The sequence below is a fragment of the Corynebacterium sp. HMSC074C05 genome (genome assembly GCF_001838325.1).
GTDB classification, from domain to species: Bacteria; Actinomycetota; Actinomycetes; order Mycobacteriales; family Mycobacteriaceae; genus Corynebacterium; species Corynebacterium amycolatum.
Genome location: NZ_KV836295.1, coordinates 310630 through 403272, shown reverse-complemented (window position 1 = coordinate 403272; position 92643 = coordinate 310630). Strand labels below are relative to the sequence as shown.

Here is a 92643-nt window from a genome sequence, read left to right as displayed (position 1 = left end):
CGAAAACATTTCCCCCACATCAGCCAACCAGACAACAACCGCCTGGCCACGCTGACCTTCGAATACATTACACACACGCCCTTATTTAAGCGAATCCGCTGGTAGAACCATGAAAAAATTCACTTTAGTTAACCCCGTACGCCAAATCAGAGACTTCCTACGGCTCGGTCGCTACTTGTCAGCAACTCAGCAACCGACCAATTACTTAGTCAGAGCCGCCTTGTCACCTGCGAGTCGTCGCCAAGCAGTGGCAGACGCGACACCCATCAGCGCACCCGCCCCCAGAAACACGCTGCCTGCACCCATCGCGGTAGCACCCACACCAGCAACCGGCGGCAGGATGACCTGCGCCAAGCGGTTACCCATCAGCCGGATGGACAACGCCTGAGCACGCACCTCGGCATCCACCAGGGAGCTCACCCACGTCATAGACATAGGCATGACAAAGCCCCACGCCAAGCCACAGATACCAACTGCGATAACCATCAGCCACGCACTCTGTAGCCACGGCATTGCCAAAAGCGGCATGACACCGGCACAAACTGCAATGATAAGGACCCGATTGCGATTAGCTTTGCGCAAAACAGTCGGCATGAGGGCTCGGGAAATAATCGCAAGACCACTACGCGCACCAAGGATCGCCGTCACCTCGGCAACACTAAAGCCCAGTTCACGTCCCAGCACCGGCACATATGCCGTCAACAGGTCAATGGCTACGATGACCGCAATTGAGACAGACATAGCGCTGGACATGCCATCGATACGCAGGATGCTTAAGACCGATGCGCCACTGGCTTCGGCCTGCGCCAGCCGCCTCTCCTCCATCCGGCTGCGGTCGCTAAGAGTCGACGCCGGAGAATACTCAGTTGAGCTAGCAGCTTGCACTTCGGCGGCTGCATTTGCTTCGTGCCGTCGATAAGCAGTTGCGACCGGCCAGCCGATGACCAGGGCGACCGCACCGATTCCCGTCATCGTCCAGAGCGCGGAAGTGGTGGCGGTCATGGCGCTGCCGTCGTGGTTGGGAGTGAGCAGACCCGCACCGACGATGCCGAGGAACTGCCCGACGGAGATTCCAAGCGTGAAGTATGCAAAGAGGCTATCAAGCCCGGCGACGCCGCCACGCAGGTGCGAAACCATGCCTTGAGCGGCGATGAGCGTGGTCATGTGGGCAAAACCCAGGGCCACGTAGCCGGTCAGAAGAATAGGTAGGTTCGGCGAGAGCGACATTACTGCTGCAGCGATGACGGTGGCGACGAGACCGGAGTACATGACTTCGGTGGCACGATGGCTGTCGACAAGCTTGCCGGCGGGAAGCGCAATAATAAGAGGTACAAGTGAAAATGCGGCAGTGAACCAACCGACGGTGGCGGCGGAACCGCCAAAATCGAGGACTCGCCAAGAAAGCAGCACGCGACCGCCGTTGAAAACCGCTTGCCCCAACACAGTAATGAGAACCAATAGGCCGAACCAGCGTCTCATACCTGTTTGTAACTCCCCTTCTCCTGTGTGGTCGCACTCTTCGCGGGGCGATTTCTTTGCACGTCAATACCTAAATTGATCGGTGCTTTCTCGTCGGCTCGCACTTCTGCCAACCCGCGAAGAACGGTCAAAGCAATGCGGCTTATTAAGAATAGTCCCTGAAGTTAAACATGTTTAGCGCATAGAATGAATTATTCGGGCATCCTTGTCGATGTAACCGGTTTTCTTATTTAGTTAATAAAGAATCAGGAATTAGGAGCCATGCTTGAACGCACATTGGTGTTCGTCGATACGTCATATTTACTGGCGAGCTTTTACAACTCGTGGGAAACCGGAGCCCGCGGGCAATTAGAAATCGACCTTAGAGAAGTAGTTAGTGTCCTTGACCGAATGATTAACCAGCAGCTGAACCAGCCAGTTCAGCGGCAACTTTGGTACGACGGCATCCCGGAGTCGGGGCCGCATCGTTACCAGCGCTCACTGCGCACGATTGATGGTGTGCAGCTGCGCGCAGGTCAGCTCATTGAATGGGGTGACCGACGGACGCAGAAGGCCGTCGATACGCGACTCGTCGCAGACATGGTTGTCGCCGGCCTGCGCAACCAAGTTTCCGATATCGTGCTGGTCTCGGGCGATGCGGACATGCTGCCCGGCGTCGCTGAGGCTTCGGCCGCCGGTGTGCGCGTGCATCTCTACGGCTTCGGCTGGGACTCCATGTCCGGTGCACTTCGCCATGCCTGCGATTCGACGACAATCCTCGATCCCCGCGAGGACTTCGCCGACGCCATGCAGCTCAATGTCCTCGAGGGCCCAATCCCACCGGTCGTCCGCACGAATAAGCCGCTGGGCGATGCCGAACCAATCGAAGATCTCGGTGCCACCTGTGTACCGGATACGCGCATCACTCCTCCGGGCGAGGACTCGCTTGACGACGGCACGGAGAACACTCCCTCCGCTGCCGACGGTGATGTTGCTTCGCCGGAGGCCGGCTCTCCGGAGGTTCCGCAGGACCAGCGCGTTGTGCCATCCCCCACAGCTGACCGCGACTCCGACTGTCGCAGCGAAGACAATGCCGCAGCCACGCCGACGGCCAAAGCCGACTCGCCGAAGTTCAACGAGGTCGAGCACGCGGCCAAGATGGGTGCCCGGGAAATCCCGGCGCAGGCTGAGCACCGCGCTGAGGTAGAGCGCACCGGCGGTTTGGAAGCTACACAGGTGGATTCCGCTGCTTCGGGCGTTTCGGCTGACTCGCCAACACAGCAAACGCAACCAACTCAGCCAGCACAGCCTTCTCCAGCGGCCATGCCCGGCGCAACAGTCAACACTGGCAGTGGGGCTGGTAACGACACTGCGAACAACACCGGAGCCGAGAATGCAGGCGCGTCTGCCTCCGATTCCGCGTCGTCGACTGCAACCGGCAGTGGGGAGTCGGCGACGGAGCCGTCGGCAAGCGAAGACGGTGCCAACGCGAGTACACCGAAACCAAGCCCGCGGCCGAACCCTTCGATGATGGCGCCAAGGAGGAAGCTGCGTAGTCGGTACGTGCCCCTGCCCAACGAAGTGTGGGCATCTGCGGGTTTCCAGACGCCGTTCGATGTGGGACAGCAGTACGCGAACTGGTGGTACGAGAATATTGCGAACGAGCAGGCGCGCGATAGTGCCCACTTGCTCTCTGGTGGTGGGCTGCCGCCGGACATTGATCGTCCGCTGCTGCAGTTTGCGTGCGAAACCCTGCACGAATACACGCTGACGGAGACGCAGCGCGTCAATCTGCGCGATGGTTTCCACGCCGGTATCCGCGGGGTGCTGCTCGCGCGGAAGAACGGTGAATTGGAGAAGTAGCGCGCTTCACGGCTTCGGCAGTTTCGACGGCTTCAGCACTGCCGGCGCTACTGTCGCTGCTGGTGCGGCTGACGCGAGAAAGTGTCGGGGTTTATGGCATTTTAGGGTGGTTTTTCCCGCTCAAACTGCCATAAACCCCGACACTTTCTTGTTGGCGATTGTTGGCAACTGGTGAAGGCTACTTCGCTTCGTCTCCGTCCGTTGTGGTGTCCTCAACGGCCTCGGCGGCCTCGGCGGACTCCAGCTCGCCGGCATTATCCTTCGCGGCAGAACCGGATTCGAGAGCAGCGCTTTCATTATTCATCTGGGCACGAATTTCGGCCAGACGCATGTCGGCAGCGGCATCGCGAGTCGAAGTCTCGATCTCAGCCATGCGACCTGCTTGTGAGGATTCCGCGAGCTCCTGAGCGCCCAACGCATTGGCGTAGCGGCCTTCAATCTTCTCACGGACCGAATCCAAAGTCGGCACATTCGGATCCTCGGAAATACCCTGCATGCTCTGGAGAGTCTTCGACGCGGTCTCTTGCATCTTGGCCTGATCCGCCTGCGACTCCAGCTTGCGGATATCCTGCTTAATCTGCTCGTAGCGAGCCTGCGACTGCTGCGCCTGACGCTGTGCCTCCTCAGCAGCAGATACGGCCTGCTGGTGGAGCTGCGTAGTATTTTCCAGCTCCTTTTCAACATTCACCAGCTGGGTGGCAAACACCTCAGCAGTGCTTTCCATCTTCTGTGCAGTGGCCTCATCGCCCTTGGCACGAGCCTGATCCGCGTTGGCGAGTGCCTGGCGGGTGTTCTCGGTAATCTTGTCACGCTCAGAGGTCAACCGCCCCAGCTGCATTTCCAGCTGATTGCGGTTGCCGATGATAGCTGCAGCCTGACGCTGAATCTCCTGATGGCGCTGACGCTCGGCCTCAGCTGCCTGTGCAATCTGAACCTTCGGATCCGCATTGTCTTCGATTTTCTTATCAAACGAAGACATCATGTACTTCCAGCCCTTGGCAAATGGATTAGCCATGCAAATCCAACCTTCCTCAACATATGCGGAATAACTAATCGGAACCGAGAAGATTCCATCTCTTAAAAAATTGTACGTGAGCTAGCTCGCTCTCTCTCGGCAAACGGAAAGAGCTGGTTACCGACAAGCAAGACTCCCCCAGAGTTGTAAACTCTCTAAACATGGTTCATTGCCCTCAACGCGCGTACCGCGGACTTGCCGCGAGTCTCGCCGCGGTAATTACTCTGTCAGCAACTGCGCCGCTGGCTAACGCGACAGTCACCGCAACTGCTGACTCCACCAATACCGGCGCATTTTCGCAGGTAGTCGTCGCAGCTCCATCCTCAACGGAGCCGACTAAGCCCTCCGACGCAAAAACCAAGAAGACCACCGAAAAACCAGCAGGAAAGGCTCCCGAGAAGCACACAGGGAAAACCGCGGAGAAGTCGGCGGAACAGTCGGCAGAGAAGTCGGCAGAGAAAACCTCTTCAACGACATCGGAAACGTCCTCAACGGAGCCGTCGGAAAGCACTGCGAAAAGTGAGCCGAAGGCGTTTCCCCCACTTGTGCCAAGGGCGAATACCCAGTGGGGCCTTGGCGTCCAAACTCGTCTCGACCAGGTGACCGAGAAGTTTGATGCTAAGGGCGGCATGCTCGGCATGGGCATCCTGGATCGCCAGACCGGTGAGTTCATCTGCAACGCACACTGTGATGATGTTTTTCGCCTCGCCAGCCTGATGAAGGTATTCATCGCCGATGTCGTGGCCTACTCCAACTACACACAGCCGAAGAAGGGCGAGATCGTCGCTGGCCAGGGCGATATGCCGGTTGAGGGCAACCCTGATGCCATGCTGCGCGACGACATGATTCGATACTCCAACAATGAAGCAACTGACGAGCTGTGGGATTCCTACGGCGGTGTACGCATCGTTGACAATGTCCGGCAGCGCTACGGCCTGTCGGATAAGACCGTCGGCTCGCCTATGTGGGGAGCCACCACTAGTACGCCAGCCGACATGGTCGCCTACTTTGACCGCATGCTGAGCGAAGAAGGCGGACTGAGCGACACGGAGACCAAATACATGCGTCAGCTGATGTACTCACTGCCGCGTTACTCCTACGGCGATGCAGACCAGAACTTCGGTCTGCGTGCAGCGCTACCGAAGGAAACGATTGCCAACAAATCCGGTTGGTACGAAGAGCAGCACACCACTGCCGGGTTCCTTGGCGACGATGACCGTTACGCTATCGCGGTTCTGGGCAAAAACCTGACCGCCAACGACCTCACCGAAGCTGTCAAGCACGTGTTCCCGAGCGGGCAGGTTCTGCCAACAGGTGAGAAGGAGACAAAGCATGCCCGCACCAGCGCACCACTGTCGATTGAGGAGGACTCAAACAAAGTCGCTCCAGCCCTGTGGGCACTAGTAGCGGCACTCGCTGGCTTTGGTATTGGCTGGCTCATTCGTGGCCAGCGCGCGGACTAGATACAAAAAGTCCCCGCGGGCTTGAGGCGCGGGGGCTTACGCGGCAGTGCTCTAAGTTGGAAAACGCACAGTATGCGGACTAAACCGCAGAATTTACTCGGTAGCGCTATCCTGTGCGGCCTGCTCGGCAATCTGCGCACGGACATCATCCATGTTCAGCTCCGAAGCCTGGCCAACCAGGTCGCTCAGAGCGGTCTCAGGCAGCACACCAGAGTGCTGGAACAGCAGGATTCCCTCGCGGAAAACAAACAGCGTCGGAATCGACTGAATGCCCAGGGCGGCCGAAACCTCCTGGTTGGCATCGGTGTCCAGCTTTGCGAACACTACCTCTGAGTGCTTCTCCGAAGCCTTCTCATAAATCGGGGCGAACTGGCGGCACGGACCGCACCAGGATGCCCAGGCATCAACGAGCACAATGTCGTTGTTCTGAATAGTCTCAGCGAAAGTCTCGTTCGTAATATCAACAGTTGCCATGGGTCTAACTCCTCTTACTCTTTAACGTCGTGTTCTAACTTCACGTTCTTTACGTAGGTTTTTACCCGTTAGTTCCCCACAACGCACGCGGGGGTCAATTCATTCCCGCCGGGTTCGCGGGGACGTCGTAAAGCGGCGCGTGCTAGTGGTTGATGCGGACAGTGTTGGCCTGTTTACCCAGGCCATCGATGGTGATGATCATTTCCTGACCATCCTGAAGGTAGGTCTGCGGGCTCATGCCGTGGCCAACACCCGCCGGCGTTCCCGTAGAGATGACATCGCCCGGGTTCAGCTGCACGAACTGTGAGATGTAGGCGATTAACTTCGCCGGGGAGAAAACAAGGTCCGCAATCGGGGCATCCTGGCGCAGCTCCCCGTCGACGTATGTGCGCACCCGTGCGGAGTCCGCATCGAAAGCATCGGCTGTGAGCATCCACGGGCCGAAAGCACTGGCGCGCTGCAACGTCTTCCCCTGTAGCCACTGCGCGGTGGCGTACTGGAAATCGCGCTGGGTGAAGTCATTCATAATCGCGTACCCAGCGATAGCGTCCTGCGCCTGCTCCTCCGACACCCGCAAGCAGGTCTCGCCGACGATAACCGCGAGCTCGCCTTCATAATCGAGCTTTTCCGCGCAGGCCTCCGGCACTCGGATATCATCCTTCGCACCGGCGACGGCATCGGCAAACTTCGCGAATAGCGTCGGCACCTCGGGGCGCTGGTGCCCCATCTCATCGATGTGGGCGGCATAGTTCAGGCCGACGCAGACGATCTTGCCCGGCCGCGTGATCAGCGGTGCGAACGCCCACGCGCTCTCCGCCATGACGTTGTCAGGGTTGTTCCCCGCCTCCGCCAAGAGTTCTTCCGCTTCACGACGCCACGTTGGCCGCGCTAACACATCTCCGAGACAGTGGTCATCAAAAAGGACCGCTACGCCGTCGCCGAGAACAGCGGCGCGGGTTGCACCCTGGTATCGCAACGTTGCTAGACGCATGGCTTTCTCATTTCTTCATGGCTATTCTCTGTGTCACTTCTGCCGCCTGATCGGCTCTCGGTTCCACGCTACCGCCTTGTTGAGCTGAATTAGGAAGCAGGTTCGCTCTTAGGCTGCCGCGGAGCCTCGCCTTCAGGCTGGGAGGGAAGATTCTGGCCGTGCTGAAGAGCACGCTGTCCCGGCGTAGTCATGCGAACTACCCAAGCAGGACGGACGAAGAGCCATCCGGCACCGATGGCAAGCAGCAACCTGTGCAGACCGAGACACAGCATCGCCGCGATGATGGCCACCAGCGGCGTCATGATGACCAAGTGTGGGTCCTTCGACAGGATGAGGTCGCAAATAATCATGACCACAACCAACATTGGAATGTGCATGAGGAAGATAGGCAGCGTTCGACCGCCAACCTTTTCAAAGGGCACAACTAGGCGAGTGTTCTGCAGCATCGCCATGACATTGATTGCAGCCAGTGCGCCAGTGGTGGACAGGTACACGCGAGTGAAGCCGACGTTGCCTTCGTTAAAGCTCGCGTAGTTCGCCTGCACCCAGATTGCCACCGACAGGAAAGCCGTCAGCGTCACTAGCAGTGAGAGGCCGCTGCGACGCTGTGCCATCCGGAAGATCCAGGGCGCACCGTACATGCCCAGCACATAGAAGAACAGCATCTTGCTGACAAAGTCCCATGACCAACTGGATGAGGCAAAAGGCGCCCATGCACTAATGAGGCCTGAAACGATGAGCTGAATCACCGGATGTACCCAGCGGAATGCTCGTGTGAGAATTGCAAATAGCGCCAGCGCCCACAGGAACCACAGGTAAGAAGTTGGCTCGATGCCCGCGTGAAGCGTGTTGTAAATTCGCGGCCCCCACGCGCTGTGGTCCGTAATCGGCGGCGGAGACACGATGCCATCGGCATCCACGTGCGTATATGGCATGAGGAAAAGCACGAAGTCACGCAGTGGAACCCAAATCACGTAGAGATAGACCATCACCCAGATTCGGCGATTGGCCAACTTATGCCACGACTCCTTGAGTGCCTTGCCGGCGAACAGACCAGATAGCAGGAAAAACAGCGGCATACGGATTGGTCCGAGGAAGAAGTTAATCCCCGCCCACTGCGCCGTGTAGTAACCGTGCGCTTGCAGCTCTGTGATGGCATGGCCAAGCACAACTAATAGAATGCACAGCCCCTTGGCCGCATCTACCCAGCCGACGCGCTGTTTCGGCGCACTCTTATGCCTTTTAGCTTTGGTCTCCGCTGCCACGGGAGCGGCAGTTGGTGACATAGTGCTTCCCCGCTTCCCGACGACTCCGCGTAACCCTCAAAACCTTCAAAACCGTCAACGCACGAAAACTCGCCCCATTGACTGTCACTCACCTTACCTAGCCACCCGGATTGCACTAATTCTGGGTGGCTAGGCGAGGCCCTAGAGAGAACCGCTGGGCTCCTCCGCCAGGTTGGCGAACCTGGAGTAGTGCAGCTGGTGGGCCACAGCAATGCTTCCGGTAGGTCCACCACGGTGCTTTGCGACGATAATATCCGCCTCACCAGCACGTTCATGGTCAGCCTCCTGCGAGTCCGGCCGGTAAATCAGCATGACGATATCGGCATCCTGCTCCAGTGAGCCCGACTCACGCAGGTCCGAGACCTGTGGCTTCTTATCTGTGCGAGCTTCCGGACCACGGTTCAGCTGCGAAATTGCAATCAGCGGTACCTCGAGTTCCTTCGCCAACAACTTGAGCTGACGGGAGAACTCCGAGACCTCTTGCTGCCTGGACTCGACTTTTTTACCCGAGCTCATCAGCTGCAGGTAGTCGACCACGATCATCTTCAGATCGTGCTTCTGCTTCAGCTGACGTGCCTTCGCGCGAATCTCCATCATGGTCAGGTTCGGCGAGTCATCAATAAACAGCGGAGCATCGCGAATCTTGTCGCCGACCTCGACCAACTTGGTCCAGTCCCGCTCATCCAGGTCACCGGAGCGCAAAGATGCCATGTTGATCTTCGCCTCTGCGGACATGATGCGCATCATGATTTCATTGCGCGACATCTCCAACGAGAAAATTGCGCTGGTCATGCCGTTGCGAATCGAGGCCGAACGCATGAAGTCCATCGCCAGCGTGGACTTACCCACACCCGGGCGAGCCGCAATAATCACCATCTGACCTGGGTGAAGACCGTTTGTCAGCTTGTCCAGGTTGGTAATCCCCGTCGGCACACCCTGCGCCAGACCGCCGTTTTGGGTAATAAGATCCAGTTCCTCCAGCGTGTCATCCAGGACATCGGCGATGGGAACGTAGTCATTCTTCGTGTTCTCACGTCCAACACTGAAGATGAGCTGCTGCGCCTCATCCACCAGCTGCTCCGGCTCCGTGTCCTCCGCGCCCGCATAGCCGATCTGGGCGATCTTCGTGCCGGCCTCTACCAGGCGACGGATTGTCGCCTTCTCCGCAACAATGCGGGCATAGAACTGCGCATTCGCCGCCGTTGGCACCAGGGAGGCCAAGGTGTGCAGGTACAGCGGACCACCGATGCGCTCCAGGTCTCCAGTTCGATCCAGACGACCTGCCAGCAAAATGGGGTCAATTTCCGAGGATTCACCGTAGAGGTGCAAAATCGCCGAGTAAATCGTCTGGTGCGCCGGTCGGTAGAAATCCTCCGGTGTCAGCTGCTCGTACACATCCGCAACGACCTCTGAGTTCAGCAGCATCGCGCCGAGCACACTCTGCTCCGCCTCGATATTGTGCGGCGGCGTGCGCTCAAAAGTCGCGCCCGCGACCGCACTCGCACGAGCGCCACGACCACGGTCTCGCTCCCAGTCCCGCGCCCCAGATCCGCTTGCCGACGATCCTTTGCCCGAGCTCTGCGAGAAGGAATACTCCTCCGGTGGCGCATCCTCTACCGGTGGTTCCGGAGGCAGCGGAACGTCATCGAAAGAATCATCGTGGGAATTTACCGAGTAGGACGACGCCTCGTCCCCTGCTCGTGAATGACCACCATCACCTACAGGCTGACTCATCGTGAGCAGCTCCTCCCCTTCTGGACCACTTAGGTGCCTTTTCAACCCTGTTACTGACTGACCGTCACATTCAATATGTCTGTTCCGACCGCCAGCACTGGACACCTGACTACCTACCGCAGTTATACCTGTTCGAGCGGATTGACGGACCTGTAAAAGTACCCTTGAAGGCCCCAGAAAACAATCTTCCACGGGGTTATCCCCGAAGTTATCCACAGCTCCTGTGGATAGGCCTGGGGAGAACATGTGCACAATCAGGAAAAGTCCAGGTGAACGGTCCGTAACCCTAAACCGCCGCTTGAATGTTAACGGGGGTAGCGGAGTTTCAACCCGAAAATATTCTATCCACGCAGGTCAGTACATATTTGCCTTAATCCTGCACAAATGTAATCCTCTGTTGCCCCTTTAGCATCGATGCTGCTCATGCGGAGATTATTAACGATGAATTAATAAAAATCTCGCGTTCTCCAGAAAAGTTATCCACGGCAGCCAGGAAAGTTACCCACAGGTTTATCCACAGCAATCATCGTTAGCCTGTGGACAAGTTGTAGATGCTCTTTCCAGCACCTGCGTAAAAGGCTTTAAGCCAGCCTTAAACCACGAAAAGCCCCGACCTTTCACTACGAAAGATCAGAGCTTCACGTGTGCTGTTGTCATTGGGCCTCAGAGCCCGCGCACATCCTTAGGCGCGGCGCTCGTCGGCCGCCGTCAAAGTAAAAACTTTAAACCGCGAACTTACGCGGCGACGACCTGTACGGAAACATGCGCGGTAATCTGCGGGTGCAGCGCGATGTCAACGGTGTGCTTACCAAGGGACTTGATCTGGCTCGGAGCAAGCACGACTGCGCGCTTGTCGATAGCCTGACCGGAAGCCTTACGAACTGCATCGGCGATGTCACCCTTGGTGACGGAACCGAACAGCTTGCCATTTTCCGAAGCCTTCACAGCAACGGAGACGTTGTCGAGCGAATCAATCTTCTGCTTGACTTCACGTGCATGGTCGAGGTCGCGGATAGCGCGAGCCTCCTGGGCACGGCGAATGCCCTCGATCTGCTTTTCTGCGCCGCGGGTGGCAACAATTGCCAGTCCGCGAGGAAGCAGGTAGTTACGTCCGTAGCCGGCCTTGACCTCAACGATGTCGCCTGCGACACCGAGCTTGTCAACGTCGGCGGTGAGGATCAGCTTCATGATCCCTGCCTTTCGCTGGATATGTCTTTAAAAGATTATGAGAATTGTGGATGCTAAATCTGCTGCAAACTAGTCACGTAGTGCCGTGGCTGGAAGGAGCTTAGAACGGAGGCTCATCGCCGCCGAAGCCACCACCGGCCGGAGGAGCTGAGTTCCACGGATCTTCCGCAGGAGCTCCGCCACCAAAACCGCGATCGCTCTGTCCACCCTGGTTGCCCTGGTTTCCACCAAAGCCACCGCCGAAACCACCACCGGCATTTCCACCCTGGCCGCGGTTACCGCCGCCAAAGTTTCCACCGCCGTTGCGTGGAGTGCGCGTGACCTGAGCTCGAGCGAACTTCAGGGACGGACCCACCTCATCGACCTCAACCTCAAAGACGGTACGACGCTCGCCCTCGCGGGTCTCGTAGCTGCGCTGGCGCAGACGACCCTGGACGATGACACGCATGCCTTTGGAGAGACTTTCGACAGCGTTCTCCGCTGCCTCACGCCACAGGCTGCAGGTGAGGAACATGCCCTCGCCGTCAACCCACTGGCCATCTCGGTACACCCGCGGAGTCGACGCGACGCGGAAATTCGCCACGGCAGTGCCGTTCTGGGTGTACTTAAGCTCCGGGTCAGCAACCAAGTTGCCAACCACTGTGATTTGTACGTCTCCCTGAGCCATGCTTCTTCTCCTCGGTTGTATTCTGTCGAGCTGATGATGGGGCTTTCGCCCGCTATCCTACGGCTTTCGCACTACCGGTGTGCCCCATTCGAGCACTCTGGATACGCAAATATGACGCAGATTAACGATCAACCCGCAGCACCTTGGTGCGCAGGATGCTGTCGTTCAGATTCAGACGACGGTCGAGTTCCAGCACGGATGCGGACTCGCAGGTGAGGTCGACGACAACGTAGATGCCGTCTTCCTTCTTCTCGATCGGGTAGGCGAGGTGGCGCTTACCCCAGATGTCCACCTTCTCCACCTTGCCGTTCTCCTTGCGGACAACGTCGAGGTACTTCTCCAGGGACGGGCCTACGGTGCGCTCATCCTGAGACGGATCGATAATAATCATTACTTCGTAGTGACGCACGGACCTCATCACCTCCTATGGTCTAGTTCTTGTATTTCGGCTACACAGCGTGGTGCGCTGGCACTGTCTTTCATGCCAACCGCTATGCAGCAGGAGGATCGTTGCGTCAAGCAACCCTGCCAGGGTACCGCAGGCAGAGGTATATGTCCTAATCGCAGGCGCCGTCGGCAAGCAGTACTGGCAAGCGGTGTCAGGGCGCCGAATAAAAAGAGACGCACACAGAGCTACTGCGTGCGTCTCTTTGAATTGTGAAGTTGTCGCGTGCTTGGTGGGCAGTTAGCGCTCTAGCAGCTAACTACCTGGCCTGCGTCCTACATTGATGTCGAGGAAGCATGTGCCAACGCAATAATCACCGGAATGACTGTCGCGAATAGGAAGGCTGCCAGGCACAGAGCCCAAATGATTGCCGGTTTCCACTTCTGCATGAAGCCCCAAAAGGCCGTGCCGAACATCAGGAAGCCGATCGCGACGCAGACGATGGTGAAAATCACCCACGTATCCACTTACTGTCCACCTCCAGGGTTACCGGGGTCTCCGCCGCCTTCATTGCCACCGCCGAAACCACCGCCTCCCGGAATCGGGATGGGCAGTAGGTCAGCGATTCCGCCGCCACCGCCGCCGCCATCGCCACCCGGAACCGGAAGCGGTGCAGGCTGCTCCTCGGAGGACTCAGAGGTCGACTCCTCGGCCGACTCCTCTTCTGTGGTCTCCGGGGCAGAGCCCTGGTCATAACCAGAGTCAGAGGTCGACGGCGCCTGGTACTGCGGCGCACCTGCAACACCACCGATTGGTTCCGGCTTGGTGAAGTACTCAAAGTCCTCGTTGGCCAGTGCGTTATCCATGGTGTACTTCCACAGATCGCCCGGAGTTTGGGCACCGTACATGATGCCACCGTAGGCGTTGTAGAGCGCCGAACCATCGACGTTGCCAACCCACACTGCAGTCGACAGCTGCGGTGTCGAACCGATCATCCACGCATCCTTGTTCTGGCCAGTGTCACCCAACTGCGTAGTACCGGTCTTGGCGGCCGACGGGCGACCACCGCTCAAGGGCTTGTTGCTGTAACCGGCAATAGGCTCCATGGCCGATATCATATTGGTGGCCACTGCCTTGGAAACTCGACGGTCGCCCTTGTCAGCGTTGGACTCGTAAACAATCTCGCCCTTGGAGTTTTCGACCTTCTCTACGAAGTGAGTCTGCTGATAGACGCCATCGTTAGTCAGGGTAGCCAGACCAACGGCCATATCCAGCGGACGTGAGAGGTACTGACCCAGGGCGATACCGTCCTGCGAGTGACCGTTGTCGTCCATCAGAGTCTTTTCAATACCCGGGATGGACTCAGCCACGCCCAGACGATGAGCCATTTTGGCGGTGTCATCCGGACCATTCTTTAGGTCGCGCTGCAGGCGAATAAACGGGGTGTTCAGCGACTGCTTCAGGGACTCATAAAGCGGAAGCACGCCACCGCCGGCACCGCCGTCGTTGTGCAGAGTGACGTTACCGGACTGCACAGGTGCCGAAGAGTACTGCGCGGTCAGCGGAATGCCCTGATCGAGCGCTGCGGCCAGCGCAAAAATCTTGAAAGTAGAACCGGTCTGCAGACCGCTGTTCGCGTAGTCCCAACCAGTCGGATCGTCGCCACCGTAGTAGGCGCGGACAGCACCGGTCTTTGGCTCCACCGAAACGATGGCGGCACGCAAACCCGTTGACTGATCGACGTAGTTTTCCATCGCATCCAGGGCAGCCTGCTGTACCGTCGGGTCAATGGTCGTCGTAATGCGTAGACCGCCGGTGTTGACCTCCTGCTCGGAGATACCTTCGCGCTCCAACTCAGCCAGCACCTGATTCTTGATCATGGCAGCCGGGCCGGGCTCCGGAGCCTGCTTCGGCGCCAACGCCGGATCGATGGTCTCCGGGTACTGCATTCCCGCGCGGTCCTGCGGCGAGACGATGTTCATCTCCACCAGGCCATCGAGGACGTAGTTCCAACGCTGCTCAGCCTCCGGGCGGTTAGTCCACGGATCCAGTGCGGATGGACGCTGAATCGAGGCCGCCAACACAGCACCCTCTTCGGCATTCAGCTCACCGACTTCCTTACCGAAGTAGGCCTTCGACGCTGCCGCGATACCGTATGCGTTACGACCAAAGTAAATCGTGTTGAGGTAGGCCTCAAGGATTTCGTCCTTAGTCCACTCCCGCGCCATCTTCGCCGACATGACCAGCTCCTTGGCCTTACGGGTCAGCGTGCGCTCGTTGCCCACCACAGCATTCTTGACGTACTGCTGCGTAATGGTCGAGCCGCCACCGGCACTGGAATTACCAGTCACGACTCCCAGAGCCGCACGGGCATAACCAGTCAAGGAGAAACCCGGGTTGGTATAGAAATCACGATCCTCAGCTGCCAGCACTGCATTGCGTACAGCATCCGGCACCTTGTCGATAGTGATGTTGCTTCGGTTACCGCCCTCCGGGACGATGCGCGTGATTTCCTTTTCACCAGAACGGTCATAAATCACCGCAATCTGGCTATTGGCCAACTCCTCTGGCTCCGGCACGTCCGTTGTCGCATAAGCAACACCGAACACAACTACCGGCAACAGCACGACCAGCGCCACGGCTAGACCGAGCCACGCTAAAATTCGCCGCTTATTATCAGTCGGCTGTTCTTCTTGCGCCATCGAGCTTTCCTCTTCATGGTCATCTGGTTCAAGGTCATCTGGGGCGTACTGCCCCTTCTCCGGGTCCGGCTCGCTTGCCGACGTCATCTCTGAACCGGTAGCCAGACCCTCGTCATTGCCACCGACCGAAACAGCATCAATGCTGTCGCTGGAATCGTCGTCAAGCGATGCGTCATCGGAGCGTGCGTGCGTATTGAAGGAATCAGCATCCGGCTGATCCCACCACTCGCCTGATGAATTAGAACCCTGGCCCTCGTGAGGGCTGTTAGGACCGCCTGGGCTATCGGGTCGATCATTGCTCACGGGTGCTCTCCCTAGTTTTCTGACTCTTCTCGAGCTGCCTGAAGTGTCCGGGTCAGGAAACTCCACTTGCAGTCGGGGCACACCTCAACTTCTTTGACGGTGCACGAACCATATTCATTAACTATTGCGGATAATTCGTTTTCAGTACAAGCAGAGCCGGAACGACGGCCCAAGTTTTCTCCGAACACCCAGAATACGAGTCGGAGGTCAAATTTGCGACATACTGGGCACTCTTCCTGGGACTTTCTGCCATGAAAACGCGCGGCAGCGACCAGCCGAGCATCGGCATCACAGAGTGATTTCCGTGAAACTTCCCCTGCACGCCACTGCTCCAATAACTGCTTCTTGAGCAAGGAGTGATCGATCTCGCCCTGCCATGTCATCACGAAGACAGATTAGCAGGCTCGTGCGGGCTGGTTTCACCCCCGCTTTATCGGTAAACACATGCCCCCTCACGGTTCGGGCATCGGCAAAAAACGCATAAAGGTATAACGTCACGCTCGTTACCTCAATGCGCGCACCCACTCACGGCCGCACCGCTGGCGCAAGACCCTGGTGCGGGGTTCTGATGCTAGGTCTTGATGCGAGTTCCCGGTGTGAGTTCCCGGCGCGAGGTCAAAGCCTCCGAGCACATAGTTTCAAGGAGAATTACTAAATGAGTTCAATTCGCGTCGCTATCGTCGGCGTCGGCAACTGCGCCTCTTCCCTGGTGCAGGGTGTCGAGTTCTACCGCGATGCAAAGCCCGATGAGACCATTCCTGGCCTCATGCACGTCGTCTTCGGCGACTACCACGTCTCCGATGTCGAGTTCGTCGCAGCTTTCGACGTTGACGACAAGAAGGTCGGCAAGGACCTCTCCGAGGCCATTGTTTCCTCCGAAAACTGCACCATCAAGATTGCCGATGTCCCGACTCTCGGCGTTGAGGTTCAGCGCGGCCCGACCCTGGACGGCGTTGGCAAGTACTATGCGGACACCATCGACGAATCCCCGGCTGAACCGGTCGACGTAGTTCAGGCGCTGAAGGACGCCAAGGTCGATGTCCTGGTCTCCTACCTGCCGGTCGGTTCCGAGCAGGCCGACAAGTTCTACGCACAGTGTGCCATTGACGCTGGTGTGGCCTTCGTCAACGCCCTGCCGGTCTTCATCGCATCCGACCCGGAGTGGGCCAAGAAGTTCGAAGACGCGGGCGTTCCGATTGTCGGCGACGATATCAAGAGCCAGGTCGGCGCAACCATCACTCACCGCGTCATGGCCAAGCTATTTGAGGACCGTGGTGTTCGCCTCGAGCGCACCCTGCAGCTCAACGTCGGCGGCAACATGGACTTCAAGAACATGCTCGAGCGCGACCGTCTCGAGTCCAAGAAGATCTCCAAGACCCAGGCTGTCACCTCCAATCTCACCGGTCCACTGGCCGGCAAGATTGATGACCGCAACGTCCACATCGGCCCGTCGGACTGGGTGGACTGGCTGGATGACCGCAAGTGGGCCTACGTCCGACTCGAGGGCAAGGCCTTCGGCGAGGTGCCGCTGAACCTTGAGTACAAGCTCGAGGTCTGGGACTCCCCGAACTCCGCCGGCATCATCATCGATGCTGTTCGCGCAGCTAAGATCGCCAAGGATCGCGGCATCGGCGGCCCGGTTTACGCCGCTTCTTCCTACCTGATGAAGTCCCCGCCGAAGCAGCTTGCCGACGATGTTGCGCGAGCACAGCTCGAAGCATTTATTAAGGGCGAAGACTAAAAGGTACAAGCACTCAAAAGTACAAGCGAGCAGCTCCGAGAGCATGTTCCTTGAAAAGCGCCAGCCGGTTACCCATGCAGTAGCCGCTGGCGCTTTTGTGCTCCTCTATCCCCTGTCCTCCCCGCTTCCTTCCACGCCCTTCTCGCCCTACTCGCTGCTGCGCCCACCTCGTCCCTGCCATGGATGCGTGCGCTGCAGTCGTCGTAAAGCTGACAGCAATACATCCGAGAGGATTGATTCGCGAGATATATCACAAGTCGAAAGTATTCGCGAGAGTAGCCGTATGGCTACCTCCAAGCCAACGTTCTAAGTACAGAAGAAGTGACACTTTAGGGGGTTTCTGCCAGCGCTGAAAAACCTTATACGCAGATAGGTTTAATGCTTTGTGCTGGGGGTTTAGATGATCGATGGAGAATTCCTGGTGATTTTATTGCCGAAATCACCAGTTGTAGAAAAATAAATAGCACCTCAAATAAATTTCGTATTGGCAACTAGCACTGTTCGCATATAACATCGTCGCTATGACATTATCTTCGGGCTCGATTGGCAATCCTGATGCCGTTACTCCTCTGTCGCTCGCTAAGCGCATTCGCCCTCTCCTGACTCGCGCTGAGCTGCTCTACAGCCGCCGCTCCTCGGAGTCCCAGCTCAGCCGCGCGCAGCTGTCCATCATGATGACCCTGGAGGCACTGGGCGCCTGCCGTATCAGCCAGTTGGCTGAGGCCGAGGCCATCCGCATGCCCACCGCTTCCAACGCCGTGCACCACTTGGAGGTCGCCGGCATGGTGGAGCGCGTCCGCGACAGCAAAGACCGCCGTGGCGTCCGCGTTGAACTGACCGACCGTGGCCGTGAAGAGCTGCACCGTGTTTCTGAAGAGCGCAATCAGCAGATGGCTGAAATGTTCAGCACGCTGACCCAGGAAGAGCTGGAATTTGGCGCTGGTCTTGAGACGATTCTGTCCAAGATTCTCGAAAACTACCCGGAGCATCCAAAGACAAACCCAAGCGTCTAGTCTCTTTTCCAGCTAGCCCTGCCCTCTTTAAGCCCACAGGCAGGGTACATAGCTTTTACACGTCATCAGTGCCGTTTTATATATGCCCGCCTATCCACGTAGGCTATTACCCAGAAGCACCACTTGGATATTTCTGAGTAATCACAGGAGGATTAGCGATGGCTTCCCGCCCGCTTCGTATCATGATTGCGTGGCGTCCAGGCGAGTACGGCACCGAAACGCTTGCTTACGCCGCTTGGTTAGCTCGCACCACGAAGGTGCAGATTCGCGTCGTCAGCGCACTGTCGCGCGGCTGGCCGCTGACCTCACTGGCTCGGCTGAGCACCAATGACTCCTGGGTTTCCCACGAAACCGAGTCTCTTGAAAAAATCATCAAGGATGAGCTAAAGCTCGCTGGCCTGCGCAAGGGCATGCTTGACGACGATGCCGTGCGGATCATCGAATCCTCCAGCGAATCTACAACTATCTGTAACGAGGCCGAAGAATTCGAAGCCGATATGGTTCTGCTTGGCACGCGCCGAAGCAATACCAAGGACTGGGCCGCCAAGAATCGCAGTCGCTTTACCGCGGGGTCGACTTCGGATGCGCTGCTGCACTACTCGCCAACTCCACTGGGGCTGGCTATCCCCGGCGCGAAACTTTCTAAGCATGGTGTGACCCGTGTCAGCATTTGTTACATTGACACCCCACAGTCGCACCACGCATTGAATAAGGCTGCTGACCTGGCACACCGTTGGGAAGTTCCCCTGCGTCTGGTCTCGTTTACGCCCCGCGGTGCGACCATGTACCCGACGGAGAACGGCTACGGCCCCTCCTCGGACCTGATGATTGAGTGGCGCGAGCAGGCGATGGGGCTGCTCGACCGCGGTACCGACCGCGCGCATACCCGTTACCCAGATCTGTCCATCGATGCGGACGTGGCCTCCGGCAACGGTTGGGAAGAGGCCATTCAGTCCATCAAATGGAAGAAGGGGGACTTGCTCGTTTTGGGTTCGTCTACTCTTGGCCCATTCGGACGAATCTTCATCGGATCGTCGACTAACCACATCGTTCGCCACAGCCCGGTGCCAATGCTGATCACTCCGGCCTAGTATGGCAGGCACATCAGAAGGGATTTAGAGGCGAGGGGAGCAGATGGTGGATAACGCGCCGGGGCACAGTAAACCGGAGCGCACCGAGGATGAAATCTTCGACGAGCTTGAGCGCAAGATGTATTCCGGCAAGCGCGCCTACATCTACACCGCGGGTGTGATTCTTACGACCCTGCTCGCGGGCCTCATTATCGGCATCGCTGGCGCGATTGTCGGTGGCCCCACCTGTGATGCGGGCAAGTCCAGCTTTATTTGCTCCCGCACATGGGAAATCCTCTTTCCCGTCGTCCCGGGCGTAATCTCCCTGGTTGGCTGCCTTTTGGGCTTCTGGCAGACCTACGTGGAGTGGAAGAACTTCCGCAACTGGCGCCCGTGGCTCGCCATGTGCTGGGTGCTCATGCCCTTCACTTTGATGTGGATGCTCTCCACATTCGGCGTCCTGATTCTGGGCGTTAAGTAGGGGTAAGAGGCGGCCAGCCTCGACGCCACCCTCTTGAGGTTTTTGCGAGAAAGCCTCAAGCGAGAAAGTGTCTGGGCTTATGACAAATTTGAGCCGATTTTAGGCCTTAAACTGCCATAACCCCAGACACTTTCTTGTACGCACTGGCCTCCCTGGCTACTTCTTCACAACCAGGTTGACCATCTTGCCCGGAACGACAATGACCTTCACGATATTGCCACCGGCGCTCTCCACCGCTGCGACAACCTTTTCGTCGGCACGCGCGACGGCCTCGATATCCTCGCGGGAAGCATCGGTAGCCACGTCAATGCGGGCACGGACCTTGCCGTTGATCTGAACTGGCAGCTCAACGGTGTCGTCGACCAGCCACTTCTCGTCAACTGCCGGCCACGGACCGTGCGCCAGGGACTCGGAGTGGCCGAGGCGGCTCCACATTTCCTCCGCGATGTGCGGTGCCACCGGGCCCAGCATGAGAGCCAGCGGCTCCACAGCGGCGCGCGGTGCACCGGCCGATCCGTAGGTCTTGGTCAGGTAGTTGACGTACTCAATGAGCTTTGCGACGGCCGTGTTGTCACGCAGTTCTGCGTAGTCAGAGGTAACCCCTTCCACGGTGCGGTTGAGCGCCTTGAGGTCGTCGTCGGAAAGCGCTGCGTCCGTGACGGCGAGCTCACCGGAGTCCTCATTGACCACCAGACGCCAAGCGCGCTGGAGGAAGCGCTGCGAGCCGACCAGGTCCTTCGTCGCCCACGGGCGGGAAGTGTCGAGTGGGCCCATGGCCATTTCGTAGACGCGCAAGGTGTCGGCGCCGTAGTTGTCGCAGACCTCGTCGGGGGAGACGGCGTTCTTCAGGGACTTGCCCATCTTGCCGTACTCCTGGAAAACCTCCAGTTCGGAGCCGTCTTCGGCGCCGCCTGGGATGAAGAACTTACCATCGCGCTCAACTACCTGATCCGCCGGTTGGTAGACACCACGGGCATCGGTGTAGGCGTAGGCCTGAATGTAGCCCTGGTTGAACAGACGGCGGTACGGCTCCTTGGAGGTCACGTAGCCGAGGTCGAAGAGGACCTTGTGCCAGAAGCGGGAGTAGAGCAGGTGCAGCACCGCGTGCTCGACGCCGCCGACGTAGAGGTCGACGCCACCTGGGTCGTCCTTGCCGTGCGTCTCCGGGCGGGGGCCGGTCCAGTAGCGCTCGTTTTCCAGGTCAACGAACTTTTCAGCGTTGTTCGGGTCAATGTAGCGCAGCTGGTACCAGGAGGAACCTGCCCAGTTCGGCATGACGTTGGTGTCACGGCGGTACTTCTTCTTGCCGTCGCCGAGGTCGAGCTCGACGTTGACCCAGTCAGTGGCCTTGTCCAGTGGAGCCTTTGGCTCGGTGTCGGCATCGTCCGGGTCGAATGTGACCGGCTTGTAGTCCTCGACCTCCGGCAGCTCGACCGGAAGCATGGACTCGGGCAGTGCGTGGGCGTGACCGTCCTCGTCGTAGACGATGGGGAAGGGCTCGCCCCAGTAGCGCTGGCGGGCGAACAGCCAGTCGCGCAGCTTGTACTGGATCTTCTCGTGGCCAGCACCTTCCTTCTCCAACCACTCAATGACGGTGGCGATGGCGGTGTCCTTGTCCAGGCCATTGATGTCCAGGCCGGAGTCATTGGCGGAGTTCACGCACGTACCGTTACCGACGTACGCCTCCTTTGCAATGTCACCACCTGCAACAACCTCGCGGATTGGCAGACCGAAGGCAGTGGCGAACTCGTAGTCGCGCTCATCGTGGGCCGGGACAGCCATGATGGCACCGGTGCCGTAGCCAATCAGGACGTAGTCGGAAATGAATACCGGCACCTGTTCGCCGCTGACCGGGTTGGTGGCGTAAGCGCCCAGGAAGACGCCGGTTTTCTCCTTGTTCTCCTGGCGTTCCAGGTCGGACTTGGAGGCAATTGCGGCGCGGTAAGCGGCGACGGCCTCAGCTGGGGTTTCCTTGCCGAAGGTCCAGCGCTCATCCACCCCCTCGTAGGAACCACTACCGGCTTCAACCAGCTGATCCACCAGCTCGTGCTCAGGAGCGAGCACCATGTAGGAGGCTCCGAAGAGAGTGTCCGGGCGAGTGGTGAAGACCCTGATCTTGGTGGAGACCTTCGGGCCGACCTCAGCTGTGAAGTCAACCTCGGCACCGCGGGAGCGACCGATCCAGTTGCGCTGCATGGACTTGACCTTGTCCGGCCAGTCCAGCAGCTCCAGATCATCGACCAGGCGGTCGGCGTAAGCGGTGATGCGCATCATCCACTGGCCCAGCCGCTTGCGGAACACCGGGAAGTTACCGCGCTCCGAACGACCTTCGGCGGTCACTTCCTCGTTGGACAGCACAGTGCCGAGGCCCGGGCACCAGTTGACCATCGAATTCGACTGGTAAACCAGGCGGAACTCATCCACAGCTTCGCGCTGCTCGGTCTCGCTGAGCTCAGCGTAGACGCGACCGTCCTTGGTAGCCATCTCGCCGGACTCCAACAGTGGAATCAGCTCATCGATACGACGGGCCTTCTTTTGATCCTCATCGAACCAGGCGTTGTAAATCTGCAGGAAAATCCACTGCGTCCACTTGTAGTAGTCCTGGTCAGTGGTCGCGAAAACACGACGGCGGTCATGGCCAAGCCCCAGGCGGCCCAGCTGGCGCTCCATGTTGGCGATATTCGCTTCCGTCGTCACGCGCGGGTGCGTACCGGTCTGGATTGCGAACTGCTCCGCCGGCAGGCCAAAGGCGTCGTAGCCCAGGGTGTGCAGCACGTTTGCGCCCTGCATACGGTGGAAGCGCGCGAAGACGTCGGTGGCGATGTAACCCAGTGGGTGGCCTACGTGCAGACCGACGCCTGACGGGTACGGGAACATGTCCTGGACGAAAAGCTTGTCCTTCGGCGGAGTCGAGCCGTCGGCAGCTGCCAAATCGCCCACCGGGTTGGGGGCGTAGAAGGTGCCGTTATCTTTCCAATACGTCTGCCACTTTCCCTCTAGCTGAGTCGCCAGCTCGGGGGAGTAGCGGTATTCAGTGGCTTCTGCCGAGGACGAGGACTTTTCGCTGTTGGTCATGGTCTCACAGTCTAATAGGTGCGTTTGGCACGTGCCCAACCACCTATATAAATTGGAAGCATGATTGTCATCCCTGTAATTACCCTGGTTCTGGCTGTTTGCATAGCCGTGGTCGCTGGTTTGGCATGGTCGGCGAAGCTGCCGGGTAATAACTGGATTGGAATTCGTGCGCCCGAGGCTCGAAAGTCCCAGGAAAACTGGGATATTACGCACCGCGTTGCCGGGCCGCCGTGGGCTGTGTCCGCCGTCGCTTTCCTCGGCGCCGCCATGCTCGCCTTCCTCGCCATCCGCCCGGAGGCCTCTGGTTGGATGTGGCTGTGGTACGCCGTCGCTCTGCTCGCCGGTATCGCCATGCTCGGCGTTGGTGCGGCTATCGGCTCGCACACCATCGCGCTTTACGACGCCAAGGTCTCCGCCGAGTCCGGCTCCGGTTGTGGGTGCGGTGACGGTGACAGCGGCTGTGGCTGTGGCTCTGCCACCACTGATGCCGCTGATACTGCAGCTGATGATGCCTGCTGCTCCGACAACCCAGCAGCAGACTGCGGTGTCTCCGGTGGCTGCAGCTCCTGTGGCCTGGAAGGACTGTGCACGGACAAGGGCTCATCCGCGGATGCCACTTTCAAGCCTGTGGACAAAGATGCGCTGCGCAAGGCAGCTGAGCAGAAGAAGTAAAAAGTTATTGCAGAGAAAAGCTTCTGCAAAATAGTAAGACAACTTCTGGTTGCCCACTAAACTATTTGTCCATGTGGCAACGAATTGTGAGTTGGCGTCCAGATCCCCTCATCGTCGGTATCGTTGCTGCAGCGATACTGGCGATTTTTTTTCCTGCAAGCGGCACTACCGCTGAGGTTTTCAGCTGGGCAACGAAGATCGCCATCGGCTTCTTGTTCTTCCTCTATGGTGCGCGTTTGAGCCCGCAGGATGCGTTGGCCGGTGTTAAGCATTGGCGGCTGCACATAACCATTCTGGCTTTCACATTCGTGCTGTTCCCAATCCTCGGCCTGCTGATGAAACCCCTGGATTGGATTCTCTCTCCTGGCCTCTACCTGGGCATTCTGTACATGACGCTGGCCCCGTCAACGGTGCAGTCGAGTGTGAACTTCACCTCCATCGCCAAGGGCAATGTCGCTGGCGCAATCGTCAGTGCCTCGGCTTCTAACCTGCTGGGCATCGTCGTCACACCGGTGCTCGTGATGCTGTTGATGGCCACTGGTGGCGGCGTTCATGTGGATTCGTCGGTGTTCTTGGATATTTCGCTGCAGTTGCTGCTGCCGTTCGCAATCGGCCAGCTCACTCGCCGTTGGACCCTGAAGTTTGCCGCCGCGAAGACGACTAAGAACGTTGACCGACTTTCCATCGGACTGGTTGTCTATGCCGCGTTCTCCGAGGGCATGGTGCAGGGCATTTGGTCGAAGGTGCCGGCCGGCGACATTGTCATCCTCTGTGTGCTCTCGGTAGTGCTGGTGGAATTCGTTTTGCGGCTGTCCGGTTTCGTCGCAAAAAAGATGGGCTTCGACCGCAAGGACCGCATTGCCATTCAGTTCTGCGGTTCGAAGAAGTCCCTGGCCACTGGCCTGCCAATGGCCGCCGTTATCTTCGGTGCCGATGCCAGCCTCTACATTTTGCCGCTGATGATTTTCCACCAGATTCAGCTGATGATCTGTGCGGTCTACGCCGCTCGCTGGGGCAAGGAAGCAGAAGCTGAGCCGGGGCCACAACCCGCTTAACGCGGTCTAGGGCATGGACCCGAGGGGCGAATCCGGCTTGGCACATATACTGGGGCGCACAACATAAGGTTCGGTTTTAAACGAGCAAACGAAAGTGTGAGATTCAGTATGGCTAACGAGAATCCGGCTCCATTCTCCCCGGAACAGCGCGCCGCAGAAGAGACCGCGATCAACGAGTTCTGGTCGTGGTGGAACTCTTTTGGCGCCGATGCGCTCGACTCTATGTTTAGTGTCCAACTCGGTATCGATGGTGCCCCGAACGCCGCCGATGTGGACATTATTGATGTCCAGAAGGAGGTCGGCGGCCGCATCGCCGCCATTAATGACCGGCTCATCTGGGGGTTTGAGGCTGGCACTCCGTACTCTCGCCATCTTCTGACTGTTAGCGCTGCCGGCGATCCAGAGCTGCGCCCGGTCGCTCGCCGTTGGCTGGAGGCCGCGCCTGACGACGGCGCGGTGTGGTCTTTCACCGACCTCCGCCAGGCGGATCCGGCAATGAAGCTGTCGCTGGGGGATGTCGCAGCTACGTTGGTTGCACAGGGTGCTCTCGAGGCCGATGCTCCCGCCGAGGTCGATCCGGCAGATGCCCGCGTGGCTGTTAGCAGTGGTCATGGGGCAGTGGACGTTCGCCTATTCCACCCGCTGTTCCCGGCAATTGCTCAGTTGGAGGACGGTGAGCGTTTGGTAGCTCAGCTCGGTTTCACACTGCTGCAGCTGGCTCTGGGGGAGGAGGACTTCGGCCTGTGGCTGCGCGGTTTCGCCTTCGCTGGCGAGGAGCCGGAAGGTGCTATCCCGCTACCGGAGCTGGGCGGTGTCGTCGAGCAGCTCGCGGAAGAGTGCCCGGAGTGGCTCACCATTGATGCCGAAGCCAACGGCCAGCCGCTCGTCGTCGCTACTCGCGCTCCGATTACGCAGCTGGTGAGCCCGACTATGACGCAGCATGTACTGATTCAGCTCATGCTCGCTCACATTGACGACAAGGGCTTGCCGACGGACGAGTCGAAGGAATCCCTCTCCGAGTTCAATACCGCTGCCGCTGAAGCCATCGCTGAGGACAAGGGTATTTTTGTCGCAACTGAGCAGTCCGACGGTATGGCTCTGATGCACTTCTTTATTGACCCGGCATCTGATGCGGAGGCGGGTCTGCGAGCTGTTGCGGAGACGTGGACCGACGGAGAGCACGTTGTCGACACCGCTTACGATCCAGCTTGGCAGCGCGTCGGCCACCTGCGCGTGTAGATTGGTTTTTTGTTATGAACGCTCGTCATCGTCTTACTCCGCGACCATCTCGCGCGATTCGCCTGGGGCTTACCGGTGTCATCGCTGTCACCAGCCTTCCGCTGGCAGCCGGGAACGTCGCTGCGGCTCCGCAGCCGAAACTGACTCCACAGGGCACTATTGATGCTCCGGGGCGCACCCAGATCAGCTTTACCCACACCCCGACCGGCGCTCACTACGGTACGGCCAACGAGAATGAAGCTCGTCCGGGGCTGTCGATTGTCAAGCTCTACATTGCCGACTACGTCTTCAAGCACGGCACCGAAGCGGACAAGGCGAAGGCCACACAGATGATTCGCTACTCCGATGACAACATTGCCAGTGAGCTCTACGGCCGTTACCCGGACTCCATTAACGCCACGGCGCGTGAGTACGGCCTCAGCAACACCCACGGTGCGGGCCACTGGGGCAATTCCACTACGTCCAGCGCTGACACCGTGAAGTTCCTGGAGGCCAAGAAGCGTGAGAACACTTCTGACCCGGTGCTGGTTGCTATGAGCACCGCGTCACCTGTGGCAGCGGATGGCTACCGTCAGGATTATGGGACTGCCACGCTGCCTGGTGTTATTGGCACAAAGTGGGGTTGGTCCGATGACCGCCAGAGCGTTCACGCCTCGGCATCCATTGGCCCTGACTTCAGCGTCGCTGCTAACACCTACGGGACGAAGGAAACTCACACCAGCGATGTTCAGAATGCCTTCGGCGGCACGCTGGGCACTCCATCGCTTCCTGGCCTGCCCGACAGCCCGAGCCTGCCGAACATCCCAGACATCCCGAATCTGCCTGAGAGCCCGAATCTCGGCGAACTACTGAACCTGCCAGAATCCCCGCAGCTGCCGCAAATTCCGGGGCTGCCGAACTTCACAGGCCAGGTACCGGCGCAGTTCTAGCCACTGACCGCTAGCCGCTGGCACCGCCTCACACAGCGCTTACGCAGCGCACCTCACGCGACAAGGTTCACGAGGGCCATATACAGCGCCGTGCCTACGAATATCGAGATTACGGTGTTGCGCCGCCACCAATGCAGGAAGATGGTGACGACCAGCGCCACAGGCACGGCCCAGGCAGCGCCGGGGTCGCCACCCTCACCGCTGAGCCCCAACCGTCCAAAGACGGTGTAAACCACCAGCGCCATCATGACTCCAACCGGCATGGTCGTGCCGAGGAATTCGAACAGGGGAGAGCCCTTCAGGGTCCGCACGAACGCAAACGGCAGTGCGCGCAACGCAACTGTCACCGCACCCATCGCAAAGAGCGCGGCTAGCACATAGCCGGAATCGGGCATCGCGGTCATGCTCACTCTCCCTCCGTTACACGCTGATTGCTTGACGATGTCATGCGCATCACCCGATCCACTCGTGGTGACCACACGCGCAACAGCAGCATGCCGAAGTACATCAACAACCCGATGACCAGCATCTGGTTCGGGTTAATCAGCCACCCGACCAACGTGCAGACGATAGCGGCCAGGGGCAGTGACCAATCCTTGGAGGTCTCAAAGGCGTCCATGGCCAGCACCGTAAAGAGCGCCACCAGTGCGAACTCGGCACCGCGGATCCCTTCGGGCAATGCTGCGCCGGTTAACGCCCCGACAACACCGGAGCCCACCCACAGCAACTGGCAGAGAATCTGAATCGTCAGCAGTCGGCGGCCCGACATCTTTTCAGCCGGATTTGCCGCAGAGACAATGGCATACGACTCGTCGGTTAGCGCGTATGTGGAATATGCGCGGCCGAGACGAGACTGTATCCGGTCGCGGGGGAACGTCAGCCCGTAGAAAACGTGGCGGAAGTTGACCATAAACGAGGTCACGGCACAGCCGAGCAGACCTGTATGGGCCATAACCAGGCCGACAGCGAGGAATTCCATCGACCCCGCGTAGACCACGAAGGAGAAGATGGGTGCCCACCACCAGCTAAAGCCAGTCTGTGCGATGAGTAGGCCGAATGCGAGCCCCAGCGGAATGAGACCCATGCCCACGGGCAGTGTCTGCCGAATGCCGGCAGCTATGTCGCTGCGGTCGCTAGTTGCAGTGGCGTTTACCTCGGCGCTATTTCCTTCGATATTGATGTTCTGACCCATTTAGTTGTCACGTACATCTACGGGGTAGGTGCCATACAGTGGCAGCGGCCAGGGCTGACGGCGCATGCAATCACCCCAGATGTCAGCGGCAGCAGGCGCGAGTACATCAGAGGGCAGGGCAGGGGCGACGTACCAATCACCGCGATCGAGCTCTTCTTCCAACTGCCCCGGATCCCAGCCCGCGTAACCGGCGAAGATACGCGCGCCATCTATGCGGTCGCGTACGTCCTCCGGCTCCACACCGAGGTTGACCAGTGCAAACCTGTGGGCGATGCGTTCCATCAGCGGTGCACCGGTAATACTGTCGGTCTCCTCTGGGAGGGTAGCGCCATTTCGCACCACACCAATGCAGATTGGCTGCGTCTGGTTGACCGGACCCCCGACGTAGAGCACCGGCGGCTTAGCCATCAGTGACGCCCAAGGCTCGAGCACATTGTGCACAGGCGTCTGCGAACGCTGCGTGAGATCGACACCAAGGGTGCCGTGCTCATCGTGTTCAATGAGGAAAATCACCGAACGAGCGAACTCCGGCGAGAGCATGCCGGGGGCTGCGAGCAGCAGCATACCGGCGGCCGGGTCGTTGCGCTCGAGGCTGGTAAAAAGCCGGTCGCCATAGAGATTTTCCGGATTAATCGATGCCATTAGCTCTCACTTTCGCTTTCAGCCTGCTCACCGGACTGCTCGTACCACCATTTCTTCAGCGCCAAGATAGCATCCTCACGCTCCAGCGGACCGGACTCCAATCGCAGCTCTTTCAGGTAATTCCAGGCCTGTCCGACTTCCTTGCCGGGCTTCAGGTCCAGAATTTCCATGATTTCGTTGCCATCCAGGTCGGGGCGGACGCGTGCGAGGTCCTCCTGCTCAGCGAGCTCCTTGATTCGCGCTTCTAGACTGTCGCAGGCTCGTGCGAGGCGTGCTGCTTTACGACGGTTTCTCGTCGTACAGTCGGCCCGCACGATTTTGTTGAGTCGTTCCAACAAATCTCCGGCGTCGTTGACATAACGTCGCACCGCTGAGTCCGTCCACTTGCCTTCGCCGTAGCCGTGGAAGCGCATGTGCAGGTAGACCAACTGCGAGATTTCATGGCTGATCTTCTTCGGAAACTTCAACTTGCGCAGCCGGCGACGCACCAGCTTCGCACCGACGACCTCGTGCTGGTAGAAGGTGACATTGCCCTGCTCGTTGTAGGCGCGAGTAGCGGGCTTACCACAGTCGTGCAGCAGTGCCGCCCAGCGCAGCACGAGGTCTGGTTCACCGGGTTCTTCCTGGTCAATAGCTTGTCGCATGACCTGCAGAGAGTGTTGGTAGACATCCTTGTGCTGGCGGTGTTCATCCTGCGTCATGCGCATGTCGGAGATCTCCGGCAGCACGCGGTCGGCCAACCCCGATTCCACCATCAGGTTGATACCTCGGCTTGGGTCCGCACCCAGGATGAGCTTGTTCAGCTCGGTGGAGATGCGCTCAACCGTGATGCGGTCAATTTCGCTGGACATTTCTTTCAGCGCTTTGAGCACACGCGGTGCCACGTCGAACCCCAGCTGGGAGGCGAAGCGGCAGGCGCGCAGCATGCGCAGGGGATCATCGCCAAAGCTCACCTCCGGCGCCCCCGGGGTATCCAACACACCCGCGACAAGATCCTCGAAACCTCCGAGCGGGTCGAGGAAGGTGCGGGTGCCGTCACCGTGGAGCTCCACGGCGATGGCGTTACAGCGGAAGTCACGGCGGATTAGATCGCCCTCCAGCGTGTCACCGAAAGTGACCTCCGGATTGCGACTGACCTGGTCGTACGTATCCGCACGGAATGTGGTGATCTCCACCTGACGGCCATGCCGTTCCGCGGAGAGTGTGCCGAATTCAATGCCGGTATCCCAGACAATGTCCGCCCAGTCATCGAGAATCGTGCGCGTCACCTCCGGGCGTGCGTCGGTGGTGAAATCGAGATCCACGCCCAGTCGCCCTAAGAGAGCATCGCGCACAGAACCGCCCACAAGGTACAGACGGTGGCCAGCTGCACTAAACGCAGCTGCCAGCGAATCGAGAATCTCCGACTCCTTAGCAATCGCCTGATCCGCCACTGCCAGCATTGCCGTCCTACGCACCTGTGGGTCCGCATCAGCAGCCGCCGGAGTAGCGCCGTGAGGTGTAGTCCCCCCGGGCTGGTCACCATTTGTCGTTGAAGGAGTCGATTGTGTCACGACCGACACAATACCCGCTTATACCTATAAACCCGGTAGTCTAAGTGGAATGAACAACGTGGTACGCAATGACAACTCGGCGGCGAAGAGCCGTCGACGTCGTCGGCGACCGCGCAGAAGGGGTGGCGCTTCCGCGTCCACCAACACCAATAGCGCTACTACCAGCGGAAATTCCGCAAAACGTAGTGGCTCCGGCGCCAATGGCCCCCAAAAGGCCAAGCCAAACTCCGGTGGCGCCAAGAAATCTTCCAAATCACCGAAGTCGGCACGACCCTCGAAGCAGTCGAACAACCGCGGTGGCCGTAAGAACGGTCAGGATAGGAACAATCGCCGTCGTCACGCACAGACGAAGCGTACGAACAATCGCCGTGCGCACTCGTCGCGCGCGCAAAATGCAGCGCCGATGCAGACCTCGATTGAGACTTCGGCGGGCGGACTGGTCGTCTCGGGGCTTGCTGAGGCGGTCGGCGATGGCGGCAAAGTCAACCTGTCACGGATTTATGTCGCGCTGATTGGTCGGCACGATCGTCGCGGGCGCCTGCTGTGGTCGATGCCCAAGGGCCATGTCGAGCCCGGCGAAGCTTTCGATTCCACCGCCGAACGTGAGGTGTGGGAAGAAACGGGCATTCGCGGCGAGGTCATCGAGGAGCTCGGTGTGATTGACTACTGGTTTGTCTCCGATGGCACACGGATTCACAAGACCGTGCACCATCACCTTCTGCGCTACGTCGATGGCGATTTGAACGACGAAGATCCCGAGGTCACTCAGGTCATGTGGGTCCCGGTAGACACCCTGGTGGAGCGGTTGGCCTACGCTGACGAACGCAAACTGGCCCGGCGCGCGCACAATCTGCTGCCCGATCTCGCCCGCGCGGAAAAGCGAGCAGGCCGGCAGACGCCGAGGTGATTGCGCATGTTCAGGTTGCAGTTGCCAAGGAATGTTGTTCGTAAAGTCACGGCCGCCACCGCAGCGCTCATACTGTGCTTGCCGACGGCCGTTGCGCCCCCAGCTTTTGCGCAAGATGAGCAGTTGTGGGGCAGTGGTACCAATCGAGTCGGTGAACAGGGACCCCTTCGGCTTTCGATAACCAGCTTCGCTCCGCATGTCGCGGCTCTACATTCGACACTGACCATCAAGGTGCAGGTGCACAACACCTCCAACGCGGATATCAGCAATGTTGCGCTGCGCCCACAGCGGGCCGGCGCACTAGCTTCCTCTGCAGATGCGCGGACGATTCTCGCTGAGCCTGAATCGGTGTTTGATGTGGCTGGTACCTTCAGTGCCCCCATCGAGCTGAAAGCGGGCGAGACGCGTGAGGTTACGCTAAGTGTTCCTATCTCCGCACCGGCCCCAGAAGGACTCGACATCACGGAAGCCGGCACGTTTCCGCTGCTCATCAATGCTAACGGGCAACCGGAAGATGACATCGACCGCCTGCTGGCGGAAACACGCGCACTGCTACCGGTGACGGATTCGCAAGCCGCAGGTGATGAGCCGGAACCGCCTGCCGGTGATGAGAACGACAACGATGAGACCGACAATTCCGATGCGCCCACCCGCCGTGACCCAGTGCCGTTTTCGCTGATTTGGCCCATCAGCCAGCCAGTGCCAGTGGTCGGCGGTGAGACCGGTGACGCACCCTCGTCGCCGAATCTCATCCTCACCGACAATTCTTTGGCCGAGTCTCTCGAACGCGGTGGCCGCCTCGACGGTTTGCTCACCTCGTTGGAAAAAGGCTTTGCCGGCCCCGATGGGGAGAGATTGCGGGAATCGACATGCATCGCCATCGACCCGGAGACCCTCGATGCAATCTCCCGGATGACCCGTGACTACTGGATTGGCACCAGCCGCCCAAGTCCTGTGGAGTCCTCTCCACGACTGCGGGATTCCTGGGGAAACGCGGATGACACCAATCTCACGCATATGCCCGCCAGCGACAATGCCGCCGACTGGCTTAATCGGCTGCACGATCTCACACAGGACACATGCACACTGTCACTGCCGTGGGGCGGCACCGATGCCAGCGCCGTAGCTCGCGTGGCGGATCAAGAGCTTTCCATGGAGGCACTCGCCGCTGGTCGGCAGACCATCGCCAAGCATTTGGACGTTCAGACACTGCCGGGTATCTATTTGCCCGCCGAGGGATACGTAACGTCGGAAAGCGCCCCGCTGTACTCGGCGGCGACAGCTCTGAACGGAACCACCCCGGAGCGCGCATTCGAAGACCGCGTAGATACCGGCGAGACGCTGCCTCCCTCGCCCACTCCACGCGAAGCCGCGCACGACACCACCGTATTAGTCGCGGACAACACCACTATCACCGCCGATGGTCAGACACTACGGCCTGGCCACAGTGGCGTGCTTGCCGACGGTAGCCGCGCCTTCGCCCTCTCTGGGGCACTGACAGCCTCTCTGGCTGCAACAGGACGGTCTCCCCAGACTGTGGCGTATTCGAATCTGCTCGGACGCTACGATTTCCGAATCGACTCCGAGGCTGCACGGATGCAGACAGCGATTGGCACTCTGTTCCAATCACTGACTGATTCGGATGCCCCTCGCGCGGCTGTAGTGGCAGCACCACCGTCCGGTTGGGATCCACACGCTAGCGACGCTGAAGATTTCATGGCCGCGGTTCGGAAAGCCGTGGACGCTAACCTGGCTGAGCTAACTCCGCTGATGGACTCCATCACCGCCGCAGCTCGTGACCTGGATGCGGGCTCGGTTACCCCAGTTGACGAGCTCGCCGATCCCGCGCCGGTGGGTGAAGCGCTCGTGGAGAAGGCTCGGATAGCCTCCCGCGAAATCACGGACCTGACCACAATCATGTCCAACGATCCCAACGTCGCGCTGACGCGGTATGAATTCACCCGCCCCCTGCGGCACGACTTACTGCGCTCGTTTACCACTCTCGGCCGGCGAAATCAGCTGCAGTCAACTGACGTGCAGCGGCGGAGCGAAGAACTCAGCGACCAGGCACTGGTTATGACTCGACGTCTGCGCAATTCAGTGACATTGGTAGCTCCCGGCGGTGTCTACACCCGCGCAACGCAGCTGTCGCCGATTGCGGTGCTGGCTCGCAATGGTCTGCCACTGCCGGTTCCCGCGTTCGTGCGCGTCGGCTCTGGAGATTCGGTGATGGAGGAGAAGTATGAGGCCGCCATCCCTGCCAAGGGGTCGGTGACTGTTCAGTTCACTCCGAAGTCGGGTGATGATGCAGAATCCACTCCGGCAACCAATGCTCCAGAGGGAGACCGGCCACGGGATAGTGGAGAAAATTCCCACAACCTGTTGTTGTGGCTCGAATCACCTGGCGGCACGCCTATTTCTCAATCAGTGAGTATTTCCGTGCAATCCGGCGCTTCCGTCGGGGTTTTGGCTGTCGTGACCCTCGTCATCGTCACTGTTGGTGGGTTTTTTGCCGCAAAACGGTCACAGTACTTTCGGAAATAGACCCCCTTTTAAGCAACAATAGGACATGTGACTGACTCAGACGCGCATAAATCTGGACTTCGAGGCCGCATTCGTCGGCCCGCGCCACCGGCTCCGGTTCCGGCGGCGCGGCCAACGGCTGAATCTCAGCCGGCCGAAGCGGCCCCGGACCTAACTCGCGTATCCGGCCATAAGGCAAATGCCGATACCGCCGCTGACGCGATGACGGAATCGGCATCACCATCGCCGGCAAAGGCGGCGACTGCGACAGCAACCGCTTCCGGCGATTCCTCCGCGGGCTCGACGACGGACGCAAATCAGGGACAGTCGAACTCGGACATCGTCGCCTCCACGGGCTCGATGGCAATCGCTACCCTGATTTCACGCATTACGGGTTTTTTGCGAAACCTGCTCATCGGCGCGACGCTGGGTCCGGCTGTGGCTTCAGCCTTCAACGTCGCCAACACACTGCCGAACCTGATTACGGAAATCGTCCTCGGCGCGGTGCTGACTTCTCTGGTGGTGCCGGTGTTGGTGCGCGCGGAGAAGGAGGATCCAGATCACGGTGCCGCCTTCATTAGACGTCTCTTGACTGTCTCTATGACGCTGTTGGCAGTGGTGACGGTGCTAGCAGTGATAGGTGCGCCACTATTGACCAGATTGAGCCTTAACGAGGCCGGTAAGGTCAACGTTCCGCTGGCGACGTCATTTGCGTTCTTATTATTGCCGCAAATCATCTTCTACGGCATATTTGCGCTGCTCATGGCGGTGCTAAACACCAAGGGAATCTTTAAACCCGGTGCGTGGGCACCTGTCGCCAACAACGTCGTGGCCATTGCCACGCTCTTGCTATATCTGTTCCTGCCCGGCCAATTGAGTCCGGATTCGGACGGTTCACTCTCCGATCCGCACATCCTGCTTTTGGGTCTTGGTACCACTCTGGGTGTCGTCATTCAGGCAGCCATCATGATTCCCTACCTCAAGCGCGCGGGCATTGATTTGCGTCCGCTGTGGGGTATCGACGACCGCATCAAACAGTTCACCGGCATGGGTGTTGCGATTATCACCTACGTGGCAATTTCGCAGGCTGGTTACTTCATCACCACCAATATTGCCTCGACTGCCTCCAAGGCAGCGCCGACGATTTACCAGCAGGCTTGGCTGCTGTTGCAGGTGCCCTACGGCATCATCGGCGTTACCTTGCTGACCGCCATCATGCCGCGACTGTCCCGCAATGCAGCCGACGGCAATGATGGGGCAGTGGTCCGCGATCTATCCATCGGTACGCGTCTGACCATGATTGCGCTGGTGCCGATCGTCGCCTTCTTCACCGCATTCGGCCGCCCCATCGCCGTCGGGCTTTTCGCGTATCTGGAGTTCCCCCGCGAAACCGCGGAGATTCTCGGCTGGACGCTGTCCTTCTCGGCGTTCTCGCTTATTCCATATGCCATCGTACTTTTGCACTTGCGTGTTTTCTACGCCCGTGAAGAGGCCTGGACCCCGACTTTCATCATCCTCGGCATTACCACCGTCAAGGTGATTCTGTCGTTCTTCGCTCCTCGTCTGGCTTCTGACGATGAGACCGTCGTCGTGTTGCTCGGTGCCGCCAACGGTTTCGGTTTCGTCGCCGGCGCAGTAATTGGCTTCTTGCTCTTGCGCCGCACTCTCGGACACTTGGACAGTAAGGCGACCGTCCACACCGTGCTGTGGGCACTGGGGGCGTCGCTTGTCGGTGTCGCCGTTGCTTGGGGCGCATTCGCATTGACCGACCTTGTGCTGTTCGATTTCTTCGGTTCCTTCGGCGTGCTGCTGCAGACCATCGTCACCGGCGTGGTCTTCCTCATCGGTACCGGCCTGGTGCTCGCTCAGGCTCCATTGGAAGAGGTCCGCGTTCTGGGCGGCTTCCTCGGCCGCATTCCGGGTCTACGCCGCTTTGCTCCGCAGCCTCATGCAGCCGACAATGCCGTCGCCGACCGTGAGGATATGGAGCGCGAACGTGGCTTCGCCGCTGATGCTTTCTCGATTGCCCCGTCGAACCTGATTGGCGAGGCCACGGGTCTGGCAAACGAGGGCTTCACCGCTTCGCCGCTGCTGCCGCCGATGCCGACGCAGGGTTCTCGCCCAACCCGCTATGTACCCGGCGAGATGGTCTCAGGTGGACGTTTCCGTCTGCGTTCTGAAGTCGCGACCTACCCAGGTCTGCGCCTGTGGCGCGCCATGGATATGGGAGATCCCGATAACGCAGATGTCGCACTTGTCTTCGTCGACACGATTGCACTGCCGTACTACGACACTTCGCCATCGGCTGCCGCCCAGAAGATTGCCACGACCACCAATGAGCTGCGTGACCTGGCCGGCGCCGGGATGTCGCGGATTCATAGCGTGGCGAAGACGCGCACCGAGGTGCTCATCGTCGCCGACTGGACCAGCAGTATCGGTATTGAGCGGTTCGATCAGGCCGCCCATCCGGATGCCCTGGCACTCGCAGTTGCATCACTTGCCGAGACGATCGCCGACGCCCACGAATCTGGACGCTGCCTTGGCCTGACAAACAAGCCTGGACAATTGCGCATCAGCAGCGACGGCCACATCTACGACGCTTTCCCCGTCGTTTTGCCCAATAGCTCGCAACGTTCGGACTACAGCGCGTTGCTTTCAGTCATCGACGAGCTGTTCTACAGCGTGACGAACATCCCCTCCGATATTTCTGCTGCCATCGACCGCGCGAAGCAAACACGCCCGGAGAACTTCAATGGGCAGGAGTCGCCAGCTCGCACGCTCGCCGAGGACTTGCGCGCCGCAGCACTGGGCCCCGATTCTTCGGAGTTTCTCGCAATCGACCCCGACACCGGTGCGCGCGAATCCGTCGATGCCGGCGGTGCAGCCCAATCAAACGCTCATCACACCAAGAATCGCACCCGCGCATTCAGCACCGGCGCAGTCGTTGTCGGCGTAGTCATTGTCGGTGCACTTGTCGCCGCGGGCATCTTTGGTCTGGTTAACCGTTCCTCGGACGCACCGATTAACTCCGAGTCCGTACGACGCGGTCCGGCTCCGGTCACGACGCTCTCGCTTGCCGACGCTAGCGAGTGGCAAGCCGACACCGACAACCCTGCAGCAGGTCCAGACAATCCGGACATGGCTGAGCTGACCATCGATAATGACGAGGAAAGCTTCTGGGTAACTTCTACTTACCTCAGCCAGTTCGGCAATCGTCCAGAGGACTTTAAACCTGGTGTTGGTATTCGGGTCACTCTGGATGAACCGGCAACCATTCGAGAGCTTAAGGTCTCTGCGACCCCGGGCGCACACATTGAAGTTCGCGGCCTACGCGATGCTGGCTCGACAAACTTGGATGACACAACGGTTCTCGGTAGCGCAACCGCCACCTCAGGTACGACAACTATCGAAATTGATAGCCGCGACACCGAGTGGAAGAACCTTGTTGTCTGGATCTCCGGCTTGCCGACGGCTGCGGAAGCGGTAGCCGACAGCAACTCAGACACTGATGCTGATACGAATGCTGATGCTGAGTCGCAGAATTCCGATTCGGACAACCCACTTGTCGGCGACCGCAATCTGGCTGAGCAATCCCCGGATTCGTTGCTGCCAGTTGCAATTGGCGATATCCAGGTGCGTGGTACGGAATAACGCTCTGAGCTTGCCTTAGGCGGCAACAGTTTAAGTTGTCCCAAGTTATCCACAGCTACTGGGACATTTTGAAATTCATCCACAGCCCGCGGTCTCCACGGCAGTTTTGCCAAGCGGAGAGCGCGGGTTTCGTGTTTGCATAGGAGCCATGAACTTTGGGGGAAGAAATCGAATTGGGGACAGTCACCGTAAGGCCCATGCGGGTCGGCGACTGGGGGACTATGGCGTCGTCGGTATGCGAAAGCATGCATCTGCGGACGAGGTTGATCGTGAGTTATTAAAGGCGCACCTGGCGGGGGATCGTCGCGCGTTCGCGGTGTTGGCACAGCGTTATCACCCGCAGTTGGTAGCTATGGCGCGGCGATATCGTCGGGATGATTTCGATCCCTTAGATGGGGTACAGGAGGGGTTGGCGCGGGCAATTGCGGGGGCGGCGAGTTTTCGCGGGCGTTCTACGGTGGCGACGTGGCTGACGTGCATCGTGAAGAATGCGTGTATTGACCACATCCGCGGTCGTTTCGGGGAAATCTCTCTGTGCGATAAGGACGAAGATTTTGAGACGCTTCTGAGTTCACAGCCGATTCCCTGCCCGGATGTTCCGCTACGAGTGACTATGGTCGCCGCATTGGAGCAGTTACCAACGGATCAGCGGGATGCTCTGTTGTACTTGGACATCTTTGGGTATTCGCTGCAGGAGACCTCTCGCAGTATTGGGCAGCCGAGCGGAACGTTGAAGTCTCGACGAGCGCGGGCGCGGCGTGCGCTTCGGCGACAGTTGGAAGAAGTGCAGGTGGCCTAACAACTGCGAAGCAGGGGAGAAGCAGGGGAGGGGAATAGAGATGGCTAACCTCACGTTGGTTGAGGTAGCTGGTTCCGGTAGTTTCTTTCCCGGAGCTGAAAAATTTGCTCGCTACTGAGCATCACTGTGCGCCATGTGATGCGAGAGATAAAAATTATAGGAGTCTTCATGAGCGATATCGTTCACGACCTAATCATTGTCGGTTCCGGTCCCGCCGGTTATACGGCTGCCACTTACGCAGCTCGCGCCGACCTGAAGCCTGTAGTGTTCGAGGGCATCGAGTTTGGCGGTCTGCTTATGACGACTACCGACGTGGAGAACTACCCAGGTTTCTCCGAGGGCATCATGGGGCCAGAGCTAATGGATCAGATGCGCGCACAGGCTGAGCGCTTCGGCGCTGACCTGCGCATGGAGATTGTCGATCGCATGGATCTCACCGGCGACATCAAGTCTGTTTGGGTTGGCGAAGAAGAGCACAAGGCTCACGCTGTCATCTTGGCAACCGGTGCCGCTCCGCGTTATGTCGGCGCTCCGGGCGAGCAGGCACTGCTGGGCCACGGTGTCAGCGCCTGTGCCACTTGTGATGGTTTCTTCTTCCGCGACCACGATATCGCCGTCATCGGCGGCGGTGACTCCGCGATGGAAGAGGCAACCTTCCTTACCAAGTTCGCCCGCTCGGTGACGATTGTCCATCGCCGCGACGAGTTCCGCGCGTCAAAGATTATGGTTGAGCGCGCCCAGAACAATGACAAGATTCGCTTTGCGACGAACAAGGTTGTGTCCCAGGTTCTTGGTGAGGACAAGGGTTCAGTTACCGGTCTCGAGCTGGAAGACACCGTCACTGGCGAGAAATCCGTCCTCGATGTGACTGCCATGTTCGTAGCAATTGGCCACGAGCCACGTTCGCAGATGGTTCGCAATCAGCTGGACTGCGACGAGAATGGCTACATTCAGGTAGCCGCTCCGAGCACCCAGACCTCCCTCAAGGGCGTCTTTGCAGCGGGCGACGTTGTTGACTCGCATTACCAGCAGGCAATTACCGCCGCCGGCTCTGGCTGCAAGGCCGCGCTGGATGCTGAGCACTACTTGGAAACTGTTGCTCGGTAGCTGACAGCAGGGCAGTCTCGCTAGCTGGATAAACAGCTATTAGTTGGGGCGGTGCAATTGTTGGATAACGCCAACGATTGCAGACATCCAACTATTGGGAGTACCCGATAGTCAGTCAGCCCAATTGTTGTTAGCTGTCGCTCAATGAGGGCGCAGCGGGACGTGTTATAGCCCGATCCGCCCCGCACCCATCGAGCGCTCGCAGCGTTCCCAAGAACACCATTAATTAACAATTTAGTACTTCACTCGCGCCACCGGAAGCCCTAATTTTTGACGCCTTTAGCGCCAAATCCGTACGCGAGACTGAAGAAACTAGGTTGAAAAATTAGAATCAAGAGCACGAATCAAAACCACTAAGAACTCAAACGAGCTCATTCTAAGGAGAAGAATTTCATGGCTCCGGTAACTGTCACCGCCAATACCTTTAAGTCCGATGTCCTCGAATCCGATAAGCCGGTACTTGTAGATTTCTGGGCAGAGTGGTGTGGCCCGTGTAAGAAGATTGCTCCCGTTCTCGACGAGGTTGCGACCGAGCTCGATGGCAAGGCCGTCATCGCCAAGGTCAACGTCGATGAGGAGCGTGCACTGGCTGGCATGTTCCAGATTATGTCCATCCCAAGCCTGCTCCTATTCAAGGACGGCAAGAAGGTCGAAGAGATTCGCGGAGTCCGCCCGAAGGGCGAAATCACGGCGCTCATCGAGAAGCACCTTTAAAAAAAAACAGGGGTTGCTCCTTATCCGATACGAGGTCGCAACTGCTCACCCGTCACTTCACTTCTCCCACCTTCCTTGGACACGCCCCATTAAGATGTGACTGAAGTTATGGTTGTGATTTAGAGTTAGTTCTGGGGTTTTGCCGTCGGGCTTGCCGACGCGCCCTCGTAACAATCAATTCGCGCCTGCGACCTGGTAATCTTGCTGGAAATGGCGGTTTACGTCTTCCTTAATACCGTGAAGGAACCAGGTTGCCGCCAACTTAAGAGGTATTGCTGACCATATCCTCTGAGAGTGCGCGGAGTTTCTTAACTGAAGTTTCGTTTAGCTCACTGGCCAGTAATACTGATTAAGTGTTGTGAGGACCCCACAACGGCCTGAACATAATTGTGGAGTTCGGAAGGGAGTTTTCGTGCCAGAGTTTCTGAAGGTGGGCGATAGGTCACCTCGTGTTGCCGAGGTACGTTCTACCCTGGCTCGTCTTGGGCTTCTGCCCAACTGGGAGGGCTCAGCTGCAGAGGAAAACTCGCCTCAGTGGTCTGGTGACGACGACCTGTTTGATGAGGATATGCGCAACGCTCTCCTGGCGTTCCAACAGTCCCGCGGTGTCTATGCCGACGGCATCATCCGCGACAGCACCCTGCGCCTACTGCGAGAAGCTTCGTACACTCTGGGCACCCGCGTACTGTCCTACGATCCACTGTCACAAATGACCGGTGAGGACGTGGGCGTCCTCCAAGCTACCTTGCAGGAGCTCGGTTTCCACGATGCCCGAGTAGACGGCCACTTCGGCCCGAAGACCGATGCATCTGTGCGTGAATACCAGCTCAATTACGGGTTGGAGCCGGACGGTATCTGTGGCCCCGTTACTCTCCGAGCGCTCAGCTACTTGGGTAGAAGGGTTACTGGTGGCTCGGTAAACGCTTTCCACGAGAAGGAAATCCTGCGCACGATGGGGCCTAAGCTCTCAGGCAAGCGCATTGTCATTGATCCAGGCCTTGGGGCAGGGGAGCCCGGCGTCGTGGTCGACGGCCCCTACGGTCAGATTTCTGAAGAGGAAATTCTTTGGGATTTGGCCTCTCGCATCGAAGGTCGTCTTGTCGCGGCGGGTGCAGAGACTATTCTGTCTCGTCCTCGTACCGACAACCCATCTATCGAAGATCGAGCTGAGATGGCCAACGCATTTGGCGCTGACATCTTCATCTCCCTGCAGGCTGATCACTATCACAACAACCGCGCCAGCGGTATTGCGACCTTTTACTTCGGCTCGATGAAGGGCTCCAACTCCATTCTGGGCGAACAGCTCTCTGGCCTTATTCAGCGGGAAATTGTTGCCCGTACGAGCCTGGTGGACTGCCGCTCGCACGCCCGTACTTGGGATCTCCTCCGTCTGACCAGGATGCCCACGGTGGAAGTCGCCGTTGGTTACCTGACCAATGAGGATGACGTGGCAATTCTTTCTTCCCCAGATCAGCGGGACGTAATTGCCGAATCTATCGTTGTCGCTGTAAAGCGTCTGTACCTGGGCGATGAAGAGCAGCAACCAATGACCGGCGCTTACAGCTTTGCTCAGCTGATTGAAGAGGAAAAAGCCTAAACACGGCCGACCTATGTAACCCGGTGCTAGAGACTGAACAGCTTTGAGCGCATAAAGGGTTCTTTCGCACTTAGATCCAACGCATGACCGATTTCTTCATCCCAGTCCAATTCCGCATCCAACTCGATACGGAGTTTCGGATGAATCGGATGTGGAGTCACCACCCGAAACCCGGAGTCAAGAAGGGTTCGCGTACGAATTAAATCACCGGCGTTATGGTTAATCGCCGCCAACGAATCTGAGATACACGGCTTTGGATTTAGCTTTTCTTCGAGTTGCGCCTCGAAATCAGCGATTAGATTCTCCGTACCGTCGTCAGGCGTTGGCGATGACGGCGTGGGTCCCGACATAGAATCCGCTGTGCCACTGCAACCAAACGCCTCTACCGCTGAAATCCCGCGCAGCGCGAGCTTGTGCAGAGCGGTCACAATGAGAACGCGGAGCATGTCATCATCGACGTCTAAAGCGTTGTAATGGAGACTCGTCAGCGCAATCGCATCCGGCGATATTGGCCCGGAAGGCATGGAAAATGTCGTCGGGCAGAAGCGCGGGGGCGCAAAGAGGAGCGTGCCGACGGTCTCAGGCTTCCCATCGATAAGTGATGCCGGTGGCTTTCGCCGTAGCGAATATCCGCACGGTCCCCAGGAAAGGTAGACGGTATTGAGCCATGCTTCCTTCTCCAAGCGCACCTGGGCGGCTAAATCAGAGCTTAGGACGCTATTTAAGGGGCTCTCACTAGCTCCGGTAGGCCGAGTAGCGGGTTGGCTGTCCGAATGCTTTAAATCGCCGTTGAGGGCTTCATCCTCTTCTGGCTTGCGAGGGTCCAAATTAGGTTCGCGCGGCTCAGACGAGAAGTGGGGTAGGGCAGTTGCAGTACGGATATGCTCCATGCCCTGTTCCCAAAACAGGCTTAACATCGTCTCCGGATAGATTCCATCGATGTCGGCCAGCGAGATTTTCTCGATGAATACTTCAGTCACAGTAACCGGGTTTACTCTTCGTCGAGATGCATCAGTGATATGATGCGATCAAAGTCCTCGAGGTTGCCGAATTCGATGACAATTTTGCCCTTACGCTTGCCCATCTGGGCAGTCACCTTCGTATCAAAAGAATTGGACAGGCGATCAGCCCAATTGTGGAGTACCTCCGGCTGCGGAGTGGGCTCGCGGTGCTGCTTCTTCGGTCGCTCGCCTGCATTGAGTAATGTCACTGCTTCTTCGGTCGCACGGACAGATAGTCCTTCAGCAACAATTCGCTCGGCGAGGCGCTGCTGTTCCTCCTTACCTGCCTTGACCCCAAGCAAGGCACGTGCGTGGCCAGCCGACAGAACTCCGACCGCTACTCGTCGCTGTACTTCCACCGGCAACTGCAAGAGTCGAATCATGTTGGTAATAACGGGCCGCGAGCGACCGATACGATCTGCCAGCTCTGCCTGAGTAACACCAAACTCATCGAGCAGCTGTTGGTACGCAGCGGCCTCTTCGAGTGGGTTCAGCTGCACGCGATGGATGTTCTCTAGTAGGGCATCGCGGAGCATGTCCTGATTTGGAGTATCGCGAACGATGGCGGGAATCGTGTCAATTCCAGCTCGCTGAGAAGCACGCCAGCGACGTTCACCCATGATGATTTCAAACTCGGGTTGCAGCGCATTCGGATCTTCCTTGCGCGCTGCCTCGAGCGCTGCCGCACGATTATCCGTTGAGATTGGTCGTACGATAATCGGCTGCAATAGACCGAACTCACGAATAGAGTGAGCAAGCTCATTCAAGGGCTCTTCATCGAAGACCTCTCGTGGCTGCTTCGGGTTCGGCGTGATGAGCTTCAAATCGACCTCGCGATAGGTCGCGCCAAACTCGTTTGCGGCCGAAGCGTCAACATCAGCAGCCTCGGCGCCACTGTAGTCCGCTACTTCCGACGTTGCTGAGGGCGATGTTTCACGTGAAACATCGCTAGGCTTACCAATGGCCTTATCGTCACTGTGACGTTTCTTGGCCTCATTAGTATGCGGCTTACTTTGCCCGGATTTTGCAGATTTTCCGGCGTTTTTCCTCTCAGGCGCCGAGGTGCCGGATCCCGTCGCGGCTGCGCCCAGTACGTCGGCAACTCCGCTACTTCCAGACTGCTTCGTCCCCTCGGTACGGCGGGGACCGAAAATAATATCCGCGGCACTTTCACCTACCGACGGGTTAGCCGCCGGAGCAGTTGGGATTAGCGCGGCGATACCGCGACCGAGCCCTCCCTTGCGGTTCTCCTTTTTTTGATTCGACATGGGTTACTACTCCTAGTTGCTTTAATTTGGCTCAGTGGAATTGGACGGGGTAGGGGAGGAAGCTGGCTTTTGCCCAATCGCACTTCCCCCAGGAACTGCTGAATAGTCGCCACGCGTTGCCAATTCCTTTGCAGCATCAAGATAAGCAACTGCGCCCCGAGACCCTGGATCGTAGGAAATTACGGTCTGCGAATATCCCGGCGCTTCCGATACCTTCACGGATCGAGGGATGAGATTACGCAGAACAACCTCGCCGAAGTAGTTACGAACCTCATTGGCAACTTCTTCTGACAGCTTGGTGCGGCCATCGAACATAGTGAGCAGCACAGCAGAAATATGCAGCTCCGGGTTGAGATGCTGACGAATCATCTGCACGTTATTCATCAGCTGCGTCACACCCTCCAAGGCGTAAAACTCACACTGAATCGGTATCAAAACCTCGTTGGCGGCGGTCATCGAATTCAGCGTCAACAGACCAAGCGAAGGCGGACAGTCAATAATGAGAAAGTCGAAGCCGTTGTCAATCAAGTACTGATCTGGAATTGCATCGAGAAGTCGGCGCTCACGGTTCAGGAGCGAGACCAGCTCAATCTCGGAGCCCGCCAAGTCCAATGTCGCCGGCACACAATAGAGGTTCTCAGATTCAGGGGAACGCTGGATGACATCGTCAATCTGCAGCTCGCCGATGAGAAGCTCATAGGTCGAAGGAGTCCCGGAAACATGCTCAATGCCCAGGGCCGTAGAAGCATTTCCCTGCGGGTCATTATCGATGACCAGAACCTTGAGACCATGCCGCGCGAGCGCCGAAGCGATGTTGACTGCCGAGGTGGTCTTGCCCACGCCACCCTTCTGGTTGGCAATCGTGATACGACGCGGTCGCTCGGGGCGTGGAAGCGATAAACGGTTCGGGGCTTTAACTTGCGCCGCCCGTTGAGCTGCCGCAGCGATGGGTGTGTCTTGCCAGGACTTCCGGCTCATTAACTATTCCCCTTACAAGCACAGCAATCACCAATCATGGCCACTGGAGTGCGAATTAAAACTTAGTAACTATCTGCAAAAGCGTAATCATCAAGCCCCAACAACCGTTAGACGCCGACGATTGTGGAATGTTTCACGTGAAACATCCACCTTGGTCGCTAGGACTTTGCCATACCGCGATACTTATCCCACTCTAGCCCGACGGCACTACGCGCCTCAATGCCGAAACCAGAACACAAACGAATCCGCAGTGGAGTTGGGGGAGCGGGGCTTACAGCCTACTTCTTCTGAATAATCACGGCGTACGTCGAAGTTCCCAACACGGAACCGCCGACCTCTACGACGCGGGGATTAATTCCCTTCGCCTTAGCAATAAGCTTTGCATCCCGATCGATTTCCTCTTGGGCAGTTCCACCCTTCAGTGCAACCATCGCGCCTCCGGATTTAACTAAAGGAAGCGACCATCCCGCCAACTTCCCAAGAGGGGCAACAGCGCGGGAGGTGACGACATCCACTTGGCCAATCTCAGCGCGAACCACTTTCTCCTCAGCACGCCCGCGAACTACCGTTACATTGTCCAGCTCAAGATCTTCCACAACTTCGTTCAAAAAGGTTGTACGGCGCAGCAATGGTTCCACAAGAACCACCTTCAAATCCGGTCGCGCAAGAGCAAGCGGAATGCCGGGCAAGCCAGCCCCCGAACCAATATCCGCAACTACAAGCCCTTTGCCTATCGATTCTCCAACTACCGCAGAATTGATAATGTGCCGATCCCACAGCTTTGGAGTTTCACGTGGTCCAATCAAACCTCGGACTGTCGCCTCCTCGGCCAACCATGAGTGGTAGCGGTATGCCCGATCGGCATTGTCTCCAAACACGGTATCTATCACCGAACGCAGATCTGCATCGACCAAACCTGCGGAGGCTTCTTGCTTATCGACGTCTTTCGCGGAGTTACTCAACAGTTCCTCTAACCTTTCCAATGGGGCAGCTGTGCCGTCACTCGTCGAGCTTTTCAACACCCCTAGTGTACGACAGTGCAACAACGATGTTTCACGTGAAACATTGACTGGGGATGGATGCCAAACTCGAGACTCCAGAGAAAATTACAGATCTGTAATAACAGCGACGTTGTTTGCGTGGGAGGGGACTAAGGCAAACAAAAACGCCCCGCAGCAAATACGGGGCGTTCTGATTAATTAACTTATGTAGACGAAGCGCGGTGCTACTTCAGCTATTTCTTCTTGCGCTTCCGTTTCTTCCGATTCGCGGGATTCTGTCCCGGCGCCGACTTGGAAGCCGGACCCTGCTGTCCCTTCGCCGAATTGCCATCCGGAAGGTGGCTAGAAGCCTTGTTCGCAGTAGAAGCCTCACCAGACTGCGACTGCTGCGCTTTCTGCGCTGCCTGGCGCTTGCCGCCCTTCTTCGGGTTGATTGGCTTCTGGCCAACCTTCGGAGCGAGCTTCTCCTGTGCCTCGCGCTTAGCAGCCTTCTTGGCTGCGACAGCTTCCTTCTCTTCCTCATCCAGCTTGCCAAAGATGTAGCGCTGCTGGAAGTAGGTCCACACGTTGTTAGTCACCATGTAGACAAGAAGACCGATGTGCCAGAAAGCACCGGTAACAAGAATCATGATTGGGAAGAACCAAAGCATCATCTTGTTCATCATGTCCATCTGCTGCCCCATAGGGCCTTCCTGGCGCTTCACCAAGCCGGCTTCCTGGCGGGCACGGGTGCGCTCAACAGACATGCGAGCGTTGAAGTGCGTTGCCAGTGCCGCGACAACAATCAGCGGGATAGCAACGATCATGATGTCCATGCGGGTGAAGTCTGCAGGCGTACCAGGCACGGTAAAGGCTGCGTATTGATCCTCACCCATTCCAACCGAACTGGACAGTGGAGCATTGAGCACACGAGCCAGGAGGAAGGACCGCACCTCATCTACACCGAAGATGTAGTTAGGCGTATTCCAGTTCTGCTCCACCGACATGCCGAGCGCATTGCCCGACGTACCCGTTCGGTTAAACGAACGCAGCACGTGGAAAAGACCGATGAACACAGGCATCTGAACCAGAATCGGCAGACAGCCGCCGAGCGGGTTGACACCCATTTCCTTCTGTAGCTGGCGCATAGCAAGAGCCTGAGCCTGCTGATCATTCTTGTACTTCTCCTTGATCGCCTGCATCTCAGGAGCGAGTTGCTGCATCTTGATGGCAGAACGCTGCTGGTTCAGCATCGGCTTAAACAGGAGGATACGGATGGTGACCACAAGCAAAATAATGGCCAGCACCCACGAGATACCCGAGGAGGGATCGAATAGGAAACCTGAGGCCTTATGCCAGAACCACAGGATGGCCGAAATCGGCCGATACACGAAATTGAGCACGGTCTAAGATCACTCCGTTCTTTAGGGGGCAGCGCACTCGCGCCTTCGTCTACAAAGCCCGGTCAAAGGCTAAGCATTACTAGAGGTTACCTGTGCATTCGCTTTAACCACGAACCCAGGCCGGGGAATGTAGCTGGAACTGGATCCCAGCCGCCCGGATGCCAGGGTGCGCAACGGAAGATACGCAGGAGAGTCAGCCACAGGCCACGAATAGCTCCGAAGCGGCGCACGGCCTCAAGACCATATGCGGAGCACGTCGGTTCAAAACGACATGTGCTCGTTGGCTTCAGATTAGAGATACGACGGCGGTAGAAGAGAATCGCCCTCTCAGCCACACGTGCACCGGGGGCCTGGGCGAGGGGGCCGTCGTCAAGCGAATTAGCGCCGACGTTCGTATGTAGCGAGTGCCGATTGCACATCGTGGGACAGCTCCTGGCTGGTGGCTGTGGCAGAAGCGGGCAGCGCGCGAACGACAATGTCCATAGTGGACGGGAGATCCTGCGCGGCCGCAGCCATAACATGGCGGAGCTTGCGGGATACAGCGTGACGAGTCACGGCGTTGCCCACAGCTTTAGATACGACAAGACCGACACGTGGACCACCAAACCTGGCAATCTGCGTATCGGTCTTATCTTCACCGCCAGAAGCGGCGGTGTCACGAATATGCAAGACCAACGTCTTGCGTCCGATTCGGCGTCCACGTCGTACGGTGACCGTGAAGTCACGCGAAGAACGCAGCTTATTGCTCTGAGGGAGCACCGAAATCGGTGTCCTCTTACTTAAGCGGACAGGCGGGCACGGCCCTTGCTGCGGCGTGCTGCCACAACGGCGCGACCGGAACGGGTACGCATACGGGTACGGAAGCCGTGCACGCGTGCACGACGGCGGTTATTCGGCTGGAACGTCCGCTTCGACACGGTTGACACTCCTTGAAACTCAAACGACCACGAGTCCACGCTGAACACACCGCAGTAAACCCCTCGCTTCGAGTTCGAAGCAGCGATGCGTCTGACGCATTCCCGTGATGCACGGAAAAATTACTTACCGACAGAATGAAAGCTACAAGCGTTCTGTCGGGTCCAAGCACGAGCTCGGACTCATATCTCAATGGATATGAAACACCCAGATAGGTTACGTCGAATCGAGCGAGAAATTCAAATCAACACGCCGGATTTACCTGGAGAATCATTTTCCAAGTTTTCCAACGGTACCGATGTTGACCTGTGGAAATACTGACCTATGCACCGCAATCCACAGGGTGTTTATCCAATCAGCTGTGGATAACTTCCACACCATGAATCACAGCGAGCAGGGGAAATAACGCGTTTACCTAGGTAAACGCAGACTAGGGGGCTATTTTTCATTGTGAGCAAACTGTGGATAAACTGTTAGTCAATTAGCGACGAAGTTTATCCACAGGTGTGGACAAACATGTGGAAGTCCTGCTCGGGGCGTATAGCGCCTTGTGTAGAAACACCCCACAGGGCGAATTACAAGAAATAGCCCCCAAATGGGCAGCTATGGCACTCTCGCCATGCCAAAAACACTCCACAAAAACAGGTCGCCTCGATAAATTTGATGAACGTAAACATGTAAAAGGACATTCACACAGTGAGCGAACAACCAGAATTGCCAGGTGGACTCTGGGAGCAGGTCGTTTCTATCCTGACTTCACCAGAAGGTGCGCCGGAGTTGGGTATTGCACCACTACGCCCGCCACACAAGGCACTGCTGCGGTCAGTGACGCACACTGGTGACTTTCCAGGTTTTTTCCTGCTCAGCACTCAATCGCCAGTGGTACAGGCGCTGGTAAAAGAAGAGCTCAAGGGCATTATCGAAGCCGTCTTAGCTTCGCTGACCGGCGAGGAGTTGGAAACGGTCATCACCGTTGCTGATCCTGCTGACGACGCTGAAGATAGCCAGGCGGCGGAGGCCACTCAACCATCTGCACAGCACTCGGGACAGACCCCATCTGCAGCTTCGCGTCCGCAGCAGGCTCAGCGTCAACAGCCAAACCAGCAGCAGCACCAGCAGCAGTCTGGCCGTAACTACCCGTTCCCCAGTGCAGATACGAACGACTTCAATCTCCACGAGCAGCACCAGGGATCGACACAGATGCCACAAGTGCCGCAGACGCATCAGCCAAATGTCCATAATCAGCAAAGTGCCCAGTCACAGCACAGATCGATGGACGCCGTGGATTCAATGGCGCAGGGGCTTTCGCACTCATCTGCCGAGAATCCAATGACTATTGCTGATCAGCGCCAGGTCACAAGTCCTTTCCTCTCCGAGAGCCACGGCACTCCAACCGAGATGAGCATGCCTTTCGAGGAGCCCACCCTCAACCCGAACTACACCTTCGAGACCTTCGTTATTGGTCCGCAGAATAAGTTCGCCGCTGCAGCCGCCGTCGCTGTTGCGGAGTCTCCGGGGCGCACCTACAACCCGCTGTTTATCTCCGGCGGTTCGGGTCTTGGCAAGACGCACCTGCTCCACGGCATTGGTCACTACGCCAAGCATTTGTACCCTAACCTGCGGGTTCGTTACGTTTCCTCGGAAGAGTTCACCAACGACTTCATTAATTCCGTGCGTGACGACGCCCAGGAATCCTTCAAGCGTCGCTACCGCGATTTGGACATGCTCATCATCGATGACATCCAGTTCTTGGAGGGCAAGGAAGGTACACAGGAAGAGTTCTTCCATACGTTCAATGCCCTGCACCAGTCCAATCACCAGATTGTGCTGTCGTCGGACCGCCCACCGCGGGAGCTTAAGACTCTGGAGGATCGCCTTCGTACCCGCTTCCAGTGGGGGCTCAATCCGGATCTGCAATACCCGGACTTGGAGACGCGAATCGCAATTCTGTCGAAGAAGGCACAGCTGTCTGATCTGGTCGTTCCGCATGATGTACTCCAGTACATCGCGGAGAACACCTCATCTTCTATTCGTGAGCTCGAGGGGCGTCTACTGCAGATTAGCGCTCACGCGTCCATGATTCATGAGCCTGTGACCTTGAAGTTTGCACAGGAGATCCTCGGTGCCGACGAAATCGAGGTGCAGATTACTCCGGAGATCATCATCTCCACCACGGCTGAGTACTTCGACCTAACGGTTGCAGATTTGGTGGGCCCGGGTAAGACTCGCCCGGTCGCTCATGCACGCCAGATTGCGATGTACCTGACGAGGTCCTTCACCGAGCTTTCGTTGCCGTCGATTGGCCGGGAGTTCGGAAATCGTGACCATTCGACGGTTTTGCACGCTGAACGCAAGATTGTTAAGGAAATTCAGGAGAAGAAGCCCTCAAAGGACCAGGTCAACGACCTGACCACACGCATTCGAGATCGAGCTCGTGGAACGGCTTAAAAACCTTGGGTTCGGCGTGCGGAATTCTTGTTATTAACTGCGGTTTTTCCGTGCACAGAGCTGTGGACAACTCGTAAATTTTGTGGATGAAAGATGAAGCCCGAACACTATCCACAGACACCCCAAGTTATCCACAGTTAGACGCACTGGTTATCCACAGCGCGAAACCAGCGAAGACCAGCGGGAATCATGTAATTTCACAATGTGCACACCCCCTATTACTACTCCCGACTTTAAAAATCTCTAGAAACTTCTAGATAAAAGGGGGCCTGCGCACAACCCCGGGCAAACAACCTCTGGCGCACAACTTTAAAAATGCCAAGAACGAGTAAGAACTACGATTAAGCACTAGACGGACTACAAGAATCCCAGTGAGGTCTTTGGCAGTCTGCAGTAGAGTTGTACGATGGAATCTTTGTAACTCCAGTCATGTGCGCTGACATAGCGCGCTGACAACACAAAAGACGGCTAATAAACGGCTAAAAACAGACATCCAATACCGGTGGAGGAACGATGGAGCAGACCGAAGTCCGTATTCGCGCGGCTAAGGACGATCTCGCGGGTGCGGTGAGCTGGGTTGCTCGTAACCTGCCTGCACGCCCGACTCAGCCGATTCTGCGAGGCATGGTTTTTCTCGCGGATGACAATGGTTTGCAGCTCGCTGGCTATGACTACGAGGTCTCCACTCAAATCCGTATTAGCGCAGAGGTCGATGAGCCCGGTCGCTTCGCCGTCAATGGCAAGTTGGTTTCTGACATTGTTTCTAAGCTGCCGAATAAGCAGGTAGAGATGCACTTTGATGGCACAAAGGTCATCGTTCGTTGTGGTTCTTCCCGCTTCGAGCTGCCAAGTCTGACCTTGGAGGATTACCCGCAGCTACCGGAAGCTCCGGCTGCTACCGGCACTGTCGATGCCGCTCTGCTGGCCGAGGCTATTGGTCAGGTCGCTGTCGCTGCCGGCAAGGATGAGTCGCTGCCGATGCTGACCGGCATCCGGATGGAAACCGAAGGTAACGAGGTCACTCTCGCTGCCACCGACCGTTTCCGCCTGGCTGTTCGCAGTTTCGAGTGGGAGCAGGTCCCGGAGGGTGAGACCAAGCTGCTCATCCCGGCCAAGACCTTCGCGGAGACCGCCCGCACTCTCGATACCACTTCTAGCGAGCCAGTGACCTTGGCATTCGGCGACGGATCCGATGATCGTGAGGTCGGCTCCGAAGGCCTGCTGGCTATCCTCGCCGATCCTCGTCGCACTACCACGCGACTGCTGGACGCCGAGTTCCCGAAGTTCCGCCCGCTACTGCCGAAGCAGCATTCCTCCATGGCTGTTGCCCGTGTTGACCAGCTGCAGGATGCCATCCGTCGTGTGTCTCTGATGGCGGATCACGGTGCGCAGATTCGCATGGACTTCTCCGACGGTCAGGTTGTCCTTTCCGCTCATGGAGACGAGGTTGGTCACGCAGAAGAGACTGTGGCCTGCAACTTCTATGGTGAACCACTTCTGATTGCCTTCAACCCGCAGTACCTGCTCGAGGGGCTCAGCGCTGTTCGCTCCCATCGTGTTCTGCTGGGCTTTACGCAGCCATCGCGTCCTGCGATTCTCATTCCGGAGCCGGAAGCCATTCCGGAGCTCGGTGAGGACGGCTTTTACCCAACGCCGGAGACCGACTTCACTTACCTGCTGATGCCTGTGCGCCTGCCGGGCTAGTCTGCGGCTATGCACATTCGGTATTTGTCCTTGCGGGACTTCCGCTCCTGGCCGGAGTTGGAAGTCGAGTTCACGCCTGGAATTACCGTATTTACCGGGCAAAATGGCTACGGCAAGACCAATATCGTCGAGGCCGTTGGGTATCTCTCCACGCTCGGTTCGCATCGAGTTTCTATGGATGCTCCGCTGGTTCGTTCGGGGACCCCGTCGGCACGCATTTCGGCGACGGCGGTCAATGATGGCCGCGAGCTAACTGCGCATCTGCTCATCAATCCGCATCGCGCGAATCAGGCGCAGATTAATCGCACGAGGCTGAAGTCCCCGCGGGAGCTGCTGGGGATCGTCAAGTCGGTATTTTTCTCGCCCGAGGATCTCACGCTGGTTAAGGGCGAGCCCGCTTCCCGTCGTCGCTACATCGACGATTTGCTCGCTTTACGACGGCCACTGTCCGCCGGTATCCGCATTCAATATGACAAGATTTTGCGTCAGAAGAATGCGCTGCTGAAGTCGGCGGGCTCGACGCTGCGCCGTGGCTATTCTTCTTCGGAGGGGCAGGCCGCACTGAGCACGCTGGATACCTGGGATGCGCAATTGGCGCAGGTGGGAGCGGCGTTAATGGCTGCGCGCATGGATTTGATTGCCGAGCTTTCCGAACATGTCAGCGAGGCCTATGCCACGCTTGCCCCGCACTCGCGCCCAGCCACGATTGCCTATGCGCCGAAGGTCGACAGCCTGGATGGCGGGCCATTGCCCAGCGAACCGGAGCTGCTGGAGGCATTGCTGCTGACGAAGATGGCGGAGCGCCGCACCGCGGAGATTGAGCGCGGTTCCTGTCTCGTTGGTCCGCATCGCGATGATCTCGACCTCATTCTCGGCAATGACCCCGCCAAGGGCTTCGCTAGCCACGGCGAGACCTGGTCTTTTGCACTCGCGCTGCGCCTCGGCGCATACTTTTTGCTCCGTGCCGATGGACCCGACCCGATTTTGGTGCTTGACGACGTGTTTGCGGAGCTCGACCGGCATCGTCGGGAAGCTCTCATGGAGATCGCGCAGCAGGCTGAGCAGGTGTTAATCACCTCGGCGGTGGGAGAGGAGTTACCTCAGGCATTGGTCGAGGATTCCTCGGTGACTCATCACACGGTGACGGTGGCACAGACTGAGCAGGGGCGAATCTCGCTTCTGGATGAAAACCCAGTCGCGGAAGAGTGACGGGTATGGTCGAGAACATGGAGCCGGATAACTCACCGGAAGAGGAAAATGACCTGATCAGCAACGCTTTCTTCCGCATGCGCGATGCCGCTAAGGAAGGCGGTCACAAGTTACCGAATCTCCAGCGGCCACCGAAGAAGAAGGGCTCGTGGTCTGGCCTCGATAGCCGTGTGCCTGTGAAGGCCGCGGAGGGGATTGTTGCGGACGTCGATAAGCAGCGGGCAGCGCAAGCAGTGGTGCGAGATCGTGCCGGTACGGTAATTTCGCCGAGCCTGTTGAAGGAGGCGGGGATTCGGCTGTACCGGAAATATGACCGTCGACCTGCGCCGATTGGTGCGGTGCTGAATAAAGCAGTAGTTGATCGCGGTTGGCAGATCCATATTGCCCACGGTGTGATCATGACGGAGTGGGATTCGATGGTCGGCAAAGTTGTCGCGGAACACTCCCAGGTCAAGGAGTTCAAGGACGGCACTTTGGTGGTCGAGTGCCAATCGACAGCATGGGCAACACAGCTGCGGCTAGCGCAGCGACAGGTTTTGAAGTCGATTGCGGAACGCGTCGGCGATGGGGTGGTTGAGGAAATTAAGGTGCTGGGGCCGAAAGCGCCGAATTGGCGCAAGGGCAAATTGCACATCGAGGGCCGAGGACCGCGTGATACTTACGGGTAAAGGTCGGTAAACGGTCTACGAATAGGCGTCGGTATGCGTAAAACTGCGAAATTTGGTCCTTTGAGCGCATCGGCTATATCCACAGTAGGGGACTACGTTGGGGTAAGATGGGCAGGAGAATACCGGCAGGCGGTTCTTGAGACGTTCTCGGCATCCAAACTAGCCAGACCTATCTAGTAGTCCTATGTAGTTCTGGCTGGCGCCGATAGCGCTTGACCGCCGGCCTATTTTTCGCGCGCTGACGAATGTTGCGCGGGGAGAGAACCAAGAATAGGAGACGCGCCGAACCGTGGCTGCTACCGAACATCAATATGACGCCTCATCGATTACCATCCTCGAGGGCCTCGAGGCCGTGCGTAAGCGGCCGGGTATGTACATTGGCTCGACTGGTGAGCGTGGCTTGCACCACCTGGTGTGGGAGGTTGTAGACAACTCCGTCGACGAGGCGATGGCGGGTTACGCCACCGATGTTGAGGTCACTCTGCTGGAAGACGGCGGCGTTCAGGTCCGCGATAACGGCCGTGGTATTCCTGTCGAAATGCACCCGTCGGGCATGCCGACGGTGCAGGTGGTTATGACTCAACTGCACGCCGGCGGCAAGTTTGACTCCGAGTCCTACGCTGTTTCCGGTGGTCTGCACGGCGTGGGTATTTCGGTGGTTAACGCGCTGTCGACGCGTATGGAAACCGAGGTCATCCGCGATGGCTACACCTGGTACCAGAACTTCGACCAGGCCGTTCCGGAAGAGATTATCCGAGGTAAGAAGACTCGTGGTTCGGGCACCACACAGCGTTTCTGGCCGGACCCGGAGATTTTTGAGACCACCGATTTCAAGTTCGACACCATTTCTCGCCGCCTGCGCGAGATGGCGTTTTTGAACAAGGGCCTGACCATCACGTTGGTGGACAAGCGTGTCTCTGAGGAGGAGCTCGAGGCTGAGGCTCTGGCGGAGCAGGCGGAGACCGAATCCGCTGAAATCGCCAAGGATGCGGCTGAGGAGCAGAAGGAGCAGGCAGAGAAGACCACCAAGCCGAAGGAGCGCCGCAAGGTCTTCCACTACCCGAATGGTCTTCGGGATTATGTCGAGAATCTGAACAAGTCGAAGAACATCATCCACCCGACCATCATTTCCTTCGATGCTGCAGGTGACGGCCACGAGGTCGAGATTGCCATGCAGTGGAACTCGGGCTACTCCGAGTCGGTGCACACCTTCGCCAACACCATTAACACCATTGAGGGTGGCACCCACGAAGAGGGCTTCCGTTCTGCGTTGACATCGCTGATGAACCGCTATGCGCGTGAGCACCGACTGTTGAAGGAGAAGGAAAACAACCTCTCCGGTGAGGACTGCCGTGAAGGTCTCGCTGCCGTGATTTCGGTGAAGGTCGCCGATCCACAGTTCGAGGGCCAGACAAAGACGAAGCTGGGTAACACCGAGGTGCGTTCTTTCGTCCAGCGCATGACCAATGAGCACATCGGTCACTGGCTGGAGGCCAATCCGGCTGAGGCTAAGGCCATTGTTAACAAGGCCATTGCTTCGGCGCATGCCCGTCAGGCGGCCCGTAAGGCCCGCGACCTGGTGCGTCGTAAGTCCGCGACCGACCTTGGCGGTCTTCCGGGTAAGTTGGCGGACTGCCGTTCGAAGGACCCGAAGCAGTCCGAGCTGTTCATCGTGGAGGGTGACTCCGCAGGTGGTTCTGCAAAGGCAGGCCGAAACTCGCTGTTCCAGGCCATTTTGCCGCTGCGCGGTAAGATTTTGAACGTCGAGAAGGCGCGCCTGGATAAGACGCTGAAGAACAACGAGGTCCAGGCCATTATTACGGCGCTGGGCACCGGTATTCACGACGAGTTCGATATCGAAAAGCTGCGCTACCACAAGATTGTGCTGATGGCCGATGCCGACGTCGATGGTCAGCACATTGCCACGCTGCTACTGACGCTGCTGTTCCGCCTGATGCGTCCGCTGATTGATGAAGGGCACGTCTACCTCGCCCAGCCACCGCTGTACAAGCTCAAGTGGGCCAAGGGTGAGCCGGGCTACGCGTACTCAGATGCTGAGCGCGATCAGCTGCTGGAAGAGGGACTGGCCGCCAACCGCAAGATCAACAAGGACGACGGTGTCCAGCGCTACAAGGGTCTCGGTGAGATGAACGCCGCCGAGCTGTGGGATACCACCATGGATCCGGATCACCGCGTGCTGCGTAAGGTCGCCCTCGAGGACGCACAGAAGGCCGATGAACTGTTCACCATTCTGATGGGCGATGACGTCGCTTCACGACGTTCGTTTATTACCCGTAATGCGAAGGACGTTCGCTTCCTCGACGTCTAAGCCGATACCTAGTCTAGTTATCGGCTTGTCGGTTCCCCTGACAAAACCTCAGTTCAGCCATTAATGTTTATGAAATGGAAGATACTCGAGGAAGCATGGTCAACGGGGAACCGCCAGTCGAGCCACGTATTGTGCAGGAGACATTGCCCGATGGCTCCGTGACCCCGATGGCGCTTCGGACTCCCGAAGGTACGCCTCGGGGCATCGTCGTTATTTGGCCGGGCTTTGGCATGGGGGCTCGCTATTACCGGCCGATTGCCCAAGAGTTGCAGCGCCGAGGTTTTTGCGTCCTGACCTCGGAGCTGCGCGGCCAGGGTAACCAGACTGCGGTGGCCACCCGTGGCCACAACTGGGGCTACCAGGATCTTGCATCGGTGGATTACCCGTTGGCCGTGGCGCGTGCGCGTAAGGAGTTCGACCACCTCGCGGCAGGGGAGAGCACAGAGGAGAAGCTGCCGGTCTACTTGCTGTGTCATTCCATGGGCGGCCAGATTGCCTCGCTGTATCTGGCTCGACCGGAAGCGGACGTGGCTGGCGTAGTGATGGTCGGCTCCGGTACTCCGCACTACAAGTGTTTTACTGGCAACGAGTACAAGCGGCTTCGCTACGGCGCACCGTTTATGCAGGTAGTGTCCCAGATTCTGGGTTATTGGCCAGCGGGCAGGTTTGATGTGGCCGGCTACGGCCGACAGGCCCGTAACCATGTGGTGGAGTGGGCGCGCTTCTCTCGCACGGGTCTCCTGCGACCGCGCGGTGCGGACATCGACTATGCCGCTGAGATGCCTAAGGTGGCCACCCCGGCGCTGCTGCTGAACTGTGGCGGTGACCGTGACTGCCCGGCGGAGTCGGCGCAGGCCTTGGCGCGGATGTTGCCGAATTCGGCGAAGTACGAGTTCATTGAGCAGCGCCTGGGACATAACCGATGGGCGCGTGAGCCGCAGGCTGTGGTTGACCGCTTCGAGCGGTTCATTGAGGAAATTTAAGCCGCAATTTTCCAACCTGTAATCTGCGCTTCTTAACGTAGATACTTATGGAAACATCACCTAAAAAAATATCTGAATTTTCCCGTCGGCACTTCCTGCAGACCGCCGCAGGAGTCGGTGCCGTCACCGCTGCGAGCACGCTGCTGCCACCATCACTGCGCCACGCGCTCGCGCAGCCCCGACCGGCTGGCTCTCTTGATCAAATTGAGCACGTAGTCGTGTTGATGCAGGAAAACCGCTCTTTTGATCACTACTTCGGCACGCTCCGAGGTGTGCGAGGGTACAAAGACAACTCCGCTTTACCGGGTGTATTCAACCAGAGTGGGGTCAGTCCATATCTAATCCGCAACGCCGCTAATCGCGGTGATCTCTCGGTGGAGTACATTGCGAGTCTGCCGCACGGTTGGGAAGACGGGCAGGTTGCACTAAACGGCGGCCGCTGTAACGGCTGGATTGAGGCCAAGGGTAAGGGCACGATGGCCTGTTATGACCGCCAGGACATTGCGTTCCAATTCGCTCTCGCAGAGACGTTCACCATCTGTGATGGTTACTTTTCCTCGATGCCTACGTCGACAAGCCCGAACCGCAACTACCTGTTTTCGGGTGACACCCGAAAGGAACCGTGGGGGACTGGAGCGGTTGGCAATGCGGCGTATGAGCCGACGCACCCGGGGTATAAGTGGCGCACTTATGCCGAGGAGCTCACGGAGGCAGGGGTGCCGTGGCGTGTCTACCAGGAGTGGGATAACTACACGGACAACAACCTGGATTTCTTTGCCGCGTTTCGAAATATTGGCCGCAAGGTTATTCGTGAGGCTGGGCTGCCGGGGCTCGATATGACGGGTTTTCATGAGAAGCTACTGGAACTGGGCGATGGGATGCCGCCAACTACAGAGCAACAGGAGATGGTCGATCGTCTGAATGCCGCTGTGGAGAAGCTGCCTGACGCGGAACGGGATCTCTATGATCGCGCGCTGCACCGCCGCCCGCCGGGCACGCTATCCGACGCTTTCCGACGAGATGTTGAATCTGGGCAGCTGCCGAAGGTGTCCTGGATTGTGCCCTCGGCCGCGGAAAGTGAGCACCCGGGAGCGTCCTCGCCAATTCAGTCGGCGAATATCACCTACCGTCTGTTGGATGCGTTGGCCTCCAATCCGGAAGTGTGGGCCAAGACAGTTTTCCTGATTAACTTTGACGAGTTTGATGGTTACTTCGACCATGTGGTGCCGCCGCTGCCGCCAAAGAATGAGCCGGGGGAGTGGTACCTGGGTAAGCCGAAGGGGCTCGGTTTCCGCGTCCCGATGACTGTCATTTCACCGTGGTCGGTGGGTGGTCTGGTGTCCTCGGAGGTCTTCGATCACACTTCGGTGATCCGTTTCCTGGAGCAGGTCACTGGCGTGAACTGTGGAAACATCACTGATTGGCGCCGTCGGATATGTGGTGATTTGGTATCCACGCTGGACTTCTCGGCATCGGCGGGAATGCAGCTTCCAGAGCAGCCGGGGCCAGCACCGGAGTTTGTGAAGCGCTGGGAGGCGGAGCCGGCCGGTGACTATCCAGTGCAGGAGTCCGAGCAGGCGACCGCGCTGCCAACACCGTACCGGCTTCATGCCTACCTTAAAGACGGCAACCTTGTGCTGGTCAACGACGGTTCCCGTGAGGCTGTTTTCGCTGTTTACAGTGGTAACAAGGTAGAGCACCACACCGTGCTCGGCACATTAGAGCTGCGAATTGGACTTCTAGACCGCGAACTTACCGTGTGCGGCCCGGACCGCTTCCTGCGTGTGTTCAGCAAGACGGCGAAGGAGTTGCCGGAGGTCACTTTGAAGCACGTGGCGGGACGTGTTCTCGTCGGCGGGCAGGACCGAACGGCTGATTATGTCCGTGATGGCTGGTACGAGGTCGAGCTGACTGAAGGTGAGGCCACGGCGTATTACACGGGTCGACTGGAGTCTGGCAATCGCATTCCGACGAGCCCGTTCACCCGAAAAATCGACTAGGCCGCGTCCCTGGCTAGATGCCGCTTTTGACCAGTTTCCACGTCTCTGCGAATGACACTTCTTCGCCATTGGTGATGAGGAGTATGTGTGCAAGTAGTGCGCCCAGCGCGGTGTTTCCAAAACTCAGTGGTTTCACGTGAAACGTTGCGTCAGCGACCGCTTGTGCAGCCGCAGAAACCGTGGGAAAACTGCGGTGACCAGCAATGACACCTGGGCTGGCGGCAGCAATGGCGCTGATTGCCCATGGTCGCACAAGCGTAGCGTCAGCCAATTCCGGCACTTTGGCCACCAGTTCGTCGGTAGCCGCCAGGATTGCGGCCTCGCTGAGAGGCTGAACTTGGGGCGCCCTCATTCCTCTGCTCCCCGGGGGCTCGGGGAGCTCAACTTTCGCAGCAGCGCCATGTCGGTATCAATCACGCTTGCCGTAATTTCCCGGGTCTGACCTTGTTGAAGGGCTCTCGCGGCGGCGGATTCAATGGCGCGAATGACGGCCTCATGTTTGGATACGCCCTCCATTTGCGCCAGCAGTGTCAGGGCAGTGTCCTGTTCTCTCGTGAGCCTTAAGGTCATTGCCATAGCGCTCTCCTTACTGCCTCAATCGTCGCTGTCAGGTTTAAAAACTGACGAAGTGATACCACAATGGTATCGAAAAGTTGCACACGGCGTCGTAAAATGGGCTCTAAAGCCCTGTAGAATGGATGCGAACCTCTTTTAAGTAAAGGAAGCAGTCATTGAGCGACGATAACAACAACGACGGCTCATCCTTCGGAAGTGGAGTATTGGGCCACCAGGTTCGCCCGATCGACATCAATGAAGAGATGCAGTCGAGCTATATCGACTACGCCATGAGCGTGATTGTGGGCCGTGCGCTGCCGGAGATTCGTGATGGTCTCAAGCCGGTGCACCGCCGCATTCTCTACGCCATGTTCGACAACGGCTACCGCCCGGAGCGCGGTTATGTGAAGTCCGCAAAGCCGGTTTCGGACACGATGGGTAACTACCACCCGCACGGCGACAGCGCTATTTACGACACCATGGTGCGCATGGCGCAGCCGTGGTCCATGCGCTATCCGCTTGTCGACGGTCAGGGTAACTTCGGCTCCCGCGGTGACGACGGCCCCGCAGCTATGCGTTACACGGAGGCCCGTCTGACGCCGTTGGCCATGGAAATGGTGCGCGACATTCGCGAAAACACCGTCGATTTCCAACCGAACTATGACGGTCGTACGACAGAGCCTGTTATTCTGCCGTCGCGTGTCCCGCAGCTGTTGATGAACGGCTCCGGCGGTATTGCCGTCGGTATGGCCACCAACATCCCGCCGCACAACCTGCGTGAGGTCGCGGATGCCATCAACTGGTGCCTGGACAACCCGGATGCGGATGAAAAGACCACGCTGGATGCGGTCATGGAACGCATCAAGGGCCCGGATTTCCCAACTGCCGCCCAGATCGTCGGCGACAAGGGCATCAAGGAGGCCTACACCACCGGTCGCGGTTCGATCCGCATGCGCGGTGTGACCTCGATTGAGCAGGAGGGCACTCGTCAGTCGATTGTCATCACTGAGCTGCCATACCAGGTCAACCCGGACCGCATGATTGCCAACATCGCAGATCAGGTCAAGGATGGTCGTCTGCAGGGCATTGCCTCCATTGATGACGAATCCGATCTGAAGTGGGGTATGCGCATCGTCGTCAAGCTCAAGCGCGACGCCGTGCCGCGTGTGGTGCTGAACAACCTGTACAAGCACTCCCAGCTGCAGACCAGCTTCGGTGCGAACATGCTCGCCATCGTCGACGGTGTGCCGCGTACGCTGCGCATTGACCAGATGGTGACGCTGTACGTCGCCCACCAGATTGAGGTCATTGTCCGACGGACCCAGTTCCGCCTGGACGAGAAGGAAAAGCGTGCCCATATCCTGCGTGGTCTGGTCAAGGCCCTGGATATGTTGGACGAGGTCATCGCCCTGATTCGCCGGTCTGCCACGGTCGATACCGCGCGTACGGGCTTGATGGGTCTGCTCGACATCGACGAGATTCAGGCTGACGCCATTTTGGCGATGCAGCTGCGTCGCCTGGCTGCTCTGGAGCGCCAGAAGATTATTGACGAGTTGGCTGAGATCGAGCTCGAGATCGCCGACCTGAAGGACATCCTGGCCAAGCCGGAGCGTCAGCGCGCCATCGTCAAGGAAGAGCTGGGCGAGGTCGTGGAGAAGTACGGCGATGACCGTCGTACCCAGATCGTGGCCGCTGAGGGCGACGTCACCGAAGAGGACCTCATCGCCCGCGAGAACGTGGTCGTGACCATTACCTCCACGGGCTACGCCAAGCGCACCAAGGTCGATGCCTACAAGGCACAGCGCCGTGGTGGCAAGGGCGTGCGCGGTGCGGACCTGAAGCAGGACGATATTGTCCGCCACTTCTTCGTCTGCTCCACGCACGACTGGATTCTGTTCTTCACCAACAAGGGGCGCGTCTACCGTCTCAAGGCCTATGAACTGCCGGAGGCCACTCGCGCCGCCCGTGGTCAGCATGTTGCCAACCTGCTGGAATTCCAGCCGGAAGAGCGCATCGCCGAGGTGCTGCAGATTCAGAGCTACCAAGACAGCCCGTACCTGGTGCTGGCCACCAGCGAAGGCAAGGTCAAGAAGTCCCGTTTGGAGGACTACGAGTCCGCTCGCTCCGCTGGCCTGATTGCCATCAACCTGCGCGAAGGCGACTCCCTCATCGGTGCTCGTCTGTGCTCTGCTGACGATGACCTGCTGCTCGTCTCTGAGCGTGGCCAGGCCATCCGCTTTACGGCTTCCGACGACGCGCTGCGCCCGATGGGCCGCGCCACCGCTGGTGTCCAGGGAATGCGCTTCAAGGGCGACGACAAGCTGCTCAGCATGGTCGTGGTCGAGGAAGAGCACAACCTGCTGGTCGCCACGACCGGCGGCTTCGGCAAGAAGACCAAGCTCAGCGAGTACACCCCGCAGAACCGCGGCGGTATGGGCGTGCTGACGCTCAAGTACGACCCGAAGCGTGGACCGCTGATGGGGGCCCTGGTGGTCGACAATGACGACGAAATCTTCGCTGTCACCTCCGCCGGCGACATCATCCGCACCAACGTCAACGAGATTCGCGCCACCTCGCGTGCCACCAAGGGCGTGCGCCTGGTCAACCTCGCCGACGGCGTGGAACTGCTGGCTATCGACCGCAACGTTGAGGATGAGGGTGAGGAGACCGCTTCCAAGGTCTCTGAGGCCGGAACCCTGGACGTAGTCCCGAAGCGCACCGGCGCCACCAAGAGCACCGGTGCCGCCGAGTCCGGTGACTCGGAGGCGGAGAAGGAGTAAGCGCATGGCCGAAACTAACTTGGTAGTCGACAAGGTGAGTCCCTGGTCCGCCATGCGCATTACGGCGGCCACTGGCTTCATTGGCTTCCTCGTCTGGCTTGCCGCGGTTGGCCTGCTCTACCTCTTGCTCTCCGGGATGGGATTGCTCGCTCCGATTAGTGAAATGATTGGCGGGGAGGATTCCATCAGCGCGGGTCTTGTCCTTGGCCTGGCGGCCGCTGTAGGAGCGCTGTGGTGGGTGCTGTCGATTGGGTTCATGGCCCTCGGCGCAGTCATCTACAACGCGTGCGGCGGTCTCGTCGGAGGTCTCAAGATTTCGCTTGCCGACGACAGCTAGGCTGCCTAGCCTCCCGCTGGCCCCGGTGTCACCCCCGTTCGGTGGCCCCGGGGCCGCGTTGGTTCAGAGGTGTTTTCAGCGATCTGGTCGTGGAGTAGCCGTAATAGCTACTTAATGACTGCTTTTTAACTCAATATTTAGGCCTCTGACCAGGCGATTTGTGAAGTGTCATGGTTACGGGTTAAGTTATATCTCGTTCCACGGGGCCTATAGCTCAGGCGGTTAGAGCACTTCGCTGATAACGAAGGGGTCGGAGGTTCAAGTCCTCCTAGGCCCACTACCGAACAAGGTATAATTGCTCGGTGTACGGGGCTTTAGCTCAATTGGTAGAGCACCTGCTTTGCAAGCAGGAGGTCAGGGGTTCGATTCCCCTAAGCTCCACAAGGAACAATATCCCCCGGTCGTAAGGCCGGGGGATATTTGCGTTTTAGGGATGGGGCAAGAACGCCGAGTTACTGACTGCGTTTATGTCAAAAATGGCTTGAAAGTGTCATAAACTCGCACAGTTTCACATTTGCAGCCCGTCTTTTGAAGTTGTCAGGTTTGCTGCTTAACCAAAAACGCCCGACCGTCGGCGCATCTACTGCACAGAACGATCGGGCGTGAAAAGGCTTTTGGCTATATAACCGCCTATTTACTTCTTGCGAGCCTGACCCGGCTTCGGAGCTGGCTTGGACGGCTTGGAAGAGATCTTCTTAGCGTCCTCAGCGTTCTTCTTCTCGGTCTTGACCTCGTCGACCTTGATCTGAGCCTGCTTGGAAGCCTCAGCAGCCTTCTCCTCAGTAGTCTTCTTGGCTTCAGCAGCCTTGTCCTTGGCCTCGTCGGCCTTGTCAGCTGCCTTGCCCTTTACCTCTTCAGCCTTTTCCTTAGCCTCAGAAGCCTTTTCTTCAACGGTCTCCTTGACCTCGGAGGCCTTTTCTTCGACCTTGTGCTTAACTTCCTGGGCCTTCTGCTGGTACGGAGCCGGGTCGACCGGGAGCTTGTCGTCCTTGCGTAGCTTCCAGACGATGACGCCGACGATTGCTGCAACAACAGCGAAAACCAGGGAAGCGGTTGCAATGCGGCCGTTCTTGGCGCGCTGCTCTTCCTTACCGGTTACCTTGTCGATAGCCTTCTGGGTACGCACCTCGAGGTCCTTGCGAGCCTTCTTGGCCTTCTTTTCCGCCTTCTTAGCTTCGCAGCGAGCCTTGCAACGGGTCTTCTTGCCCTTGCGCTTCGCGTCCTTCTCGGCCTGCTTCGCGGCCTTCCTAGCCTGCTTCTTGGTCTCCTTGGACTTCTTCTCAACCTTGCCGGTCAGTTCTTCAGCCTGCTCAGCGAGCTGATCGCGAGCGTCGGAAACCTTTTCCTTAACGTCTTCTGCCCAATCGGATGCTGCGTCCTTTGCAGCCTCGTTCTGTGCAGCTGCCACCTTCTTAGCCTCCTGCATCGTGTCGTAGAGCTCTGCAGCCTTCTTGTCCCGGTAATCCGAGTAGCTGTCGTAAGCGGACTTCAGTCCCTTGACAGCCAGCGAGATTGCGTTGGGGTTCATGACTCTCCTTAATTAGTGCATCGCCAACAGGCTTCGCCTTTAATTTTCAATCAATGATTAATACTGCTGCGGCGCCAGTGCCTCTGGGACCAAGATGCTTCTAAGTCCAAGAGCTAGGGCCCAGTTAGGCCTAGCGTCGAAATATTTGCAGCAGGCTCACATTCCAGCTTAGGCACTATTTGCTCTTCATGGGGGTCAACGAAGAACTCTTTTCCTTATCTTGAAAAACATTTTCGCTGGTTTCTGCCACGGAGAAACTCACCAGTAAGAGCAATTGGCCACCAAGGTCGGTATCCTAAGGAACGTGACTATTAAGACTGCTACTGCAACTGTGCACACCAACCATGGCGATATCGTGATTGACCTGTTCGGCAACCACGCGCCGAACACTGTCGACAACTTCATCGGCCTGGCAGAGGGCACGAAGGAGTACAAGGGTCAGAACGCCTCTGGCACCGAGTCCGGCCCGTTCTACGATGAGGCCATCTTCCACCGCATCATCGCCGGATTCATGATTCAGGGTGGTGACCCGCTGGGCACCGGCACTGGCGGCCCGGGCTACATGTTCGACGATGAGATCCACCCGGAGCTCCAGTTCGATCGTCCGTACCTGCTCGCTATGGCAAACGCCGGCAAGCGTGGCGGCCGCGGCACCAACGGTTCCCAGTTCTTCATCACCGTGGTTCCGACCCCGCACCTCAATGGCGCTCACACCATCTTCGGTGAGGTCGCTGATGACGCCTCGAAGAAGGTCGTCGACGAGATCGCTCGTGTGGCTACCGATCACTGGGATCGTCCGCTGGAGCCGGTCGTGATTACCTCCATCGACATCGAGAAGTAATCCACTAGCTTCTACGCTCTTTAACCCGTCCGGTTGTTCCGGGCGGGTTTTTTCATGCCCATTTTCGCTTTACGACGGCCCGTAGCTTCAATGTTGTGTTTAGGGGTAGCGGGGGTAGTAGTAAATTGGGTTGATTCTCCACATGTCCACAGCCCTGTGGACAAAATGCTCCACTGTTCACCTAGGTGAACACGGGCCAAGAAGCACGTTACGGGTCCCAATTTTCACAAATTACAAGAATCCACAGTTGTCCACAGACTTGTGCACATGTGTGGATAATTCCATTCTTGTAATTTACGAACCAGCGTTCGAAAGTGGTCGAACTCCGCAGAATATTGGAGTTACGCACAACTTGACTTGCAACTATGTTACTTGTTCACAGAGTTATCAACAGGCTGTGGATACTGTGGACACAGGGGATAGAACCAAAGTTGTCATGCTTTACGGTTTCTGTCACGTAACCCGTGAGAAATTTGGGACGAAATCTCTCCACAGTTATCCACAAATTACATGATTGTTACACAGGTTTCTGTGGATAACTTTTTTGCGAGATCAGTAGGAGGGAAAACCTCACTCTCCGAAAAACGTGTGGGAAACGGGTGTATTGGCGGGGGTGTATTGACCTGGGTTTTTAGGTATGAAAAAGGCGCATCCAAAAGTGGATGCGCCTGAGGAGTGCGGTGTATTAGAGCTGACTAACGCCAACCCATAGTCATCAGCAGACCAACAATGAAAAGACCAAAGCCGATGACGTAGTTCCATGCGTTCAAAGTCACCATGAACGGAATATGCGGACCCGCGATGTAGTTGACCAGCAGCCAGCCCAAACCAATCAGCATGAACCCGAACATCAGCACCTTGTACCACACCGGTGTCTGAGTGCTGTTGATCTTGACCGGGGTACGGCTGACGGAGGAGCCACCGGATTGTGGTGAATTAGTGCTTTCAATCTTTGCCTTAGGCATAGCGCTTTAAACTCCTTAGGTTGTGGTCAGCAGGTTGCGATCAGCGCGGTATCTACACTCCCGCGGTATATGCATAATTGTAAACTTTGCATCCGAACTTACCAGTGAAGTTCGCAGGCAGTAGAATTCCCAGTTATGCAGATTCTCGTCGTCGATAACTATGACAGCTTCGTATTCAATCTGGTCCAGTACATAGGCCAGCTCGGCGAAACGGTGACTGTCTGGCGCAATGATGATGCGCGTCTCCGCGATGTTGACGACGTCGTAAAGCAATTTGATGCAATCCTACTGTCGCCCGGTCCCGGTGAGCCGTCCAATGCTGGATGGACAGAGGACATTATTCGCGCGGTGAGCAGACAGGACGATCCGACACCGGTGTTGGGTGTGTGCTTGGGTCATCAGGCGATTGGTGAGGTCTTTGGTGCGCAGGTCGTACGTGCCGACGAGCTCTTGCACGGCAAGACCTCCCCGGTCACACACGACGGCACGGGTGTGCTGGCCGATGTGCCCAGTCCTTTTATTGCCACGCGCTACCACTCGTTGACGGTGGATCCGAAGACACTGCCGGAGGAACTCATTGCCACGGCATTCACCGATTCGGGAATGCTGATGGCGATGCGCCACCGCGACCTGCCGATTCACGGCGTGCAGTACCACCCGGAGTCGGTGCTCACCCAGTACGGGCACCGCATGCTGGTCAACTGGCTGCGACTGGCAGGCGGTGAGTACACCGAGGAACTCCTGTCCGAGTTGGAAGCACAGCAGGCGGTGTACCAGCGCGCCTTCTCAGACGTGCTGGCACACTAGCCGCTAGTTAGGCAGTAGATCCGGCAACCTCAGGGGAGGTTCCGGAGCAGGCCGTTCGTCTGAAGAGCTCTCCGGGGCAACCCCCAGCCGGTAGACACGCAGGGTGACCTCGCCGTCCTTGTTGAGCTTGGACCCGGCTGACGGGTCGGCCTTCTCCACGTGGTCGACCTTGGACAGATCCAGCGTGGTGACGTCCTCGGTGCGGATAGTTCCCTCGAAGCCGGCATCGGTGAGTGCCTTCTCCGCGTCGCTGAGAGTCTGTCCCTCAACCCGCGGCATCTTAATTTGGTTACCACGCGAAACGTGCAGCTCAACCGTCGTACCGACAGTGAGCTCCGAGCCCTTCTGCGGAACCTCAATGACGGTTCCCTGCTTCTCAGCGGAGTCCACCTCTACCACTTCGACAACGAAACCAGCGGATTCGAGGGTCGTGCGGGCGGAATCCAAAGTCTGACCAGTGACATCCGGAACAGTCTTGGTCTCGATACCGGAGGAGACAGTCAAGGTTACGCGGGTTCCCTTCGATACCTGAGAACCGGCAGCTGGAGACTGCTCGATAACATTGCCGCGCGGAACGTCCTCATTCGGTTCCTCTTGCAGCTTTGGGTTGACGACAAGCCCCGCCTCCTCGAGCAGGCGGCGTGCGTCTTCGGCCTTCTTATCCCGTACATCCGGCACATTGGTCAACTCTGGGCCCGAAGATACGCGCAGCTTGATGCGAGATCCCTGCGGCAACCCCGATCCGACACCCGGTTCCGTGGCGATCACCGTGTCTCGGGGGACATCTGGGTTCGGCTCATCGACGCGGTTGACTACAAAACCAGCCTCCTCGAGAACCTGCGTTGCCTCATTGACATTTAGACCCTCGACATGCGGAATGGCAACGGTCTCGACCTCGGTGGACGAGTTGAAGAACTGGTAGGCGCCGTAGCCGACACCGCCGAGAGCCACCATTGCAGCAGCCACCAGCGCGACAGTCTTTCCTGCGCCGCCCTTCTTTTTCTCGGGCTCATCAGCCTCAGCAATCTGCGCAGGGGCTTCCGGCTGGGCAGCTGCTTTCTCCGGTTCCGGCGTCGGTGCAGGAGCAGGGACAGGGGCCGGAGTTGCCTGCTGTGCAGGGGTCACCCGAGTCTCAGCATCCGACGGAGCTGCCGGAAGGAATTCGGTGGTCTTCGCGTCGTCGTCATGCGCGCCGTGGTGCGCCAGCGCCAACGGATCCTCGCCGCGTGCAAGACGACGCAAATCCTGGGCGAAGTCCTCTGCGGTGTCGTAGCGCTCCATCGGATCCTTGGCCATCGCGGTCAACAGCACCGCGTCGAGGCCCTGAGCCGTGTTCGGGTCGGTGTTGAGCTTCTCCGAAGGGCGCGGCGGCTGATCCTGAACATGCTGGTAAGCGACAGAAAGAGGGGTTTCACCGGTGAATGGCGGGGCGCCCGTGACGGCCTCGAAAAGTACGCAACCGACAGCGTAAATATCAGAACGTGCATCGGCGGTCTTACCGCGCGCCTGCTCCGGCGAAAGGTACTGCGCGGTACCCAGCACGGCCGCAGTCTGCGTCATCGTGGTGGAATCACCGAGCGCGCGAGCGATGCCGAAGTCCATCACCTTCACCTTGCCGGTGTTGGTCAGCATGATGTTCGCCGGCTTGATGTCGCGGTGAATGATGCCGGCATGGTGGGATGCCGTCAGTGCGTCACACACCGATGCCATTATCGACGCGGCTTTCTTCGGGTCGAGCCGCCCCTCACGACGAACAAGGTCACGCAGCGTCTCACCCTGAATCAGCTCCATGACAATGAAAGGCACGCGCCCCATCGGGCTATCCGTCTCGCCGGTGTCGTACACCGACACGATAGACGGGTGATTCAGTAGTGCTGAGTTTTTCGCTTCACGACGGAACCTTGCGAGGAAATTCTCATCCCTGGCAAGGTCGGCCCTCATCATCTTGACCGCGACAGAGCGACCGAGAACAGTATCTTCAGCTCGGTAAACATCGGACATGCCGCCAACGCCAATGAGCTCGCCGAGCCGATAACGGCCGGAGAGGAGATCGTCATTGCCAGACATTGTTCGTCAGTCCCTTCGGAAGGATTTCCACCAAAACATCTTGTACCTGAATATTACTGTGCATCTGGAGTCCCCAAGGTATTACCGGACCCATTTTCCGGGGGCAGTTGAATGCCGGGCAGACCACCGCCAGTGGAGTCGTCGCTATTGTCGTTGCCCGAATCCTGAGTCGGTTCGGACGTATCCGGGGCGGTCTCGCTGGTGTCCTGTTCAGTGGAGCTGTCAGAAGCACCATCATTGTTGCCACCGTAGTTTTCACCAGAGTTGTCGCCGTAGCTGCCACCGTCGTTATTTCCCCAGTTACCAGAATTGTCGTCCGACCAACCGGAACCGTTGCTGGAGTCAGAGTTTTCTTCTGTGGTTTGCTGCTGTGACTGGTTCGGAATGTACTGCTCCAAGTTTGGAATGGTTGGCAGTGAACCGGTTGTCGACAGCGAATAGACAACAGCGATAGCACCGGCCAGTAACACTAGCAGTACCAACAGCACAATGCTGCCGCAGCCACAACCGCAGCCGCTGCGCTTCTTTGCCGGCTTTCGCTGCCGAGTGGGTTGCTGCGGTGGCCGCTGTGGCTGCTGCTGTGGTTGCGACACCGGCATGGGCGGTCGCGTCATGGCACCGAGTTCGGTGGTCGCCGGGTTGGCAGCGTTGGATTGACGGTGCACCGTTGGGGTCACACCACGCGGCTGCGGTGGGCGGTGCCCCGCGCGCACTCGCAAAACAGCCTGTGCCAGCTCGCGGCCATCGGCATAGCGACGCTGCGGATCCTTGCGCAGCATAATGCCGATAAGTTCGCGGATATGCGGATTGACCGTCGGCGCCAACGCAGGCGGTGCCTCGTTGATGTGTGCCACGGCAACCGCGACGGTGGAGTCGCCCTGGAAGGGGCGGGTGCCGGCCACCATTTCGTAGGCGACACAGCCAAGCGAGTAAATGTCAGTCGCCGGACTCACCTGTTTGCCCTGCGCCTGCTCCGGTGAGACATACTGCGCGGTACCGACGACCATGCCGGTACGCGTCAGAGGCACCGCTTCGGCGGCCTTGGCAATGCCAAAGTCGGTAATCTTCACGGTGCCCTCCGGCGTCACCAGCAGGTTGCCCGGCTTAATGTCGCGGTGGACAAGGTTCGCAGCGTGAATTGCCGACAGGCCGTGCGCAGTCTGCTCCAGCACGTCGAGCATCAGGTGCTCTGGCAGGGTGCGACGTCGCTGGAGCACCTGCGACAGAGATTCGCCACGGATGTACTCCATGACGATGTAACACGCGCCGTGGCTGCCGATATCGCCTTCCTCGTACGTGACAATCTTCACCACGTTTGGGCTGTTGACGCTGCGTGCAGCAGCAGCTTCGTTCTGGAAGCGCTGCCGGAACTCGTAATTGTCCGAGTACTCCTGGTTCAGAAGTTTGATAGCAACCAGTTCGCCGCTGTTGGTGTCGTCGGCAAGCCAGACGGTGGACATGCCGCCACGGCCGAGCAGACGGCGTACGTGATAGCGGTTGCCGACGATATCTTGAACTTGGTGGGCATCCATGCTTATCGACCCGCCTGTTCGACCGCGTTAATGAGCGCGCGGCCAATCGGGGCAGCGACGGATGCGCCGGTGGCGCCTTGGCCCTGACCGCCACCGTTTTCCACGACGACAGCCACGGCGACATCGGAGTCCGGAGCGAAGGCGATGTACCAAACGTGGGGTGCGTACTCGCCGCGGACAGCACCGTGTTCCGCGGTACCGGTCTTGGAGGCGATACGCGAACCGTTGCCGCCCGAGTGTGACTCGGAACCGCGCATCAGCTCAGTCACGGTCTCCGCGACCTCCGGCGAAATGGCCTCATCGGCCTCGATCGGCTTGAAGGACTTGATCTCGGAGAGGTCGGCACCTCGCACCGATTTGATGATCTGGGGTTCCATGCGCACGCCACCGTTGGCAATCGTGGCGGCGATGATGGCGTTGTCCAGTGGCGTAAACGATACGTCGCGCTGACCAATGGAGGTTTGCCCCAGCGAGGACTGATCCGGAATCTCACCGACGGTGGAGGGCTGAATCGGCAGACCCGCGTCGTCGTGGGTCTCCCCGATGCCGAATCGCTTGGCGACGTCCTTGAGCGCATCGGCCCCGTACTGCATACCGAGCTCCGCGAACGCCGTATTACAGGACTGTGCGAAAGCCTGGCGGAGAGTCGTAGTCGCCCCGCCACAGGTCGAGCCACCGTAGTTTTCCAACGTGGTGGTGGTATCCGGCAGCGTAATCTGCGGTGCGCCAGTGACCGAGGTGTCCGGGGAGGCGCCTTGCTCCAGTGCCGTGACCGTGGTCAACACCTTGAAAGTGGAACCCGGCGGCAGCGGACGCTGAGTGGCGTGGTTGAGCAGCGGTGCACCCTCATTGTTATTGAGGGACTGCCAGGTACTCTCGTCGCCGGCCGCGATGTCATTCGGGTTGAACGACGGTGTGGAGGCCATCGCGAGAATTTCACCCGTCGATGGGCGAATGGCGACGGCGGAGCCGACGTAGCCGCGTTCAGTGAGTTGTTGGTACGCAGTCCGCTGAGCGTTCGGCAACAGCGTCAGCTCTGCGGAAGCCCCAGAAGGTTCCTTGCCCGTGACCATGTCGAGGGCGCGGGAGGTAAACAGCGAAGGGTCGCTGCCGTTCAAGATCTCGTTTTGAGAGCGTTCGATACCGGCGGAGCCGTAGATGTCCGACAGGTATCCGACCACCGCGGCATATGCCTCCGGGTCGGTGTCGTAGCTGCGGTCATAGAAGCCGTTCTCGCCTTTGACCGAGTGGGCCAGAATGTCGCCGTCAGTGGTGATCTGGCCGCGAGGTTTGGACTTTTCCTCCAGGAACTGGCGGCTATTCAGCGGATTGTGGGCGTACTTATCCTGCTGGAAGCCCTGGATGTAGGTCAGGTTCGCCAGTAGAAGAACGAAGAGTCCGAGTACGACAACAAAGATTTGGCGAATGGTCTTATTCATCTACTGGTTCACCCCCTGAGCTGCGTTGGCATTGTCGTTGAGGCCAGAAGGGGCGCTTGGAATGCCCCAGGGGCGGTTGGCCTCGTCAGAGACGCGCAGCACGATGGCCAACATAATGTAGCTGGCCAGCAGTGAGGAACCACCGGCTGACATGAACGGTGTAGTCAGACCGGTTAGTGGCATCAGCTTGGAAACACCGGCTGCAACCACGAACAGCTGAATGGCCATCGAGAATGCGATGCCGGCCGCCAGCAGCTTGCCGAAGGAATCACGTACCGCCAAGCTCGCCGAAATACCGCGCGAAATCAGAATCGCGAACAGCAGGATGATGGCACTCAGACCGGTAAAACCGAGCTCCTCGCCAAAGGCGGAGAGGATGAAGTCAGAGTGTGCCACCGGAATGTTCTGTGGGTAGCCCTGGCCCAGACCGGTGCCACCGATGCCACCCCAGCTCATGCCGAACAGACCCTGGGAGAGCTGGTAGCCACCCTCGTCGTAGGAACCCAACGGATCCAGGAAATGCGTGACTCGCGCCTGAATCTTGTCCGAAACCATGTAGACACCGACACCACCGATGGTCACCAGCCCCATGCCGATGATGAGCCAGGAACCACGACCGGTGGCAGCGTAGAGCATTGCCAGCACAGTGCCGAAGAGCACCAGCGCCGGACCAAAGTCATTCTGCAGAGCCATGATGACAGTAGCGATGCCCCAGATCAGCAGAATCGGGCCCAGATCGCGAACACGCGGGAAATCAATGCCCAGGAAACGCTTCCCCGCCACATTGAACAGCGAGCGCTTATTCACCAGCAGCTGTGCGAAGAAGATCAGCAACATGACCTTGGCAAACTCACCAGGCTGCATGGAAAACGGGCCGATGGAAATCCAGATGCGGGCATCAGCATTAATCGACGACGGCCACACCAGCGGTAGCGCCAACAGAATCAAGCCGCCGAGACCCAGCAGATACGAGTACTGCGACAGCGAGTGATGGTTGCGCAGCAGGACGATTACGCCGATAAACAGTGCGACACTGAGTACGGTCCACATGATCTGGTTGCGCACTAACGAGGTGTCATTGGCCAGGTCGAGGCGGTGAATCATCACCAACCCCAAGGCATTGAGAGTGGCTGCAACCGGCAGCATCACCTGATCGGCGTTGGGTGCCACAAAGGTCAGTGCGATATGCGCCACTGCAAAGATCACAAAGAATCCGCCAATGATGTAAAAGACATCGGCGGTCAGAGAGTTGCCCTGAGCCAGTTCCAGCGAAATAAGTGCCAAAAGCAACAATCCTGCCGACAGCAGCAGCAGGAGCATTTCCTTCATCCGAAGCTGTCGCTTCGCGGTAGTTTCACTCATTTTCGCACCTGCCTACAGTTGACTCCTGGCTTCGAACCCAGCTTTTCATCCTTCTTGTCGGCGGAAGTTGCGTCCTTGTCGTCGTCGGACACGGACAGACATACCGGCAGTGCCGACTCCGCCAAACGGCCAATCTGGTCGCTGACACCGTCGTAGGAATCAGCCGGCAGACCTTCCAGCGAATTGCGTGCCGCCGGCGAGAGATCTTCCGGCGTCATGATGTGGCAGTCGACCTTCTCCTTCGGCGTCCCGGCCGGAGGCAACTGAACTTTGTTGTCATCGGTCAAACAGATGAACTGATGCGGCTCTTGCAGATCGAAGCCCAGCAAACTACCGGGCACGCCATGCATCAACTGCACCTGCCCGTCGACCACCGCGAGATGGTACATCGACTCCTTCTTCTGCCAGCCCCAAATACCAAGGCCGACCAAACCGGCCACCAGCACCAGCACCACAGAAACAACTAGCCACTTGCCCTTGGAAGCCTTCTTCTCCGGCGCCGAAGTCACTGCAATTTCCTGCGACTTCCGCGGGCGGAGTGCCGCCGCGCGACCCGCTGCAGTATTGGGGCGGGGGAGTTCCTCCTCCGCACTCTGCAGGGCACCGGCCAGGGCGGGCTCGTAAGGCGTGCGTGCCGACGAATCGACAACATCGGCAACCACCACGGTGATGTTATCCGGACCACCGGACTTCAACGCGTAGTCAATGAGCTTGGTAGCGGCCTCGTCCGGAGTCCCCTCCGAGAGCACATCCTTGATGGTGTCCGCAGACACCGGATCGGACAGGCCATCCGAGCACAGCAGGTAGCGATCGCCCTCGTGGACATCACGATAAGACAAAGTAGGCTCCACCGGGCGACCGGTGAGAGCCTTCAAAATCAGTGAGCGCTGAGGGTGAATTGCCGCCTCTTCTTCGGTGAGATTGCCCTCGTCCACCAGCGACTGCACATAAGTGTCATCCCGGGTAATGCGGATGAGCTCCCCGTCGCGCAGCAGATAGCCACGCGAGTCACCGACATGGCACATGCCCAGGCGGGTGCCGTCGAAAAGCAGAGCAGTCAGCGTAGTGCCCATGCCTTGCGTAGAGGGGTTCTGCTCAATTTCATCCGCAATGGAGTTATTGCCCTCTATGCAGGCGCTGCGCAGGGACTCGAGCAAATCGGGGCCGGGCTGATCATTGTCCAACCGAGAGACAGCCGCGATCATCAGCTGGGATGCGATTTCCCCGGCGGCGTGGCCACCCATGCCGTCGGCAAGCGCGAGCAGACGCGAACCCGCATAGGCGGAGTCCTCGTTGTTCTGTCGGATGAGGCCGCGGTCAGAGCGGGCCGTGTAATTCAGAGCAAGACTCATGGTTGCAACCTCAAAGTTGTACGGCCAATACGAAATTCCATACCCGAAGCCAGTCGTTCCGGCTGTTCCACGCGCTGACCATTGAGGAATGTGCCATTGCGGGAGTCCAGATCCTCCAGGTACCAGATGCCGTCACGGTTGATGACGCGAGCGTGCTGGCCCGAGGCGAAGTCATCGTTGAGGACGAAGGCATTCGACTCTGAACGGCCAATAGTGATGTCGCGTTGGTTGTTTAGGTTCATGCGCGAACCCGCCAGCGGCCCGGAGGTGACAAGGAGCTGATGTGGAGTCTGCGAGCGCTGGAAACGCTTGGCCGGAGCGCTGCTGGTTTGCCGAAGCGGGCGCAGCGGAGCCGAACCTGTTGTTTCTGTACGCAGGGTGCGAAGCGTCATCCAAATGAAAAACCACAGGACGACCAGCACGCCGATGCGCGAAAGCAGAAAAACGATAGCTTCCACGTCCGAGGAACCTCCTTATATAGAGCTGGTGGGTCCGCAACCGAACACACGGACGTAATTATTCCAGGAATGTGTCGGCAAACCTAGGGTAGTGGCATTTGAACCTGGTGAACCTCACTACTTAGCGGATCTAAATCAGCGGATTTAACTAGCGGATCTGAACTTCGAGAACAGAATGTCCAAGCGAGATTTCGTCGCCGTCGGCCAGCAGCCAGTTATCAATGGGTTCGCCATTGACAATGGTGCCGTTGGTCGAATGCAAATCGACGAGCACCGCATCCTGGCCATCCCACGTGATTTCGGCATGCTGGCGGGAAACACCAGTGTCCGGGAGGCGGAAGTCGGAAGCGGTGCCGCGGCCGATGATGTTCGAACCATGGCGCACCTCGAATACGCGCGAGGAGCCGTCTTGCAACAGCAGGGTGATGGTCTTTTCCTGGGACTGGTCTTCGTCCACGGCCGGGTTGCTCAGCTCAGTTGCCGCTTCCGGGTCGACCGCGGGGATGGGGCGGGAAGCGGTGGGGAACTGCTCGGCTTCTGGCTGCGGGTGGTAGGCGGCAGAGGTCTCTGCGGCTTGGGGTTCGTCATCGCTTTGCGACGGGGCTGCGTCAGTGTTGGCATTGTCGGCACTCTCAGCATTGCCGTCGAATGGAACGAACTCCGAAGTGCTTACGGTGTCCTCGGTGAAAGTGCTGGCAGTCTTCAGCTGGCCGGTGTGGAGCGACTCCACTGCCTGCAGGTGGACGCTGATGGTCCCGGTGAAACCCCAGCCGTTGTTACGGCAGTAGCGCGTCATGCGGTCAGTCAATTGATTCGGCAGGTTGGGCTCTGACGCGGAGAGGTTTTTGTAATCGGCGGCGCTGATGCCAATGCGGAAATCATTGGGTGCCAAGTACTGACCGTTGGCGTCCTGCATCAGGAAATCTTCAATTTCCTGCTTTAGGCATTCTTCTAACTCATTCGGGACAACCTTGCCGCCGAACACGCGCGCAAAGCTGTTGTCGAGCCCGCGCTGAAGCGAGCTATCGAGCTTGCGGATGCGTCCTAGGAAATCCATCTGACTAAAGAAATTCGCCTTCTCCCGCCAAACCGCGGCGGGTTACGTGAAAAATGTGCATAAAAATTATCGATACTTTAGCAATAGTATAGAGCCCTACACCTTCAGTTAAGGGCTAGGAACTGCTGAGGTTTATCAAATAGTGACGACGCTTGTGGGGTAGGTTGCTATTGCTAAGTGCGAAAAAGGCGTTTTAAAAGTGCTGAAAAGTGGTGAAAAACGCGCGCTGGCCTGGGGATTTGGTGGTGTATTAGCGCGGGGTGTTATAGTTCTATTCGTTCCCACGGGCGAGTGGCGGAATGGCAGACGCGCTGGCTTCAGGTGCCAGTGTCCTTTACGGACGTGGGGGTTCAAGTCCCCCTTCGCCCACAGCGAAGATCCTCGGAAGTGTAAAAGCTTCCGAGGATTTTTTGTTTCTGGTGGCGGTTGGAGTGGGGCTTGGGTTGAAGCAGAGGCAGGTTGTTGAGCTGAGGTTGTTGGCTTGTCCTTTAACCCTCCTTAGACCCTGTCCGGCACTTATGGCCAGGTTTCGGGGACTTGTCGATGTATTTCTCTCACTTATCGATGGTTTTCGGCACTTATGCGCACGCTGTGGGCCAGGCCCTCTCACTTGTCGATGCACTATTCACTTGTGGCCACGCTGCAGCGCATCGATAGGTGAATAGCGTGGCCACAAGTCGTCGGATGCGTCGGCCAGCTGGCATTGCAACCGGCTCGCAAGAAGAGAAGTATAAATCTCAAAAACTGATTTTGTATTGAAAGTGGAAGAAAATATGAATAGTTTTGAGGTGTGCATGGGGTACCCGGACCCATCGATTAGCTGGCTGAAGTGCGGTGCGCGCCTCAGCTGGACATTGATATAGCATTATTTAATTACGAACTTGCTCTACGTCCATGCTTCGATGATCATTTGCTATATGTTTATATCGTGAAAAATCGAATACGCGAATATGTAAGAAATGTTAAGAGATAACCAGGAGTCAAGTATGAAAATTATATTTAGAGCAATTCTCGTTACCGCAATTATTTTTGAAGGGGTTCTTTTCCTTCTTATGAATGTGGTATCTGGTTTGCCGGGTTGGGTATTCCTGTTACCACTTGCCGTTGTGGTTGTGGCTCTTCTCTTACTGTTTGGAGGTATGCGGCAAGACTATCTCAGAAATGGTAGGTCATGGGCTGCTTCACTGTCCGAGACGGCACAGAAATTTGGTGTACCTCGAAAAATACTTGCGCTACTCGTTTCGGAAGTTGGTTCGCTGCTAGCTGCTTTCACCTTTTTTAAGCCTCAGAGAAATGTCGACAGTGAAGTCATATCCTTCACTGTACATAGAAACCTTCGAACGGTTGTTTTTATGGTACTGGCGCTGAGCGTTGCAGAAATCAGCATAGTGCATTTTGCTATTTCTAATGCATTTTGGCGATATTTATTGCTGGTAATTAGTGTTTATGCCGTAGTTCTTTTATCTGGGTTTTACGTAACTGTTCGGGACCATCCACATCTCATAACACCGCAAGGACTCGTACTGCGAAATGGACGAAGGCTTATTTGCGAAATTCCGTGGTCACACCTGCGTCAGACGAGCTCCGTAACGGCAGGCGAAGGAGGGGACGTAGCAATTGACGAGGATGGCAATCTCAGGGTGCCTGTTTTGAGTGAAGTGAACGTTAGGCTAGAAGTGGATTCGCCAGTCGGGGCAGAAGATCTTTACAAGGGGCTAATGATGGTTTCCTCGATTGAGATATATTGCGACGACAAAGACGCATTCCTCCGTAATCTCGCTGAGGAAAGGAATGCGCATTAAACGCTTGACAGCTTCCAGGCCTGGTAATCGACCCTGACCTACCGCCGAAACTTGGTCATCCCACGCTTGTCCTCCATGTTGAACTCAATCATCTTGGCAAGCAGGTCCAGCGGCATGGACTCGGCCTTGCCGTCCTTCGGCCAGGGGAAGCGGACCATCATTTTGCCGTAGGAGAGGCCGCGGGCATCGAACTCGTCGGCGAACTTTTCAATACCTGCTCGGGTCGAAGATGGACGGCCATTATTGATGAGGATGCCCTGGCGGATTTAGCGATGTAGGTAGGGGCTAGCGCTTAGCGTACTTCTCCAGGTGAGCTGCGAAGCGAGCGGCGAAATGTTCAATTGTCTCGACCTCAGGAAGAAAGGTAATCCGGACATATGTCCCGCCTTTCACATTGAAAGCGCTGCCTTGGACGATGTGAATGTGTTCTGCTTCCAGAAACGAGAGAACGAAGTCCTCATCCTTATCAATTTCGTAAATATTGCCGTCTAGTCGAATGAAAATGTACAGCGCCCCTTGCGGCTCGATGAACGAGATTCCGGGAATCTTGCTGAGTGCTGTAGTGGCAGCAACTTTTTGTTCGAAGAGGCGGCCACCGGGTCGTACTAAATTGTCGATGCTGTGTTCTTTGCCCAGCACGGCAGCAATCGCGTGCTGGGCCGGAATTGAGGCGCACATCCGCATTGAGGCCAGTAGTCGAATTCCTTTAAACAGGGTGTCCTGTTCGCGAAATCCAGTTGCAGTCACCCATCCAGCTCTCAATCCGGCCAAGCGATGCGTCTTGGAAAGGCCGGAGAACGTTAAGCAGGGGACATCCTGCGCTAGGCAAGCTGTTGGAGTGAATGAGGCTCCAGGGTACACAATGCGGTCGTAGATTTCGTCGGAAAGCAGTACTAGATTGTGCTCACGTGCGAGCTGGGCAATCTGGGAGAGAGTCTCCGGTGAGTAGATGGCGCCTGTGGGATTGTTTGGATTGATGATGACAATCGCCCGAGTTTTGGCTGTGATGGACTCGCGTATGTCATCGACATCTGGCTGCCAATTATTTTCTTCTAGGCAGGGATAGTGCACGGGGACTCCGCCGGCGAGGGTGGTGGATGCGGTCCAGAGTGGATAGTCGGGTGAGGGGATGAGGATCTCATCACCGTCGTTGATGAGAGCTTGTAGACATAGGTTTACCAGCTCCGAGACACCATTTCCGACGAGAACGTGATCGCTATCGAGGGCGGGGAAGTCCTCATTCTGCGAGTAGTAGTCCACGACAGTCTGACGGGTGTCACTCAGGCCGAGGGAATTTGAGTATCCAGAAGTTTCCTCGAGGCCACGGTGCATAGCGGAAAGTACCTCTGCAGATGGCCGGAAGCCGAATGGGGCAGGATTTCCGACATTGAGGGGAATGACCTTTACACCCTGACGCTGTAGCTCGTCGGCCTTGTCCTGAATTGGTCCGCGCAGGTCATAGAGAACATTGTCGAGGTGATGCGAAAAATGGATTGGGCAGGATAGCACTGCGCGCTTCGATACGATAGCGCTACTATGTATATTCATGGTTAACAGTAGCACGTCTATGTTGGTCGGCGAGCTGGAAACGTGGATTGCGCAACACAAAGCCGGAGAAAAGCTGCCATCCAGCCGTGAAATAACACGGTCGTATTCGGTTAGCCCGGGGACAGTGCGAAACGCTATCCACGAACTGGCTACCCGCGGACTGGTAGAAGTGCGAGTCGGCGTGGGGGTATTCGTCAGGCATCGCCAACAACTCCCGCGGGCGGACTTTAGCTGGCAAGTCGGAGCGCTGGGACCTCAGCCCAATACCGGAAGGGTTCTGGCCGCCACCCAGAGAGCTTCCACTGATGAGGCAATCAGTCTGCATTCCGGTTATCCGGATGAATCTCTGCTGCCAACGAACTTGGTACGAAGAGCGCTTACCAGAGTCAGTAAATCGCACGATGCCTATCGACGAGCACCGGTGCGGGGGATGGCAGAACTGCGGCAGTGGTTTGCTTCGCAACTAGTACGGGCAAATGAGCGCGATGTGGTTATTGTTCCAGGCACACAGAGCGGGCTCGGCGCTATTTTTCGTGCCATTTCACCGAAGGAACTCATCATTGAGTCGCCTTCATATTGGGGTGCAATCCTGGCTGCTCGGCAGGCTGGGATTTCTCTACTACCAGTGGAAAGTGATGATGAGGGGCCAATCCCCGAGAGTCTGGAGAGGCTGCTACGAACGAGTTCTGCACGAGCTTTTTATGGTCAACCCACGTTCGGTAACCCTCATGGGAAACGGTGGTCGACAGCTCGTCGTAAAACAATTATTGAAATCATAAGAGCGTTCAACGCTTTCCTCATTGAGGACGATTGGGCAAATGATTTCGCATTCGACGCACCTGATGTTCCGATAGCGGCGGATGATGCCGAAGGGCATGTCATCTATCTGCGATCGCTGACAAAGGTGATTTCGCCTGCAGTTCGGGTAGGGGCAGTAATTGCCAAGGGGCCGGTTCTTCAGCGGATACTCGCAGAAGTTTCAGCCGAAGCGTTGTACACCAGTGGAATTTTGCAGGCCGTGGCGCTGGACGTCGTCAAGCAAAGTGCGTACGCGACGCACCTCAAAAATATGCAGGTCGCACTGCGACAGCGACGAAATGATTTGCTTGAAGCTTTATCCAGATATGCGCCGTCGGTGGAAACTCCACACGTGCCTCAAGGAGGACTCAACTTGTGGTGCAGGCTTCCCGATGGCACAGACCCCCAAGAGGTTGCCGAACGTTGCGAAGGACGGGGACTGATAGTTGCGCCAGGACGGGACTGGTTTCCCTCCGAGGAAATCGGCCCGTATTTACGCCTGAACTTCGCGGGTCCCCATCCCGAGAGATTTGTTGATGCAGCGATGATTCTGGACAGCGTGGTTTCGGGCTAGCCACTAAATTCGACGGAGACCTTCCTACCGCCAAAACTTGGTCATCCCACGCTTGTCCTCCATGTTGAACTCAATCATCTTGGCAAGCAGGTCCAGCGGCATGGACTCGGCCTTGCCGTCCTTCGGCCAGGGGAAGCGGACCATCATTTTGCCGTAGGAGAGGCCGCGGGCATCGAACTCGTCGGCGAACTTTTCAATACCTGCGCGCTCCGGGGCAATCGCCATGTGCTTCTTGGCGTAGGAGAAGCCGATAATGAAAGTGCCATCAACTAACATGACTCCGAGTGGCTACAGATTTGAATACTCAGTTTGATCCCAAAAAGGCGTGGCCAGCGCTGTGGACCGTTTTGCTCGGCTTCTTCATGATTCTGGTCGACGCCACCATTGTCACCGTTGGTATCAACACCATCCAGCACGAACTGGGCGGTGAGCTCAACCAGGTCATGTGGGTGACCAGTGGTTATCTGCTGGCCTATGCTGTGCCGTTGCTTATTACCGGCAGGCTCGGTGACCTCTGGGGAGTCAAGCACACCTATGTAGCGGGCCTGGTTATCTTCGTGTTGGCGTCGCTGGCGTGTGGGTTGGCGCCGTCGTTAAGCATGCTGATCATTGCCCGCGTGGTGCAGGGACTGGGGGCCGCGCTGTTGACGCCGCAGACGATGGCGCTGATTACGCAGATGTTTCCGCCGGCGCATCGCGGTGCGGCGATGGGACTGTGGGGCGCGGCGGCCGGAATTGCCTCGCTGACGGGGCCGCTGGCTGGTGGCGCGTTGATTGAGCTGCTGAGTTGGCGCTGGATTTTCCTCATTAATGTGCCGATTGGCCTGATCGGACTCGTCTTTGCGTTTCGCTATCTGCCGGCCTTTGAGACGCACCGCAACAAGATTGACTATCTGGGCGTTGTGCTCAGCGCGATTGGTATGTTCCTGCTGGTCTTCGGCATTCAGGAGGGGGAGAGCGCCGGTTGGGCAGGCTGGATTTGGGGCCTGATTGCCGCCGGTGTGGTGGTTCTTGGCCTGTTTACGGTCTGGGAGAGCAGGACGACGGCCGAACCGCTGATGCCGCTGTCCCTTTTTAAGGATCGCAACTTCACCGTCTCCTCGTTGGCCATTGCCGTGATGGGAGCGCTGGTGGTCGCGGTTGGTTTCCCGATCATCCTCTTCGCCCAGAATGCTCGCGACCTATCGACCATCCAAGCCTCACTACTGCTCGTGCCGCAGGCGCTCATTTCTGGTGTCATGGCGCCGTGGACTGGGCGAATGCTGGACCGGCTGAAGTTCCGCGAGTTCGCGCTGATCGGTTTTGGGTCCTCGCTGGTGGGCATGCTTGGGTTCCATTACCTCATCCACGAGGACCTCTCCGTGCTGTGGTTGCTACTGCCGGGCGCCGCATTCGGTGTGGCAAACGCGTTTATTTGGGGCACGCTGTCGACGGCCGCGACCCGCAACATTGACCCTGCCCTCGCCGGTGCCGCCTCCGGTGTGTACAACACCATCCGCCAGATCGGCAGTGTGCTGGGTAGCGCGCTGATTGCCACCGTCATGGCTGCGGCGCTCAGCAGCAACCGTGGCGACTTCACCACCGCCATGAGTGACGCGATGTGGCTGCCGGTGGCGCTGTCGGCCGTTGGTGTCGTAGCGGCGCTGGGGCTTAAGAATCCGAAGTAAAACGCTCCACCATGTAGTCCGCGATACCGACGGGATCGGCTAGGAAATCCCTGGTCGCCCGTACCGCGAGGGTGTCTTCGAAGTGGGTGGTGTCGGCGTCGTCAAGCGAAATGATCGTTGCTTCCGGTGCGGCGAGCAGGATGGGGGAATGCGTCGCCATGATGATCTGTGCGCCGGCTTCTGCGAGCGCGCCGAGACGGCCGAGGAGTTCCAGCTGGCGCAGTACCGACAGTCCGGCCTCGGGTTCGTCGAGGAAGATCAGCGATTCGGCACCGAAGCGGCGTTTGGCCAGCGCCATGATGGATTGGCCGTGACTCATCTGGGTGAGGTCCGCCATGCCGTCACCGCCGGGGAGACTGCCGATCGATGCGTAGAAACGCGCGAGGTTCAGGTGCGCGTCGCCGCGAAAGAAGAATGTGTCCGGGGGATTGCGCCTGGTCAGCGCGAGCGGAATCGGAGAGGTGCGCTCCTGCGTTTTAAACCGCGAGCCGCCGTCCGTGTCGACCCCCATCGCCGACGCCAACGCCTCCAGCACTGTCGACTTTCCCTTACCGTTTTCGCCGGTCAAGATGGTAATCGGCGTGGTGAAGGCCATGGGGAAGGGCAACGCGAGCTTTACGACGTAAGCCGGGAGCTCGGCATCATCGTGAATACGGGCCTGGCGGAGGTAGATCATGGTTGCGGCAGTTGGTCGATCTGTTTGAGCAGCTTAAAGCCGTCGGCACCCTCGATGAACGGAACCTCCTTGTTCTCCAGTTTTTCAATCGGCACTGCCGTGCCGTGGGAGAGCACGTGTTCACTGGGCGTGAGGTTGCGGATTGTGATTGCTGCGACCTTATCCGGATGTTCTGCTGCGGCCGTGCCGTAGATGAGCGGGTCGTACTGGCCATCATCGCCGACGAGGATCCAGTTGATTTCGGGGAAGTCAATAAACAGGTCCCGCAGTCGCACCTTCTTATGTTCCTTGCCCGAGCGGAACAGGCCAGTGGGCGTTGGCCCCCAATCGGTGAGCAGTAGCGGGCCCTTCGGCAGGTTGTTTCGGTGCAGGAATTTCTGCAGCGTAGTGAAGGTATTCCAGGCGCCGGTGGAGAGGTAGATGACGGGAACTTCTGTGTCCTCGTCAGTTTTGCTCGCGTAACGACGGCGAAGTTGCGCATAGAACTCGCTGAATCCAGCGACGGCCTTGCGCTCGTCTGTCTCCTTGACCCAGGAGTTGTAGGCGGCGATGAGGGCGCGCGGCAGCATAGTGACCAAAACGGTGTCATCAATATCGGAGACGATGCCGTATTTGGTCTCCGGGGAGAGGATGAGGACCTCGGCCGGAGTGTCGTTGATTCTGATTTCGTGCCAGCCGGGTTCGAGGCCGTGATTTCTGATTAGCACCTCGATGTAGCCGTTGCTATCCGTGGTGGTTTCCACCGTGCGATTGCCGGCAGTGATGGTGACCGGAAAGTCCGCGAGTTCGACGGTAAAGAACTGCCAGAATCCGCGTTTTTTGTTTCTTTTTTCCTCTCGTTCTTTGGCTGGATCCTTCAGGAGGACACGGCCGAGTACGCGAACGCGCTCTGCATTTCCGTACCCGGTGAAACCGATGATTTCCGGTTCCCAACCAGCGTTTTTGGAACGCTTGGCGGCCAGCGCGTTGATTCTTCTCTCGGTCTTGCGGACGACATCTGCCACGGACATGCTTTCCAGGATACGGGTTGACAGGGCGGGGGAGGGTACGCGTAGGTTGTTCGGCCAAGAGAAAAGTCAACCCTTTAGGAGTGTTCTCTCTTTATGCGTTTTTCCGGTAAGTTCATCGCATCCGCCGCCGTCGCAGCAGGCATGATTGCTGCTCCGACCGCCGCCGCTAACGCTGCATCAGTCAGCGCCTGGGATCAGGTTGCGGCATGTGAGTCCGGCGGAAACTGGCAGACCAATACCGGTAACGGCTACTACGGCGGACTGCAGTTCTCGCAGCAGACCTGGAGCGGCCACGGCGGTGACCAGTACGCACCAACGGCTGACCAGGCCACCAAGGAGCAGCAGATTGAGATTGGCGAGCGCGTACTTGCCTCCCAGGGTGCTGGCGCATGGCCGAACTGCGGTGGCCCGCTGGGTTAATCCTCCCCATCATCAAAGACTAAATCTGGCACCGCCGCGAATGACAGCCACCATTTCATGTAGTGGTCATGGCGTGCTTTCGTCTTCTGAGTAGCGCGCTTGTCAAAAGTCTGTCGCCCGAACCCGGCTAACGGTCCGGCCGGGACGGTCGCCGCGGTAACGCCGTCGGCAGAGGACCACACCTCTGAGCCGTCCTCATAAGCCGTGATATCCCAGAGCTTGTGGGTTTTCAGGTTGTGGTGCTTCCGGCATAGGCAGTGCAGATTCTGCGTGTCGGTAGGGCCACCGGCTTCGGGGTCTTCCTGGTTGTACGGTGCGATATGGTCAATATCGCACTTGTACGCTGGGACTTCGCAGCCGGGGAAGCGACACGTGCCGTCACGACCGTGGACGCGGGCAACCTGCGCTGGGGTTGGACGGTAACCATTGGTGGCGCTGTCTGCTGAGAGGCGGACATGCGTCACCTTTTGCATCCACTCCTCCGTGACCAGCGCGCCGAGCCAGCCGGCGCCGTCCAGCCAGGCGTCATCACTGTGGGGCTCGCGGAAAACATTGAGCACAACCTCCGCATTGGTGCGCTGGTGGATCAGTTCCACAAATGCATCCGCCTGCGTCATTTCTTCATTCGCGCGGAAGACCGTTTCAATTGCGCACATGGCGAAGTAGGCGCGGTCCGGGCGCAGCGTGAGAATGATTTGGGAGTAGCTGTCGGGGCGTTCCACCAGAGTCACCGATTCCGTATCGGTGATGGTGGGAATTGTGCCGTCGGCGCGAGCACGGTCATCCAAATCCGTAGCAATATCACCAATTTTGGTGGTAAGCGTGCGAGGGCCAATCATCGCTTGACGACGCTTCCGTGGCGTAACCAATGCCAGAATCTTCTTCTCCGCATCGGGTAGTTGATCAGGCTCGATGCCGACCACGCCATGTGCAATGATGCCGAGTTGCCGCATAGATAACGCGCAGCTTTCCCGGGCGTAGGCCGCTAGCTGAGGCATTTTCTCCAGCAACAGGCCAATGTCACAGATACGCAGTGCTTCACTGCGGGTGATTCCCAGGCGAACGCTGATGCGAGCGGCATGGTTTTCAACGTCATCATCGCCTGCAGGGCAGCAGGCTTCAATCAACTCAAGGTGGGTGCGGTTGGTAGCCCGCGCGAGTGCTGAGAGCTCATCTTCAGGATTCTCATGAGCCCAATATGGTTCGGGTACTTGTTCGGACTTCATTGGATCCCCCTGGTGTTCCAATGGTTGTCGGTTTTCTTTCGAACTCACTTGCTATCGTACAGGTGCCGTTCTGGTTTGTAAAGAGAAGTGGTGAGAGATTTTGAATGGTTTTTGTAGATGTCGGCTGACCGAAAAAGCGTTTGTTACCAGGTTGTTTGCGGGTGGCGCATGGAGGGTTGCGGAAAAATATAAATAAAACACCCGTTCGAAACTGGAAGCTTGATAATCTCGCATTTATAAAGGCGGAGCGCAGAAACCAGCGCAGAAAATGGGGCAAAACCATGATCATTCGGCAAGCAACACGGGAGGACGCCGCGGCAATCGCGGAGATTTACAACGAGGCCGTAATCAACACCGTCGCCATCTGGAACAATGACACGGTCAGTGCGGAGAATCGCATTGCATAGATGGAAGCTCACTGGGACAAGGATTACCCAGTTTTCGTCGCCACGCTTGACGACGAAGTCGCTGGATATGCCACCTTTAGTGACTTTCGTGACTTCGACGGGTTTCGGTACACAGTGGAAAACTCCATCTACGTGCATCCGAACTTTCAGGGCCGGGGCATTGGCGGGGCGCTCCTACAAGTAACCATTGATGCTGCTCGGGAGGCGGGAAAGCACGTTTTGGTTGCAGCAATTGACGGCAGTAATGAGGGGTCGATTGCGCTGCACGAAAAGTATGGTTTCCAGCGTGTTGGGCTGTTGCCTCAGGTAGGGACAAAGAACGGGCGTTGGTTGGACATGTTGTTAATGCAGGTCATGCTGACAGACGAGCAGCCACCCGCTCAGCCGCGCGCTTAGCGAAGGGGCCAACACCCATAATCGTGGCTGCACCGGGGCCAACCCAGTCGCCGTAGCCGACGAACTCGATGAGGTCGGAGTCGACGCTGCGGAAGGGGCTGAGCGCGGGGCGGAAACCGGTGCACCAGATGAGGTGGTCCGCGTGGACGTCGTCAAGCGAAGAGAACATGGGTGTCCAGGTGAGGGCACCGGAGTCGCGGGCTTTGCGGACGGACGGCAGGACAACGATGTCGCCGATACTGTCGGAGGGGCCGGGGTCGGGTTCGCCACGTGCGATGGCGAGTGCTCGCTGACGGTTGCGTTCGAACAGGACGCGACCGTCGACGTCGTCGGGCATCCAGCGCGGTTCGTGGCGGGTGAACCAGGTGGTGTCGATACCGGAAAGTATCAGTTCAGCGGCGATTTGGGCGCCGGAGTTTGCCGCGCCGACAACGGCAACGCGGGAGCCTTCGAATGGCTCGGGGCCTGGGTAATTGGCCGAATGCCACTGTTTTGCGGAGGTCGTGCCGGGGTAGTGCGGGACGAAGGGGCGGTTGCCGGTGGCGGCGATGAGTTGGCGGGACTCGAAGTCTCCGGCATCGCTGGTGAGGCGGAAGGTGCCGTCGTGGGTGACATGGGTGACGTTAACCGGACGCTGAACGCGCAGTTCGTAGCGCTTTTCGTAGGAGCTGAGGTAATCAATCACATGGGAAGCGGGCGGGAAGCCGTCATAATCGGGCATCTGGATGCCCGGAAGGTTGGAGAAACCTGGGGTAGAAAAGAGTGTCATCGAGGGCCAGACGCTGCGCCAGGAGCCGCCGGGAGCCGGCTGATTGTCCAGAATGAGCGGATCAATGCCGTGTTTGCGCAGGTAGTAGGCGGTAGCGAGGGCAGCTTGGCCGCCGCCGACGATGATGACATCCTCAAGCATGGTTCCAGCTTAACTGCGGGTGCCGTGGCTCAAGCTGTACTACCGTTAAACACCATGAGCTCGTTGTTTGATCTTTCGGACAAGCCCATTGACGAACTGCCCGGTTACCAGCGCACATTCGCGCCGGGCAGGCTAACTGTGGGGCTCAGTCTGCCCATCGAGCAGGACGCCGAAGCCGAACCCAAGGACGCGCTGAGCAATCAGATTCGGCTGATTCAGAAAGCCGAACGCGCAGGCATCGCGGCGGTGTGGGCGCGCGACATCCCGCTGCGTGTGGAAACATTCGGCGACGTCGGCCAGGTCTACGACCCCTGGATGTACCTCAGCTACATCGCCGCACACACCACTGACATTGCACTCGGCACCGGTGCAATCGTCGTGCCTTTTCAGCATCCGCTGGTGATGGCCAAGCGCGCTGCCACGCTGGACAGGCTTTCCGACGGCCGTTTCCTCTTCGGCGTTGCCACCGGTGACCGGCCCGAGGAGTTCCCCGCCTTTAACCAGGACAAAGGCAAGCGGGGTGAGCGTTTCCGCGAGCACATCGAGGTCTATGAAAAGGCTATGAGCACTACCTACCGGCCAATCCGGTGGTCCGAGGGCAAGATGGGCGGATCCGATGTGGTGCCCAAGCCGCTGGCACGTCGAGTTCCGCTGTTGGCCACCGGCTCCTGTCAGCAGAGCCTGGAGTGGAAGGCCGCGCATACCGACGGGTGGTTCATGTACCACAAGGGTTTGGAAATGCAGAAGAAAAACATCGCCAACTGGCAGGAGGCGGTGGCCAAGGAGTGTGGTGAGGACGTGTTCAAGCCCTTCCTGGAATCACTGTGGATCGACCTGCATGAAGACCCCGACGCACCAGCGCAGGGCGGTCACTTCGGGTACCGCCTTGGTCGCAACAAGCTCATCGAACTGCTGCACTCCCAGCGACAGCTCGGCATCAATCACGTCAGCATCAACTTCCGCACCTCTAAACGGGATGCGGAAGAGCAGATTGACGAGCTGATTGAGTATGTGCTGCCGGCTATACAGACTCCGTAGCGCCCTGCCACTGGTTAATTCCGCGGTCGACGGCCCACTTGTCGATCTCCGCGAGTTCTTCATCGCTAAACGGCGCAGCGTCCAGGGCGCCGAGGCTGTTTTTCAGCTGCCCCACTGACGAAGCCCCAATTAGGGCGGAGGTCACTTCGTCACGGCGAAGAACCCACGAGATGGCCATCTGTGCCAGAGACTGGCCTCGTCGTAAAGCCATGGCGTTGAGCTCACGGATGGCGGTGAGCGTGTCGTCGTTGAGGAACCCCGAGTTCATCTTGTGCGCCCCGAGACGCGAGGACTCCGGCACGCCGTCCAGATAGCGGTCGGTGAGAAGACCCTGCGCAAGCGCGGAAAAGGCGATGACACCCATGCCTTCGTCGGTGCAGGTTTCCAGCAGCTCGTCCTCGATCCAACGGTTGAACATGGAGTAGCTCGGCTGGTGAATAGTCAGCGGAGTGCCCAGCTCACGGGCGATTTTCTGCGCACGGCGAGTCAGCTCGGGGGAGTAGGAGCTCACGCCGACGTAGAGCGCGCGTCCCGAGCGGACGAGGAAGTCGAGGGCGGCGATGGTTTCCTCGATAGGCGTATCCGGGTCGGGGCGGTGGTGGTAGAAAATGTCCACATAATCCAGCCCCATGCGCTTCAGCGAGGCGTCGCAGCTGGCCACAAGGTATTTCCGTGAGCCACCGAAACCGTAGGGGCCATCCTGCATGTACCAGCCGGCCTTGGAGGAAATGATCATTTCATCGCGGTAGGGCGCGAAGTCCTTGGCCATGATGCGGCCGAAGTTTTCCTCCGCGGAACCCTGCGGTGGGCCGTAGTTGTTGGCGAGGTCGAAGTGCGTGACGCCGTGGTCGAAGGCGGTGCGCAGAATCTCCCGCTGCGTCTCGAGCGGCCGGTCATTGCCAAAGTTATGCCAAAGCCCCAGCGTAATGGCCGGAAGTTTCAGGCCGGTACCGCCGGAGCGGTTGTACGGCATGGTTTCATAGCGGTTGTCATTGGCGTGGTACACGTCTGGATATGCCATGTGTTCGAGGGTACGCGGGCTTTACGACGAATAGTTGCGCACGAGGTGGCCTTCAACGGGGCGCGTGGCCAAATGGTTACCCCTGGAAGTTAATAAAAGTGAGCTTGCTGGGGAACAAGTGAGGCGGTTCGTCCGACTAATAGAGCATGACTTCACTAGCCACAGGCGATGCCGCTGGAACGCCAGCCGCAAACCCCGTCGCACAGACTCAGAAAAATGGTGGGCCACGAGCATTACTGCACCGAATCCATGTCGTTGCAGGCATCCTCGTTGCGCCGCTACTCGTTATTGCAGCTGTCACAGGCGTGGCGTATGCCCTCGCCCCGAGCATAGAAAAGGTGGTTTACCACGAAGAACTAACTGCAACTTCAAGCCTTCCCGCACAGCCTCTGGAAAAGCAGGTTGAGGTCGCGCAGCGCGTGCATCCTGAGCTGCCGGTGACTGCAGTGCAGGTCCCGGAAAAGCCAGGACAGACAACGCGAGTTATGTTCAACGATGAGCAGTTGAAGTCGGAGTCCTACCGACATGCGGTGTTCGTCGACCCAGGCGACTTGAGCATCAAGGGTGACCTGGTGCAATACGGTTCCTCGGCGGCGCTGCCACTGCGGGCGTGGATCTCGGAAGGGCACCGCAGGCTTTGGATTGATAGCAACTTTGGTCGCCTCTACTCCGAGACGGCAGCATCCTGGATGGGCGCACTGGCTATTGGTGGCCTTTGGCTCTGGTGGGACCGTTCGCGCCGCAAGCGGACACAGGGAACAAGTAAGAGGGCGCATCATATGCGTCGTCACGCGAATGTTGGTGTGGCGATCAGCGTTGGACTTTTGTTCCTGACCGTCACCGGCCTGACGTGGTCGTGGGTGGCTGGAACGGGTATTGCTAAGCTGCGCGAGACGATGGACTGGTACGCGCCGAAACCAGCCATGACTGCGACTGCGCCAGCGAATTATGACTGGTCAGAGGCGGATAGTGTTATGAACCTCGCGCGGGCCGAGGGGCTCTCCGGGAAAGTCGAACTGACACCACCGGAAGCTGGCACGGTGTGGATGGCCAAGGAAGCCCGCGAGGAATGGCGGATGGGCATTGAGACCGTCACCGTTGACGGGTCGACCGGAGCGATGGTCGATCGGATTCATTTTGCGGACTGGCCGCTGCCCGCGAAGCTGACCGAATGGCTGATTAACGCGCACATGGGCATCCTGTTCGGGTGGGTGAATCAGCTGGTCCTGGCGCTGATCGGTGTTGCTCTGCTGGCGATGATTGTGCGCGGCTACGCCATGTGGTTTGGACGCGGTCGAGGTGGTCGTCCGGGCAGGTTCCCGGCGCCAACGCGCTGGCGAGATATTCGCCCGGGTGTTGCAGCGGCTGTTGTGGCGCTGTTGATTGCCTACTCAGTAGTTGCGCCACTGTTCGGTGTGACACTCGTTGGCTTCGTGATTATTGATTGGGCCTGGCGGAAGCTCCGGAGAGGTTAGTGTAGGTTCTATCGCCTTCGGGTTCCCTGTGCCTAACGGCGTAGTCAGACCCGCGTAAACACTCAGAAGGGTAAGCGCATGACGAAGTACTGGGATCACAACGGCAGTATCTACAAAGACGACGGCCAGGAAGACTGGTGCGTTTACAATCCCTCTTTGCGTGGTTGGGAGCGCACCTCGCGCGCTAAGGAAGCCTACGACAAGGCAGGCCAAGACTCGTTCGACCCCATCACCGAGCAGCAGGCACTCGTCGATATTGCAGAGCAGCAGGAACGCTACAACAAAAAGATTCAGGACAAAATCAAGGAACTGCGCGCGAAAATGAAAGCTGTCGGTGCGCAGGCCAGACAGGCTGCTGAACAGCCGTACCCAATCTTTGCCGAGCAATCTGCCGCATACCGTGAGGGCGCGCAGGCCTACAACGAGGGCAAATCTTGGCGCGATAACCCACATGCCCCCGAGTCAGGCCTAGCTGCCCCGTGGCGCATGGGGTTCAATACCCGCAAGCAGCAGGTAGCGGAGATCAGGGCACAGCGAGCTGCCACTGCGAAACAGGAGTTGCCCGCAAAGCACGCACGCAAAAACCTATGTAGTGCCTGCGAGTGTCTTTCATCATGAGGGCTCTAGGTGACTCATGCGCGCGATGTATTTCAGTCGGAGGAATTGGTTTACTTCGCAGGTTGACTGTTTTTACTCAGGTGGCTGGGAATGCCTCATTTCATCGCGGTAACAGAAGTGTTCCACCATTCGTGTCACTTGTTGTTTTGATTGCCGGATAGGACTAGCGGAAGTTGTGGAGAGGTTAGTGGAGACCGATTAGTTTTGTTGGTGATCCAGTCTTGGTTGGAAGGGGCATCCCCGCTCGCGCGGGCTGGGGATTGGTTCTCATTTCCCCTGATAGACTTCCGAAGCTGCCGCGCTGCTCGTTCATCTTGCTGGGGATTGGTTCTCATTTCCCCTGATAGACTTCCCCGGTGTGACGATCTCAACGGCGGTATGCTGGGGATTGGTTCTCATTTCCCCTGATAGACTTCTAAACCGCTCCACATACTCAGGAGACGGGCTGGGGATTGGTTCTCATTTCCCCTGATAGACTTCTTTCCGGCGAAACTAACCGCCGATGAGGGCTGGGGATTGGTTCTCATTTCCCCTGATAGACTTCTCACGCACACCCTGCGAAAGCGACTCACGGCTGGGGATTGGTTCTCATTTCCCCTGAT

81 protein-coding genes, 3 tRNA genes and 1 CRISPR repeat array are annotated in these 92643 nt (G+C 58.0%); of the genes, 40 read left to right on the top strand and 44 right to left on the bottom strand.

Going from position 1 to position 92643, the window contains the following annotated elements; all coding sequences use genetic code 11:
• Nucleotides 1–201: 201 nt before the first annotated feature.
• A complete protein-coding gene (locus tag HMPREF3042_RS09875; RefSeq protein ID WP_070857031.1) occupies nucleotides 202–1479 on the bottom strand; it encodes an MFS transporter in 1278 nt (425 codons plus the stop codon).
• Between the two features lie 261 nt (nucleotides 1480–1740).
• Between HMPREF3042_RS09875 and HMPREF3042_RS09870 the strand changes: the two genes are divergently transcribed.
• Nucleotides 1741–3321, top strand: a complete 1581-nt coding sequence (locus HMPREF3042_RS09870) for an NYN domain-containing protein (RefSeq protein WP_070628767.1) — start codon at nucleotides 1741–1743, stop codon at nucleotides 3319–3321.
• A 178-nt stretch (nucleotides 3322–3499) separates the two neighbouring features.
• Here the strand turns inward: HMPREF3042_RS09870 and HMPREF3042_RS09865 are convergent, their stop codons facing one another.
• Complete coding sequence (locus tag HMPREF3042_RS09865; protein ID WP_070857030.1) at nucleotides 3500–4336, bottom strand: PspA/IM30 family protein; 837 nt, start codon at nucleotides 4334–4336, stop codon at nucleotides 3500–3502.
• Between the two features lie 161 nt (nucleotides 4337–4497).
• On the opposite strand from HMPREF3042_RS09865, the gene HMPREF3042_RS09860 reads away from it, so the two are divergent.
• Nucleotides 4498–5799, top strand: coding sequence for a serine hydrolase (locus HMPREF3042_RS09860; RefSeq protein ID WP_070857028.1), 1302 nt, complete (start codon nucleotides 4498–4500; stop codon nucleotides 5797–5799).
• Between the two features lie 93 nt (nucleotides 5800–5892).
• Here HMPREF3042_RS09860 and trxA (HMPREF3042_RS09855) read toward each other — a convergent pair whose 3' ends face one another.
• The 10 genes from trxA (HMPREF3042_RS09855) to HMPREF3042_RS10810 all read right to left on the bottom strand — a co-directional run bounded on the left by trxA (HMPREF3042_RS09855) (nucleotide 5893) and on the right by HMPREF3042_RS10810 (nucleotide 15912).
• Entirely contained in the window at nucleotides 5893–6273 is a 381-nt protein-coding gene (gene trxA / locus HMPREF3042_RS09855) for a thioredoxin (RefSeq protein ID WP_005511980.1), read from the bottom strand.
• Between the two features lie 142 nt (nucleotides 6274–6415).
• Complete coding sequence (locus HMPREF3042_RS09850; RefSeq protein ID WP_070857027.1) at nucleotides 6416–7264, bottom strand: fumarylacetoacetate hydrolase family protein; 849 nt, start codon at nucleotides 7262–7264, stop codon at nucleotides 6416–6418.
• A gap of 89 nt (nucleotides 7265–7353) precedes the next feature.
• A complete protein-coding gene (locus tag HMPREF3042_RS09845; RefSeq protein ID WP_070857025.1) occupies nucleotides 7354–8550 on the bottom strand; it encodes an acyltransferase family protein in 1197 nt (398 codons plus the stop codon).
• Nucleotides 8551–8691: 141 nt separating this feature from the next.
• Nucleotides 8692–10284, bottom strand: coding sequence for a replicative DNA helicase (gene dnaB, locus HMPREF3042_RS09840; RefSeq protein ID WP_070857023.1), 1593 nt, complete (start codon nucleotides 10282–10284; stop codon nucleotides 8692–8694).
• Nucleotides 10285–11019: 735 nt separating this feature from the next.
• Nucleotides 11020–11472 carry a 50S ribosomal protein L9 gene (gene rplI / locus HMPREF3042_RS09835; protein ID WP_005511982.1) on the bottom strand — a complete coding sequence of 151 codons (453 nt, stop codon included), beginning with the start codon at nucleotides 11470–11472 and terminating at the stop codon, nucleotides 11020–11022.
• A gap of 100 nt (nucleotides 11473–11572) precedes the next feature.
• A complete protein-coding gene (locus HMPREF3042_RS09830) occupies nucleotides 11573–12139 on the bottom strand; it encodes a single-stranded DNA-binding protein (RefSeq protein ID WP_005511984.1) in 567 nt (188 codons plus the stop codon).
• A 121-nt stretch (nucleotides 12140–12260) separates the two neighbouring features.
• Entirely contained in the window at nucleotides 12261–12548 is a 288-nt protein-coding gene (rpsF, locus tag HMPREF3042_RS09825) for a 30S ribosomal protein S6 (RefSeq protein ID WP_070439172.1), read from the bottom strand.
• A 311-nt stretch (nucleotides 12549–12859) separates the two neighbouring features.
• Nucleotides 12860–13051, bottom strand: a complete 192-nt coding sequence (locus tag HMPREF3042_RS09820; RefSeq protein WP_016421704.1) for a hypothetical protein — start codon at nucleotides 13049–13051, stop codon at nucleotides 12860–12862.
• Entirely contained in the window at nucleotides 13052–15529 is a 2478-nt protein-coding gene (locus HMPREF3042_RS09815; protein ID WP_070857021.1) for a transglycosylase domain-containing protein, read from the bottom strand.
• An 11-nt stretch (nucleotides 15530–15540) separates the two neighbouring features.
• A complete protein-coding gene (locus HMPREF3042_RS10810) occupies nucleotides 15541–15912 on the bottom strand; it encodes a DUF5318 family protein (RefSeq protein WP_246822413.1) in 372 nt (123 codons plus the stop codon).
• A 272-nt stretch (nucleotides 15913–16184) separates the two neighbouring features.
• Here HMPREF3042_RS10810 and HMPREF3042_RS09810 point away from each other — a divergent pair, with 272 nt between their 5' ends.
• The 4 genes from HMPREF3042_RS09810 (at nucleotide 16185) to HMPREF3042_RS09795 (ending at nucleotide 19834) form a co-directional block, all read left to right on the top strand.
• Nucleotides 16185–17270, top strand: coding sequence for an inositol-3-phosphate synthase (locus HMPREF3042_RS09810; RefSeq protein ID WP_016421706.1), 1086 nt, complete (start codon nucleotides 16185–16187; stop codon nucleotides 17268–17270).
• A 521-nt stretch (nucleotides 17271–17791) separates the two neighbouring features.
• Entirely contained in the window at nucleotides 17792–18283 is a 492-nt protein-coding gene (locus HMPREF3042_RS09805) for a MarR family winged helix-turn-helix transcriptional regulator (protein WP_016421708.1), read from the top strand.
• Between the two features lie 158 nt (nucleotides 18284–18441).
• Nucleotides 18442–19374: a universal stress protein gene (locus tag HMPREF3042_RS09800; RefSeq protein WP_048760048.1), complete on the top strand. Its 933-nt coding sequence runs from the start codon at nucleotides 18442–18444 to the stop codon at nucleotides 19372–19374.
• 43 nt (nucleotides 19375–19417) lie between these two features.
• Nucleotides 19418–19834: a hypothetical protein gene (locus HMPREF3042_RS09795; RefSeq protein ID WP_070857019.1), complete on the top strand. Its 417-nt coding sequence runs from the start codon at nucleotides 19418–19420 to the stop codon at nucleotides 19832–19834.
• Between the two features lie 156 nt (nucleotides 19835–19990).
• Here HMPREF3042_RS09795 and leuS read toward each other — a convergent pair whose 3' ends face one another.
• Nucleotides 19991–22909 (bottom strand): leucine--tRNA ligase, encoded by a 2919-nt coding sequence (leuS, locus tag HMPREF3042_RS09790; RefSeq protein WP_070857018.1) that lies wholly within the window; start codon nucleotides 22907–22909, stop codon nucleotides 19991–19993.
• 60 nt (nucleotides 22910–22969) lie between these two features.
• On the opposite strand from leuS, the gene HMPREF3042_RS09785 reads away from it, so the two are divergent.
• The 4 genes from HMPREF3042_RS09785 (at nucleotide 22970) to HMPREF3042_RS09770 (ending at nucleotide 26804) form a co-directional block, all read left to right on the top strand.
• Nucleotides 22970–23581, top strand: a complete 612-nt coding sequence (locus HMPREF3042_RS09785) for an SdpI family protein (protein ID WP_070857016.1) — start codon at nucleotides 22970–22972, stop codon at nucleotides 23579–23581.
• Between the two features lie 71 nt (nucleotides 23582–23652).
• Nucleotides 23653–24636 (top strand): bile acid:sodium symporter family protein, encoded by a 984-nt coding sequence (locus HMPREF3042_RS09780; protein WP_070857013.1) that lies wholly within the window; start codon nucleotides 23653–23655, stop codon nucleotides 24634–24636.
• 108 nt (nucleotides 24637–24744) lie between these two features.
• On the top strand, nucleotides 24745–25875 hold the full coding sequence (locus HMPREF3042_RS09775) for a DUF695 domain-containing protein (protein ID WP_070857012.1): 1131 nt from the start codon (nucleotides 24745–24747) through the stop codon (nucleotides 25873–25875).
• A 14-nt stretch (nucleotides 25876–25889) separates the two neighbouring features.
• The gene (locus tag HMPREF3042_RS09770) at nucleotides 25890–26804 is read left to right on the top strand and encodes a hypothetical protein (protein ID WP_246822406.1); all 915 of its coding nucleotides are present in this window, start codon (nucleotides 25890–25892) and stop codon (nucleotides 26802–26804) included.
• 53 nt (nucleotides 26805–26857) lie between these two features.
• Here HMPREF3042_RS09770 and HMPREF3042_RS09765 read toward each other — a convergent pair whose 3' ends face one another.
• Genes HMPREF3042_RS09765 through HMPREF3042_RS09750 form a run of 4 tightly spaced genes read right to left on the bottom strand, consistent with a single transcriptional unit; the run spans nucleotide 26858 to nucleotide 30080 of the window.
• Nucleotides 26858–27208, bottom strand: coding sequence for a branched-chain amino acid transporter permease (locus HMPREF3042_RS09765; RefSeq protein WP_038627068.1), 351 nt, complete (start codon nucleotides 27206–27208; stop codon nucleotides 26858–26860).
• Nucleotides 27209–27210: 2 nt separating this feature from the next.
• Entirely contained in the window at nucleotides 27211–27996 is a 786-nt protein-coding gene (locus HMPREF3042_RS09760; protein WP_141762919.1) for an AzlC family ABC transporter permease, read from the bottom strand.
• Nucleotides 27997–28638 carry a YqgE/AlgH family protein gene (locus HMPREF3042_RS09755; protein WP_070857010.1) on the bottom strand — a complete coding sequence of 214 codons (642 nt, stop codon included), beginning with the start codon at nucleotides 28636–28638 and terminating at the stop codon, nucleotides 27997–27999.
• Nucleotides 28638–30080, bottom strand: coding sequence for a CCA tRNA nucleotidyltransferase (locus HMPREF3042_RS09750; protein ID WP_049181955.1), 1443 nt, complete (start codon nucleotides 30078–30080; stop codon nucleotides 28638–28640). Before HMPREF3042_RS09750 ends, HMPREF3042_RS09755 begins: the two co-directional genes overlap by 1 nt.
• 160 nt (nucleotides 30081–30240) lie before the next feature.
• Here HMPREF3042_RS09750 and HMPREF3042_RS09745 point away from each other — a divergent pair, with 160 nt between their 5' ends.
• From HMPREF3042_RS09745 to HMPREF3042_RS09715, 7 genes are all read left to right on the top strand, one after another.
• Entirely contained in the window at nucleotides 30241–31098 is an 858-nt protein-coding gene (locus tag HMPREF3042_RS09745) for an NUDIX hydrolase (protein ID WP_187401106.1), read from the top strand.
• Nucleotides 31099–31104: 6 nt separating this feature from the next.
• The gene (locus HMPREF3042_RS09740) at nucleotides 31105–33642 is read left to right on the top strand and encodes a hypothetical protein (protein WP_070857049.1); all 2538 of its coding nucleotides are present in this window, start codon (nucleotides 31105–31107) and stop codon (nucleotides 33640–33642) included.
• Between the two features lie 27 nt (nucleotides 33643–33669).
• Nucleotides 33670–37272, top strand: a complete 3603-nt coding sequence (locus HMPREF3042_RS09735) for a murein biosynthesis integral membrane protein MurJ (RefSeq protein ID WP_070857008.1) — start codon at nucleotides 33670–33672, stop codon at nucleotides 37270–37272.
• A gap of 235 nt (nucleotides 37273–37507) precedes the next feature.
• A complete protein-coding gene (locus tag HMPREF3042_RS09730) occupies nucleotides 37508–38071 on the top strand; it encodes a sigma-70 family RNA polymerase sigma factor (RefSeq protein ID WP_246822405.1) in 564 nt (187 codons plus the stop codon).
• Nucleotides 38072–38239: 168 nt separating this feature from the next.
• Nucleotides 38240–39178, top strand: coding sequence for a thioredoxin-disulfide reductase (gene trxB, locus HMPREF3042_RS09725; RefSeq protein WP_005511625.1), 939 nt, complete (start codon nucleotides 38240–38242; stop codon nucleotides 39176–39178).
• 393 nt (nucleotides 39179–39571) lie between these two features.
• A complete protein-coding gene (gene trxA / locus HMPREF3042_RS09720; RefSeq protein WP_070628759.1) occupies nucleotides 39572–39892 on the top strand; it encodes a thioredoxin in 321 nt (106 codons plus the stop codon).
• A 412-nt stretch (nucleotides 39893–40304) separates the two neighbouring features.
• Entirely contained in the window at nucleotides 40305–41489 is a 1185-nt protein-coding gene (locus HMPREF3042_RS09715; protein WP_070857005.1) for an N-acetylmuramoyl-L-alanine amidase, read from the top strand.
• A gap of 26 nt (nucleotides 41490–41515) precedes the next feature.
• On the opposite strand, the gene HMPREF3042_RS09710 is transcribed toward HMPREF3042_RS09715, so the two are convergent.
• The 8 genes from HMPREF3042_RS09710 to rpmH form a co-directional block, all read right to left on the bottom strand.
• Nucleotides 41516–42469, bottom strand: coding sequence for a hypothetical protein (locus HMPREF3042_RS09710; protein ID WP_070857004.1), 954 nt, complete (start codon nucleotides 42467–42469; stop codon nucleotides 41516–41518).
• An 11-nt stretch (nucleotides 42470–42480) separates the two neighbouring features.
• Nucleotides 42481–43758, bottom strand: coding sequence for a ParB/RepB/Spo0J family partition protein (locus tag HMPREF3042_RS09705; protein ID WP_070857002.1), 1278 nt, complete (start codon nucleotides 43756–43758; stop codon nucleotides 42481–42483).
• Between the two features lie 21 nt (nucleotides 43759–43779).
• Complete coding sequence (locus HMPREF3042_RS09700) at nucleotides 43780–44736, bottom strand: ParA family protein (RefSeq protein WP_070857001.1); 957 nt, start codon at nucleotides 44734–44736, stop codon at nucleotides 43780–43782.
• 278 nt (nucleotides 44737–45014) lie between these two features.
• Nucleotides 45015–45650 (bottom strand): 16S rRNA (guanine(527)-N(7))-methyltransferase RsmG, encoded by a 636-nt coding sequence (gene rsmG, locus HMPREF3042_RS09695; RefSeq protein ID WP_083327470.1) that lies wholly within the window; start codon nucleotides 45648–45650, stop codon nucleotides 45015–45017.
• Between the two features lie 320 nt (nucleotides 45651–45970).
• Nucleotides 45971–47119 carry a membrane protein insertase YidC gene (gene yidC, locus HMPREF3042_RS09690; protein WP_070856999.1) on the bottom strand — a complete coding sequence of 383 codons (1149 nt, stop codon included), beginning with the start codon at nucleotides 47117–47119 and terminating at the stop codon, nucleotides 45971–45973.
• Between the two features lie 86 nt (nucleotides 47120–47205).
• Nucleotides 47206–47538: a membrane protein insertion efficiency factor YidD gene (gene yidD, locus HMPREF3042_RS10700; protein ID WP_080972909.1), complete on the bottom strand. Its 333-nt coding sequence runs from the start codon at nucleotides 47536–47538 to the stop codon at nucleotides 47206–47208.
• Nucleotides 47498–47878, bottom strand: a complete 381-nt coding sequence (gene rnpA / locus HMPREF3042_RS09685) for a ribonuclease P protein component (RefSeq protein ID WP_005511651.1) — start codon at nucleotides 47876–47878, stop codon at nucleotides 47498–47500. Before rnpA ends, yidD begins: the two co-directional genes overlap by 41 nt.
• Before the next feature lie 20 nt (nucleotides 47879–47898).
• Nucleotides 47899–48036: a 50S ribosomal protein L34 gene (gene rpmH / locus HMPREF3042_RS09680; RefSeq protein ID WP_005511646.1), complete on the bottom strand. Its 138-nt coding sequence runs from the start codon at nucleotides 48034–48036 to the stop codon at nucleotides 47899–47901.
• Between the two features lie 694 nt (nucleotides 48037–48730).
• On the opposite strand from rpmH, the gene dnaA reads away from it, so the two are divergent.
• The 7 genes from dnaA to HMPREF3042_RS09645 all read left to right on the top strand — a co-directional run bounded on the left by dnaA (nucleotide 48731) and on the right by HMPREF3042_RS09645 (nucleotide 59375).
• Nucleotides 48731–50482 (top strand): chromosomal replication initiator protein DnaA, encoded by a 1752-nt coding sequence (dnaA, locus tag HMPREF3042_RS09675; protein ID WP_070856997.1) that lies wholly within the window; start codon nucleotides 48731–48733, stop codon nucleotides 50480–50482.
• A 513-nt stretch (nucleotides 50483–50995) separates the two neighbouring features.
• Nucleotides 50996–52186 (top strand): DNA polymerase III subunit beta, encoded by a 1191-nt coding sequence (gene dnaN / locus HMPREF3042_RS09670; RefSeq protein ID WP_070856996.1) that lies wholly within the window; start codon nucleotides 50996–50998, stop codon nucleotides 52184–52186.
• 9 nt (nucleotides 52187–52195) lie between these two features.
• Nucleotides 52196–53395 carry a DNA replication/repair protein RecF gene (gene recF / locus HMPREF3042_RS09665; RefSeq protein ID WP_070856994.1) on the top strand — a complete coding sequence of 400 codons (1200 nt, stop codon included), beginning with the start codon at nucleotides 52196–52198 and terminating at the stop codon, nucleotides 53393–53395.
• Between the two features lie 5 nt (nucleotides 53396–53400).
• Nucleotides 53401–54063: a DciA family protein gene (locus HMPREF3042_RS09660; protein WP_070856993.1), complete on the top strand. Its 663-nt coding sequence runs from the start codon at nucleotides 53401–53403 to the stop codon at nucleotides 54061–54063.
• Nucleotides 54064–54352: 289 nt separating this feature from the next.
• The gene (gene gyrB / locus HMPREF3042_RS09655; protein WP_070549579.1) at nucleotides 54353–56392 is read left to right on the top strand and encodes a DNA topoisomerase (ATP-hydrolyzing) subunit B; all 2040 of its coding nucleotides are present in this window, start codon (nucleotides 54353–54355) and stop codon (nucleotides 56390–56392) included.
• Between the two features lie 74 nt (nucleotides 56393–56466).
• The gene (locus tag HMPREF3042_RS09650) at nucleotides 56467–57375 is read left to right on the top strand and encodes an alpha/beta fold hydrolase (RefSeq protein ID WP_371440513.1); all 909 of its coding nucleotides are present in this window, start codon (nucleotides 56467–56469) and stop codon (nucleotides 57373–57375) included.
• 47 nt (nucleotides 57376–57422) lie between these two features.
• Nucleotides 57423–59375 carry an alkaline phosphatase family protein gene (locus HMPREF3042_RS09645; RefSeq protein WP_070856991.1) on the top strand — a complete coding sequence of 651 codons (1953 nt, stop codon included), beginning with the start codon at nucleotides 57423–57425 and terminating at the stop codon, nucleotides 59373–59375.
• A gap of 13 nt (nucleotides 59376–59388) precedes the next feature.
• Here the strand turns inward: HMPREF3042_RS09645 and HMPREF3042_RS09640 are convergent, their stop codons facing one another.
• On the bottom strand, nucleotides 59389–59727 hold the full coding sequence (locus HMPREF3042_RS09640) for a hypothetical protein (protein ID WP_070856989.1): 339 nt from the start codon (nucleotides 59725–59727) through the stop codon (nucleotides 59389–59391).
• On the bottom strand, nucleotides 59724–59951 hold the full coding sequence (locus HMPREF3042_RS09635; protein ID WP_070856987.1) for a CopG family transcriptional regulator: 228 nt from the start codon (nucleotides 59949–59951) through the stop codon (nucleotides 59724–59726). The genes HMPREF3042_RS09640 and HMPREF3042_RS09635 overlap by 4 nt, the downstream gene beginning before the upstream one ends.
• 242 nt (nucleotides 59952–60193) lie before the next feature.
• Between HMPREF3042_RS09635 and gyrA the strand changes: the two genes are divergently transcribed.
• From gyrA to HMPREF3042_RS09615, 4 genes are all read left to right on the top strand, one after another.
• Nucleotides 60194–62710 (top strand): DNA gyrase subunit A, encoded by a 2517-nt coding sequence (gene gyrA / locus HMPREF3042_RS09630; RefSeq protein WP_241482363.1) that lies wholly within the window; start codon nucleotides 60194–60196, stop codon nucleotides 62708–62710.
• 4 nt (nucleotides 62711–62714) lie between these two features.
• On the top strand, nucleotides 62715–63047 hold the full coding sequence (locus HMPREF3042_RS09625; protein ID WP_038627114.1) for a DUF3566 domain-containing protein: 333 nt from the start codon (nucleotides 62715–62717) through the stop codon (nucleotides 63045–63047).
• Between the two features lie 203 nt (nucleotides 63048–63250).
• Nucleotides 63251–63324 (top strand) — tRNA-Ile (locus HMPREF3042_RS09620).
• 31 nt (nucleotides 63325–63355) lie between these two features.
• Nucleotides 63356–63428 (top strand) — tRNA-Ala (locus HMPREF3042_RS09615).
• Nucleotides 63429–63681: 253 nt separating this feature from the next.
• Here the strand turns inward: HMPREF3042_RS09615 and HMPREF3042_RS09610 are convergent.
• Nucleotides 63682–64575: a hypothetical protein gene (locus HMPREF3042_RS09610; protein ID WP_070851560.1), complete on the bottom strand. Its 894-nt coding sequence runs from the start codon at nucleotides 64573–64575 to the stop codon at nucleotides 63682–63684.
• Between the two features lie 304 nt (nucleotides 64576–64879).
• On the opposite strand from HMPREF3042_RS09610, the gene HMPREF3042_RS09605 reads away from it, so the two are divergent.
• Nucleotides 64880–65416 (top strand): peptidylprolyl isomerase, encoded by a 537-nt coding sequence (locus HMPREF3042_RS09605; protein WP_369707163.1) that lies wholly within the window; start codon nucleotides 64880–64882, stop codon nucleotides 65414–65416.
• Nucleotides 65417–66111: 695 nt separating this feature from the next.
• Here HMPREF3042_RS09605 and crgA read toward each other — a convergent pair.
• Complete coding sequence (gene crgA / locus HMPREF3042_RS09600) at nucleotides 66112–66381, bottom strand: cell division protein CrgA (protein WP_005511903.1); 270 nt, start codon at nucleotides 66379–66381, stop codon at nucleotides 66112–66114.
• 135 nt (nucleotides 66382–66516) lie between these two features.
• Here crgA and HMPREF3042_RS09595 point away from each other — a divergent pair, with 135 nt between their 5' ends.
• Nucleotides 66517–67188: an aminodeoxychorismate/anthranilate synthase component II gene (locus HMPREF3042_RS09595; RefSeq protein WP_070601397.1), complete on the top strand. Its 672-nt coding sequence runs from the start codon at nucleotides 66517–66519 to the stop codon at nucleotides 67186–67188.
• Nucleotides 67189–67191: 3 nt separating this feature from the next.
• Here HMPREF3042_RS09595 and pknB read toward each other — a convergent pair whose 3' ends face one another.
• The 7 genes from pknB to HMPREF3042_RS09560 form a co-directional block, all read right to left on the bottom strand.
• Nucleotides 67192–69255: a Stk1 family PASTA domain-containing Ser/Thr kinase gene (pknB, locus tag HMPREF3042_RS09590; RefSeq protein WP_070856986.1), complete on the bottom strand. Its 2064-nt coding sequence runs from the start codon at nucleotides 69253–69255 to the stop codon at nucleotides 67192–67194.
• 53 nt (nucleotides 69256–69308) lie between these two features.
• The gene (locus HMPREF3042_RS09585) at nucleotides 69309–70787 is read right to left on the bottom strand and encodes a serine/threonine-protein kinase (RefSeq protein WP_070856984.1); all 1479 of its coding nucleotides are present in this window, start codon (nucleotides 70785–70787) and stop codon (nucleotides 69309–69311) included.
• A gap of 2 nt (nucleotides 70788–70789) precedes the next feature.
• Nucleotides 70790–72226 carry a penicillin-binding transpeptidase domain-containing protein gene (locus tag HMPREF3042_RS09580; RefSeq protein WP_070856983.1) on the bottom strand — a complete coding sequence of 479 codons (1437 nt, stop codon included), beginning with the start codon at nucleotides 72224–72226 and terminating at the stop codon, nucleotides 70790–70792.
• Nucleotides 72227–73588: an FtsW/RodA/SpoVE family cell cycle protein gene (locus HMPREF3042_RS09575; protein ID WP_070601393.1), complete on the bottom strand. Its 1362-nt coding sequence runs from the start codon at nucleotides 73586–73588 to the stop codon at nucleotides 72227–72229. It abuts the gene before it with no gap.
• Entirely contained in the window at nucleotides 73585–74940 is a 1356-nt protein-coding gene (locus HMPREF3042_RS09570) for a PP2C family protein-serine/threonine phosphatase (protein ID WP_038627130.1), read from the bottom strand. Before HMPREF3042_RS09570 ends, HMPREF3042_RS09575 begins: the two co-directional genes overlap by 4 nt.
• Nucleotides 74937–75398 carry an FHA domain-containing protein FhaB/FipA gene (locus HMPREF3042_RS09565; RefSeq protein WP_005511899.1) on the bottom strand — a complete coding sequence of 154 codons (462 nt, stop codon included), beginning with the start codon at nucleotides 75396–75398 and terminating at the stop codon, nucleotides 74937–74939. The genes HMPREF3042_RS09570 and HMPREF3042_RS09565 overlap by 4 nt, the downstream gene beginning before the upstream one ends.
• Before the next feature lie 148 nt (nucleotides 75399–75546).
• A complete protein-coding gene (locus HMPREF3042_RS09560; protein WP_048731907.1) occupies nucleotides 75547–76455 on the bottom strand; it encodes a DUF3662 and FHA domain-containing protein in 909 nt (302 codons plus the stop codon).
• Nucleotides 76456–76740: 285 nt separating this feature from the next.
• Here HMPREF3042_RS09560 and HMPREF3042_RS09555 point away from each other — a divergent pair.
• Together HMPREF3042_RS09555 and HMPREF3042_RS09550 are read left to right on the top strand one after the other, a co-directional pair.
• Nucleotides 76741–76824 (top strand) — tRNA-Leu (locus HMPREF3042_RS09555).
• Nucleotides 76825–77441: 617 nt separating this feature from the next.
• Entirely contained in the window at nucleotides 77442–78257 is an 816-nt protein-coding gene (locus tag HMPREF3042_RS09550) for a hypothetical protein (RefSeq protein WP_070856982.1), read from the top strand.
• Between the two features lie 38 nt (nucleotides 78258–78295).
• Here HMPREF3042_RS09550 and HMPREF3042_RS11070 read toward each other — a convergent pair whose 3' ends face one another.
• Both HMPREF3042_RS11070 and HMPREF3042_RS09540 read right to left on the bottom strand, forming a co-directional pair.
• Nucleotides 78296–78418, bottom strand: coding sequence for a hypothetical protein (locus HMPREF3042_RS11070; RefSeq protein ID WP_256381196.1), 123 nt, complete (start codon nucleotides 78416–78418; stop codon nucleotides 78296–78298).
• 124 nt (nucleotides 78419–78542) lie between these two features.
• Entirely contained in the window at nucleotides 78543–79805 is a 1263-nt protein-coding gene (locus HMPREF3042_RS09540; RefSeq protein ID WP_070856980.1) for an aminotransferase class I/II-fold pyridoxal phosphate-dependent enzyme, read from the bottom strand.
• Here HMPREF3042_RS09540 and HMPREF3042_RS09535 point away from each other — a divergent pair.
• Entirely contained in the window at nucleotides 79804–81177 is a 1374-nt protein-coding gene (locus HMPREF3042_RS09535; protein WP_070856979.1) for an aminotransferase-like domain-containing protein, read from the top strand. The genes HMPREF3042_RS09540 and HMPREF3042_RS09535 overlap by 2 nt on opposite strands.
• Before the next feature lie 24 nt (nucleotides 81178–81201).
• On the opposite strand, the gene HMPREF3042_RS09530 is transcribed toward HMPREF3042_RS09535, so the two are convergent.
• Complete coding sequence (locus tag HMPREF3042_RS09530; RefSeq protein WP_246822403.1) at nucleotides 81202–81453, bottom strand: iron chaperone; 252 nt, start codon at nucleotides 81451–81453, stop codon at nucleotides 81202–81204.
• A gap of 8 nt (nucleotides 81454–81461) precedes the next feature.
• Here HMPREF3042_RS09530 and HMPREF3042_RS09525 point away from each other — a divergent pair, with 8 nt between their 5' ends.
• Nucleotides 81462–82844, top strand: coding sequence for a DHA2 family efflux MFS transporter permease subunit (locus tag HMPREF3042_RS09525; protein WP_070856977.1), 1383 nt, complete (start codon nucleotides 81462–81464; stop codon nucleotides 82842–82844).
• Here the strand turns inward: HMPREF3042_RS09525 and HMPREF3042_RS09520 are convergent.
• Both HMPREF3042_RS09520 and HMPREF3042_RS09515 read right to left on the bottom strand, forming a co-directional pair.
• Nucleotides 82828–83520, bottom strand: a complete 693-nt coding sequence (locus HMPREF3042_RS09520) for an AAA family ATPase (RefSeq protein WP_070856976.1) — start codon at nucleotides 83518–83520, stop codon at nucleotides 82828–82830. The genes HMPREF3042_RS09525 and HMPREF3042_RS09520 overlap by 17 nt on opposite strands.
• The gene (locus tag HMPREF3042_RS09515) at nucleotides 83517–84530 is read right to left on the bottom strand and encodes an App1 family protein (protein WP_070856974.1); all 1014 of its coding nucleotides are present in this window, start codon (nucleotides 84528–84530) and stop codon (nucleotides 83517–83519) included. The genes HMPREF3042_RS09520 and HMPREF3042_RS09515 overlap by 4 nt, the downstream gene beginning before the upstream one ends.
• 93 nt (nucleotides 84531–84623) lie before the next feature.
• Between HMPREF3042_RS09515 and HMPREF3042_RS09510 the strand changes: the two genes are divergently transcribed.
• On the top strand, nucleotides 84624–84950 hold the full coding sequence (locus HMPREF3042_RS09510) for a transglycosylase family protein (protein ID WP_005511827.1): 327 nt from the start codon (nucleotides 84624–84626) through the stop codon (nucleotides 84948–84950).
• Here the strand turns inward: HMPREF3042_RS09510 and HMPREF3042_RS09505 are convergent.
• Nucleotides 84947–86176, bottom strand: a complete 1230-nt coding sequence (locus HMPREF3042_RS09505; RefSeq protein ID WP_070856973.1) for an HNH endonuclease signature motif containing protein — start codon at nucleotides 86174–86176, stop codon at nucleotides 84947–84949. The genes HMPREF3042_RS09510 and HMPREF3042_RS09505 overlap by 4 nt on opposite strands.
• A 281-nt stretch (nucleotides 86177–86457) precedes the next feature.
• On the opposite strand from HMPREF3042_RS09505, the gene HMPREF3042_RS11065 reads away from it, so the two are divergent.
• Together HMPREF3042_RS11065 and HMPREF3042_RS09500 are read left to right on the top strand one after the other, a co-directional pair.
• Nucleotides 86458–86583 (top strand): GNAT family N-acetyltransferase, encoded by a 126-nt coding sequence (locus tag HMPREF3042_RS11065; RefSeq protein ID WP_256381195.1) that lies wholly within the window; start codon nucleotides 86458–86460, stop codon nucleotides 86581–86583.
• Nucleotides 86584–86979, top strand: coding sequence for a GNAT family N-acetyltransferase (locus HMPREF3042_RS09500; RefSeq protein ID WP_246822402.1), 396 nt, complete (start codon nucleotides 86584–86586; stop codon nucleotides 86977–86979). It abuts the gene before it with no gap.
• Here the strand turns inward: HMPREF3042_RS09500 and HMPREF3042_RS09495 are convergent.
• Entirely contained in the window at nucleotides 86936–87889 is a 954-nt protein-coding gene (locus HMPREF3042_RS09495; RefSeq protein WP_070856971.1) for an NAD(P)-binding domain-containing protein, read from the bottom strand. The two genes, HMPREF3042_RS09500 and HMPREF3042_RS09495, sit on opposite strands and share 44 nt — an antisense overlap.
• A gap of 54 nt (nucleotides 87890–87943) precedes the next feature.
• On the opposite strand from HMPREF3042_RS09495, the gene HMPREF3042_RS09490 reads away from it, so the two are divergent.
• Complete coding sequence (locus HMPREF3042_RS09490) at nucleotides 87944–88927, top strand: LLM class oxidoreductase (RefSeq protein WP_070856970.1); 984 nt, start codon at nucleotides 87944–87946, stop codon at nucleotides 88925–88927.
• Here the strand turns inward: HMPREF3042_RS09490 and mgrA are convergent.
• A complete protein-coding gene (mgrA, locus tag HMPREF3042_RS09485; RefSeq protein WP_070856969.1) occupies nucleotides 88911–89948 on the bottom strand; it encodes an L-glyceraldehyde 3-phosphate reductase in 1038 nt (345 codons plus the stop codon). The genes HMPREF3042_RS09490 and mgrA overlap by 17 nt on opposite strands.
• A 146-nt stretch (nucleotides 89949–90094) precedes the next feature.
• On the opposite strand from mgrA, the gene HMPREF3042_RS09480 reads away from it, so the two are divergent.
• Together HMPREF3042_RS09480 and HMPREF3042_RS09475 are read left to right on the top strand one after the other, a co-directional pair.
• On the top strand, nucleotides 90095–91423 hold the full coding sequence (locus HMPREF3042_RS09480) for a PepSY-associated TM helix domain-containing protein (protein WP_070856967.1): 1329 nt from the start codon (nucleotides 90095–90097) through the stop codon (nucleotides 91421–91423).
• Between the two features lie 78 nt (nucleotides 91424–91501).
• Complete coding sequence (locus HMPREF3042_RS09475) at nucleotides 91502–92041, top strand: hypothetical protein (protein WP_070856965.1); 540 nt, start codon at nucleotides 91502–91504, stop codon at nucleotides 92039–92041.
• Nucleotides 92042–92293: 252 nt separating this feature from the next.
• A CRISPR array of direct repeats spans nucleotides 92294–92643; the repeat unit is 29 nt; unit sequence GCTGGGGATTGGTTCTCATTTCCCCTGAT.

Coding starts and splice junctions, on each gene's coding strand:
- leuS (WP_070857018.1), bottom strand. CDS start 22,909: ATGACCAACAGCGAAAAGTCCTCGTCCTCGGCAGAAGCCACTGAATAC.
- HMPREF3042_RS09650 (WP_371440513.1), top strand. CDS start 56,467: ATGGAAGATACTCGAGGAAGCATGGTCAACGGGGAACCGCCAGTCGAG.
- HMPREF3042_RS09850 (WP_070857027.1), bottom strand. CDS start 7,264: ATGCGTCTAGCAACGTTGCGATACCAGGGTGCAACCCGCGCCGCTGTT.
- dnaN (WP_070856996.1), top strand. CDS start 50,996: ATGGAGCAGACCGAAGTCCGTATTCGCGCGGCTAAGGACGATCTCGCG.
- HMPREF3042_RS09755 (WP_070857010.1), bottom strand. CDS start 28,638: ATGGCATCGATTAATCCGGAAAATCTCTATGGCGACCGGCTTTTTACC.
- HMPREF3042_RS09745 (WP_187401106.1), top strand. CDS start 30,241: ATGAACAACGTGGTACGCAATGACAACTCGGCGGCGAAGAGCCGTCGA.
- rplI (WP_005511982.1), bottom strand. CDS start 11,472: ATGAAGCTGATCCTCACCGCCGACGTTGACAAGCTCGGTGTCGCAGGC.
- HMPREF3042_RS09660 (WP_070856993.1), top strand. CDS start 53,401: ATGGTCGAGAACATGGAGCCGGATAACTCACCGGAAGAGGAAAATGAC.
- mgrA (WP_070856969.1), bottom strand. CDS start 89,948: ATGGCATATCCAGACGTGTACCACGCCAATGACAACCGCTATGAAACC.
- HMPREF3042_RS09810 (WP_016421706.1), top strand. CDS start 16,185: ATGAGTTCAATTCGCGTCGCTATCGTCGGCGTCGGCAACTGCGCCTCT.
- HMPREF3042_RS09585 (WP_070856984.1), bottom strand. CDS start 70,787: ATGGATGCCCACCAAGTTCAAGATATCGTCGGCAACCGCTATCACGTA.
- HMPREF3042_RS11070 (WP_256381196.1), bottom strand. CDS start 78,418: ATGATGGTCCGCTTCCCCTGGCCGAAGGACGGCAAGGCCGAGTCCATG.
- HMPREF3042_RS09760 (WP_141762919.1), bottom strand. CDS start 27,996: ATGGGTCAGAACATCAATATCGAAGGAAATAGCGCCGAGGTAAACGCC.
- HMPREF3042_RS09515 (WP_070856974.1), bottom strand. CDS start 84,530: ATGTCCGTGGCAGATGTCGTCCGCAAGACCGAGAGAAGAATCAACGCG.
- gyrA (WP_241482363.1), top strand. CDS start 60,194: ATGCAGTCGAGCTATATCGACTACGCCATGAGCGTGATTGTGGGCCGT.
- HMPREF3042_RS09570 (WP_038627130.1), bottom strand. CDS start 74,940: ATGAGTCTTGCTCTGAATTACACGGCCCGCTCTGACCGCGGCCTCATC.
- HMPREF3042_RS09530 (WP_246822403.1), bottom strand. CDS start 81,453: ATGTTAGTTGATGGCACTTTCATTATCGGCTTCTCCTACGCCAAGAAG.
- HMPREF3042_RS09875 (WP_070857031.1), bottom strand. CDS start 1,479: ATGAGACGCTGGTTCGGCCTATTGGTTCTCATTACTGTGTTGGGGCAA.
- HMPREF3042_RS09730 (WP_246822405.1), top strand. CDS start 37,508: ATGCGAAAGCATGCATCTGCGGACGAGGTTGATCGTGAGTTATTAAAG.
- HMPREF3042_RS09870 (WP_070628767.1), top strand. CDS start 1,741: ATGCTTGAACGCACATTGGTGTTCGTCGATACGTCATATTTACTGGCG.
- HMPREF3042_RS09520 (WP_070856976.1), bottom strand. CDS start 83,520: ATGATCTACCTCCGCCAGGCCCGTATTCACGATGATGCCGAGCTCCCG.
- HMPREF3042_RS09540 (WP_070856980.1), bottom strand. CDS start 79,805: ATGAATATACATAGTAGCGCTATCGTATCGAAGCGCGCAGTGCTATCC.
- HMPREF3042_RS09775 (WP_070857012.1), top strand. CDS start 24,745: ATGGCTAACGAGAATCCGGCTCCATTCTCCCCGGAACAGCGCGCCGCA.
- trxA (WP_070628759.1), top strand. CDS start 39,572: ATGGCTCCGGTAACTGTCACCGCCAATACCTTTAAGTCCGATGTCCTC.
- HMPREF3042_RS09505 (WP_070856973.1), bottom strand. CDS start 86,176: ATGAAGTCCGAACAAGTACCCGAACCATATTGGGCTCATGAGAATCCT.
- HMPREF3042_RS09860 (WP_070857028.1), top strand. CDS start 4,498: ATGGTTCATTGCCCTCAACGCGCGTACCGCGGACTTGCCGCGAGTCTC.
- HMPREF3042_RS09750 (WP_049181955.1), bottom strand. CDS start 30,080: ATGCTGGCAGTGGCGGATCAGGCGATTGCTAAGGAGTCGGAGATTCTC.
- HMPREF3042_RS09580 (WP_070856983.1), bottom strand. CDS start 72,226: ATGAATAAGACCATTCGCCAAATCTTTGTTGTCGTACTCGGACTCTTC.
- HMPREF3042_RS09575 (WP_070601393.1), bottom strand. CDS start 73,588: ATGAGTGAAACTACCGCGAAGCGACAGCTTCGGATGAAGGAAATGCTC.
- HMPREF3042_RS09500 (WP_246822402.1), top strand. CDS start 86,584: ATGGAAGCTCACTGGGACAAGGATTACCCAGTTTTCGTCGCCACGCTT.
- yidD (WP_080972909.1), bottom strand. CDS start 47,538: ATGTGCAATCGGCACTCGCTACATACGAACGTCGGCGCTAATTCGCTT.
- HMPREF3042_RS09800 (WP_048760048.1), top strand. CDS start 18,442: ATGGCTTCCCGCCCGCTTCGTATCATGATTGCGTGGCGTCCAGGCGAG.
- HMPREF3042_RS09550 (WP_070856982.1), top strand. CDS start 77,442: ATGAAAATTATATTTAGAGCAATTCTCGTTACCGCAATTATTTTTGAA.
- HMPREF3042_RS09560 (WP_048731907.1), bottom strand. CDS start 76,455: ATGGATTTCCTAGGACGCATCCGCAAGCTCGATAGCTCGCTTCAGCGC.
- HMPREF3042_RS09645 (WP_070856991.1), top strand. CDS start 57,423: ATGGAAACATCACCTAAAAAAATATCTGAATTTTCCCGTCGGCACTTC.
- HMPREF3042_RS09780 (WP_070857013.1), top strand. CDS start 23,653: ATGTGGCAACGAATTGTGAGTTGGCGTCCAGATCCCCTCATCGTCGGT.
- HMPREF3042_RS09845 (WP_070857025.1), bottom strand. CDS start 8,550: ATGTCACCAACTGCCGCTCCCGTGGCAGCGGAGACCAAAGCTAAAAGG.
- HMPREF3042_RS09740 (WP_070857049.1), top strand. CDS start 31,105: ATGTTCAGGTTGCAGTTGCCAAGGAATGTTGTTCGTAAAGTCACGGCC.
- HMPREF3042_RS09640 (WP_070856989.1), bottom strand. CDS start 59,727: ATGAGGGCGCCCCAAGTTCAGCCTCTCAGCGAGGCCGCAATCCTGGCG.
- trxB (WP_005511625.1), top strand. CDS start 38,240: ATGAGCGATATCGTTCACGACCTAATCATTGTCGGTTCCGGTCCCGCC.
- HMPREF3042_RS09475 (WP_070856965.1), top strand. CDS start 91,502: ATGACGAAGTACTGGGATCACAACGGCAGTATCTACAAAGACGACGGC.
- HMPREF3042_RS09865 (WP_070857030.1), bottom strand. CDS start 4,336: ATGGCTAATCCATTTGCCAAGGGCTGGAAGTACATGATGTCTTCGTTT.
- HMPREF3042_RS09625 (WP_038627114.1), top strand. CDS start 62,715: ATGGCCGAAACTAACTTGGTAGTCGACAAGGTGAGTCCCTGGTCCGCC.
- HMPREF3042_RS09805 (WP_016421708.1), top strand. CDS start 17,792: ATGACATTATCTTCGGGCTCGATTGGCAATCCTGATGCCGTTACTCCT.
- HMPREF3042_RS09635 (WP_070856987.1), bottom strand. CDS start 59,951: ATGGCAATGACCTTAAGGCTCACGAGAGAACAGGACACTGCCCTGACA.
- HMPREF3042_RS09610 (WP_070851560.1), bottom strand. CDS start 64,575: ATGAACCCCAACGCAATCTCGCTGGCTGTCAAGGGACTGAAGTCCGCT.
- HMPREF3042_RS09595 (WP_070601397.1), top strand. CDS start 66,517: ATGCAGATTCTCGTCGTCGATAACTATGACAGCTTCGTATTCAATCTG.
- trxA (WP_005511980.1), bottom strand. CDS start 6,273: ATGGCAACTGTTGATATTACGAACGAGACTTTCGCTGAGACTATTCAG.
- HMPREF3042_RS09705 (WP_070857002.1), bottom strand. CDS start 43,758: ATGTCGAATCAAAAAAAGGAGAACCGCAAGGGAGGGCTCGGTCGCGGT.
- HMPREF3042_RS09700 (WP_070857001.1), bottom strand. CDS start 44,736: ATGAGCCGGAAGTCCTGGCAAGACACACCCATCGCTGCGGCAGCTCAA.
- HMPREF3042_RS09535 (WP_070856979.1), top strand. CDS start 79,804: ATGGTTAACAGTAGCACGTCTATGTTGGTCGGCGAGCTGGAAACGTGG.
- pknB (WP_070856986.1), bottom strand. CDS start 69,255: ATGTCTGGCAATGACGATCTCCTCTCCGGCCGTTATCGGCTCGGCGAG.
- HMPREF3042_RS09495 (WP_070856971.1), bottom strand. CDS start 87,889: ATGCTTGAGGATGTCATCATCGTCGGCGGCGGCCAAGCTGCCCTCGCT.
- crgA (WP_005511903.1), bottom strand. CDS start 66,381: ATGCCTAAGGCAAAGATTGAAAGCACTAATTCACCACAATCCGGTGGC.
- dnaB (WP_070857023.1), bottom strand. CDS start 10,284: ATGAGTCAGCCTGTAGGTGATGGTGGTCATTCACGAGCAGGGGACGAG.
- HMPREF3042_RS09765 (WP_038627068.1), bottom strand. CDS start 27,208: ATGACCGCGATGCCCGATTCCGGCTATGTGCTAGCCGCGCTCTTTGCG.
- HMPREF3042_RS09785 (WP_070857016.1), top strand. CDS start 22,970: ATGATTGTCATCCCTGTAATTACCCTGGTTCTGGCTGTTTGCATAGCC.
- HMPREF3042_RS10810 (WP_246822413.1), bottom strand. CDS start 15,912: ATGACATGGCAGGGCGAGATCGATCACTCCTTGCTCAAGAAGCAGTTA.
- recF (WP_070856994.1), top strand. CDS start 52,196: ATGCACATTCGGTATTTGTCCTTGCGGGACTTCCGCTCCTGGCCGGAG.
- HMPREF3042_RS09795 (WP_070857019.1), top strand. CDS start 19,418: ATGGTGGATAACGCGCCGGGGCACAGTAAACCGGAGCGCACCGAGGAT.
- HMPREF3042_RS11065 (WP_256381195.1), top strand. CDS start 86,458: ATGATCATTCGGCAAGCAACACGGGAGGACGCCGCGGCAATCGCGGAG.
- HMPREF3042_RS09830 (WP_005511984.1), bottom strand. CDS start 12,139: ATGGCTCAGGGAGACGTACAAATCACAGTGGTTGGCAACTTGGTTGCT.
- HMPREF3042_RS09510 (WP_005511827.1), top strand. CDS start 84,624: ATGCGTTTTTCCGGTAAGTTCATCGCATCCGCCGCCGTCGCAGCAGGC.
- HMPREF3042_RS09480 (WP_070856967.1), top strand. CDS start 90,095: ATGACTTCACTAGCCACAGGCGATGCCGCTGGAACGCCAGCCGCAAAC.
- HMPREF3042_RS09770 (WP_246822406.1), top strand. CDS start 25,890: ATGAACGCTCGTCATCGTCTTACTCCGCGACCATCTCGCGCGATTCGC.
- HMPREF3042_RS09490 (WP_070856970.1), top strand. CDS start 87,944: ATGAGCTCGTTGTTTGATCTTTCGGACAAGCCCATTGACGAACTGCCC.